Annotated in this window: 94 protein-coding genes, 2 pseudogenes and 2 CRISPR repeat arrays; of the genes and pseudogenes, 67 read left to right on the top strand and 29 right to left on the bottom strand. The window is 69.8% G+C overall.

Translation table 11 applies throughout. The annotated features are described in order from the left end of the window. Nucleotides 1-315 precede the first annotated feature (315 nt). The 8 genes from Ssi02_RS27305 to Ssi02_RS27275 all read left to right on the top strand — a co-directional run bounded on the left by Ssi02_RS27305 (nucleotide 316) and on the right by Ssi02_RS27275 (nucleotide 9,307). A complete protein-coding gene (locus tag Ssi02_RS27305; RefSeq protein ID WP_204030435.1) occupies nucleotides 316-1,512 on the top strand; it encodes a SagB/ThcOx family dehydrogenase in 1,197 nt (398 codons plus the stop codon). Continuing rightward, entirely contained in the window at nucleotides 1,509-2,774 is a 1,266-nt protein-coding gene (locus tag Ssi02_RS27300; protein WP_204030434.1) for an MFS transporter, read from the top strand. Before Ssi02_RS27305 ends, Ssi02_RS27300 begins: the two co-directional genes overlap by 4 nt. Next, complete coding sequence (locus Ssi02_RS27295) at nucleotides 2,774-3,907, top strand: ABC transporter substrate-binding protein (protein WP_204030433.1); 1,134 nt, start codon at nucleotides 2,774-2,776, stop codon at nucleotides 3,905-3,907. Before Ssi02_RS27300 ends, Ssi02_RS27295 begins: the two co-directional genes overlap by 1 nt. Beyond that, nucleotides 3,904-4,992 (top strand): FecCD family ABC transporter permease, encoded by a 1,089-nt coding sequence (locus Ssi02_RS27290; protein WP_204030432.1) that lies wholly within the window; start codon nucleotides 3,904-3,906, stop codon nucleotides 4,990-4,992. Before Ssi02_RS27295 ends, Ssi02_RS27290 begins: the two co-directional genes overlap by 4 nt. Before the next feature lie 5 nt (nucleotides 4,993-4,997). After that, complete coding sequence (locus tag Ssi02_RS27285) at nucleotides 4,998-5,801, top strand: ABC transporter ATP-binding protein (protein ID WP_204030431.1); 804 nt, start codon at nucleotides 4,998-5,000, stop codon at nucleotides 5,799-5,801. A gap of 451 nt (nucleotides 5,802-6,252) precedes the next feature. Then, nucleotides 6,253-6,577: a CRISPR direct-repeat array (repeat unit 36 nt; unit sequence CAGCACCGGTCCTCAGGGATCGGTGAGCATCGCAAC). 261 nt (nucleotides 6,578-6,838) lie between these two features. Further along, nucleotides 6,839-7,336 (top strand): hypothetical protein, encoded by a 498-nt coding sequence (locus tag Ssi02_RS27280; RefSeq protein ID WP_204030430.1) that lies wholly within the window; start codon nucleotides 6,839-6,841, stop codon nucleotides 7,334-7,336. A gap of 1,150 nt (nucleotides 7,337-8,486) precedes the next feature. Next, nucleotides 8,487-8,645 (top strand): CRISPR-associated protein Cas5, encoded by a 159-nt coding sequence (gene cas5, locus Ssi02_RS38905; RefSeq protein WP_239129796.1) that lies wholly within the window; start codon nucleotides 8,487-8,489, stop codon nucleotides 8,643-8,645. Between the two features lie 92 nt (nucleotides 8,646-8,737). After that, on the top strand, nucleotides 8,738-9,307 hold the full coding sequence (locus tag Ssi02_RS27275) for a Cas5 family CRISPR-associated protein (protein ID WP_239129793.1): 570 nt from the start codon (nucleotides 8,738-8,740) through the stop codon (nucleotides 9,305-9,307). 158 nt (nucleotides 9,308-9,465) lie between these two features. Here Ssi02_RS27275 and Ssi02_RS27270 read toward each other — a convergent pair whose 3' ends face one another. The 6 genes from Ssi02_RS27270 to Ssi02_RS27250 all read right to left on the bottom strand — a co-directional run bounded on the left by Ssi02_RS27270 (nucleotide 9,466) and on the right by Ssi02_RS27250 (nucleotide 15,888). Next, nucleotides 9,466-10,755: a sensor histidine kinase gene (locus Ssi02_RS27270; RefSeq protein WP_204030429.1), complete on the bottom strand. Its 1,290-nt coding sequence runs from the start codon at nucleotides 10,753-10,755 to the stop codon at nucleotides 9,466-9,468. Between the two features lie 23 nt (nucleotides 10,756-10,778). Then, nucleotides 10,779-11,483: a response regulator gene (locus tag Ssi02_RS27265; protein WP_189249994.1), complete on the bottom strand. Its 705-nt coding sequence runs from the start codon at nucleotides 11,481-11,483 to the stop codon at nucleotides 10,779-10,781. Continuing rightward, nucleotides 11,455-12,654 (bottom strand): glycosyltransferase, encoded by a 1,200-nt coding sequence (locus Ssi02_RS27260; RefSeq protein WP_239129827.1) that lies wholly within the window; start codon nucleotides 12,652-12,654, stop codon nucleotides 11,455-11,457. Before Ssi02_RS27260 ends, Ssi02_RS27265 begins: the two co-directional genes overlap by 29 nt. Then, the gene (locus Ssi02_RS38900; protein ID WP_239129790.1) at nucleotides 12,555-13,559 is read right to left on the bottom strand and encodes a hypothetical protein; all 1,005 of its coding nucleotides are present in this window, start codon (nucleotides 13,557-13,559) and stop codon (nucleotides 12,555-12,557) included. Before Ssi02_RS38900 ends, Ssi02_RS27260 begins: the two co-directional genes overlap by 100 nt. Further along, nucleotides 13,556-14,215 (bottom strand): DUF998 domain-containing protein, encoded by a 660-nt coding sequence (locus Ssi02_RS27255; RefSeq protein WP_204030427.1) that lies wholly within the window; start codon nucleotides 14,213-14,215, stop codon nucleotides 13,556-13,558. Before Ssi02_RS27255 ends, Ssi02_RS38900 begins: the two co-directional genes overlap by 4 nt. A gap of 176 nt (nucleotides 14,216-14,391) precedes the next feature. Further along, complete coding sequence (locus tag Ssi02_RS27250) at nucleotides 14,392-15,888, bottom strand: FAD-dependent oxidoreductase (protein WP_204030426.1); 1,497 nt, start codon at nucleotides 15,886-15,888, stop codon at nucleotides 14,392-14,394. Nucleotides 15,889-16,390: 502 nt separating this feature from the next. Here Ssi02_RS27250 and Ssi02_RS27245 point away from each other — a divergent pair. After that, nucleotides 16,391-16,879 carry a MarR family winged helix-turn-helix transcriptional regulator gene (locus Ssi02_RS27245; RefSeq protein ID WP_204030425.1) on the top strand — a complete coding sequence of 163 codons (489 nt, stop codon included), beginning with the start codon at nucleotides 16,391-16,393 and terminating at the stop codon, nucleotides 16,877-16,879. A gap of 395 nt (nucleotides 16,880-17,274) precedes the next feature. On the opposite strand, the gene Ssi02_RS27240 is transcribed toward Ssi02_RS27245, so the two are convergent. Both Ssi02_RS27240 and Ssi02_RS27235 read right to left on the bottom strand, forming a co-directional pair. Then, a complete protein-coding gene (locus Ssi02_RS27240) occupies nucleotides 17,275-17,979 on the bottom strand; it encodes a class I SAM-dependent methyltransferase (RefSeq protein WP_204030424.1) in 705 nt (234 codons plus the stop codon). A 125-nt stretch (nucleotides 17,980-18,104) separates the two neighbouring features. Next, a complete protein-coding gene (locus Ssi02_RS27235) occupies nucleotides 18,105-18,557 on the bottom strand; it encodes a glycine-rich domain-containing protein (RefSeq protein ID WP_204030423.1) in 453 nt (150 codons plus the stop codon). Between the two features lie 48 nt (nucleotides 18,558-18,605). On the opposite strand from Ssi02_RS27235, the gene Ssi02_RS27230 reads away from it, so the two are divergent. After that, nucleotides 18,606-20,141, top strand: a complete 1,536-nt coding sequence (locus Ssi02_RS27230) for an NsdA family TPR-like regulatory protein (protein ID WP_239129787.1) — start codon at nucleotides 18,606-18,608, stop codon at nucleotides 20,139-20,141. A gap of 74 nt (nucleotides 20,142-20,215) precedes the next feature. Here the strand turns inward: Ssi02_RS27230 and Ssi02_RS27225 are convergent, their stop codons facing one another. From Ssi02_RS27225 to Ssi02_RS27205, 5 genes are all read right to left on the bottom strand, one after another. Next, on the bottom strand, nucleotides 20,216-20,953 hold the full coding sequence (locus tag Ssi02_RS27225) for a DUF8453 domain-containing protein (protein WP_204030422.1): 738 nt from the start codon (nucleotides 20,951-20,953) through the stop codon (nucleotides 20,216-20,218). 725 nt (nucleotides 20,954-21,678) lie between these two features. Continuing rightward, nucleotides 21,679-22,536, bottom strand: coding sequence for an SMP-30/gluconolactonase/LRE family protein (locus Ssi02_RS27220; protein ID WP_204030421.1), 858 nt, complete (start codon nucleotides 22,534-22,536; stop codon nucleotides 21,679-21,681). Nucleotides 22,537-22,947: 411 nt separating this feature from the next. Then, entirely contained in the window at nucleotides 22,948-25,299 is a 2,352-nt protein-coding gene (locus Ssi02_RS27215; RefSeq protein ID WP_204030420.1) for a hypothetical protein, read from the bottom strand. 597 nt (nucleotides 25,300-25,896) lie between these two features. Next, nucleotides 25,897-27,501: a glycoside hydrolase family 10-like protein gene (locus Ssi02_RS27210; RefSeq protein ID WP_204030419.1), complete on the bottom strand. Its 1,605-nt coding sequence runs from the start codon at nucleotides 27,499-27,501 to the stop codon at nucleotides 25,897-25,899. A 441-nt stretch (nucleotides 27,502-27,942) separates the two neighbouring features. Next, nucleotides 27,943-30,063 (bottom strand): elongation factor G-like protein EF-G2, encoded by a 2,121-nt coding sequence (locus Ssi02_RS27205; RefSeq protein ID WP_204030418.1) that lies wholly within the window; start codon nucleotides 30,061-30,063, stop codon nucleotides 27,943-27,945. Between the two features lie 343 nt (nucleotides 30,064-30,406). On the opposite strand from Ssi02_RS27205, the gene pgsA reads away from it, so the two are divergent. The 10 genes from pgsA (at nucleotide 30,407) to Ssi02_RS27155 (ending at nucleotide 40,810) form a co-directional block, all read left to right on the top strand. Beyond that, nucleotides 30,407-31,009, top strand: a complete 603-nt coding sequence (gene pgsA, locus Ssi02_RS27200) for a phosphatidylinositol phosphate synthase (protein WP_204030417.1) — start codon at nucleotides 30,407-30,409, stop codon at nucleotides 31,007-31,009. Beyond that, nucleotides 31,006-31,917, top strand: coding sequence for a phosphatidylinositol mannoside acyltransferase (locus Ssi02_RS27195; RefSeq protein ID WP_373870205.1), 912 nt, complete (start codon nucleotides 31,006-31,008; stop codon nucleotides 31,915-31,917). The genes pgsA and Ssi02_RS27195 overlap by 4 nt, the downstream gene beginning before the upstream one ends. Before the next feature lie 17 nt (nucleotides 31,918-31,934). Then, on the top strand, nucleotides 31,935-33,083 hold the full coding sequence (locus tag Ssi02_RS27190) for a glycosyltransferase family 4 protein (protein ID WP_204030416.1): 1,149 nt from the start codon (nucleotides 31,935-31,937) through the stop codon (nucleotides 33,081-33,083). Beyond that, a complete protein-coding gene (locus Ssi02_RS27185) occupies nucleotides 33,080-33,622 on the top strand; it encodes a hypothetical protein (protein ID WP_204030415.1) in 543 nt (180 codons plus the stop codon). Before Ssi02_RS27190 ends, Ssi02_RS27185 begins: the two co-directional genes overlap by 4 nt. Before the next feature lie 122 nt (nucleotides 33,623-33,744). Continuing rightward, nucleotides 33,745-34,764, top strand: coding sequence for a DUF3048 domain-containing protein (locus Ssi02_RS27180; RefSeq protein ID WP_204030414.1), 1,020 nt, complete (start codon nucleotides 33,745-33,747; stop codon nucleotides 34,762-34,764). 348 nt (nucleotides 34,765-35,112) lie between these two features. Further along, nucleotides 35,113-36,027, top strand: coding sequence for a pyridoxal 5'-phosphate synthase lyase subunit PdxS (pdxS, locus tag Ssi02_RS27175; RefSeq protein WP_373870207.1), 915 nt, complete (start codon nucleotides 35,113-35,115; stop codon nucleotides 36,025-36,027). A 166-nt stretch (nucleotides 36,028-36,193) separates the two neighbouring features. Beyond that, a complete protein-coding gene (locus Ssi02_RS27170) occupies nucleotides 36,194-37,759 on the top strand; it encodes an alkaline phosphatase D family protein (protein ID WP_204030412.1) in 1,566 nt (521 codons plus the stop codon). A 75-nt stretch (nucleotides 37,760-37,834) separates the two neighbouring features. Next, nucleotides 37,835-38,425, top strand: a complete 591-nt coding sequence (gene pdxT / locus Ssi02_RS27165) for a pyridoxal 5'-phosphate synthase glutaminase subunit PdxT (protein WP_204030411.1) — start codon at nucleotides 37,835-37,837, stop codon at nucleotides 38,423-38,425. 3 nt (nucleotides 38,426-38,428) lie between these two features. Further along, nucleotides 38,429-39,178, top strand: coding sequence for a YebC/PmpR family DNA-binding transcriptional regulator (locus tag Ssi02_RS27160; protein WP_204030410.1), 750 nt, complete (start codon nucleotides 38,429-38,431; stop codon nucleotides 39,176-39,178). 393 nt (nucleotides 39,179-39,571) lie between these two features. Beyond that, the gene (locus Ssi02_RS27155) at nucleotides 39,572-40,810 is read left to right on the top strand and encodes an MFS transporter (protein WP_239129781.1); all 1,239 of its coding nucleotides are present in this window, start codon (nucleotides 39,572-39,574) and stop codon (nucleotides 40,808-40,810) included. A 23-nt stretch (nucleotides 40,811-40,833) separates the two neighbouring features. Here Ssi02_RS27155 and Ssi02_RS27150 read toward each other — a convergent pair whose 3' ends face one another. Genes Ssi02_RS27150 through Ssi02_RS27140 form a run of 3 tightly spaced genes read right to left on the bottom strand, consistent with a single transcriptional unit; the run spans nucleotide 40,834 to nucleotide 43,734 of the window. Then, nucleotides 40,834-41,832 (bottom strand): ABC transporter substrate-binding protein, encoded by a 999-nt coding sequence (locus tag Ssi02_RS27150; protein WP_204030409.1) that lies wholly within the window; start codon nucleotides 41,830-41,832, stop codon nucleotides 40,834-40,836. Between the two features lie 4 nt (nucleotides 41,833-41,836). Next, nucleotides 41,837-42,625 carry an ABC transporter ATP-binding protein gene (locus Ssi02_RS27145; RefSeq protein WP_204030408.1) on the bottom strand — a complete coding sequence of 263 codons (789 nt, stop codon included), beginning with the start codon at nucleotides 42,623-42,625 and terminating at the stop codon, nucleotides 41,837-41,839. Between the two features lie 2 nt (nucleotides 42,626-42,627). Further along, the gene (locus tag Ssi02_RS27140) at nucleotides 42,628-43,734 is read right to left on the bottom strand and encodes a FecCD family ABC transporter permease (RefSeq protein WP_204030407.1); all 1,107 of its coding nucleotides are present in this window, start codon (nucleotides 43,732-43,734) and stop codon (nucleotides 42,628-42,630) included. 322 nt (nucleotides 43,735-44,056) lie between these two features. On the opposite strand from Ssi02_RS27140, the gene Ssi02_RS27135 reads away from it, so the two are divergent. The 7 genes and pseudogenes from Ssi02_RS27135 to Ssi02_RS27110 all read left to right on the top strand — a co-directional run bounded on the left by Ssi02_RS27135 (nucleotide 44,057) and on the right by Ssi02_RS27110 (nucleotide 50,463). Beyond that, the gene (locus tag Ssi02_RS27135) at nucleotides 44,057-45,670 is read left to right on the top strand and encodes an ABC transporter substrate-binding protein (protein ID WP_204030406.1); all 1,614 of its coding nucleotides are present in this window, start codon (nucleotides 44,057-44,059) and stop codon (nucleotides 45,668-45,670) included. An 11-nt stretch (nucleotides 45,671-45,681) separates the two neighbouring features. After that, complete coding sequence (locus Ssi02_RS27130) at nucleotides 45,682-46,539, top strand: ABC transporter permease (RefSeq protein ID WP_204030405.1); 858 nt, start codon at nucleotides 45,682-45,684, stop codon at nucleotides 46,537-46,539. Continuing rightward, nucleotides 46,536-47,552 (top strand): ABC transporter permease, encoded by a 1,017-nt coding sequence (locus tag Ssi02_RS27125; protein ID WP_204030404.1) that lies wholly within the window; start codon nucleotides 46,536-46,538, stop codon nucleotides 47,550-47,552. The genes Ssi02_RS27130 and Ssi02_RS27125 overlap by 4 nt, the downstream gene beginning before the upstream one ends. Before the next feature lie 22 nt (nucleotides 47,553-47,574). After that, on the top strand, nucleotides 47,575-48,579 hold the full coding sequence (locus Ssi02_RS27120; RefSeq protein WP_204030403.1) for an ABC transporter ATP-binding protein: 1,005 nt from the start codon (nucleotides 47,575-47,577) through the stop codon (nucleotides 48,577-48,579). Further along, nucleotides 48,576-49,574, top strand: coding sequence for an ATP-binding cassette domain-containing protein (locus Ssi02_RS27115; protein ID WP_204030402.1), 999 nt, complete (start codon nucleotides 48,576-48,578; stop codon nucleotides 49,572-49,574). Before Ssi02_RS27120 ends, Ssi02_RS27115 begins: the two co-directional genes overlap by 4 nt. Continuing rightward, nucleotides 49,517-49,831: pseudogene (locus Ssi02_RS39945) on the top strand (hypothetical protein); the annotation flags it as partial. The gene Ssi02_RS27115 and the pseudogene Ssi02_RS39945, both read left to right, overlap by 58 nt. Nucleotides 49,832-49,890: 59 nt before the next feature. Further along, nucleotides 49,891-50,463 (top strand): alpha/beta fold hydrolase, encoded by a 573-nt coding sequence (locus tag Ssi02_RS27110; RefSeq protein ID WP_204030401.1) that lies wholly within the window; start codon nucleotides 49,891-49,893, stop codon nucleotides 50,461-50,463. 27 nt (nucleotides 50,464-50,490) lie between these two features. Here Ssi02_RS27110 and Ssi02_RS27105 read toward each other — a convergent pair whose 3' ends face one another. Further along, nucleotides 50,491-51,981: a PucR family transcriptional regulator gene (locus Ssi02_RS27105; protein WP_204030400.1), complete on the bottom strand. Its 1,491-nt coding sequence runs from the start codon at nucleotides 51,979-51,981 to the stop codon at nucleotides 50,491-50,493. 90 nt (nucleotides 51,982-52,071) lie between these two features. On the opposite strand from Ssi02_RS27105, the gene Ssi02_RS27100 reads away from it, so the two are divergent. From Ssi02_RS27100 to Ssi02_RS27045, 12 genes are all read left to right on the top strand, one after another. Further along, on the top strand, nucleotides 52,072-53,139 hold the full coding sequence (locus Ssi02_RS27100) for an S-methyl thiohydantoin desulfurase family protein (protein WP_204030399.1): 1,068 nt from the start codon (nucleotides 52,072-52,074) through the stop codon (nucleotides 53,137-53,139). After that, entirely contained in the window at nucleotides 53,136-54,707 is a 1,572-nt protein-coding gene (locus Ssi02_RS27095) for a hydantoinase/oxoprolinase family protein (protein WP_239129778.1), read from the top strand. Before Ssi02_RS27100 ends, Ssi02_RS27095 begins: the two co-directional genes overlap by 4 nt. After that, nucleotides 54,704-56,917, top strand: coding sequence for a M14 family zinc carboxypeptidase (locus Ssi02_RS27090; RefSeq protein WP_204030398.1), 2,214 nt, complete (start codon nucleotides 54,704-54,706; stop codon nucleotides 56,915-56,917). Before Ssi02_RS27095 ends, Ssi02_RS27090 begins: the two co-directional genes overlap by 4 nt. A gap of 51 nt (nucleotides 56,918-56,968) precedes the next feature. Continuing rightward, on the top strand, nucleotides 56,969-58,123 hold the full coding sequence (locus Ssi02_RS27085; RefSeq protein ID WP_239129775.1) for a GNAT family N-acetyltransferase: 1,155 nt from the start codon (nucleotides 56,969-56,971) through the stop codon (nucleotides 58,121-58,123). 572 nt (nucleotides 58,124-58,695) lie between these two features. Further along, nucleotides 58,696-59,250 carry a crossover junction endodeoxyribonuclease RuvC gene (ruvC, locus tag Ssi02_RS27080; RefSeq protein ID WP_204030463.1) on the top strand — a complete coding sequence of 185 codons (555 nt, stop codon included), beginning with the start codon at nucleotides 58,696-58,698 and terminating at the stop codon, nucleotides 59,248-59,250. A gap of 232 nt (nucleotides 59,251-59,482) precedes the next feature. Beyond that, the gene (gene ruvA / locus Ssi02_RS27075) at nucleotides 59,483-60,121 is read left to right on the top strand and encodes a Holliday junction branch migration protein RuvA (RefSeq protein WP_204030396.1); all 639 of its coding nucleotides are present in this window, start codon (nucleotides 59,483-59,485) and stop codon (nucleotides 60,119-60,121) included. A gap of 552 nt (nucleotides 60,122-60,673) precedes the next feature. Further along, nucleotides 60,674-61,714 carry a Holliday junction branch migration DNA helicase RuvB gene (gene ruvB, locus Ssi02_RS27070; protein ID WP_204030395.1) on the top strand — a complete coding sequence of 347 codons (1,041 nt, stop codon included), beginning with the start codon at nucleotides 60,674-60,676 and terminating at the stop codon, nucleotides 61,712-61,714. A 726-nt stretch (nucleotides 61,715-62,440) separates the two neighbouring features. Then, the gene (gene yajC / locus Ssi02_RS27065) at nucleotides 62,441-62,839 is read left to right on the top strand and encodes a preprotein translocase subunit YajC (RefSeq protein ID WP_204030394.1); all 399 of its coding nucleotides are present in this window, start codon (nucleotides 62,441-62,443) and stop codon (nucleotides 62,837-62,839) included. A gap of 260 nt (nucleotides 62,840-63,099) precedes the next feature. Then, nucleotides 63,100-64,887 (top strand): protein translocase subunit SecD, encoded by a 1,788-nt coding sequence (secD, locus tag Ssi02_RS27060; protein WP_307825796.1) that lies wholly within the window; start codon nucleotides 63,100-63,102, stop codon nucleotides 64,885-64,887. Then, the gene (secF, locus tag Ssi02_RS27055; protein ID WP_239129774.1) at nucleotides 64,887-65,966 is read left to right on the top strand and encodes a protein translocase subunit SecF; all 1,080 of its coding nucleotides are present in this window, start codon (nucleotides 64,887-64,889) and stop codon (nucleotides 65,964-65,966) included. The genes secD and secF overlap by 1 nt, the downstream gene beginning before the upstream one ends. Nucleotides 65,967-66,149: 183 nt before the next feature. Beyond that, nucleotides 66,150-66,671 carry an adenine phosphoribosyltransferase gene (locus Ssi02_RS27050; RefSeq protein WP_204030392.1) on the top strand — a complete coding sequence of 174 codons (522 nt, stop codon included), beginning with the start codon at nucleotides 66,150-66,152 and terminating at the stop codon, nucleotides 66,669-66,671. 210 nt (nucleotides 66,672-66,881) lie between these two features. Then, nucleotides 66,882-69,077: a RelA/SpoT family protein gene (locus Ssi02_RS27045; protein WP_204030461.1), complete on the top strand. Its 2,196-nt coding sequence runs from the start codon at nucleotides 66,882-66,884 to the stop codon at nucleotides 69,075-69,077. A 517-nt stretch (nucleotides 69,078-69,594) separates the two neighbouring features. Here Ssi02_RS27045 and Ssi02_RS27040 read toward each other — a convergent pair. Continuing rightward, a complete protein-coding gene (locus tag Ssi02_RS27040) occupies nucleotides 69,595-70,824 on the bottom strand; it encodes a DUF349 domain-containing protein (protein WP_204030391.1) in 1,230 nt (409 codons plus the stop codon). Nucleotides 70,825-70,889: 65 nt separating this feature from the next. Continuing rightward, a complete protein-coding gene (locus tag Ssi02_RS27035; protein ID WP_239129770.1) occupies nucleotides 70,890-71,738 on the bottom strand; it encodes a peptidylprolyl isomerase in 849 nt (282 codons plus the stop codon). 150 nt (nucleotides 71,739-71,888) lie between these two features. Between Ssi02_RS27035 and Ssi02_RS27030 the strand changes: the two genes are divergently transcribed. Genes Ssi02_RS27030 through aspS form a run of 3 tightly spaced genes read left to right on the top strand, consistent with a single transcriptional unit; the run spans nucleotide 71,889 to nucleotide 75,586 of the window. Further along, a complete protein-coding gene (locus Ssi02_RS27030) occupies nucleotides 71,889-72,572 on the top strand; it encodes an MBL fold metallo-hydrolase (protein WP_204030390.1) in 684 nt (227 codons plus the stop codon). After that, nucleotides 72,573-73,835, top strand: coding sequence for a histidine--tRNA ligase (gene hisS / locus Ssi02_RS27025; protein ID WP_204030389.1), 1,263 nt, complete (start codon nucleotides 72,573-72,575; stop codon nucleotides 73,833-73,835). Continuing rightward, nucleotides 73,832-75,586 carry an aspartate--tRNA ligase gene (aspS, locus tag Ssi02_RS27020; RefSeq protein ID WP_204030388.1) on the top strand — a complete coding sequence of 585 codons (1,755 nt, stop codon included), beginning with the start codon at nucleotides 73,832-73,834 and terminating at the stop codon, nucleotides 75,584-75,586. The genes hisS and aspS overlap by 4 nt, the downstream gene beginning before the upstream one ends. Before the next feature lie 155 nt (nucleotides 75,587-75,741). On the opposite strand, the gene Ssi02_RS27015 is transcribed toward aspS, so the two are convergent. Continuing rightward, nucleotides 75,742-76,653, bottom strand: a complete 912-nt coding sequence (locus Ssi02_RS27015; protein ID WP_204030387.1) for a peptidylprolyl isomerase — start codon at nucleotides 76,651-76,653, stop codon at nucleotides 75,742-75,744. Between the two features lie 136 nt (nucleotides 76,654-76,789). Between Ssi02_RS27015 and Ssi02_RS27010 the strand changes: the two genes are divergently transcribed. The 16 genes from Ssi02_RS27010 (at nucleotide 76,790) to Ssi02_RS26935 (ending at nucleotide 98,480) form a co-directional block, all read left to right on the top strand. Continuing rightward, complete coding sequence (locus tag Ssi02_RS27010; RefSeq protein WP_204030386.1) at nucleotides 76,790-79,963, top strand: S41 family peptidase; 3,174 nt, start codon at nucleotides 76,790-76,792, stop codon at nucleotides 79,961-79,963. Between the two features lie 497 nt (nucleotides 79,964-80,460). Next, on the top strand, nucleotides 80,461-80,925 hold the full coding sequence (locus tag Ssi02_RS27005) for a DUF2231 domain-containing protein (RefSeq protein WP_204030385.1): 465 nt from the start codon (nucleotides 80,461-80,463) through the stop codon (nucleotides 80,923-80,925). A 42-nt stretch (nucleotides 80,926-80,967) separates the two neighbouring features. Further along, a complete protein-coding gene (locus Ssi02_RS27000; RefSeq protein WP_239129768.1) occupies nucleotides 80,968-82,284 on the top strand; it encodes a replication-associated recombination protein A in 1,317 nt (438 codons plus the stop codon). A gap of 36 nt (nucleotides 82,285-82,320) precedes the next feature. Next, nucleotides 82,321-82,823: direct repeats of the CRISPR family, unit length 23 nt; unit sequence GGACCATCCCCGCGTGTGCGGGG. Nucleotides 82,824-83,053: 230 nt separating this feature from the next. Continuing rightward, nucleotides 83,054-83,512: a DUF948 domain-containing protein gene (locus Ssi02_RS26995; RefSeq protein WP_204030384.1), complete on the top strand. Its 459-nt coding sequence runs from the start codon at nucleotides 83,054-83,056 to the stop codon at nucleotides 83,510-83,512. Beyond that, a complete protein-coding gene (locus Ssi02_RS26990) occupies nucleotides 83,509-83,790 on the top strand; it encodes a hypothetical protein (RefSeq protein WP_239129766.1) in 282 nt (93 codons plus the stop codon). Before Ssi02_RS26995 ends, Ssi02_RS26990 begins: the two co-directional genes overlap by 4 nt. A gap of 646 nt (nucleotides 83,791-84,436) precedes the next feature. Further along, a complete protein-coding gene (gene alaS / locus Ssi02_RS26985; RefSeq protein ID WP_204030383.1) occupies nucleotides 84,437-87,109 on the top strand; it encodes an alanine--tRNA ligase in 2,673 nt (890 codons plus the stop codon). A gap of 7 nt (nucleotides 87,110-87,116) precedes the next feature. Further along, nucleotides 87,117-87,575 (top strand): Holliday junction resolvase RuvX, encoded by a 459-nt coding sequence (ruvX, locus tag Ssi02_RS26980; protein WP_204030382.1) that lies wholly within the window; start codon nucleotides 87,117-87,119, stop codon nucleotides 87,573-87,575. 324 nt (nucleotides 87,576-87,899) lie between these two features. Then, the gene (gene mltG / locus Ssi02_RS26975; protein WP_239129763.1) at nucleotides 87,900-89,045 is read left to right on the top strand and encodes an endolytic transglycosylase MltG; all 1,146 of its coding nucleotides are present in this window, start codon (nucleotides 87,900-87,902) and stop codon (nucleotides 89,043-89,045) included. Continuing rightward, nucleotides 89,042-89,890 carry a shikimate dehydrogenase gene (locus tag Ssi02_RS26970; RefSeq protein WP_204030380.1) on the top strand — a complete coding sequence of 283 codons (849 nt, stop codon included), beginning with the start codon at nucleotides 89,042-89,044 and terminating at the stop codon, nucleotides 89,888-89,890. The genes mltG and Ssi02_RS26970 overlap by 4 nt, the downstream gene beginning before the upstream one ends. A gap of 414 nt (nucleotides 89,891-90,304) precedes the next feature. Next, entirely contained in the window at nucleotides 90,305-91,003 is a 699-nt protein-coding gene (gene infC, locus Ssi02_RS26965; RefSeq protein WP_239129760.1) for a translation initiation factor IF-3, read from the top strand. Nucleotides 91,004-91,175: 172 nt separating this feature from the next. Then, on the top strand, nucleotides 91,176-91,370 hold the full coding sequence (gene rpmI / locus Ssi02_RS26960; protein ID WP_204030379.1) for a 50S ribosomal protein L35: 195 nt from the start codon (nucleotides 91,176-91,178) through the stop codon (nucleotides 91,368-91,370). Nucleotides 91,371-91,394: 24 nt separating this feature from the next. Further along, on the top strand, nucleotides 91,395-91,778 hold the full coding sequence (gene rplT, locus Ssi02_RS26955; RefSeq protein WP_204030378.1) for a 50S ribosomal protein L20: 384 nt from the start codon (nucleotides 91,395-91,397) through the stop codon (nucleotides 91,776-91,778). 370 nt (nucleotides 91,779-92,148) lie between these two features. After that, nucleotides 92,149-92,970 (top strand): TrmH family RNA methyltransferase, encoded by an 822-nt coding sequence (locus Ssi02_RS26950; protein WP_204030377.1) that lies wholly within the window; start codon nucleotides 92,149-92,151, stop codon nucleotides 92,968-92,970. Nucleotides 92,971-93,647: 677 nt separating this feature from the next. Beyond that, nucleotides 93,648-94,730 (top strand): sensor histidine kinase, encoded by a 1,083-nt coding sequence (locus Ssi02_RS26945; RefSeq protein ID WP_204030376.1) that lies wholly within the window; start codon nucleotides 93,648-93,650, stop codon nucleotides 94,728-94,730. 148 nt (nucleotides 94,731-94,878) lie between these two features. After that, complete coding sequence (pheS, locus tag Ssi02_RS26940) at nucleotides 94,879-95,919, top strand: phenylalanine--tRNA ligase subunit alpha (RefSeq protein WP_204030456.1); 1,041 nt, start codon at nucleotides 94,879-94,881, stop codon at nucleotides 95,917-95,919. Further along, nucleotides 95,919-98,480: a phenylalanine--tRNA ligase subunit beta gene (locus Ssi02_RS26935; RefSeq protein WP_204030375.1), complete on the top strand. Its 2,562-nt coding sequence runs from the start codon at nucleotides 95,919-95,921 to the stop codon at nucleotides 98,478-98,480. The genes pheS and Ssi02_RS26935 overlap by 1 nt, the downstream gene beginning before the upstream one ends. A gap of 108 nt (nucleotides 98,481-98,588) precedes the next feature. On the opposite strand, the gene Ssi02_RS26930 is transcribed toward Ssi02_RS26935, so the two are convergent. The 8 genes and pseudogenes from Ssi02_RS26930 to Ssi02_RS26895 form a co-directional block, all read right to left on the bottom strand. Continuing rightward, a complete protein-coding gene (locus Ssi02_RS26930) occupies nucleotides 98,589-99,194 on the bottom strand; it encodes a Uma2 family endonuclease (protein ID WP_373870206.1) in 606 nt (201 codons plus the stop codon). 193 nt (nucleotides 99,195-99,387) lie between these two features. Next, a complete protein-coding gene (locus Ssi02_RS26925) occupies nucleotides 99,388-100,272 on the bottom strand; it encodes an SDR family NAD(P)-dependent oxidoreductase (RefSeq protein ID WP_204030374.1) in 885 nt (294 codons plus the stop codon). Beyond that, nucleotides 100,269-100,700 carry a MarR family winged helix-turn-helix transcriptional regulator gene (locus tag Ssi02_RS26920; protein ID WP_204030373.1) on the bottom strand — a complete coding sequence of 144 codons (432 nt, stop codon included), beginning with the start codon at nucleotides 100,698-100,700 and terminating at the stop codon, nucleotides 100,269-100,271. Before Ssi02_RS26920 ends, Ssi02_RS26925 begins: the two co-directional genes overlap by 4 nt. Before the next feature lie 62 nt (nucleotides 100,701-100,762). Then, nucleotides 100,763-101,575, bottom strand: coding sequence for a tryptophan synthase subunit alpha (gene trpA, locus Ssi02_RS26915; RefSeq protein WP_204030372.1), 813 nt, complete (start codon nucleotides 101,573-101,575; stop codon nucleotides 100,763-100,765). After that, nucleotides 101,572-102,771: a tryptophan synthase subunit beta gene (gene trpB, locus Ssi02_RS26910; RefSeq protein WP_204030371.1), complete on the bottom strand. Its 1,200-nt coding sequence runs from the start codon at nucleotides 102,769-102,771 to the stop codon at nucleotides 101,572-101,574. Before trpB ends, trpA begins: the two co-directional genes overlap by 4 nt. Nucleotides 102,772-102,949: 178 nt before the next feature. Beyond that, nucleotides 102,950-103,114, bottom strand: a complete 165-nt coding sequence (gene trpM, locus Ssi02_RS26905; RefSeq protein WP_204030370.1) for a tryptophan biosynthesis modulator TrpM — start codon at nucleotides 103,112-103,114, stop codon at nucleotides 102,950-102,952. A gap of 102 nt (nucleotides 103,115-103,216) precedes the next feature. Continuing rightward, on the bottom strand, nucleotides 103,217-104,524 hold the full coding sequence (locus Ssi02_RS26900) for an MFS transporter (RefSeq protein ID WP_239129757.1): 1,308 nt from the start codon (nucleotides 104,522-104,524) through the stop codon (nucleotides 103,217-103,219). Nucleotides 104,525-104,688: 164 nt separating this feature from the next. After that, nucleotides 104,689-104,835: pseudogene (locus Ssi02_RS26895) on the bottom strand (AMP-binding protein); the annotation flags it as partial. A 201-nt stretch (nucleotides 104,836-105,036) separates the two neighbouring features. On the opposite strand from Ssi02_RS26895, the gene argC reads away from it, so the two are divergent. From argC to Ssi02_RS26855, 8 genes are all read left to right on the top strand, one after another. Then, nucleotides 105,037-106,062 (top strand): N-acetyl-gamma-glutamyl-phosphate reductase, encoded by a 1,026-nt coding sequence (argC, locus tag Ssi02_RS26890; protein ID WP_204030369.1) that lies wholly within the window; start codon nucleotides 105,037-105,039, stop codon nucleotides 106,060-106,062. Beyond that, entirely contained in the window at nucleotides 106,059-107,213 is a 1,155-nt protein-coding gene (argJ, locus tag Ssi02_RS26885; RefSeq protein WP_204030368.1) for a bifunctional glutamate N-acetyltransferase/amino-acid acetyltransferase ArgJ, read from the top strand. Before argC ends, argJ begins: the two co-directional genes overlap by 4 nt. After that, nucleotides 107,210-108,118, top strand: a complete 909-nt coding sequence (argB, locus tag Ssi02_RS26880) for an acetylglutamate kinase (RefSeq protein WP_204030367.1) — start codon at nucleotides 107,210-107,212, stop codon at nucleotides 108,116-108,118. Before argJ ends, argB begins: the two co-directional genes overlap by 4 nt. Before the next feature lie 44 nt (nucleotides 108,119-108,162). Further along, the gene (locus tag Ssi02_RS26875; protein ID WP_239129822.1) at nucleotides 108,163-109,311 is read left to right on the top strand and encodes an acetylornithine transaminase; all 1,149 of its coding nucleotides are present in this window, start codon (nucleotides 108,163-108,165) and stop codon (nucleotides 109,309-109,311) included. Next, complete coding sequence (argF, locus tag Ssi02_RS26870) at nucleotides 109,304-110,221, top strand: ornithine carbamoyltransferase (protein ID WP_204030365.1); 918 nt, start codon at nucleotides 109,304-109,306, stop codon at nucleotides 110,219-110,221. The genes Ssi02_RS26875 and argF overlap by 8 nt, the downstream gene beginning before the upstream one ends. Before the next feature lie 34 nt (nucleotides 110,222-110,255). Then, complete coding sequence (locus Ssi02_RS26865) at nucleotides 110,256-110,762, top strand: arginine repressor (protein WP_204030364.1); 507 nt, start codon at nucleotides 110,256-110,258, stop codon at nucleotides 110,760-110,762. A gap of 185 nt (nucleotides 110,763-110,947) precedes the next feature. Continuing rightward, entirely contained in the window at nucleotides 110,948-112,345 is a 1,398-nt protein-coding gene (argH, locus tag Ssi02_RS26860; RefSeq protein WP_239129819.1) for an argininosuccinate lyase, read from the top strand. Beyond that, nucleotides 112,327-112,968 (top strand): DNA-3-methyladenine glycosylase, encoded by a 642-nt coding sequence (locus tag Ssi02_RS26855; protein ID WP_204030362.1) that lies wholly within the window; start codon nucleotides 112,327-112,329, stop codon nucleotides 112,966-112,968. Before argH ends, Ssi02_RS26855 begins: the two co-directional genes overlap by 19 nt. On the opposite strand, the gene Ssi02_RS26850 is transcribed toward Ssi02_RS26855, so the two are convergent. After that, complete coding sequence (locus tag Ssi02_RS26850; RefSeq protein ID WP_204030361.1) at nucleotides 112,941-113,366, bottom strand: PH domain-containing protein; 426 nt, start codon at nucleotides 113,364-113,366, stop codon at nucleotides 112,941-112,943. The genes Ssi02_RS26855 and Ssi02_RS26850 overlap by 28 nt on opposite strands. A gap of 141 nt (nucleotides 113,367-113,507) precedes the next feature. Between Ssi02_RS26850 and tyrS the strand changes: the two genes are divergently transcribed. Further along, nucleotides 113,508-114,779: a tyrosine--tRNA ligase gene (gene tyrS, locus Ssi02_RS26845; protein ID WP_204030360.1), complete on the top strand. Its 1,272-nt coding sequence runs from the start codon at nucleotides 113,508-113,510 to the stop codon at nucleotides 114,777-114,779. Nucleotides 114,780-115,343 lie beyond the last annotated feature (564 nt).

Below are 115,343 nucleotides of genomic sequence, written 5' to 3'. Positions count from 1 at the left end.
AGGCGCGAATTTCCGCATATCTGGCTCAATCCATAAAAAGGCCACGATCTATGGGAACTAGGGCGCCCAGTCGGCCGACTAATCAAACATCCGCTGGCTACGACCGGAAGTCGATCCAGTCGCTTCCGGGAGAGGAGGCTTCCATGGTCAAGAAGCCGCTCAAGATTGTCGTCCGTCGGAAGAAGACCCGCAGCCGGCTACTGAACAACCACGGCTGACAGATCCAGGCGGGTTGAAGACGGTCGCCGCCGGAGCCTCCGGCGGCGACCGGTCGGGTCGGGTTGCCCTTGCACGATGAGAGCGGGAGGAGCTTGCGTGACGCAGACGGAGTTCCGGCGGGCGCGAACATTGGTGATCTATTGGCACGACGGAGAGTTGACGGCCGAGAACTACCTGGAGCGCCGCTCCACCGACACCGAGGCCGAAAACGCGGTGGCCGTGGACCCGCAGGCGGTGGAACTTCTGGAGCACTTCACGGACTGGTCGACGGTGGAGAAGGTCGCCGCCTCTCTTGGTGAGTTCGACGCGGAGTCGGTGCGGGAGGCCGTCCTGTCGCTCGCCGAAGCCGGATTGCTGATCGACCGGCAGGGCGAGTCGCGGGAAGAGCGCTTCCTGGAAGCGTGGCGCGACTGGGGGGAGGAGGCGCGCTTCTTCCATTTCGGCACCCGCAACACGATCTATACCGGCGACAGCCTGGAGCAGCGCCGCTCGGACGCGCGCTGGGTGCGGCAGACCGGTGGAACTCCGCCGCCCATCTTCAAGTCCTATCCCGACGCACCGCGCGTCTATCTGCCGCGCGCGTTCCTGCCGCTCGGGGACACCTTCGGGGATGTGCTGACGCGGCGGCGGACACACCGCGTCTTCACCGGTGAGGCCGTGAGCCTGGCGCAGTTGTCGACGACGCTGTTTTACACGTTCGCCCCGATGCAGTTGTACGACGCCGGTGATCTCGGCACGTTGATGCTGCGAACCAGTCCGTGCGGAGGAGCCCGGCACGAGTTGGAGGGCTATGTCGCGGTGCTCGACGTTCAAGACGTGCCGCCGGGGCTCTACCACTACAACGCCGAGGTGCACGCGCTGGAACTCGTCGACGCGGATTTCGACCGGGCGCGGCTGCACCGGCTCACCTATGAGTCGGAGATGTGCACACCCTCGGCTTTCGTCTGCTTTGTAACTGTGGTTTTCGAGCGGACTATGTATAAGTACCGGCATTCGCGGGCGTTGCGGGTTACGTTGCTGTCGGCCGGGCATCTGGGACAGACCTTTGTGTTGACGTCGACCGCTGTCGGATTGGGCGCCTGGCAGAGTGCCGCGTTCCGGGACGAGGAGCTCGACGAGGCGCTCGGCCTTGACGGGTTCTCTGAAGGAGCGATGTATATGTTCGGTGCCGGGGTGCCAGTGCTGGGCGAGACCGGCATGCCTGCGGGGATTAGCCGGGCCGGCCTCACCGTTCCCCGCCGGCTTGTCGCAGCACATCCGGCCGATACCTCGGCCGGCAGTGCCATCGGGTGAGCGGATCGGCGTCCCAATACCTGCGGTTATGGCGGCACAGGTGGGTGCCGTCACTGCTGGTGGTGGGTGTGTGCGCACGAGTGCCCCTGCAGGCGTACGTCTTCGCGGTGCTGCTGCTGGCAGTGGAGCGGACCGGTTCCTATCTGGCCGCGGGGGTGGTCACCGCCGCGAGCGGCGTGGCCTACGCCGTCGGGGTGCCGGTGCACGGCCGCCTCGTCGACCGATTCGGGCACACCCGGCCGCTGACGATCGCTGCCGGCGTCAACGCTTTGGCGTTCACCGGCCTGCTGCTGGCGGCCCACCTGGCGCCGAGCACGGAGGTTCTCGCCGGCTGGGCCGCGGCGGTGGGGTTGTCGCTGCCCCCCGTGGCCGCCGCGGCCCGGGCTCTGTGGACCTCGGTGATCGCCGACGAGGGGATCCGGCGCACCGCGCTGACCGTCGACGCCATGGTGCTTGATCTCGCGTTGATCGCCGGGCCACTGCTGGTCACCGCCGTCAGCGCGGCGGCGGGACCGAGCTGGGCGGTGGGCGGCTGCGCATTCGTGCTTCTCGCCGGCACACTCTGGTTCAGCACGTTGCCGCCGTCGCGTTCCTGGACGCCTGCCCGCCGCGCGGGCAGCCTGGCCGGGCCGCTGAAGTCGCCGGGTGTCCTTCTCCTGCTGGCCGTGTCCGTGCTCACCGGGGCGCTGCTCGGTGTGCTGCGCCTCGGCTTCGTGGAGTTCGCCGACGCGGAGTCCGACCCCGCCGCCGGGGGCATGGCGCTGGCGGCGTTCGGCGCCGGGAGTCTGATCGGCGGGCTGCTCTACGGCGCCAGGTCGTGGCGCTCCGACGCCTCCGCCCGCCTGCGGGTGATCCTGGCGGGATATGCCTGCGGCGTCTTGCTGCTCGCCGCCGCCCCGAACGTGCCCGCGCTTGTGGCGCTGTCGGTGTCCGCCGGCTTCTTCCTCGCCCCCTTCGTCATCTGCAACTTCGAGCTCGTCGGCCGATGCTCCCCGGAGGGGACCCTCACCGAGGCCTTCTCCTGGGGGATCACGGCGACCTTCGCCGGATCGGCGCTGGGCAACCTCGTGGCAGGCACGCTCGCCGGTTCGGGCACGCCGTCGGCCGTCGTGTTCGCCGTGGCTGCGGGCTTTGCCGTACTCGCCGCTCTCGTCGCCCGCCCAAAGCTCCTCGGCGGGCGCGAAACCGCCGATTCGACCGGAACGGCTCCGCCTCAGCGGTCGGGGAACGCCGTCCAACCATCTGAGAAAGGTCCGTCTTGATGGACATGCCGGTGCACGGCTTCCACTACAGGCGATCAAGGTCCGCCGGAGGCGCGCGGACGCTTCGCACCGCCGTGTCGCTGGCCGCAGCGGCGGCGATGCTGCTGGCAGCCGCATGCGCGGACACCTCCGGCCGGCAAGCTCATCCGGCCCGAACGCCGGCCACCGGGACACCCGAATCCACCGCAGCCACCGTCACCGACTGCAACGGCGTCAAATCCGTCGTCGATTCCCCGCCCAAGCGCGTCGTAGTGCTCACGCCGAGTGTGCTGGAGCTGATGCTCTGGCTCGGCCTCGGCGACCGGGTGGCGGCGGTGGGACAGGAGCCGCGGCCGGGCAGCCTGCCGCAGCGGTTCTCGGCACAGATCGCCCGCATCCCCTCACTGTCGGGGAAGTACACCGCGGGCAGCGGATACAAGCCGGTGCCGAAGGAGGAGTTGCTGTCGGCCGATCCCGATCTGGTCCTCGGCGGATTCGCCAGCAACTTCGAGGCGGCCGGCGCGATCTCACAGGCTGAGCTGGCGGGCGCCGGAATACCCTCCTATCTGGCTCTTTCCACCGCGTGCAAGTCGGCGGTGACCGCCCCGCAGACCGACTTCGGGCTGGTACGGCGCGACCTTGAGAACCTCGGCCTGATTTTCGGGGTGCCCGACCGGGCGAGACAGGTCATCGCCGATATGGAGCAGAAGGTCGCCGCGGTGAAGGCGAAGGCCGGAAGACTCGCCGACGCCGAGAGGCCCACGGTGTTTCCGTTCGAATACGACGAGGGGACCGCCACCCCTTACGCGCCCGGCAACCGGCAGGCCGTCAACGCGGTCATCGAGACCGCCGGTGGCCGCAACGTCTTCGGTGACCGGAACCAGGCCTACACCAAGGTCGGCTGGGAGGAGGTGGTCGCCCGTGACCCGCAGGTCATTCTGATCGTCGTCTACGACAAGGGCGACCCCGCCGCCAACGAGGCCCGCTTCGCCGAAGCCGAGAAGTTCCTGACCGGCAACGCGGCCCTGCGCGGGGTGCGCGCGGTGACCGAGCGGCGGTTCGCCCGGCTGGTCTACGAGTCGGCCTCGGTCGGCGGTGTCCGCAACGCGGATGCCGTGGTCGAACTCGCCGGCCAGTTGCATCCCGCCTCATGAACCCGCGCCCGGCCGGGCCACCCCCGAAGAAGACCCGCCCACGGGCACGGGACGGCCGCATCACCTCGGCCGCCTACATCGCCCTGGTCGGCGTGCTCATCGCGGGCCTCGCCGCATCCGTTCTGCTCGGCACGGTCGACATCCCGGCCGGCACCGTATTCCGCATCATCGTTCAGCACCTGACCGGCCAGGAAGACCCCACCGAATGGAGCGCCAGTCAGGACACCGTGGTGTGGAACCTCAGACTGCCCAGGGCACTGCTCGCCGCGCTGGTGGGCGCGGGACTCGCCGTCTCCGGAGCCGCCACCCAGGCACTCGTGCGCAACCCACTGGCCGATCCGTATGTCCTCGGTCTGACCTATGGCGCCGCCGTGGGGGCGGTGGCCGTGATCGTGACCGGCGTGTCCCCCCTCGGCGGCGCCTCCACCGGGATGGCGGCCTTTGCCGGCGCACTGGCCGCGTTCGCCGTCGTCTACGCCTTGGCCCGCGCTGGAGGCACTCTCGCGCCGCTGCGCCTCATTCTCGCCGGGATGGCCGTCACCTACGCCCTGTCCGGTCTCACCAGCTTCCTCGTGCTCCAGGCCGACGATCCAGGCACCACCCATTCGGTGCTGTTCTGGCTGTTCGGCAGCCTCGCCGAGGCGAACTGGGCGGCGCTGGGGCTGCCCGCGTTCGTGCTCGCCCTCACGATGCTCGCTCTGCTCGCGCAGGCGAGACCGCTGAACACCCTCCTACTAGGCGACGAGACCGCCGCCGCTCTCGGCATCTCCGCCACCCGCCTGCGCCGGCACCTGTTCCTGCTGATCGCGCTGCTCACCGGCGTCATGGTCGCCCTGGCCGGAGGGGTCGGCTTCATCGGCCTGATCATTCCGCACGCGGCGCGGCTGCTCGTCGGCAGCGACCACCGCCGCCTCCTCCCCGTAGCGGCACTCGCCGGCGCCGGCTTCCTCGTGCTCGTGGACATCGCCGCACGCACCGCCCTGCACCCGCAAGAGCTCCCGGTCGGGATCGTCACCAGCGTCATCGGCGCTCCGCTGTTCCTCTGGCTCGTGCACAGCCGAGCCCGCGACACCACCGGATTGTGAACGTCTTGACAAGCCTTACCCTCCACGACGTGCACGTCGCCGTCGCCGGAACCCCGATCGTGAACGGCGTCGACCTCACCGCGCCCTCGGGGACGTGTGTGGGGGTCGTCGGCCCGAACGGCAGCGGCAAGAGCACCCTCCTGCGGGCCGTCTACCGGCATCTGCCCCTCAGCAGGGGAACCATCACCGTCGGTGGCGAGGACCTGTGGCGGCTCACGCCGCGCCGCGCCGCCCGGCTGGTCGCCGCGCTGCCCCAGGAGACCCGCTCCGACTTCGACGTCACGGCCTGGGAGATGGCCGCGATGGGGCGCACCCCTCACAAACGCCCATTCGCCGCCGACACCGCCGAGGACAACGCCGTCGTCGCCGGCGCTCTCGCTCACACGGGGGTGGCCCATTTGGCCGACCGCCGCTACGGGACCCTGTCCGGCGGAGAGAAGCAGCGTGTGCTGCTGGCACGGGCCCTGGCCCAGCAGGCACCCGTCCTGGTGCTCGACGAACCCACCAACCACCTCGACGTGCGCCACCAGTTCGAACTGCTCGACCTGGTCGCCTCGACCGGCACCACGGTCGTCGCCGCCCTGCACGACCTCAATCTCGCCGCCGCCTACTGCGACCGTCTCTACGTCTTGGCCGCCGGCCGTGTCGTCGCCCACGGCGCCCCCTACGACATCCTCACTCCCCGCCTTGTCGGAGAGGTGTTCGGCGTCGACGCGCATGTCATCCCCACGCCGGTCACCGGCACTCCCCACCTCATCCTCCGCGCGCGGGACCGCGCGGATTCGCCGACCGCGAGATTGTCCGATTGACGGGAGAGAAGGCTTTGACAACCCCCCCGAAGAACCAGTCCTAACCTGTGGCTCCGACTACGGCCCGAACCAGCCCAACGTATTACGGTCCCCTGCAAGGCTAGTCATATCAATGACTAGAAGGACGAATCGAGGTGTTGGGGGATCGTTGAGTGGATCGGATGATGAGGAGTGCGTGATCCTGGTTTAGGCTGAACATTTTCAGTTGTTTGAGAAGAGAACAGCTATCAGTCCCATCGACGTCGTCGAGCCTCTCCAGTTCATCGCGCATATGCAGGCGTTTCTGGCCTGAAGTGCTGTTTTGGGTGTATTGCCGAGTGATCTAGGAACCTCTAGTGCTCATGCGACACGCCAGGCGTTCCGAAGCGTTAATTGGTGCATTGGTGATATTTAGGCTCTCGAGTCTGCGAGTAGGAGTACCCCTCGCAGACGTATTGCCTGCTGGGGAGCCCAGCACCGGTCCTCAGGGATCGGTGAGCATCGCAACGGATCCGGCGAGGGTGAAGCGGTGTGTGCCGCCGGTCAGCACCGGTCCTCAGGGATCGGTGAGCATCGCAACCTGTGCCGCCGGCCGGAAGTTGGAAGTCCCGCAAAACAGCACCGGTCCTCAGGGATCGGTGAGCATCGCAACCTGAGTGCTTCTGGCGTTGACCACGAACTCTTTGTCCCAGCACCGGTCCTCAGGGATCGGTGAGCATCGCAACACCTCCACCGGCACCACGTAAACACGCGGATCGGGGCAGCACCGGTCCTCGGGGATCGGTGAGCATCGCAAGGCGGGAGTGCAGCACCCCCGTCAGCCGCTCCCGGGCCAGTACCAGCCTTCCGAGGGCAATGAGCATCACAATGATCAGGTTGCGTCGGTGACCTCATCGTGTCCGGCAAGGCTGGCGCCGCCCCTCCGAGGGGGTGAACATTGCCACTATGTCTGCACCGCAGCAGATGTCTACTGACGACACTGATCCCGAGTACACGACGTCAGCACCGGGCGTCTTGGACTATCCGGTAAACGTCGAGTGACTCAGCTCGTACGGCCGATGCATCCCGACATCAGTGCCGATCTTCTGGCTGACATGCTCAACGGCAGGTCAGGCGGGCTACATCGACATGAAGAGAAGAGTACGGACAGATGTGTGTCAGGTGGGGCGGCGGGCGAGCACGACGGGCACTCGACTGTACCGTCGTACGACGGTGGCCAGCTCAGGGGCGATAAAGCCGAGGCACTCCAGGACCGCATCATGGTCCGCGCTGAGGTGTCGGTGATGGATCGCTCCATGGTGTGCGATCTTGTTTCGGAGGATGCGCAGGTAGTCGAGTTTGCGGTGAAGATCTCGTCGGCGTCCTCTGTAGCCGGGAAAGGCGCGATGGAGCCCGGTGCGCCAGAATCGCTGGTCGTAGGTGTTGCCGGAGCCGAGCAAGGACACCCAGAATCCGAATGGAAGTTCGTCCGTGATCTGCTCTGCGGTTCCCGAAAGTCCGGATCTGGCAAGCTGGCGGCGTGCTTCGCCGATTCGTTGCGCGGCGCCGAAGTGTAGGTCGGCAGTGGGGTTATCCCACCAATCTGGCTGCCCGAGCAGGGCGGACATCTCGCGTGTGATCACTGTACGGAGCGCAAGTTCGAGGTACTGGAGCGGTCCGTAGAACGCTTCGCTTATCTCGGTGTTCCAACAGTGGAGCCGCAGGGCGCGTGTGAGTTGTCCGCCACAAAGCATCTCATACTCGGCAATGCGCGTAGGTGACAGCAGATCCCGTAGCCGTAGGGATTCGGCCGTGTTCACCTCTGGTTACACCTCTCCTTTGACGTGCTACCGTATCGCTCATAAGCCCCGGTGTTGCCTCTGCGATGCATGCACCCGGGGCACAGCTCTTCCTTGAGGAATAGCGTCCGCCTCCGTGGTTTGGCTGCCATGATCCTTGACCTTGTATCGCCTCGGCAAGGCTCACATTCCTAGCCCGCGATTGATGGGCTCCGCGGCGACGCAGGAGAGGAAGTGGGCAGGTCCGCGGTGTGCTCGCCTCCTGGTGATGTGAAGCCTCAGCTGTGTAGGCCGCACATAGAAACGGTTGGTAAACGTGCCACTACGTCCTGTGTGTTGGCTGTCTGAGGCTACAGGGTCAGTGATGTGCCGTCCAGAAAGTCTCGGTACTTCTTTTGGCTGAACATACATGGTCATTGAATGGACGGCTTGTCTGTCGTGATCGCCGAATCTAGGATCCTTGTACAGTGTCAGTCGGCGCCCAGCGGCCTTCCTGCAACTAGTAAAGGCCGAGGATCGAAACAATGATGATGTGTGGTATGCCGCGAAAGTGGCGATAGTTGGTCAATTGCGACAAAGGTGACTCACCGTAACAAATTTCGGCGAATGTATAACCGCTCTGGTGGTTGGTTTTTGTCTGCGCCGAAAAATGTCGGCGCTATCTCCTACAGTGCATCTGGCTCAAGGATCGGGAGGGAGCGGCATGGCTGATCAGCTATTGGCGCATAGCACAAGGGCGGCAGACGGACTTCGTCATAGGCTCGACGATCATCTGCGTGCACGGGCCGCCTGGCAGGTGCATTCGGTGAGCCTTTCGATGCCGCCCCGGTGGCTGCGCATTGGGTCTGGTTCACGACGTCGGGAAAGGCAGCTGTGATTGGCAGAACGCCCGATTCACGCAGAAAGTCACGGCGGCCGAGTGGGAGGCATGCACAAACATGCCGGGACCTGGCTGGACCAGCAGGGCTTAAGGATCACGGCGGCCATCGTCTTCGGGCACCACGGCGGCCTCCCCAGCCGCGCGAGACTGAAAGTGGAAGTGGAGGGCCCTTACGCATGCTTCACCCGGCCCGAGTTCAAGACTTGAGCTATCCGATGATGACCCCGTCGGCGGCCAGAGGAGTCCTGGAGGCGATCTTCCGGAAGCCCTAATTTAACTACCAAATCGAATACGTCGATGTGCTGAAACCGGTCCGCTGGTCATCGATCCGCCGCAACGAGGTCTCCTCAATGCTGACCACGAGCTGGATCCGGGATGCGATGACCGACACCTCGGTCCGCTTCGACGCCGAGGGCGACCGCGACCAGTGCAACATGGTGCACCTACGCGACGTCGCTTATCGCATCTACGCCCAGGTCGGCCCACGCCCGCGCGCCACCGACCCGGAGGCCAGATACCGCGACCGGTCCCGCCGCCGGGTCGCACGCGGCGCCTGCTTCACCCAGCCCTTCCTTGGAGTGCGCGAGTTCTCGGCCTCCTTTGGCCCACCCACCAGCCGCCGCCCGATCGCCCACAGCCAGGCGCTCGGCGTGATGCTGCACACCATCGAGTACGGCGAAGCCGGCGAAAGCTACCGCTGGTTCATGGCCGAGCTCCACGACGGTGTCCTTGCGGTGCCGCCCCAGGGAGTCGAACTCCCCTCCGGCGCCGCCGTACGAGTCGGCGGGCGGCGGCCCACAGAGCCGTGGCGGACACCTGCTTGCAAATCGGTCCGATCGCAGGCCATACGGGCCGTGAGCTGGGCGTAGGGCTCCCCGCGAGTGGCCATGACCAACCCCGTTGGCCGCCCTTAGCGGCCCGCTGATGGCCCGGCGACCGCTACGGAGCCTTCTCGCCGGCGGACACCTCGGCGCACCGGCCGCGTACGCGATGCGGAGAGCCGCGTACGCGATGCGGAGAAACGGGATCAGGCCGGCTGGCCCGGACGTAGTGGGAGGCGGACGATGAAGGTCGCCCCTAGGCCCAGGCCCCGCGAGGTGGCCGTGATGTTGCCGCCATGGGCGCGGACGATGCCGCGGGCGATGGTCAGGCCGATGCCGCTGCCGCCCGCGGGGGCCGGGCGTTCCGGGTGCTGGACGCGTTCGAAACGGGTGAAGATCCGTGTGAGGTCGTGGGCGGCGATGCCGATACCGGTGTCCTGGACGCGGATCTCGACCTGCGGCTCCGGGTCGTGGGTGGCGTTCACGCTCACCGCCACCCGGCCGCCGGGATCGCAGGCGACTAGGGCGTTGCCCAGGAGGTTGACCAGCACCTGGGTGATGCGGCCCGCGTCGAGCAGAGCCATGACCGGTGGACCCGGGAACGTGCTGAGCGTGATCCCGCCGTCGTCGAACTGGGGCCGCAGCCGTTCGGCGGTGCTCACCGCCAGCGCGGTCACATCGGTGGGCGTGTGGTGCAGGACGAACGCGCCCTCCTCGACACGAGAGAGGTTGGACAGGTCGTCCGCGAGGCGCCGCAGCCGGTTGAGGTCGTCGGCGAGGGAGGCGAACATGAGGTCGTCGGGGGCGAAGATGCCGTCGGCCATTCCCTCGATCTGACCGCTGAGGATGGTGAGAGGGGTGCGCATCTCGTGGGCAATCTCCGAGACGAGGCGGGCGCGGCGGCGCTCCATGTCGGCGAGCGCCGCCGCCAGCCGGTTGACGTCCTCGACCAGGGCGGCCAGCCCCGGCTCGCATGGGACGTCGAGGACGTCGTCGTAGTGCCCTTCCGCGAGGCGGTGGGTCGAGGCGCTGACCTGACGCAGCGGCCGCAGCAGGAACCGGGAGAACCCCAAGGACAACACGAGCGCCGTGACAAGGCCGACGGTCAGCGCGGGCCAGACCAGTCCGATGCCGACCTTCTCCTGAATGCCCCGGGCGAGCAACTCGACCACCGCCGATTCGAGGCTGGAGAAGCTCCTATGGAGCTCGCTGTAGTCGTCGACGCCGGCCAGGACGTCCGCGGCGATGTTCACCGCCATGAGCGTCACGGCCAGCACCGCCACATGAGACAACGCCAGGCGGACGGTCAACGGCAGCGGCGGCAGCAATCGCCACAACGCCACGACCGGCTTCGCCGCGCGGGACGACATTCGGCGGACGAGCGGTGGCAGCCGCCACCACAGCGCCGTGACCGCCATCGCCGCGCGGGACCGCACCACGCGCACGGCCGACGTCAGCTCCCGTGCCGCGCCGCCGACCGAGATACGCGTCGCCACGGTCCGCACGGCTCCCCGGCGGTTCATCCGGCGGGCCGGGCCAGGAAACGGTAGCCGATGGCCCGCACCGTGCCCACGAAGCGGGGCGCGTTCGCGTCGTCGCCGAGCGCGCGCCGCAGCGTGCGGATGTGGACGTCCACCACGCGTTCGTCGCCGAAGAAGTCGCGGCCCCATACGTGATCGATCAGCCCCCGGCGGGTGAACACCCGGCCCGGCGCGCGGGCCAGGACCACCAGCAGGTCGAAGTCGAGCGCGGACAACTCCACCGTACGGCCGGCCTCGGCGACGACGGTACGCGCGTCGGGATCGATGACCAGCCCCTCGAAACGCAGGGTGCGGTCCTCGGGCGCCGGGTCCGGGCCGTCCGCCCGGCGCAGGATGGCCCGCGCCCGCAGGGCGAGCTCCCGGGCGCTGAACGGCTTGGTGACGTAGTCGTCACTGCCCGCCGTGAAGCCGATGACCCGGTCCACCTCCTCCGTTCGCGCCGTCAGCAGGATCACCGGCACCTGACTCGTGACACGGATCCGGCGCAGCACCTCGAACCCGTCGAGTCCGGGCAGCATCACGTCGAGTACCACCAGATCGGGCTGTTCGCGGGCGACCGAGGCGAGGCCCGACGGCCCGTCCGGGGCCTCCAAAACCTCAAAGCCGTCCGCCTCCAGATAGCCGCGTACCGTCATACGAATCTTGGGCTCGTCGTCAACGACCAGAATGCGCTGGGTGCTCATGCCTGTCCCCGTCCCGGGCGATCCGGAAGTGCCGGGGTGTTTCGGCCGCTTCCTGGTAGAGGGTCTCGAAGGTGTCAAGAGTGTCCGCGATGTCATGCCGGGCAACGGTCTCGCGGCTGGCGTCGCCCATGCGCGTCCGGGCCACGGGGTCGCCCAGCACCGAGCCGAGGGCCGCGGCCAGCGCCGAGACGTCGCCGGGCGGGAAGAGCAGTCCGTTGACTCCCGGGCGCACCAGGTGGGGCAGGGCCATGGCGTCGGCGGCGACGACGGGCTTTCCGGCGGCCATGGCCTCCATGGTAGCGAGGCTCTGCAGCTCAGCCGTACCGGGCATGCAGAACACGTCGCAGCGGGCGTAGGCGTCCAAGACCTCCTGGTCGTCGACGAGGCCGTGGAAGACGACGCTGTCGGCGACGCCGAGCGCGCGGGCGAGACCCTCCAGTTCGCCGCGGCGGGAGCCGTCGCCCACGATCTCGACCGTGACCGGAAGCCGCTCGTGTAGCAGCGGCAGGGCGCGCAGGAGGACGTCCACGTTCTTCTCCGCGTCCAACCGGCCCACGAACAGCACGCGCGATCCGTCGTCCGCCCTCCTCGCCGGAGACTGGGCGAAGCGGCGCAGATCCAGCCCGCAGGACACCGGAAGGATCGTGCCGTCCAGGCCCTGCTCGCACAGCAACCGTACGGCGCGGGGGGTGGGCGCGGTGACGATCCGCGCCCGGCCGAAGACCCGGAGGAAGTCACGCCAGGCCAGCCGGCAGATCGCGGTGGCGAGCCGGCCGGGCAGCGGGGCGTAGCCGATGAGGTTCTCCGGCATGAAGTGGTTGGTCGCCAGCACTGGCACGCCCGTACGCCGCGCGATGGCGGTCAGCGTCCTGCCTACGCCGAAATGGGACTGTACGTGAACCACGTCGGGTGCGATGCGGTCCAGCAACCGGGCGGCCGCTCCGCGGATCCGCCAGGGCACGCAGACGCGGAAGCTGGGATGGAACGGGGTGCCGTAAGAGGCGAGGCGGTGGACCGTCGGCCCGCCGCGCATGACGCGCTCGGACACGGCGTTCTGGGTGGCGGGGCAGATCACGTGGACGTCGTGACCACGCTCGGCGAGCCCGACGGCCAGGCGGTGCGCGAAGTTCGCCGCGCCGTTGACGTCGGGAGGATAGGTGTCCGCGCCGATGACGATGCGCTGGGTGTGGTCGCCGGGCATGTGATGCTCCTGTCGTGAGAGGCGCCGCGGGAAGGAGGTTCTTGGGAGGAGTCGGGGCCGGTGGGGATGTCGCGGGAGAGGCGGAGGACCCCGCCGATCGCAAGGGCGGCGAAGACCAGTCCCAGACCGGCGATCGGCCAGGTCAGGCCGGGTGCCTCACCGAGTACGCCAATGCCGATGGAGACGGCGACCAGCGGGTCCGTGACGGTGAGGTTCGCCACCGTGCCCTCGGGCGGCCCGTCGGCGTGGGCGCGCTGCACGAGCCAGAAGCCCGCGAGGATCGCCGCCGCGAGACCGATGAGGATGCCGAGCAGTTCCAGGCCGGCGCCGTGCGCCGCGTACCGCTCCGTGGCGGCCCGCACGAGCGTGGAGGTGCAGCCGTAGGCGGTGCCCCCGCCCACTCCCAGCACCAGGAACCTCGCCCGGCCGTTGAGCAGGCGGGTGGCAAGCCAGCAGCCGGCCACCACGGCGGAGACCGCCGCACCGACCGTGAGCAGCGCACCCGTGGTGATCGGGACGGGCACGGTGTTCAGCGCGGCGAGCACCGCGAACGCCGTCGTCCCGACGAGGACCGCCGCCAGCGCCCACCCGGTGCTCCGGCGAAGCCGGTCGCTGCGCGCCCGCAGCCCCAGCAGCACGCCCACCACGATCCCGATCACGCCCGCCGGTTCGACCACGGTCACCGGGGCCAGCCGCAGCGCGATGACCTGGAACATCGCCCCGGTCGCCAGCAGCGCCAGACCGGCCAGCCAACGGGGCCGCCGCGCCGCCGCCATCAGGGACGGCGCGTCCCCCGAAACACTGTGCTGCAGCCAGGTCCCGGCCGTGAAGCAGCACGCGTTCAGCAGCGCCAGGCCGATGGCGAGCCAGGTCACCGTTCCTCCCGGCTCGCATGCACCGCCTCGGCCAGTTGGAACAGCAGGCTCAGCTCCAGGGTTAGGGCCGCCCGCTCGGCCAGGCCCAGCCAGCCGCCGATCGCCCGCACGGCAGGGGTGGGCCGGGCGGCCGTGGCGGACAAGTGCGTGGCCAGGAAGGCGAGGCCGCCGGCGGCGCTCGCCCAGGAGATGCGGCGCAGGGTCCGCGCCTTCCTCTCCCAGCCGGGCATGCCCTGCAGCCGCCGGGCGATCAGGAGCCCGACGGCCGGGAGTGTCGCGATCGCGCCGCCCGCCGCGTATCGGTGCGTCAGCCCGCGGGCCGTGGGGACGCCGCCCTGCGGATCGGTCCGGAAGATCCCGGTGAGCGCCATGCCACCGCACCACACGCCCAGCAGCGCGGTCGCCGGCGCTCCGATCGGCAGCCGGGACCGCACGAGTCCGGCGAGCAGCGCCGCCGAACCCGCCGAGAGGCTGGCCACGGTTCCGGCGAAGACCGCGGCAGCGTTCTCGCTCAGCGCGTAGTCACTGACCGTGTGCCGCACGGTGTCCACCTGCTTCGCCCATCCGATGTGCAGGGCGGTGGCGCCGACCAGTGACCCGGCCAGCCCGGCATGGGCGGCGACCACGAGTTTTCGCGTGAGGTGAGAGCTGTCCATGACCGCTAGGAAACCGGTGTGCTGTGTGGCCCGTACGGGCGAGATCGTGAAGCTTCCGTGAAGCCCTCGGGTCGTTCCGGCACCGGGATCCGCGACCACCGCTCAGTGTCCGCGTCGCCTGAACCCGGCGATCCCGCCGTCTGGGCGCGGACCTGTCGTGTTCGAATGGAGACGCGTCACCGCACGGGACGGACGCCGACGCCGTCGAGGTAGGCCTCGATCGCGCCGAGTTCGGCGGTGCCGGCCACGGCCGCGACGTATCCGTCCGGCCGGATGAGCGCCCACTGCTCGGGCGACAGCCCGTACGCGCTCTGGACGTGGCCTCCGGTGTCGAGGATGTCGCCGCCGATGATGTGGATGCGCAGGCCTCTGCGCGGTTCCGGGACCGGGGTGTCGCCGGGCTTGTAGCCAAGCAGGGTCCAGTGTGGTCCCTGGAACAGGCTGAACAACCGCGTGGCGAGCCCGCCCGCGCCGGTGACGGGAGCGTCGGGCGCGCGGTCGCCGGACGCCACGCCCTTGTAGGGCTCCAGGCCGGTGAGCGACAGGGACGAGTCCGGGTAGCCGACATCGAGCTGGGTCACCTCGCGGCCCCGGCGCATGTCGAGGTTCTTGGCCGCTTCGAGCAGCTTCTTGGACAGGCCGAGGACCGCCTCGGCGACCGGTCGGCGCTCCTCCTCGTAGGTCGCCAGCAGCGACTCCGGCGCGCCGTCGAGCACGGCGGCGAGCTTCCAGCCAAGGTTGTAGGCGTCCTGGATACTCGTGTTCAGCCCCTGCCCGCCGGTCGGCGGATGGCAGTGCGCGGCGTCCCCGGCCAGGAGCACGCGCCCACGCCGGTAGGCGTCGGCCAGCCGGGCCTGCATCGTGAACACCGATGCCCAGGACACCTCGCGGATCACGATGTCGTCTTGGCCGCCGCGCTCATGGAGCAGGGCGGTGAGCCCTTCGGCCGAGAGGTCGACGTCCACGTCGAGGGGGACCGGGGCCATGTACTGGAACATGTCGGTGCCGTGGAGCGGGCACAGCGAGACGCTCCGCTCGGGCTTCTCGTTGCCCCAGCGGTGCCAGACGCGCGACGAGGCGCCGTCGACCCGCACGTCGGCCACGAGCGCCCGCACGTTGAGGGACTTCCCGCGGAACTCGATGCCGAGGGCCTTGCGGACGAAGCTCGATCCGCCGTCGGCGCCGACCAGGTAAGCGGCTCGCACGGTCCGCTCCCCGTCGGGGGCGGCGATCCGCGCGGTCACGCCGTCGGCGTCCTGATCGAAGCCAACGAGTTCGCAGCCGTACTCCGGGGCGTGGCCGAGTTCGGTCAGCCGCTCCCGCAGCCGGCGCTCGGTGAGGAACTGCGGAACGAGCAGCGGGATCTGGTACGGCTCGGCAGGCGTCGGCTCAGGCAGGATCCCGGCGTGCTTGTCGACCGGTCCGTCGTGGGTGTAGGTGCGCAGGGGAGGATACGCGCCCCCCGAGGCGACGATCCGGTCGACCACGCCGAGGTCCTCGAACACCTCCTCGGTGCGCGGCTGGATGCCCTTGCCGCGTGAGCCGATGAACGGGTGCGGCGCCTTGTCGATCAACCGAAACGCGATGTTCCTGCGGGCGAGATCGATGGCGAGGGTCAATCCCGCCGCGCCGGAACCACAGATGATCACGTCAAGGTCTTCGTTGCGTGCCACGGTTCACCTTTCCGTCGGTGGCGGTCGGCCGGGCAGCCCATCCCGCCCGACCTGACTTTAGGTGTATTTAGCACGGAGTATGCTTCGCAGCCGAAGCGGTCGTCAAACGTTTCCCCATGGCCGACACATCGCCCCGGCAACTTCCCGGCCATCGAGAAAGGCGTCTTGAACTGGTCTTTCACGACCCTTCACGCATGGAAGAAATTCTGCTCCAAGTGTTGCGACCACACTGTCCCAGTGGCGGGAAATTATGTGTATTATGAGCGCATCTACACGGAGGTGATCGCCCTGACCATCCGTTCCCACGCCGGTCATGAGGTGACCGATCACCCATCGCGGGAACGGCGCGGCCCCCGCCACGCCTCGCCATCCGCATCCGCGTCATCGCCATGCGAAGGCGGCGTCTCCCCCGGGCACCGCCGGCCTACCGGAGGCTGCCGGTATTCTCGCCTTGGCACCTCCCCGTCCGTCCGCAAGGGCACGTAAGGCATCGGTGGCGAGCATGGCTTCCCGACACCGCCGGCACATCGCGTTCCGGCGCCTGCATGAATCGCTCGTCGACCTGATCGCGCTCATGAACCTGCCGCAACGCGACGAGGCCCTCATGGCCGAAGCAGGCATCGATCTCGACCGCGCGTTGTTCAAACTGATCGTCGGAATCCGGCGGTTCGGGCCGATCGGCGTGGTCGAACTCGCCGAACGGGCAGGACGCGACCACACCACCGTCAGCCGGCAGGTGGCCAAACTCGCCGAACTCGGCTTGATCGAGCGGCGTCCGAACCCGGCGGACCGACGGGTCAAGGAAGCCGTGATCACCAGTGCGGGCCGTCGCATCACGGACGCGCTCGAGGCGGCCCGGGAGAGGCTCGTCGACTCCGCGTTCGCCGAATGGAGCGACCGGGACCTCGTTCAGTTCGAGCAACTGATGCGCAGGTGCGTCGACGACATGCTCGCCATGTCCGCGGCCGACAAGGAAGAGGGCGGCCAGTAGTGCCGCTCAGCGCTGAACAGCATCACCTGGCAGGCCTCCGATCGGCCCCGAGCAGCATGGCACAGCCAGATAGCCGTGACCACGAAGGTCTACACCGAAGCAACCGATGAGGCCACGGAGGAGGCGCTCAGGAAGCTCGGTGGCACGCTCGGGACGTGAGGCAGCCGCCGCCCGCTGCTGTACTTCGCAGCTGAACGGAGATCAAAACGGCCACTTCCGAAGGTCGGAAGTGGCCTTTCAACTGGGTCGGGGTGGCGGGATATGAACCCACGGCCTCTTCGTCCCGAACCTGATTGGGTGGGCCTAGGGGTGGGGGCGATACATGCCCTCACCTGGCCGTAGCATCCCAGTCGGTTCAAGGCCGTTCGCTTTCGTGCGTGGCCGTTGTCACTCGCTTAGTCACTCAGATTGTCGGGAGGACGGCGGGCGCTCACGATGAGGGTGCCCAGCAGTTCCTGCTCGGGTGCAGGGTGAATGCGTGCGTCCACATCCACGTAGCCATGATCGGACAGGATGTCGGCCCAGGTCGCTGCTTCGTAGGCCCACCGGTACAGCCACACTTGGGGCCCCGTGAACCCGGCTCCGTAAATGCCTTGTGGGCCGTAGGCGCCGGGGACGGCAGGTGCGTGGGAGAAGGCGAGGCGCCCGCCAGGCTCCAGGCGGTCGAGTACGGCGGGCAGCAGGCGGGCCGGGTCGGTGAACCAGGCTGCGCCCCAGATGGAGTAGATCGCATCCCAGCGGCGCCCGGCCACATCGGCGAGGTAGTCGAGGACGTCGGCCTGGATGAAGTCGACGCCGGGCAGATGCCCCCACCGCGCGGCCGCGCGCTGGCACTGGACGGACGAGATGTCCACGCCGTGGGTGGTAATGCCTTTCGCGGCGAGGGCGGCCACCGCGTTGCCGCGGCCGAACCCCAGTTCCAGGGCTGTGGCGGGTTGGCCGAGGAGTTCGTCACCGGGGCCGTGCCCTTTGTACTGGCACCAGCCGAAGGCGTGTTTGAGCGCTTCTTCGGGCGTCTCGGTGTCGGCCTGGCCGATGCCGTACCGGTCCCAGTACTCCGAGGGACCGGTGGCGTGTGTGGGGTGAACGGGTGTGGTCAACGCTGCGAGACCTTTACGGCGGCGACAGGACCCCGCTCACGCTACCCACACCCATACATGATCACCGGTGATTGCGGACCGCCCCGTGCCGCCGTCAATGTACCGAGAGCAACACTCCGCAAGAGTCAATGGCAGTCGGAGCCGGGGTGGCACGGGGTGCACTTGCTGCCGTCGCGCTCCCAGAGCGGCCAGTCGACGGCGAAGCCGTTGCTCTCGATGACGTGTGCGGTCTTCATGACGGATCCGTCGTACTTGAACTCGATCTCCGGCGTGTGCTCCAGGAACCCGCCGCTGAAGTTCCTGGCGCAGAAGTCCCGATAGTTCACGGTGTCGAGAATGAACCCGTGGACGGCGATGTCGATCAGCGGGCCGCAGCCCAGTCCAAGACGCCGGCCGAACTTCTCCATCGCGGTGATCAGATAGGCCACGGCCTGGCCAAAGCAGCGCTCGGCCATCACGGTGTCCCAGGGGTGGTCTCGAGTCAGCAGCTTGATTTCGCGCTCCCACACCTGCGCTGAGACGAAGGAGCGCGGGTCACGGACAGTAGTACGCGTGCTTTCGGTGGTTGTTGCTGTCATCGGGGTCCTCCAGCGCGTGGAAGGTGATCGGACACCCTTGAGTCAACGATGCAGGGCCAGATCGGCTCAATGCCGCCCAAGGAGGTGAACAATGTCGAGCGCGGCAATAGCGCAACAGCCGACCTGCGGCTTATGGTGCGCCTGCTGAACCCGCGTGCAGTGAAAGGTGTGGCGACCATGGCTGTCAGCCACCGTCGTCGGGCCGAGCTAGCCCGTCTGGCCGCCCGCATCCGCGCCGAGGCCCAGCGTACGGGGATGCCGGTGCCGCTGATCGCCGAGCAGATTAGCCGCCTTCTCCCGACTGTCTCGGCCTTGGAGGCATGGCGCCTGGCATATGGGTGGTCGCGCCCGGAGGTGCTGGAGGGGATCGGCAGGCTCTACACCGGTGACGGGCTTGCTCGGCCTGGTGCGACCACGGCGATGCTGTGCCGCTGGGAACACGGGGCGGCGCGGCCCTCGCCCGAGTATGCCCAGGCGCTGTCGCGGTTGTATGGCGTGCCGTTGTGGAGGTTGGGCCTGCCGTACCCCCACGGCCCATCGCCGCCCTGGTACCGTCGGCCCATCGCCGATTCCGGGCAGGAGGCAGCCGTGGAGCACAGCAGTCTCAAGGCCGTAGCCGACAGCGTTGCACTGCAAATGGAGGCCGAAGGCGCGTCCGGGCCGGCTACCCGCGACCTGCTCGCCCAGGCCCTTGACTTCTACGCTCTGGGCTACGGAGACCACCCACCTGCGGTCCTGGCCGCTGAGGTGCATCGGTGCCGTTCCCTGGTGGTGGGCGCGCTGCGCCCCCAGCCAGGCGAACAACAGCGGCGCGAGCTGCGGCGCGTAGCCGGATGGCTTTCGGCGCTGCTAGGCAACCTGGCCTTCCACACGGGCGATGCCTCCGGCGCGCACATCCATTTGGGTACCGGTGCCAGGCTCGGGATCGACGTCGGTGAGCACCGCCTGGCCGCCTGGTCGCTGGGCGCGGCATCCATGGTTGCCTTCTTCGAAGGGCGCGACCAGCACGCGTTGGAGTTGGCTGAGCAGGCGGGAGACTACGCCGACACTGAGCTGCGTCGCGCCCAGATTGCTGCCTGGTGCCGACTACGCCCGTTGGCCCGCCTCGGGGAGGTCTCCGAGGCGCGACGCACAGCTGATGCGGCTCGTCGGCACATGGATGCCGCAGGAGGACGGGGGAAGCCGGGCCGGTTCGGGTTCGACGCCGCTGAGTTGCATCTGCACCTGGCGGAGGCCCACCTCGACCTAGCCGAACCGGGACGCGCCGCCGAGTACGCGCAGGCCTCAATTGCATCAAAGGCCGTTGGCTCGGGAGGGTGGGCCGCAGCCACTGGGGTCCTGGCGCGTGCCCACGCCGCCCGGCGCAGGGCTGACGACGCGTGCGCCTTGGCTGGTGCTGTGCTTGATGAGGTGCCCCCGCAGCGACTGCGTTCGACCACCCGTAGGCGGTTGGAAACACTGGTGTCCGACCTTCGGGCTCAACGCATCACCGGACCGCAGGTGCGCGAGCTAGCCGAGCGGATCGCGCTGCTTCCTGCTTCAGCTGCGCCGAGTCGCTCCAGTCCTGAGCCCAACGGCCACTGAGCGGCGAAGTTCGCCGGAATACTACTTTAACCTGGTCGAGCCGCAGTTAGACGCCTGGCCGGCATTCTGGGATTCTAAATATCGTTCTCGCTTGTATGTAGCATTTCTGTTACTCCGCTAATGGCACTCGCGATAGAACGGCCTGTCGCTCGGATCTCTCCCCGAATCTTCTCCAGCTCTTGAACGCCCTGGTGGACCGACTTGACGCCCAGCCGGCCAATGCCACCCATATAGATGTTCAGATCGATCTTATGGGTGAGCGTCTCGACTCTGCCGAACGGACCTTCAGCATCGACTGTGACGGTATAGACCTTGGGTAGCGATGAGTTAAGCCGTTCGTGGGTGACATCGAGGAAGAACTCGAGACGATGACGTGGAGGGATCTGCGGGATACCGTCGGTGAAGATGTAGATATCAGCGATGGGATCTGCCTGTACCTCGTCGAGATCCCGGACTCGTTCAAGCGGAGGATCGAAAGCGATCTTAACATTGCGCGCTACGCTGGGCCCAACATTCTCAATCACGAGGTCAAAGACCTGCTTCACATGACGGTTGAGCTGAATATCTACCATCACGTACGGCTCTTGTTGTTCACGGTGTACTTGTTCCGACAGGGCCAACTGGCGACTGGCGATTTCTGCCTGCTCGCGAGCAGAGGCCGCTTGATCGTTAGCAGCATCTGCCGATCTCTGGGCACCGGCTGCCTGATCAATTGCTGCTTGAGCTTGGCGTCGTGCATACGTGGCTACCCACACAGCGACGATGAGGGCCGCTATTGCAGTGGACACAGCGACGATGTCTGTCCATACCATGCCCGATTCCGCTGCTGACGTCGTATGCCCTTCGTAAATGTGCCTTCGCCTGATGACATGAGCAGGGTCTAGCTCTTCAATGCAAACAACCCTAGCCCACCCACTGACACCTCTAGTGTGTTGTATGAGTATTGAGCAAGCACGGCCCTCCGAGGCTCAGCGTGTTTGGAAGCGGTTGCTTGGGCGTGCTGTCAAGACTGAGGCATCGGAAGCCGTCTACCTCTGCCTGATATCTGCATGGCTGCGCTCAAGTTGAGAAAAGAGCGCCAGGAGCAGGATCGAAAGGCTCATTCGGAGTGCTGGGAGGATGCGGGTCGTATTCACGACGCGCAATGGCAAGCCTATGGAGCCGCACAACTTCAACCGCAGGTTCGATTTTCGCGTCGAGCAAGCGGGTGTGCATCGGATCACCGTGCACGGCACTCGGGGGACCTGTGCGACGCTGCTCGCCGCCCTGGACGTTCACCCCGAGTGGCCTGCGGATTCTCCACCACAGCCAGATAGCCGTGACCACGGAGGGCTCACCGACGCCACCGAGCAGGCTCTCAGGAAGCTCGGTGGCACGCTCGGGACGTGAGGCAGCCGCCGCCCGCTGCTGTACTTCGCAGCTGAACGGAGATCAAAACGGCCACTTCCGAAGATCGGAAGTGGCCTTTCAACTGGGTCGGGGGGCGGGATTTGAACCCACGGCCTCTTCATCCCGAACGAAGTGCTCCTCCACTGAGCTACTTGCGCAGATTGACAGACTCAGGGGTCTGGTCGACCCGGGTGGTGAGCACCTGCCCGGTGCCCGGCGGCACCGGGCCTGTTTCGGAGTCGGACATGTCATGCCATTCGGCGGCTGTGATGAACAGAGTTGTCCCGTCCGGGCCGCCGAGCGCGCAGGCGAAGCACCCTCGGTCGATGTCGACCGTCTCAAGGACCTCGCCGCCCTCGCGGATGCGGACACAGCGCTTATTGCCGACGTCCGCATACCAGACGGTGTTCTCGGGGGCGACACAGATGCCGTCGGGGTGGTCGGTCCCGGTTTCGGCCCAGACGCGGCGGTTGGACAGGCTGCCGTCCGGGGTGATGTCGAAGGCCGTCAAGCTGTTGCGGTAAGAATCCGCGACGATGAGCGTGGCGCCGTCGGGCGTGACCGCCATGCCGTTGGGGAAGGCGATGTCGTCGGCCACCCGGCGCACCGAGCCGTCCGCCGTGACCAGGGCGACGAAGCCGGGCTTGAACTCCTCGCCGCTCATCATGTCGAAGCCGATGGCGTTGACGTAGACGTTGCCTCGGCCGTCCACTGCGATGTCGTTCCAGCTTGCCTTGCCGAGGTTCGCGTGGGTGGCCAGGGATCCGTCGTTCTCTTGGCGGAGCAGCTTCCCCTCCTGTGAGGAGACGATCACCAGTCTCCCGTCAGGGAGCCGGGCGGTGCACAGTGGGAACGACTGCACTCGTGCGACCACCTCGGTGCGGCCGTCCAGGTCGACGGCGATGACCTCACCTGCGGTCCAATCGGAGAAGTACAACCGGTCTCCGTGCCAGCGTGGGGACTCGACCAAGCCTCGCCCGGTGACCAGTGTTTGTACCTCGTTCATTGCGGCGTGCCCCTTCCCTTCGCCGACCTGGCGTCGGTCTTCAACAGCTACACGAACCGCCGGCGGTTCGATCGACAGATTTCAGTACGACAGAGCAGCGAAGGGCGATTGTTTACAAGAGAGAGCCTGTGCGCACCGAACTGGACGCGTCGGGGCAACAACTGCGCGCTCCACCAGCGGGCTTTGGTTGCCGGCCGGGGGGGACTACGGAGGGCACGTCTTTGGCCTGGGGCTATCCCTCTCGTGGGGAAGGATCGATGCGGGGGCACGGCACTCAAATCGGGTGCTGCTCCGCTAGGTGAAGTGCCACACGAAGCTTGGTGGAGTTGAGGAGGCCGAGCCGCAAAGGCGGCCACACGTACGGCGGTGCCGTACACGGCGAGGGCGCGTTGCCCTCGCCGTGTGCGGGGGTCAGGCCGGTTGGGTGGCGCCGAGGGTGCCGGCGGGGCCGGTTGGGCGGGGTTCGGGGGTTTCGGTGGTGTCGTCCGGGGTGGGGGCCGGAGTTGGGGTGGTGGGGTCGTCCTGGCCCAGGGAGGCGATGCCGACGGACAGGACCAGGGGGACGGCCAGGGCGAGGGCCATGGAGAGCACGGCGGCGCCCGAGTCGTTAACCAGGGTGCCGACCACGCCGCTTACCAGGGTGCCGATGAGGCCCGCGCGGAGGGCGGGGGAGTGGGTGAAGGCGGCGGGGATGACGCCCGCACTCGCGGCGCCGGGGCGTAGGACGGCGAAGATGAGGAAGGCCAGGGCCGCGATGACGATCGGCATGAGGTTGGGGTTGAGCAGGGTGCGCAGCATCGCGTCGAGTTTGCGGAGGATGACCGGGAGCGCGTCGCCGGTCAGCACCTGTCCGGCGAAGCGGCCGAGGTGGGTCTGGGAGTTTGGGGGGCGCATGTTGTCGAGGAAGGCGATGGCCATCACGGTGACGCCGCCGGCGACGCAGAACGCGCCGAGCTTCACCAGGGAGACCTTGCGTCCCGCCACGAGCATCGCGGTCACCGCGATGCCGGGCAGAAAGGCGATGACGCCGCCGAAGTCGCTGCCCACGCCGGGCCAGCCGCCGAGGATCATGGCGACGCCGCCCGAGGCGGCCACCACGATCGCGCTGAGGCCGCGCCGCCCCTGGGCGGTGAGACGGTGGGCGACGACCGTGGCGGTGAGGAGCACGGAGGTGGCGAGCAGCGCGAACGGGATGTTGCCGAGGCCGTAGTAGCGTGCCCCGTTGATGCCGTTGAAGCCCATCACGCTGTTGAACTGAAGCGTGGTGCCCGTGATCAGGTCGCCGACCAGGGTGGCGGCGGTGACCGAGGTGACCACCGCGAGCGGGCCGAGCGGCCTGTGCCGCCACGGCCCGGTGAGCGCCACCGTGGCGATCAGCAGGGCGCACCCGAGGATGCCGCCGACGAGCGTCGCCATCGGCTGCCCCGCGCGGTGCCACGGGAAGAGGTTGACGAGATAGGTCGACGTGGGCAGTGAGGCGAGGGCCAGGGCGGCGACCCGCACGGCGGGGAGCCCGGTGCGCCGGCGCAGCAGCAGGATGGCCACGATGTAGAACAGCACCTGGAGCCCGGCGAGCGTCCAGAAGAAGCCCGCGCCGAGCCCCCTGATGGTCTGCCCTGCCGTCTCCTCGTCCATCAGGCGGTCCCTGGCGTCCTCAAGCGAGGCCGCACGCCGCTCTCCCGCCTCCCACGGCACGCCGACCACCCCGCCGGGGATGGGGACGCCCGCGACGGTGAGCAGGGTGGTGGTGAGGTCGGGCAGGATCGTCATGTCGTCGCGGTGCGTGGAGACCGCGCCGAGCGTGCGCCCCTTGGCGTCGGGGGCGCGGAGCGCGGCGACACGCAGGTGGGGGACCGTGCCGTGATCGGAAAGACCCGCCACCATCACGGTGGCGCCGGCGGGGAGGGCGGCGAGCACCGCGCGGACCTGCTCGTCGGCCGCGCGCACGGCGGCCTGGCGGTCCGCGGGGGCGAGCACCTCGGGCTCCCTCGGCATATAGCCGGAGGTCAGGTAAGGCTTGATCAGGGTGTCCACGTCGACCACGGTGATCCGGCACCGCTTGAGTCGCTCAGGGTCGAGCTGCGCCGCGGACGGCACGTAGTCCACGACCGCACCCGTGGGATCGGCGAGTGCCACGGCGGCGCCCGGTCCGACGGCGACGGCGCACTGCCCGGCGGCCTTCACGGCGGCGCCGAGGGCACCGGCGTTCTTCTGCCCGCCGGGCTCGATCAGCGACGCGAACCCGGGCACCACGGCACTCGTCCCCCGCTGCTCAGGCACCGGGGGACCACCGCACCGGCCGCCGACGGCCGACCTGATGCCGGCCGACACGGTCAGCCACGAGTCGTAGGGGCAGGACACCGAGCCGACGGTGCGCACCGACAACGACCCGGCCGCGCCCTCGGCGGCGAACGCCCACAGACTGGGAGTGTCCTTGGGGGAGAGGTCGCTCCACATGAGCCCCGGCACCCCGATAAGCGCAACCGGCCCGGCCGCGACGTGTTCGACCGCGGACCCCGCGGACCCCGCGGACCCCGCGGAACCCTCGGAACCTGAGCTGAGAGCGCCTGGTGCCGTGTCCCCGAGGCCGAAGGCGGAGGCGCCGTGTCCAAGCGACGACGCCCCGGACCCGGACACGCCGCGATCGGACGCCGTCTCCCCGGACGCGGCGAGCGCTGGAACCGCCGCGCCGAACGCCAGGGACGCGGTGACCACCGCCCCCATCAGCACGCCCGCGAGCCGTGCGACCATCGTGCGCCTCACTTGCAACCTCCCCGTGGAGTCCCGGCCGGATTGGGCGGGACCGCGCGACCACCGCGCGTCGGTGACGACCGCCGGGACCGCCGCTCCGGAGGCAAGATCCACCGAGGAGCTGCGGGCACCCCGGCCGATCCGATTAGACCGTCAACCCAGGCACCGTAGGGCAAGATCGTGTTTGCGGTCCACAGATTCACGGAACTCACCCAAGGCCGCGCCTCATATCCACCCGAATGAGATCTCGCCACCACCCGAACGGCTGGATCACCGCGATCACTGAGGGCTGGGGCCGATGCGAGGAGGCCCGTACGGCGCCGCCGCCTGGGACGGGCGGCCCCGGTGCCCAAGCCGCCTGGGACAGGCCTGCGGAGGCGGCCTCGGCTCAAGAGCCACGAAGACCGTGGCATGCGGCCAGGCTTAGGGGCCGTGGTGCCACGGGGACCGCCGTACGGCGGAGCCCGCACGGGGAGAGGTCCCAACGGGCGGATGGCCAACCGCCAGGTGAGCGGCGCGCTGCGGGCAGCGTACGGGCGGCCTGACGTGCGCCAGGGGCCGGCCCGGCAAACCGTACGGCGGTGCCCGCGGGGCGTTTGGTTGCGGGGGTCAGGAGCCCTTGACGGCGAGGATTGTGGGTTTGCTCTCGTTGGTTAGCCGGTCGAGGGAGGTCACCAGGTAGGTGCCGCCGCCGCGGAGGGGGAAGCTCTGCCGGGTGCCGGCGACTGCGGGTTCCACGGCGAGGAGGTGGCGGGCGTCGGCCGTGGTGCACGCGCCGGGTTCGCCCTGCACGCGGTAGACGGCGTAGCCCGTGGCGCCCTGGGCGGAGGCCCACGTCAGGTTGCCGCCCTCCTGCTTGAGGTCCGCGGGCGGGGGCGGGGCCTGGCCGCCGCGGTCCTTCATGAGGGGAAGCAGCGCGGGCCGCGCGTAAACCGTGGAGGAGATGCGGTCGAGCACGCGGAGCGGGTTGGTGCCGAGCTGCTTGGCGCTGAAGAACACCTCCCCCTTGATCTCGCCGATCTTCCTGTTGAGGTTGATCTGATCGACCAGCTCGCCTGGCTTCTTCCACGCCGGGTTGACGGTGGTGCCCACCTGGTAGAGCGCCTGCCCGATGTAAAGCTGGACGTCGGTGCCCTTGACCTCCTTGGCCCACCAGGGCGCGAGCACGTTGTAGTCGGCCGTCTTGAAGCCCCTAGGCCAGTAGAGCTGGGGCAGGACGTAGTCGACGGTGCCCTTGCGAATCCAGTGGCGGGCGTCGGCATAAATCGAGTCGTAAGCCGACATGCCGCTGGTGGCCGAGCCGGTCGGGTCGTTGGACTTGTTGCGCCAGATGCCGAACGGGCTGATGCCGAACTTCACGTAGTTCTTGGTGTCGTGGACGGCCTTGTCCACCTCGGCCACGAGCTTGTTGACGTTGCCGCGGCGCCAGGCGGCCAGGCTCTTGCCCTTGCCGTATTTCGAGAAGGCGGCGGAGTCGGCGAACGGGGTGCCCTTGCCGGGATAGGGATAGAAGTAGTCGTCGAAGTGCACACCGTCGACGTCGTAGCGCTTGACCACGTCGGTGATCACCTTGACTACGTGCTCACGCACCGCGGGCAGGCCGGGGTTGTAATAGAGCATGCCCTCGTGCTTGACGGTCCAGCCCGGGTTGAGGCGGGCGGGGTGGCGCGGGGGCAGCGGGGTGGTGTCCGAGGCGGCGGCGCGGTAGGGGTTGAACCAGGCGTGGAACTCCAGCCCGCGCTTGTGGGCCTCCTCGATGAGGAAGGGCAGCGGGTCCCACCCGGGGTTCTTGCCGGGGGCGCCGGAGAGCCACTGGGACCAGGGCTCGTAGGGCGACTTGTAGAACGCGTCGGACGCCGGGCGCACCTGCACGAACACCGCGTTGAGCCGCCGGGCGGCGGCGTTGTCGAGAATGCGGGTGTATTCGGACTTCTGCTGGGCGATGGGGAGCCCGGCGCGCGAGGGCCAGTCGATGTTCTTGACGGTCGCGATCCACACGCCCCGCAGCTCGCGCTTGGGCCGGCGAGGGTCCGGGTCGCACGAGGTGGTGGCCGAGGTCATGCCCGCGCCGGCGGCGGCGAAGGGCATCGAGACGGACGCGGGCTTTGGCTTGGGCTTGGATTTGGGCTTGCCGCTTGGGCCGAAGGCGTAGGCCGCGCCGGTGGTGGCGATGGAGAGAGCGGCCACGACGATCAGTGGGCGTCCGGTTCGCATAAGTCATCAGTCTTGCACCGCCACCGGCATGCTTTCGCCTGAAGAAGGAATTCGACTCGTGATACCCAGGTAACGTCGGGTGATCGGCGGGCCCGGCGCGGCAAAGGGCGTTGGCGTGCCGCCTGAGACACGTTATGCCGCCTGCTGCGGTCTGCCGGTAGGTCAGGCTCCGGTCAAGAGCACGTTATAGCGGGGAGCGGAGCGGCTCACCGGGAGCCGGTCCGCTCCGGTCCGGTTCGGTCCGTCCGATCAGGCCCAGGCACGCAGACCCACCGGGAGAAACCGGACGGCCCCACGCACGCAGTTCCACTGGAAAGAAGCCAGACGGCCCCACGCACGCAGTTCCACTGGAAAGAAACCGGACGGCCCCACGCACGCAGATCCACCGGAAAGAAACCGGGCGGCCACACACAGGCGGCCGCCCGGAACCCGATCAGGCCGTCACGTGGAAACCACCTTGTCCGCCAAGTGCGACGGCAGCGGTTCGTAGCGCAGGAACGTGCGGGTGAACGTGCCCGTCCCGTGCGACATGGACCGCAGGTCGATCGAGTAGCGCGTGATCTCCAGTTCGGGCACCTCGGCCCGCACCAGGGTGCGCCCGCGGCCGACCGGCTCGTTGCCGAGCACCCGCCCACGCCGCGAGGACAGGTCCGACATCACCGCCCCGACGTACTCGTCCGACACCAGCACCGCCACCTCGTCGACCGGTTCGAGGATCAGCGTCGGCACCTTGGCCGACGCTTCCTTGAGAGCGAGCTGGCCGGCGATCTGGAAGGCCATGTCGGAGGAGTCGACCGAGTGGGCCTTGCCGTCGTACAGGGTGACCCGGATGTCCACCATGGGATAGCCCGCGACCACCCCCCGCTCCATCTGGGCCCGCACTCCCTTCTCCACCGAGGGGATGAACTGCCGGGGCACCACGCCGCCCACGATCTTGTCCACGAACTCGAACCCGCGCCCGGAGGGCAGCGGCTCGACCTCCAGATGGCAGATGGCGTATTGCCCGTGGCCGCCGGTCTGCTTGACGTTGCGCCCCATGGCCTGGCACTTGCCGCCGAAGGTCTCGCGCAGCGGCACCCGGAGCTGGACCTGTTCGACCTCGACGCCGTGCCGCCGGGCCAGCCGGTCCAGGAGCACGTCGGCGTGGGCCTCGCCCATGCACCACAGGACGAGCTGGTGGGTCTCGGCGTTGTTCTCCAGCCGCAGGGTCGGATCCTCGGCCACGAGCCGTGAGAGGGCCTGGGAGAGCTTGTCCTCGTCGGCCTTGGACTTGGCCTGGATGGCGACGGGCAGCAGCGGGTCGGGCATGGTCCACGCCGTCATGAGCAGCGGTGAATCCTTGTCGGACAGGGTGTCCCCGGTCTCGGCGCGGGAGAGTTTGGCGACCGCGGCGATGTCGCCGGCCACGCACTTCGCCGCGGTGCGCTGGTGTTTGCCGAGTGGTGAGGAGAGTGCGCCGATGCGGGCGTCGAGGTCGTGGTCATCGTGGCCGCGGTCGGTCAGGCCGTGCCCGGAGACGTGCACGGTCTGGTCGGGGCGCAGCGTGCCGGAGAAGACCCGCACCAGGCTGATGCGGCCTACGTAGGGGTCGCTGGTGGTCTTGACGACCTCCGCCACCAGCGGGCCCTCGGGGTCGCACACGATGCCGTTCACCGGCCTGCCCTGAATGGTGGTGATCTCGGGCATCGGGTGTTCGAGAGGTGAGGGAAAGCCCTGGGTGATGAGTTCGAGCACCTCCTGCGTGCCGATGCCGGCGCCGGTGGCCAGCACCGGGTGGAAACCGCCCCTGGCGACCGCCTTCTCCAGGTCGTCGATGAGAACCTTGCTGTCGATCTCCTCGCCCGACAGATAGCGCTCCATGAGCGATTCGTCCTCGCTCTCCTGGATGATCCCTTCGATCAGCCCCTCTCGGTATTGCTCCATGAGGTTGAGCAGGTCCGCGTCGGGTGCCCGTTCCGTACGGCTGCCGCCGGAGTAGTCGTAGAACCGCCGGGACAGCAGCCCGGCCAGCCCGCCGTCGTGGGGCAGGTAGAGCGGCGCCACGCCGTCGCCGAAGGCATCCTGGCAGAGCGCCAGCAGCTCCTCGAAGTCGGCCCGCTGATGGTCGATCTTGGTGATGACGACCGCCCGGGGCATGCCCACGGTGGCGCATTCGTCCCAGAGCATGCGGCTGAGCCCGTCTACGCCCTCGTTCGCGGCGAGCACGAACAGGGCGGCGTCCGCCGCCCGCAGACCCGCGCGCAGATCGCCGACGAAGTCGGCGTAGCCGGGGGTGTCCAGCAGATTGATCTTGATCCCGTTGTACACGACCGGGGCGAGCGTCAGGTTGACCGATCGCTGCTGGCGTACCTCGACCTCGTCGAAGTCGCTCACCGTCGTGCCGTCCTCGACACGCCCCGCGCGCTGGGTCGTGCCGGTCGCGGCCAGAAGGGCCTCGACGAGTGTGGTCTTTCCCGCTCCTGAATGGCCGACCAGCACGACATTGCGCACCATGTCGGGTCGGTCGGCCGAAGGTGCTCTGCCCGCGGCTCCCGGGGCACCACCGCTGTTCCTGTCCGCCACGTCGCCTCCTGCGTCTCGTGTGCGGCCGCTCGGGCGACCGCAGCCGGGTCCGCCACCCGCGTCGGTGCGCACGACAACCGCAACGACGCGGTGTGTTCACCAAATACCTATGTGGCGAATATCACAAGGGGGAGGAGGCAAAGTGATAGCGGGGGATTGACCGATCTGCTCTGGGAGCGTGGGGCCGTTTCCGCCGACCGCGTCAGGCATATCGGTGTTTGCGGAGGTCGCCGGGGGCGCCGCCGTACATGATCCGGCCAGGGCAGATACCCACAGATTCCGGCGTGTTCCCCATCTTCAACAGACGCCACACAGCCCCGCCGATGGATACGATCAAAACGCGATGCTCAAACTTCTACGCCCCGCCGTGACCCGAGTCCTGACCCCCCTGGGCAGGACCCTCGCGCGGTGGGGGATCAGTCCGAACGTGGTCACCGCCGTCGGCACGCTAGGCACCGTGCTCTCGGCCCTGGTCTTCTATCCGCGCGGGCACCTCTTCTGGGGCACGGTGATCATCACGGTCTTCGTCCTCGCCGATCTGCTCGACGGGGTGCTGGCCCGCATGACCGGCGCCGACGGCAGCGCATGGGGGGCCTTCCTCGACTCGACGCTCGATCGGGTCGGCGACGCGGCGATCTTCGCCGGGCTGATCTTCTACTTCGTCCTGCGCGACGATGTGCTTCTCGCCGCGCTGGCGCTGTTCTGCCTGGTGGCCGGCATGCTGGTCTCCTATTCCAAGGCCAGGGCTGAGGGGCTCGGCATGACCGCCGACGTCGGCCTCACCGAGCGGCCGGAGCGGCTCGTCGTGATCCTCGTGGCGACCGGCCTGTCCGGCCTCGGCGTGCCGTACATCCTTCCCGTGGGCCTCTGGCTGCTCGCCGCCGCGAGCGCGGTCACCGTCTGCCAGCGCCTGCATCACGTCTACCGACAGGCGGTGCACCGGTGAAAACGCAAGACCGTCTCGTGGCCGCGATGTACTCGGTGGCGTGGTACCTCGTGCCGCGCGTGCCCGAGCGGCTCGCCGCCGCGGTGTTCCGGGCGATCGCCGACCGCATGTGGCGGCGGCGCGGCAAGTCCGTGCTCCGCCTGGAGAAGAACCTCTCGCGGGTGGTCGGCAAGGACCCCGGCGACCCGGCCGTGCGCGAGCTGAGCAGGGCGGGCCTGCGCTCCTACTTCCGCTACTGGCTGGAGGTCTTCCGGCTGCCCGTCATGTCCCGCGAGCGCATTGTCACCGGCATGCACTCCGTGGACGATCATTACATCTTCGACAACGTCGCCGCCGGCCGCGGAGTCGTTTTAGCCCTTCCGCACATGGGCAACTGGGATCATGCGGGTGCCTGGCTGGTGCACACGGGCCACCCCTTCACAACCGTCGCAGAACGCCTCAAGCCCGAATCGTTGTTCGAACGATGGCTGGCCTTCCGCCAGAAGCTCGGCATGGAGGTGCTGCCCCTGACCGCCAAGGACGGCGGCACCGCGCACGCCTTCGGCACACTCGCCCGCCGCCTGCGCTCGGGCAAGGTGGTGTGCCTGCCCGCCGACCGCGACCTCACCAACAACGGCATCGAGGTCGAGTTCTTCGGGGAGCACACCCGCATGGTGGCGGGCCCCGCGCTGCTGGCGATCCAGACCGGCGCGGCCCTGCACCCCGCGTCCATGTGGTTCGAGGGCGGTGACTGGGGGCTCCGCATCCACCCGGAGATCCCCGTGCCGGAGCACGGCTCCCGCAAGGAGAAGGTGGCCGCGATGACCCAGGTGATGGCCGACGTGTTCGCCGAGGCCATCGCCAAGCACCCCGAGGACTGGCACATGCTTCAGCGCCTGTGGCTCGCCGACCTCGACCCGCGCCCGTGACCGCCATGGGCCGGACCATGAGGATCGGCATCGTCTGCCCCTACACCTGGGAGGTTCCCGGGGGCGTGCAGGCCCACATCCGCGACCTCGCCGAGGCTTTGGCGCGCGACGGCCACCAGGTGTGGGTGATGGCGCCCGCGGCCGAGGACGCCGATCTGCCGCCCTATGTCACCTCGGCCGGCCGCGCCGTGCCCGTGCCGTACAACGGGTCGGTGGCGCGGCTCGCCTTCGGCTTCCTGTCGGCGGCGCGGGTGCGCAGGTGGATCAAGGAGGGCGCCTTCGACGTGCTGCACGTGCACGAGCCCGCCGTGCCCTCGGTCGGGCTGCTGGCCTGCTGGGTGGCGCGGGGGCCCATCGTGGCGACCTTCCACGCCTCCTACCGCAGGTCGCGGGCCATGTCGGTGGCCGGTCCCATGCTGCAGAGCGCGCTTGAGAAGATCACCGGCCGCATCGCGGTGTCGGACGCCGCGCGCAAGACGCTGGTGGAGCATGTCGGGGGCGACGCCGTGCTCATCCCCAACGGGGTGACGGTGGGGCGTTATGAGCAGGCCGAGCCGCTGCCGGGCTGGGGGCCGGGCGGCGGTGTCATCGGCTTCCTCGGGCGCATGGACGAGCCGCGCAAGGGGCTTCCTGTACTGCTTGAGGCCTTCGCGCTGCTCGCGGCCAAGCGGCCGGACGTGCGGCTGCTGATCGCCGGGCCGGGCGACGAGGACGAGGTCTACGAGCAGGTTCCGGCCGAGTACAGGGACCGGGTGGGAGTGCTCGGCCTGGTCAGCGAGGAGGACAAGATCAGGGCCTACCACTCCGTGGACGTCTTCTGCGCGCCGAACCTCGGCGGCGAGAGCTTCGGCATCGTGCTCACCGAGGCGATGTCGGCGGGCGCGCCCATCCTGGCGAGCGACATCCCGGCCTTCCGCCGGGTGCTCGGCGACGGGCAGGCGGGTGTGCTGTTCCCGACGGGCGACGCGCGGGCGCTGGCGCGGGCGGCGGACGAGCTGCTCGACGATCCGGAGCGGCGGGCCAAGCTGGCGGTCGAGGCGCGCCAGGCCGTGCTGAAATACGACTGGTCGACGGTGGCGCGCGACGTCGTGCGGGTTTATGAGACGGTCGTCGGCGAGGTGCCCGTGCTCGTCGAGGACGAGCGCGCCGAGGACGGTGCGCGGTGAGCACGACGACGATCATCCTGGTGGTGGGCGTTCTCGTGGTGCTCGCCGCCGTCTACATCTCCTGGCGGGCCGGGCGCCTCGACCGGCTGCACATCCGGCTGGAGCTGGCGCGCGAGTCGCTCGACGCCGCCCTTGTGCGCAGGGCCGCCGTCTGCCTGGAGCTCGCCGGCTCGCGCATCCTCGACCCGGCGACGAGCCTGGTGCTGGCCGCCGCCGCCCACGAGGCGCGTACGGCGGGGCCCGACGAGCGTGAGCACGCCGAGAGCGACCTGTCTAACACGCTGCGCGCGGTGATCGACCAGGAGCGTTTCCACGAGCGTATGGCGGAGTCCCCCGACGGCAAGGCGCTGTGGGACGAGCTGCACGCCGCGGTGGCCAAGGTGCTCTACTCGCGGCGGTTCTACAACAACTCCGTGGGAGTGACGCGTACGGCACAGCGCCGCTGGCTGGCCCGGACGCTGCGTCTGGCCGGCCGTACCGAGTATCCGAAGTTCTTCGAAATCGACGACGTACCGCCACAGGCCATGGCCGCAGAGTGAGCACGTTCCCACCGTGCTGTCCGCTTTCCTCGTGGATCATCCTGGACCAAACCGGAAACGCACATCCTGCGACATAGGTAAGCTTTGGCCGGTTCACGGGGCAGAGTTTGAGGAGTAGGCACGTGGGGGTACCCAGGAAGTTCGCCGCCGCCCTGGCCGGAGCCGCTGTGCTCCTTCCGGTCGCGGGATGCTCGTCCACGCCGCCCCCGGCGGCGGGAAAGATCCCCCAGTCCGCCTCTCCCACGCCCGCGACCCCCACGGAGAAGCCGCCGGGCCACCCCTTCACCGGCATGCCGTACTCCGGTGAGGCCGACCCCGTGCTCGCGGTCAAGATCGAGAACACTTCGGCGGGCAAACCGCAGATGGGGCTGCGCAGCGCCGACATCATCTACGTCACCCAGGTCGAGGGCGGACTGACCCGCCTCATCGCCGTCTACTCCTCCAAACTGCCCAAAAAGCTTGGTCCCGTGCGCAGCGCCCGCATCACCGACCTGCACCTTCTCGCGCAGTTCGGCAGGCCCGCCTTCTCCTACTCCGGTGTGCAGACCAAGATGATCCCGTTCGTGCGCGCCGCCTCGCTCGTCGACGTGGCCGACGGGGTCGCTCCCTCGGCCTACTTCCGGGAGCCCGGGCGCTATGCGCCCTACAACCTGTTCGCCACCCCCAAGAAGCTGCTGGCGGCGGCCCCCAAGGCGACCAAGGCCAAGGACATCGGCTTCGTGTTCTCCGACACGCCCCCCGAGGGCGGCACGCCACGCAAGACCTACTCGGTGCGCTATCCGGCGGCGCGGTTCACCTTCGGGTGGTCGGAGAATCAGAAGCGGTGGCTGGTCTGGCAGGACGGCAAGCGGGACGTCGCCGCCGAGGGCGGCCAGCAGGGCGCGCCGACGATCGTCGTGCAATATGCCAAGACCGGCCGCTCCCAATTCCACGACGTCAACGACAGCTACACGCCGCTCGTGCAGACGGTCGGCAAGGGCCGCGCCGTCGTGCTGCGGGACGGTCAGGCTTTCGAGGCCCGGTGGAGCCGGAAGAACGAGAAGTCGGGCACGGAGTTCACCACCAAGGAGGGCGAGCCGATGCCGTTCGCCCCCGGGCAGGTGTGGGTGGTGCTGGCGGCGCCCAAGCCGATCCAGCCGTAAACCGGGCTTCCGGCGGGAGCCCGCCGAGGCCGCCCTCGACGAGCTGGCCGCCCGCATGGCGGGTGTGGAAGCCGTCGCGGTCTGCCTGCCCCGGCAGGGCGAAGCTGACAAAGACCTTGACTCGGCCGCTCCTGGCCCCCTCCGCGGGCGTGCGGCCGGCCGTCGTCGATCGGCCGGCTTCCGCCATGGCTCCGCCGTACAGGGCACATAGCCTTAATGGCGAAATCGATGACCAAAGTCTGACAAGAGGGCGTGTCGGGGCCAAGTGTGATCAGCGCCTACGATGGAGATGAATCGGTACCCCCATGGGCGGCCGATGATCTCAGCTTTCAGCCGTCGTGAGGAAAGATCGTGTCCAGCAGCCCCGAAGTCCCTGAGACCCCTGTCACCGGAACCGCCCGGGTGAAGCGTGGAATGGCCGAAATGCTCAAGGGTGGCGTCATCATGGACGTCGTCACCCCCGACCAGGCCAAGATCGCCGAAGACGCCGGAGCGGTGGCCGTCATGGCGCTCGAGCGCGTGCCCGCCGACATCCGGGCCCAGGGCGGCGTCTCGCGCATGAGCGACCCCGACATGATCGAGGGCATCATCTCCGCCGTGTCCATCCCGGTCATGGCCAAGGCCCGCATCGGCCACTTCGTCGAGGCCCAGGTCCTCCAGGCCCTCGGCGTCGACTATGTCGACGAGTCCGAGGTGCTCACCCCGGCGGACTACGCCAACCACATCGACAAGTGGCGCTTCACCGTGCCCTTCGTGTGCGGCGCCACCAACCTCGGCGAGGCCCTGCGGCGCATCAGCGAGGGCGCGGCCATGATCCGCTCCAAGGGCGAGGCGGGCACGGGCGACGTGTCCAACGCGACCACCCACATGCGCAAGATCTTCGGTGAGATCAAGCGCCTCACCTCCATGGCCGAGGACGAGCTCTACGTCGCGGCCAAGGAGCTCCAGGCGCCTTACGACCTCGTCGTCGAGATCGCCAAGACCGGCAAGCTGCCCGTTGTCATGTTCACCGCGGGCGGCATCGCCACCCCGGCCGACGCCGCGATGATGATGCAGCTCGGCGCGGAGGGCGTCTTCGTCGGCTCCGGCATCTTCAAGTCCGGCGACCCGGCCAAGCGCGCCGCCGCGATCGTCAAGGCCACCACCTTCTACGACGACCCCGACGTGCTGGCCAAGGTGTCGCGCGGCCTCGGCGAGGCCATGGTCGGCATCAACGTCGACGACATCCCGGTCCCGCACCGCCTGGCCGACCGCGGCTGGTAGTCGTCAGCGGTTTTCCGCCCCGGCGGCCCCCTATGTAGGGGGCCGCCGTTTTCATGCACCCAAAGATCCGGTCGGAATAGCGCATAAGCGCTCCCGGGGGGCCGTGCACGCGGCGGTGGTGGGGGAGGCTGCGGGAGTTCCGTCCCGATCTTCCCGGAGGTCCACCATGCCGGTGCCGACCAGGCGTTCCTTCCTCGCCGCCGCCTCGGTGGCGGGAGCGGCCGTGAGCCTGCCGGGTACGGCACAAGCCACCTCACGCACCACCCCGCCACGTGACCCCTTCACCCTCGGCGTCGCCTCAGGCGACCCGTCTCCCGACGGATTCGTCCTCTGGACCCGCCTCGCCGTCGATCCGCTCGCCCCCGACGGGAAAGGCGGCATGCCCGACCACGGCACCCCCGTCGAGTGGCGCGTCTGCTCCGACGAGGCCCTCACCAAGGAGGTACGGCGAGGCGTGGCCGACGCCCTCCCGGAATGGGGCCACAGCGTGCATGTGGAGGTGTCCGGCCTCGAACCCGGACGGGACTACTGGTATCACTTCAAATCCGGCACACATGTCTCTCAGAACGGCCGGACCCGCACCTCTCCCGCCGCCTCGCAGTCGCACGTCCCGGCGCTCGTCGGCGTCGCCTCCTGCTCCCACTTCGAACAGGGCCACTTCACCGCCTACCGCAGGCTCGCCGAGGAGCGCCCCGACCTGGTGCTGCACCTCGGCGACTACATCTACGAGACGCCGCCCAGCGCCCACGGGGTGCGCCGCCACGTCGGCCGTGAGACGCGGACGCTCGCGGACTACCGGCTGCGCTACGCGCAGTATCGCACCGACCCCGACCTGCGCGCCGCCCACGCCGCCGCCCCCTGGGCAGTCGTCTGGGACGACCACGAGCTGGAGAACAACTGGGCCGGCGGCGGGCAGCGCGCCTCCCACCCCGCCTTCGCCTCCCGCCGGGAGGTGGCCTTCCGCGCCTACTACGAGAACATGCCGTTGCGGGCCAATGCCGTACCCCGGGGTCCTGACCTGCTCCTTTACCGCCGCCTGGAATGGGGGGATCTGGCGAGTTTCCACCTGATCGACACCCGGCAATACCGCAGTGATCAGACCTGTGCGGGTTCGGCCATCTGGTGCGCCGCCGACGACCCCGCCCGCACGATCACCGGCCAAGAGCAGGAGCGCTGGCTCGTCGACGGTTTTCGCAAATCACGCGCCCGCTGGGACCTGATCGGCCAGCAGGTCTTCTTCGGCCAGCGCGACAGCGCCCCCGGGCCGCGCAGGAAGGTGCGCAAGGACTCCTGGGACGGCTATCCCGCCTCACGGATGCGGGTCACCCGCGGCTGGATGGAGGCCGGGGTGCGCAACGTGATCGTGCTGACCGGCGACGCCCACGCCCATTGGGCGGCGGACATCCGGCTCGACTATGACAATCCGTTCTCCCCGGTGGTCGGGGCGGAACTGGTCACCACCTCGATCAGCAGCGATGGGGACGGGGCCGACACCGTGCCGGCGATGCACCCGCTGTTCTGGAACAACCCCCACCTGCGGTTCTACAACGGGCAGCGGGGCTACATCATGCTGAAGATCACGCAGGAGGCGGTGACCGCGGACTTCAAGGTCCTGCCGTACGTCAGGAGACCCGGCGCCCCCGTCCACACCCGGGCGAGATTTGTCGTCCGGGACCGCGTGCCGGGCCTCAGGCAGGTGCCGCTCGCCGCCGCCCAGCCGACGCTCCCATGAAGTGAGGTGGTTTGGGGAGTTTCGGGGAGTGGTCATACGCTTAGGGGGAATTCAGCCCCACTGGGAAGGACCACTGTGACCCCCGCACCGACCGTCGGCGTCCTCGCCCTCCAGGGCGACGTCCGCGAGCATCTCCACTCCTTGACGGCGACGGGCCTGCGTGCGGTCACCGTACGGCGTCCTGCCGAACTCGACGCCGTGGACGCCCTCGTGATCCCCGGCGGGGAGTCCACCACCATGTGGAAGCTGGCCGAGGCCTTCGAAATGCTCGAACCCGTCCGCATGCGCATCAAGGAGGGCATGCCCGCCTACGGCTCGTGCGCCGGCATGATCATGCTCGCCGACCGCATCGAAGGCGGCATGGACGGTCAGCAGACCTTCGGCGGCATCGACATGGTCGTCCGGCGCAACGCCTTCGGACGCCAGGTCGACTCCTTCGAATCCGATCTGGAATTCTCCGGACTCGGCCAGGTCAGAGGCGTGTTCATCCGCGCGCCCTGGGTGGAGTCGGTGGGCGATGCGGTCGAGGTGCTGGCCCGGGCCGATACGGGGGATAGGATCGTGGCGGTCCGTCAGGGGCCGCTGCTCGCGACGTCCTTCCACCCCGAGCTGACCGGTGAGGCCCGCGTGCACTCATACTTTGCTGAGATGGTGAGGGAGTTTTAGGCGATGTCCGGCCACTCCAAATGGGCGACGACGAAGCACAAGAAGGCGGCGCTCGACGCCAAGCGCGGCAAGCTCTTCGCGAAGCTCATCAAGAACATCGAGGTGGCGGCCCGCACCGGCGGCCCCGACCCTGACGGCAACCCCACCCTCTACGACGCCATCACCAAGGCGCGGAAGAACTCCGTGCCCCTCGACAACATCGAGCGTGCCCGCAAGCGCGGCGGCGGACTGGAGGCCGGCGGCGCCGAGTGGCAGACGATCATGTATGAGGGCTACGCTCCCGGCGGCGTCGCCGTGCTCATCGAGTGCCTCACCGACAACCGCAACCGCGCCGCCTCCGAGGTGCGCGTCGCCATGACCCGCAACGGCGGCTCCATGGCCGACCCCGGCTCGGTGTCCTACATGTTCAACCGCAAGGGCGTCGTGATCGTGCCCAAGAGCGGCCTGAGCGAGGACGACGTCCTCACCGCCGTGCTCGACGCGGGCGCCGAGGAGGTCAACGACCTCGGCGAGTCCTTCGAGGTGGTCTCCGAGGCCGGCGACCTCATCCCCGTGCGCACGGCCCTCCAGGACGCCGGCATCGATTACGAGTCGGCCGACGCGGCGTTCATGCCGTCGATGTCGGTCCCGCTCGACGAGGACGGCGCACGCAAGGTCTTCCGCCTCATCGACGCGCTTGAGGACAGCGACGACGTGCAAAACGTCTACGCCAACTTCGACGTCTCCGACGAGATCCTGGCGAAGCTCGACTAGCCGCCTTACGCCTCGGCCCTTGGGGGGTTTCTCCCTGAGGGCCGTTTTTTATGACGTGCCCCACACTGGGTGTGGTCCGCTGTCTCTGGGTGCGCGAGAGCGGCCCTCGTTTTCTCACCTCGTCAGTCAAGGTCAAGGGTCGTCAGACGGTTTCGGTCACCGAAATATTCGTCGCCTACAAGACCAGCAAGAGCCGGCCGGGCGTGGAAGTCCTGGGCGCCCCCCGCAAGAAGGTGTACGGCAAAGAAAGATGGGGTGAATTCGATAACGGTTTTCAGTATAGTGTCGTCCGTATAGTTTGCCTGCTTCGACGGCACACGCGGAGCATGACGGCGACGGGCATGTGCTCCTCGGGTCGAGCTGCCGGGACTTGACCCGAGGACAAGGACACCTGTGACGACTTCCCCCCTGCCCCCCACGCGCTCGATTCTGCGTGAACCCGCCTTTGTCCGCCTGTGGTCGGCGACGACCGCGTCCGGGCTCGCGACCTGGGCGTTGCCGTTCGTCCTCGGCTTGGCGGTGCTGGAGCGTGCGCTTTCCCCGGTGGAGCTCGGTGTGGTGCTGGCCGCGCGCACGGCGGGCTTTCTCCTCGCGGTCCCGGTCGGGGGAGTCCTGGCCGACCGGCATTCCCGCACGAGCGTCGCTCGCTGCGCCGGCCTGCTCGCCGCGGTGGCCACTCCCGTCATCGCCGTGGGGCTTGGACGGTCCGCGGTGCTGATGGCGGTGGCGGCGATCGCGGTCGGCGCGGGACAGGGGGCCTGCCGGCCCGCGTTCCAGGCGCTCACCGCAGAGGTCGCCGACGGCGCGCGGCGTCAGCAGGCCAACGCCGCGATGACCCTGGCCGTACGGATCACCACCTTGACGGCGCCCGGTCTGACGGCGCTGCTCGCCGTCGTGGTCGATGTGCGGACGCTCCTCCTGGGCACCGCCGTGCTCTGGCTCGCCACGGCACTGGCGCCGCCTGGCGGGCGTGCCCCCAACGGCGAGGCCGTGGACAGCGCCCCGCGCGCCCGCTTCCACACCCAGTTCCTCGAAGGTGTCCGCGAGGCGGGCAGGCACCCCTGGTTCCTGGCCGGGCTGGCCGCCCTGACCGCCGTGATCGCGACCGGATATTCGGCCACAGGGGTCGCGCTCCCGCTGATCAGCCGGGATCGGTACGGCACCGAGGCCGTGCTGGCCGCGGCCCTGACGGCGTACACGGCGGGGGCGCTCGCCGGTGCGCTGCTCATCGCGCGATGGCGTCCGCGGTCGCAGGGGTGGGCCGCGCTCGCGGGGCTGGCGTGCTACGGCCTCGCCCCGCTCAGCCTGGTCCTGCCCGTGCATCCGGCGCTGGTCGTGGCGGCCTACGTCCTTGCCGGCCTGGGCATCGAGCTCTTCAACGTGCCGTGGTTCACGGCCACCCAGCGGGAGGTGGATCCGAAGATGCTCGCCAGGGTCTCCTCCCTGGACTTCCTGATGTCGTACGGCCTGGCGCCGGTCGGCCTGGTCCTGATAGCTCCGGCGATCGACGCCTTCGGGGCTCATGCCGTACTCCTGGCGTGTGCTCTGGTCTGCTTCGCGGCCCCGGCGCTGGCCGCGCTCGTGCGTGGGTCGCGGCACTTCTCCCAGCGGCCGGGCGGCGGCGGGCCCTGAGGCTCGCCGACCGCCGCACGGCCTCAGTTCTTCAGGTTCCGCAGGTAGTCGGCGAAGCCCTCAAGGCCGTCGATGTTCCGCGGCCCGCTGATGCCCTCGTTGTAGTCCAGGATGTGGAAGTTGTTCTTGACCACGGCGGGCAGCTTGCTTGTGGTGGGGAAGGACTTCAGGAACTCGATCTTCTCCGTGGCGGGCTTGTCGCCGTAGTCGAGAATGATGATCACCTCGGGCTTGGCCTTGACGACCGCCTCCCAGGTGACCTTGGTCCAGCGGGCGTCGAGGTCGTGGAAGATGTTCCGGCCGCCGGCCAGGTGGATGATGTCGTGGGGCGGCACGTGGTTGCCCGCGGTGAAGGGCTGGTCGGTGCCCGAGTCGTACAGGAACACCGGGACGGGATCGCCCTTGGGCGCCTTCTGCTGGACCGCGGTCACGCGTTTCTTGAGGTCGGAGACGACCTTTCCGGCTCGCTCCTCGACCCGGAAGATCTGTCCGAGGCGCTCCAAGTCGGTGTACAACCCCGCGAAGGGCGGGTGCTCCTCCGGATATTTCGGATAGTTGAAGCACGACTCGCTGTGCATGAAGCTCTGGATGTTGAGGCCGTCCAGGATCGCGGGGGTGATGCCGCGCTGGTCGCTGAACCCGGAGTTCCACCCGGCGACGACGAGGTCGGCCTTCGCGTCGACCACGAGTTCGCGGTTGAGCAGGTCGTCGCTGAGGAACTTCACCTTGGCGTACTCCTCGGCCCACGGTGACTCCTCGACCGGCGGGTTCGCCGGTGGCATGACATAGCCGTACACGTGCTTGGTGAGCCCGAGCGCGAACATCTTGTCCGCGCTGCCGCCTTCGTAGACCACGGCGCGTTGCGGCATGGTGTATTCGACTTTCTCCCCGCATCTGTTCACCGTTGTCTTGGGGGTCTGGGCGCCGGTGGAATCCACCTGGGCGCCGCAGGAGGTCAGGCCCAGCACGGCGACCACGGCGGCGGCGATGCGTGCTTGAGTGCTAGGGGGCGTCGTGGGCATGGTCTTATCCGTTCTCAAGGGAGGGGGAGCCGGACAGGCTGTAGAGGAGCTGCGGGTCCCCGGTCAGTGGATGGGGCACGACGCTCGCCGTCACGCCGAAGACCTCCCGGATGAGACGGGGGGTGAGCACCTCGGCGGGCGTTCCGGAGGCGACGAGTTCGCCGCGTGAGAGCACGCCCAGGCGGTCGCAGGCGGCGGCGGCCAGGTTCAGGTCGTGCAGGGTGACGAGCACGGTCAGCCCGCTCCCGCGCAGCAGCGACAGGAGGTCGAGCTGGTGGCGCACGTCGAGGTGGTTGGTCGGCTCGTCCAAGATCAGGACTCGGGCTTCCTGCGCCAGCATGCGCGCGGCGAGCACCCGCCGGCGCTCGCCGCCCGACAGGGTGAGCACGCTGCGGCCGGCCAGGTGCAGGACCTCCAGCCGTTCCATCGCGTGGCGGCACACCTCCCGCTCGCGCGCGCTGAGCGCCTGGTTGCCGCGCAGGTGCGGGGTGCGGCCGAGGGCGACGATCTCCTCGACGGTGAAGTCGAGGTCGGTGCCGTCCTCCTGGGTGAGAACGGCGACGGACTGCGCGCTGTGCCGCAGGGAGAGCGCGGCGAGGTCCTCCCCGCCGAGCCACACGGTGCCCGCCGTCGGCCTGAGCGCGCGATAGGCGCACCGCAGGGCCGTGGTCTTGCCGCTGCCGTTGGGTCCGATCAGGCCGACGACCTGGCCGCTTCCGACGTTCAGCGACAGGTCGCGGACGAGGTCCCTGCCGCTCAGGGACACCGAGATGCCGTCCATGCGGAGTTCCACGGTCAGCGCCCTCCGAACAGATAGCCGCGGCGGCGCATCAGGACGATGAACACCGGCACCCCGACCAGCGCCGTGATCACGCCGACGGGCAGTTCCCTGGGTGCCACGAGCGTCCGCGCGAGCAGGTCGACCCAGACCATGAAGATCGCGCCGACCGCCGGGGCGACGGTCAGCACCCGGGTGTGCCCCGCGCCGACCACGAGCCGGATCAGGTGCGGCATGACCAGGCCCACAAAACCGATCGCGCCGCTGACCGCCACCATCGCCCCGGTGAGAAGCGAGGTGAGGACGAACAGCCTCGTGCGGATCCGCGCACTGTCCACACCGAGGCTCGCCGAGACCTCGTCCCCGAGAGCCATCACGTCCAAGGTGCGCCCGTGGCGCCGCAGGAGCACGGTGCCGATCAGCACGGTGGCGGCCACCACAGGCAGGGAGCCCCAGGTGGCGGCCCCGAAGCTGCCCATCGTCCAGTAGAGGACCATGCTCGTCGCCTCACCGTCGGGCGCCAGGTAGATGATCACGCTCATGACGGCCTGGAGGGCGAACGACATCGCCACCCCTGTGAGCACCAGCCGGAGCGGGGTGAGGCCCGCACGGCCGCGCGCCGCCGCGTATACCAGCGCCGAGGCGAGCAGCGCACCGAGGAACGCGCCCGCCGACACCGCGTAGACGCCGAAGGCGGTCAGCGCGCCGAAGAGGCTGACCGAGACCGCTCCCACGGAGGCCCCAGAGGAGACACCCAGCACGAAGGGGTCGGCCAGCGCGTTGCGGACCATCGCCTGTACGGCGACGCCGACGACGCTCAAACCCGCGCCGACGGTCGCCGCGAGCAGGACCCGCGGCGTGCGCACCTGCCAGATGATCTGGTACGTCGTGACCTCGTCGGCGGTGATGGAGCCACCGGTGAGCGCGGCCCAGAGATAGCGCGCCGTCTCGGCGGGCGGGATCACGGCAGAACCGATCCCGACGGCGGCCACGACGGACACGGTGAGGGCGATCGGCAGGCCGGCCGCGAGCGCGACCGTCGCCGCGGGGGATAAGCGGCGGCGAGGCTCACTCTCCGCGGATGCCTCCGCGGAGGAGGGGGCGAGGCGGGGGGAAGAACGCACGGCGCATGAACTCCATAAAGATAACGGAAATCATTTTCAACATACCATCGCCCCGCCGGAAGGGCCTGGCGGCGCCCCCGGCCCGGCCGCCTGCCGCCCTCACCTGCCGCCCGGCCCGGTGGTCGGGTGTCTCCTCGCAGGTAGACGCGGTCCCGTCACGGTTCTGTCTCGGCTCGGCAACGGCGGCTCCGGCTTGGCCTTGCAGTCCAATAAGTCCCGACTTCTTGTGCGCTCGATACCTAGTTGGCCGCGACGGCGCTCGACACAATCCCTTTTCAGTGGCGCCAGATACCGACACAAGGAGAGGAGGGGTGAAGGGATGATGGGAAAGAGATCACGGCTGGGGGCCGCCGTCCTGACGACGGTCGTCCTGGCCTCCGGCTGCGCGGGGGCCGATTCCACGCCTGATGTGAGGAAAGCCGACACGGGGCGAAAGGGCCCGTTGCTGGTGAACATCCTCGGAGCCCCGACGACGCTCGACCCCGCTGTGGCGTGCGGGGTGAACGACATGCACCTGATGGACAACCTCTACAGCAGACTCGTCGACTACGGCGTCAAGCCCGGCCCCGCGCCCGGAACCACGATCTTCGACCCGGGCGCGTACCGGCCCGACCTCGCGACATCGTGGGAGATCGGCGACGACGGCAAGACCTACACCTTCAAGCTGGCCGGCGGGGCGAAGTTCGCCTCCGGCGCTCCGATCGACGCGAAGGCCGTGAAGTACTCGCTGGACCGCACCCTGACGATGGGCATGTGCGGCAAGAGCTACCTCAACGACGGCTACGACAAGCCCGCGCTGATCAAGAAGGTCGAGGTGGTCGACCCCGCGACGGTGTCCGTAGAGCTGAGGTGGCCGGACCCGAACTTCCTGCAGGCACTCGCCCAGCCGGCGGCCTCCATCGTGGATCCCACGGTGATCGAGGCCCACGGCGGGATCGCCAAAGGCAAGGCGAACACCCACTTCGCCAACAACCCGGCCGGCGCGAGCGGCCCCTTCGTGCTGAAGAGTTATGAGCCCGGCCGGAGCGCGACCCTGGCCGCCAATCCCGCCTACCACGGAAAACGGCCGGCCTCGGAGAACGTCCAGGTCAACTTCATCACCGACACCTCGACGCTGCTGCTCCAGGCCCGCAACGGCAAGGCCGATGTCACGGTGGGTCTGTCCAAGAAGGCGGCCAGAAGCCTCGAAGGCAACCCGTGCTGCAAGGTCGCTGCCTTCCCCTCAGCCCTCAGCCTGGACATCGCCCTCAACTGGAGATACGCGCCGTTCGCCAACGAGAAGCTGCGCAGGGCCCTCACCCACGCGTTCCCCTATCAGGAGATGCTGGCGTCCGTGGGTCAGGGATACGGCGAACCGTTCTACGGGCCGATGCCGCCCGACATGGTGGGCTACAACGCCGAGGGCAGCCGCCAGCGTCAATACGACCCCGACCTCGCCCGCAAGCTGATCGCGGAGTCCGGCGTGCCCACGCCGGTCACCTTCGAACTGTCCATCCCGGCGGGCCAGGAAGAGCTGAGCGAGTTCGCGACAGCCGTGCAGAGCGTGTTGTCGAAGGTGGACGTCAAGGTCACCGTGCGGGAGATCCCGCCCTCCGAGCGGGCGAAGATCCTCAACAGCGGCGCCTACGAGGCGATCGTGATCTCCGGGGGACCCGGCATCGTGGACCCCGGCTATCTCCTCTCGTATGACATGTCATGCGATTCGCCGTACAACATCACCAAGATCTGCGTCCCGGAGGCGGACACCAACTGGGCGGCGGCACGGCAGACGATGGATGCCGATAAGCGGCAGGAGCACTGGGACAAGGTCACCGCGGCCTGGGTGGAGGCGTCGCCCAAGCTGAAGTTCTGGTCGGTTCCGGCCATGGTGGCGATGGACGGCTCGATGAGTTCCCTGCACTACTCGGTGCATCCGAACTTCTCGACCTGGAAATGACGGACCTCGGTATGCGGAGAACACGGCGGGCGCTGCTGCGCGGCGGCGGCGCCACCGTCGCTGCCGCCGCGGTCCTCGGGCTGGTGGTGGCCGCGGCGGCAGCCGTGCCGGTGCTGTGGCCCCACGACGCCATGACGACGACCTTCGGCTCGATCCTGGAGGCGCCGTCCCTCGCCCACCCGATGGGGACCGACGGGGTGGGCAGGGACGTGCTGGCGAGGTTCGGCGAGGGAGCGCGGATCTCCCTGCTGATCGGCCTGGTCGCCGTCGTGACGGGGGCGCTGGCCGGTCTGCTGATCGGGCTGACCTCGGGGCTCGCCGGCGGCGCCGTCGACGAGGTGCTCATGCGGGTCATGGACGCGCTGATGGCCTTCCCCACGCTGATGCTCACCATGGCGGTGACCATCAGCCTGGGCAGCGGGCTCCCGTCGGCGACCGCGGGCGTCACCATCGGCACGATCCCGTGGTTCGCCCGCGTCGCGCGGAGCGAGACGCTGCGCATCACCGCTCTCCCCATGGTCGAGGCGGCGGTCGCCCTCGGCATGGGGAGAGCCCGGCTGATCCGCGCGCATGTGCTGCCGCACATGGTCTCCGTCCTCGTGGTGCAGGCCACCGCCACCTACGGCTCCGTCATCCTCTCGGTGGCCGCCCTCGGGTTCCTCGGACTCGGCGCCCGGGTGCCGACGCCGGAGTGGGGAGCCATGATCACCGAGGGGATGGAGCCGGCGCTGACCGGTGCCTGGTGGGTGGCCTTCTTCCCCGGCCTCGGCATGCTGATCGTCGTCACGTGCACCAGCGTGTTGTCCGATCGCATCCGCGATGTGCTCGACCCGCGCGGATCGTTCAGCGGCGTGAAAGGCGTGACATGAGCAGGTTCCTCCTGCGCCGGACCTTCAGCGCAGTCCTGACGGTGCTCGGCGGGACGGTGGTCGCCTTCGTCGTCATGAGGCTGCTGCCGGGCGACCCGGCCCGCCTGGTCGCCGGGGAGTTCGCGAGCGCGGAGGCGGTCGCCGAGCAGCACCGCGCACTCGGGCTCGACGAGCCGCTGTGGTCGCAATATCTCATCTACATGGCCGATTTCTTCAGGGGCGACTGGGGATTCTCCTACTCCCTGGGAGAGCCGGTGTTCGAGCAGTTCGTCCGCAGCGTGCCGGCAACGGTCGAACTCGCCGCCGCCGCGGTGACCCTCGCCTTCGCCGGAGGCGTGATCGGCGCCCTGATCTCGTCCTACTCACGCGGCGGCCCGCTCGACGCGGCGGTGCGGGCGTCGTCGTACATCGGGCTCGGGACGGCGCCGTTCTGGCTCGGCCTGCTGCTCCTCATCGTGTTCTTCGAACGTCTGCAGTGGCTGCCGGGCCCCGAGGGCCGGCTGTCGTCGTCGACCGCCGCGCCGCCGCCCGTCACGGGCCTGCACACGGTCGACGCCCTGCTCGCCGGGGAATGGGCGACCCTCGGGGACGCGGCCGTTCACCTGATCCTTCCCGCGGTCACGCTGGGGTTTGTGATCTACGCCTTCCTGGTGCGGATGTTGCGCGCGAGCATGCTTGAGCTGGTGCGCGAGCCGTACATCCTGGTCGCGCGGAGCAAGGGCCGCGGACGCTGGGGCGTCATCGTGCGCGACGTGCTGCCGAACGCGCTGCTGCCCGCCATCACCGTCGGCGGACTCGTGCTGGCCGAACTCCTGACGAGCACGGTGCTGGCCGAGACCGTCTTCGGCTGGCCGGGTGTCGGCAAACTCGTCACCGACGCGATCCTCCAGCAGGACTTCGCGGTCGTCCAGGCGTTCATCATGATCAGCGCCTGCCTGACGGTGGCCTGCAACATCGTCGTCGACCTGCTGTACGGCATAGCCGACCCGCGTGTCCGCGTCCGCTCCTCCTAGGCCACGTGATGTGGAGGTACCAATGAAGCCCGACACCGTGCTCTCGGTGAAGGACATGCACACCGTGTTCGCCACCCCGGGAGGGACGGCGCACGCGATCCGCGGCGTGAGTTTTGACCTGCGGCGGGGGGAGCGGCTCGGCATCGTGGGGGAGTCGGGGGCCGGTAAGTCGGCCCTGGTCCTCTCCCTCCTCGGGCTCGTCGAGCCGCCGGGGCGGGTCGCCGGCGGAAGTGTGTGGCTCAACGGGCGGGACCTGCGCACCCTGAGCGAACGGCAGATGCGCCGGGTCAGGGGCAAGGAGATCAGCATCGTGTTCCAGGATCCCCTGACGGCGCTGAACCCGGTCCGCAGGATCGGCCCTCAGGTCGCCGAGGTGCTGCTCATGCACGGTGACCTGTCCAGGAAGCAGGCGCGCGAGCGCGCCGTGGGACTCCTCGCCGACGTCGAACTCCCGGAGCCGGAGAAGTGCTACGCGGCATATCCCCATGAGCTGTCCGGCGGCATGCGCCAGCGCGTCATGATCGCGATCGCGCTGGCCAACTCACCCGACGTGCTCATCGCCGACGAGCCCACCACCGCCCTTGACGCGACGACGCAGGCACAGATCATCACTCTGCTCAACAAGGTCATCGAGGAACGGGGCACCGCCGTCGTCATGATCACTCACAACATGGGCCTGGTGGCCGACTTCTGCGACACCGTCCAGGTGATGTACGCCGGCGAGGTCGTCGAGTACGGCTCGCGCGACCGCCTGCTCGACCGCCCCGCCCACCCCTACACGGCGGCGCTCCTGGCGTCGGTCCCGGCCATGGACGCCAGGCGCGACCTCCCGCTCCCGGCCCTCAGCGGGCTGCCGCCCTCCCTCACCGACCTTCCCGAGGGCTGCGCGTTCGCACCTCGATGTCCGCTCGAAGGCGAACGCGGGCTCTGCCGTACCACGCGGCCGGCACCGCGGATCCTCGACGGCGAGCCGGACCGCATGAGCATGTGCCACTTTTCCGCCGAGCAGCTGGCCCTGACCTCGTGAGCGCGCAACCCGAGCCCGTGGCCGCGCCGGGGCGCAGGCCCGGCCTGGTCCGGCCGCTCGTCGAGGTGGACGCGCTCACGAAGGTCTTCGCCGGACGAGGCGGGCGAGCCGGGCGAGGCGGGCGAGGCGGAGCGGGCCGCGGGGTGCGCGCCGTGGACGGGGTGTCGCTCGACATCGCCCGCAGGGAGACGTTCGGCCTGCTGGGGGAGTCGGGCAGCGGCAAGTCGACGCTGATTCGCTGCGTGCTGCGCCTGCTGGAGCCGACGTCGGGTGAGGTGAGGTTCGACGGCGCCGGCGTGCGCGCGCTCAAGCCGGGCGAGCTGCGCCGGCTGCGCGCCCGCATGCAGGTGTTGTTCCAGGATCCCTACTCGTCGATCGATCCGCGGATGACCGTGCGCGACATCGTGGCCGAACCCCTGAAGGTCCACCGCGCCGATGCCCGGAGCGGCCATCGGGAAACCGTCGACGATCTGCTGCGGGCCGTCGGCCTCGACCCGGCGAGCGCGGACCGCAAGCCGCACGCCTTCTCCGGCGGTCAGCGGCAGCGCGTCGCCCTCGCCAGAGCCCTGGTGCTCCAGCCGGACTTCGTCGTGCTGGACGAACCGGTGTCGGCCCTCGACGTGTCGGTGCAGGCGCAGATCGTGAATCTCCTGCGCGACCTGCAGCGGCGTATGTCGCTGACCTACCTGGTGGTCCTGCACGACCTGGCGATCGCACGCTATCTGTGTGATCGCGTGGCCGTGATGCACAGGGGCGCGGTGGTGGAGATCGGCCCGGCGACCGATGTCCTCGACCACCCCCTCCACCCGTATACGCGGGCACTGGTGGCCGCGGTGCCCGGCCGCGGTCTGCTCGGTGCCGGGGAGGCGGCCGCGCGCTGGGCGGCCCGCGAGCGGACGGACACCGCGTACGAGCTGCGCCAGGTCGGCCCCGACCGATGGGTGGCCGGCGGAGGAGACGGCGGGCAGGGCGCGGAGGAGCTGGTGCGGCGGTGAGAGGGCAGACGAATGTCCCGTTCGGCGAGGGATGGGAGCTCTACACCCGCTGGGTGGGATGGGACCGCACGCGTGTGCCCCTGCTGTGCCTGCACGGCGGCCCCGGCGGCGTGTCGCACGACGGGCTGGAGCCGATCGAGGGCGTCGGAGCCGACGGCAGGCTGGTGGTGTTCTTCGACCAGCTCGGAACGGGCAGGTCGGCACGGCCCGCCGAGGCGTCCCTGTGGAGCAACGCACTCGTGTGCCGGCAGATCGACGCCGTCCGCGAGGCGCTGGACCTCGACCAGGTCTGCCTGCTCGGGCACAGTTACGGGGGATGGTCGCGCAGGAATACGCGCTGGCCGGAGCGGCGGGGCTCGCCGGTCTCGTCCTCGCGGACACCTCCCCGGACCTTTCCATGTATCTCCGCGAGGGGTGGCGCATACGTCTCCGCCTGCCGGGTGAGGTGCGGGCGGTGCTGGACCGCCACGAGGAGGCCGGGACGACGGATTCACCGGAATACGCGGCGGCCTATCAGATCTACCTGAACAGGTTCACCTGCAAGCTCCGGCCCGTGCCGGAGGCGATCCTGCGCGGTCAGGCCGGCGGCAATCCGGAGATCTCACGCGTCATGTGGGGCGGCGGAGGGCGCAGCTTCCAGGTTGACGGCAGGCTCCGCGGCTGGTCGGTGCTGTCCAGGCTGGGCGGCATCGGCGTCCCCACCCTCGTGATCACCGGCTCCGACGACATGGCCTCTCCCGCCATCGCGGCCACCATGGCCGCCGCCATTCCGGACGCCCGCCTCGTCGTCGTCGAGGGGGGCTCGCACACGCCGTTCTACGAGGATCCGCAGGGCTTCTGCGGCAGCGTGAGCGACTTCCTCACCGAACTCGACGCAGCGGCGGTGTGAAGCCCGTCTGAGGCCCGCCGGACGCGGTCACGTGCTGCCGAGCCGCCGGACCCGGCACGCGAGCTGGAGGGCGAAGCGCAGGTCGGGGTCCTCGAAGTCCGTGCCCAGCGCCTCACCGATCTTGGCGATCCGGTAGACGACGGTGTTGCGGTGCATATAGAGCCGCCTGGCGGTCTCGACGAACGAGCCGTTGCACGCGAGATAGGCCTCAAGCGTCTCGATGAAGGACTTCGCCTTCGCCGGGCCGAGCGAGTCCAGCGGGTCGAGCAGCTCGTCGATCAGCGCGCGGGAGGCCTCCGACGCCGAGAACTCCAGGAGCATACGGCGCAGCCCGGCCTCGTCGACGTGCACGACCTTGTCGATCCACCCCTTGGACAGCGCGGCCGAGACCGCCGACCTGGCCTCCGCCGCCGAACGGCGAAGCCCTTGCACGCCCTCGTGCGGCATGCCGACCCCGCAGCGGAAACGAAGTTCCGGGAAGCGGGCCTTCAGCCTCTCCAGCAGCGCGTCCACCGGGCCCGCGGGGCGGGCGAGAGGCGCGGCGGTGTCGGCCGGCGGTAAGGACCGGGCGAGCAGAATGCGGGTGCCGGACGCGGTGCCGTGCCACCTCGGGGAGTCGGTGTGCAGCTCGCCGAGGGCCGCCGCGGTGATCTGCTCGATCAGCTCGAACTCGCGCACGGGGTCGCCGACCGCGAGCGTCTCCGCCTGCTCGACGTCCAGCGCCACCACCGTGTGCACGCCGTCGAGGTGGATGCCGAGCGCCCGCGCCCGCTCAAGCGTGAGTTCGTCCGGAGTGCGGGTGGTCAGCAGCAACTCGGAGACCACGGCCGCACGCGACCGGAGCGGGGCCTCGTTCTGGTGCCGCGCCGCCGCGAGGGCCTCGCGCACGGTCGCCTGGGCGAGGGCGGCGGCGAGCGCGGCCGCGGGCGTGGCGGTGGCGCCGCCCGCCGCGGTGACGACCGGAGCCGGGAAACCGCCGGGAGCCGGCGCCGGGTCGGCGGGCGACAGGGCGAGGCCGGCGCCGACGAGGTCGCCGATCAGGGCGACGATCTCATCCGGGGTGCCGCCGCGGGCGGCGAGCTCGGCGGCGGCGGCCGACGCCGTCACCAGGCGTTGCATCGCCCGGTCCGCATCGCCCTCGATCTCCCGCGCGAGGCCGAGCACAAGCGATCCGACCGGCGCGGAATCGTCGTAGTGCAGCAGCGTGACGGCATAACGATCGGCGATCGCCAGGGCGGTCGAGGACGCCGGCGCGGAGTCCTGAGCGATGGCCACACCGCGCACCCCGTGGGCCGCCGCCTGCCGCAGCAGAATGTCGAGCTGGTAGTCGCCGATCACCATGGTCGACCGCGACGCCCGCGGCGGCAGCATCGCCAGCCCGTCGCGCGCCCGGGAGGTGACGTCGCGGACGTCCTCGACCAGGTGCAGCGCCCGGAGAGTGCGGGTGTCGAGGGGGCCGCCGAGGTGCGTGAGTGATCGCCCGGACGGCGTCCGCAGCAGATCGGCGATGGATGCCATGGCAGCAGTGTGCCAGGAGTACGGCGATGCCTCCGCATTTGTATGTTCGGTACATGGAAAGCCGATCGGCGGTTGGCAAGACTGCGAGCTGTGCAGATCGATGAGGAAAACCTCGAAGCCTACGCCCTCGGGTGCGGCCTGCTGGGGGGCGGCGGAGGCGGAGAGACCAGGACGGCCGTGCTCATGGCGCGTGAGGCGATCCGCGAGCACGGCCCGATCGAGGTGGCCGGCCTCGGCGACCTCGCCGACGACGACTTCCTGATGCCGTGCGGCCTGCTCGGAGCCCCCACCGTCTCCCTGGAGAAGGTGCCCGCGCGGGACGAGGGCGACCGGCTCGTGGCGGCGGTCCAGGAGCTGACCGGCCGCGCCGTGGCCGCGCTGATGTGCGTGGAGATCGGCGGCTCCAACGGACTCTTCCCGCTGATCTGGGCGGTGCGCCGCGGGCTGCCGGTGGTGGACGCCGACGGCGCGGGAAGGGCCTTTCCCCAGCTGCTCCAGATGTCGATGCACGTCACCGGAGTGCCGGTGGCGCCGGTCGTGCTGACCGACGAGCGGCACAACGTGGTGACCCTGGGCGGGGAAATCACCACCCACTGGGCCGAGAGGCTCTGCCGTTCGACCGCGGTGGCCTTCGGCGGGCGTGCGTGCGCGGCGATGTTCACCATGGACGCGAAGCAGGCCAGGCGCGCCGCCGTCACCGGCTCGGTCTCCCACGCGCTCTCCCTCGGCGAACTGCTCGTCCGCCACCGCACCGACCCCTTCGGCGCGCTGAGCGAGAAACCGGGCGTCGTCGTCCTGGCCCGAGGCAAGATCGCCGACGTGGTCCGGGTGACGCAGGGCGGATTCGCCCGCGGGTCGGCCATCGTGCACGGCACGGGCGACGACAGGGGCCGCATGATCCGCGTCGAGTTCCAGAACGAGAACCTCGTCGCCATCGAGGACGGCCAGGTCGTCGCGACCACCCCCACCGTCATCTGCCTGCTGGACGACACGACCGCCGAGGCCGTCGCCACCGAGGAGTTGCAGTTCGGGCAGCGGGTGGCCGTCGTCCTGCTCCCCTGTGACGACGTCTGGCACTCCCCGGAGGGACTCGAAGTGGCAGGCCCCCGCGCCTTCGGCTACGACATCGACGTCACGCGCCCGGCGGGTGTGCGGTGAGCCGCGGGCCCGGGGTGCGCGTCGGCGTCGACGTCGGCGGCACCAACACCGATGCCGTCGTCCTCGCGGCCGACCTGACCCTCCTCGCCAAGGCGAAGGTCCCGACGACGGAGAACGTGCTCGACGGTGTGCGCGACGCCCTCGCGGCGGCCATGGGCGCCGCCGAGGTGGGGCCCGCGGACGTGCACCACGTCATGGTGAGCACGACACACGCCACCAACGCGCTGATCCGGCGCCGCGGACTGCGGCGGGTCGCGGTGCTCAGGATCGGCGCGCCCGCCACCCTCGGCATCTCGGTGCTGAGCGCCTGGCCTCAGGACGTCCGCGACGCGGTGGTGGCGGCCTCCGAGATCGTCCGCGGCGGCGCCGAGGTCAGCGGTGTGCCCATCGTCCCCCTCGACGTGGCGGCGATCGAGCGCTTCGCGCGGTCGGCGGCGGGGGAGGCCGACGCGTTCAGCGTGACCGGTGTGTTCTCGCCCGTCACCTCGGAGGACGAGGTGATCGCCCGCGAGATCATCCGGTCGGTCGCGGGCGATGTGCCGGTGTCGATGAGCCACGAGGTCGGCACGATCGGCCTGGCGGACCGGGAGAGCGCCTCTGCCTTGAACGCCGCCCTCACTGCGGTGACCCAGGAGGTGGTCGACGGCGTCGCCGAGGCCCTGAGGACCCTGAAGATCGCCGCCAGGCTCTACGTCGCGCAGAACGACGGCACCCTGATGGCCGCCGACTGGGCGGTCCGCTGCCCCGTCCTCACCATCGGCAGCGGCCCGGCGAGCAGCATGCGCGGAGCCGCGTACCTGTCCTCGCTCGCCGACGCCGTCGTCGTCGACATCGGGGGCACCTCCACCGACATCGGGGTGCTCACCGGGGGGATGCCGAGGTCCTCGGCGTCGGCGATCGAGATCGGCGGCGTACGGGCGAACTTCCGCATGCCCGACCTGCTGTCACTCGGCCTCGGCGGCGGCAGCGTGGTCCGCATGGGCCCGGGCGGCGTCGTCGCCGGCCCCGACAGCGTGGGCGGAGCCCTCACGAGATCGGCCCTCGTCTTCGGCGGCGACGTGCCGACCCTGAGCGACATGGCGGTGGCCCGCGGCCGGCTGACCCTCGGCGACCCCGCGCTGGCGGCCGCCGTGGACGAGCGCCTCCACGCGGTCCTCGACACGGTCGACGCCCGGCTGGCCGAGTCGATCGAGCGCATCCAGCGGTCCAGCGTCAACTGTCCCGTCGTCGTGGTGGGCGGCGCCGGAGGGCTGATGACCGAGGTGCCCCCCGGGTGCAGTGAACTGATCCGCCCCGCGCACCACGACGTGGCCAACGCCGTGGGGGCCGCCGTGGCCATGATCAGCCGTGAGGTCGACGAGGTCGTCCCCGCGGGCATGGACGGGCGGGAGGAGCGGCTTGAGCGGCTCTACCAGCGCGCCCGCGAGCGCACCATCGCCGCCGGCGCCGATCCGGCGGGCGTCGAGATCGCCGCGGTGCACGAGACCCCCCTCGCCTACCTTCTGGACCCCGCGGTGCGCATCCGGGTGAAGGCGGTCGGTCCCCTTCCAGGAAAGGCCATCTCATGACTTATCCCCTCGAAGCCATCCAGCCGCCCGCCCATGAGCTCCTCGACCACGACGGCGTGCTCGACGCCATGAAACGGCTGGCCGCGGACCCCCGGGTCGCCCTGGAGGAACTCGGCCGCAGCCGCGAGGGCCGCGCCGTCAACGCCCTCGTCGTCGCCAGGCCGGACGTGCTCGCCGACCCGGCCGCCGTGCGGGCGGCGGCGCGCCGGCTGTCGGCGCCGTCCGGCGGCGATGAGGCAGGCCGCCCCTGGCCCGAGGACCTGCCCGTCCCCGTGCTGCTCCTCGCCGGCAACTACGGCAACGAGGCCGCTCAGACCGAGGCGCTGCTTGAAGTGGCCGACCGGCTCACGGCCGACACCGACGAGGCTCATGCCGTACTGCGGAGCCTTGTCGTGCTCATCGTCCCGCTGCTGAACCCGGACGGGCGTGAGCGGGCGCTCGCGACGTGGCGCGAGCGGCCCCGGGCGGCGGCGCTGACGGCATACGGCAACCACTACGACATCCAGGTCGCCCGTGAATATCTGCACCTCATCGAGCCGGAGAGCGTCGCCCTCGCGGAACTCGTGCGGCGATGGCACCCCGTGCTGGCCTGGGAGGTGCACGAGGACTCCATCAACCTCGGCCTCATGTTCGAGGAGACCTGCCTCTGCCCGCCGATGTCGCCGCGCGGCCCGAACGGCACGACGATGGCGGGCAGCCCCGGGGACTACGATCCCCGGCTCTTCGACCAGGAGGTCGTCTACGGCGCCGCCATCGCCGAGGAGTGGCGGTCGCGCGACGAGAGGCTGCTCCACGACCCCACCGGACACCACGGATGGCCGCGGCCAGTCGACCCCCGGTTCGCGCACCTCGCGCAGCACCCGGAGACGCGGTTCACCCGGGCGATGGCCCTGCGCGGGGTCACGGCGTTCATCACCGAGAGCGCCCGCCGCCCCGGCACCCAGACCTGGGAGGGCCGGGTGCGGCAGAAGGTGTCGGCCGGAATGGCCATCCTGCGCACCGCCGCCGCCGGCACAGACACCCTCACCTCGATCGTCCGGGACGCGGGGCGTCCCCCGGGCGCGGCGGCGGGGGAGTACTTCGCCATCCCGCGCGCCCAGGACGCCGCGGTGCTGCAGCGGGCCCTGCTGACCCTGCAAATGCACGATGTGCAGGTCCACGCCACCGCCGACCATCTGGTCGTGTTCCAGGCGCAAGCCCGCCACACCACCCTGCGGACCCTGTTGTCCCTCACCCACGGCAGGCACCAGAGCCTGGTGGCCACGCTCGGGCTGCAAGTGCACGACTCCACGGACCCCGGCTTCGACCGATCGCGGATCCGGCCCGACGACCTGACCGCCGTCCCGCAGCCGTCCGATTGGGAGTCCTCCCGTTTCCCGTGGATCGCCTCCCCGCCCCCGCCGGGCGCGCTGCGGCCGGTGGGCGTCTACGCGGGGCAGGGCGTCAAGGACTTCGCCGCCGAAGGGCACCTGGGCGGCGTCCGCCGGCTCCTCGACCACGAGGGCATCGCCTACACACTCCTTGAGGCCGGCGACGTCCTGAACGGCGCACTGGACGACCTCGACGTCCTGATCGTGCCGAACGGCGACCCCGACGCCGTCCTCGGCGGCAGCCGGCCCGGCCTCCTGTGGTTCGGCGAGCCCTGGCAACCCGAAGAGGAGCCAAGTGGCCTCGGCGCGGACGGGGCCGACGCCGTGCGCCGCTTCGTCGAACGCGGCGGCCACTACATCGGCGTCGACGGCGGCGCGGTCCTGGCCGGCCGGACGCATATGGCACTCCTCAACTGCGGCGTCGCCGTACGGAACATCGGCACCGGCCTGGTCGAACTCGCCGTCCACGCGCCGGGCGACCCGGTCTTCTCCGGCGTCGGCGGCTCGTGGGACGAGAGCGGCATCTGGCGTCAGGGTCTCGTCTACGCGATGTCCGACTGCGAAGCCGTCCTCGGTGAGCAGGGGGCCGCGGTCCTGGAGGCCGGTGAGGACGCCGATTGTCTGGCGTCCTTCTCCCGCCTGCTCCCCGTCGCCGGTACGGCACACCTGGCCGACGTCCTCCCGGAGGGGCCGCCCTCGCGCCGCGCGGCGATCCTCCGCGGCACGCGCGGCGGCGGCACCGTGACCCTGTTCGCCGTCGACCCGACGTATCGATCGCTCAGTCCGTACAGCGCACGTATGCTGGCCAACGCCGTCAGGGACCGAGCCGCCCGGAGGTGACGGCGCGCGTTTGGAGCGGGCCACGCGATCGCCATAAGTTGGCGACTTGTGATGATTCGCGACGTCGCTCCAGCCGATCTCGACGCCCTGCTCGCCATCCGTGTCCGCTCCTTCGGCCACATGTCCGCCGGTGAGGCCGAGGAGTGGAAGGCGAAATACACGCTGAGCGCGCAAGAGGGCCTGCTGCTCGGCGCCTACGACGGCTCCCGCATCATGGCCGGCGCCCGGATCGCCGACTTTCGCCAATGGTGGTACGGCAGGCCCCTCACCTGCGCCGGCATCGCCGGAGTCGTCGTCGCGCCCGAGGACCGCGGCAAAGGCGTCGCCCGCACGATGATCAGGGCCGTGGTCGAGCGCGCCGCCGCGCTCGGCTATCCGGTCTCGGCCCTCTACCCCAGCACCACCCCCCTCTACCGGAGCTGCGGGTGGGAACACGCGGGGGCGAGGCATTACTACGTCATCCCCACCGAGTCCCTCCGCTCGGTCCGGCCCGCCCATCCCGTGGCGCTACGCCGTATGGGGCCGGGCGACGCGGCCGAGGTGATGCTGATCCTGCACCGCGTATATTCCGCCGCCCGCGCCTCCGGCCCCGTCTGCGCCACCGAGGTCCAGTGGCGCCAATGGCTCGGCGACGACAGGGCCTTCCTCTACATCGCCGACGACGGATTCATCGTCTATCGATGGGCCGGCGACGCCCTGCACGTCGACCACCTGGCCGCAGCCTCCGAGCACACCGCACGCACCCTGTGGGGGCTGCTCGGCTCCACGTCCTCGACCGCGAAGTCGATCCGCGCTGCGCTCGACCCCGCCGACCCGGTGTTCCACATGCTGGGCGAACGCGGAGTCCTGGGCGTCGCGCTCACCCCCTGGATGATGCGTGTCGTCGACCTGCCCACCGCCGTCTCGGCGCGCGGCTATCCCACCTCGGTGACCGCGGACCTCACCCTCGACGTGGACGACCCCGTCCGCCCCGGGAACACCGGCCTGTGGCGGCTCACGTTCACCAAGGGCGAGGGTACGGCGGAGCCGGCCCGGCCGGCCGACTCCGCCACGCATGTGGGAGTGGGGGCGTTTTCCGCTCTCTACGCGGGTGTGCCCACGGATGCCCTTCGGCGCTCCGGCCTGCTGACCGGAGGGTCCCCGGCGGACGACGAGGTGCTTGACACGGTCTTCGCGGCTCGTCCGTACATGATCGACCATTTCTAGGCCGCTGGGACGGGCGTCACGGGGGGTGGCCGTCCCCGCGGTCGCGGTTGGGCGACGCTGGGCGGGGCTGGAGATGTTGGGCGCTCCTGGGCGTGGCCGGGCGTCGCGGGCAGGTGGCGGTCCCTGCGGGCGCTGCTGGGCGACGCCGGGTGTGGCCGGGCGACGCTGGGCGTCACGGTAGGTGGCCGTCCCTGCGGTTGCGGCCGGGTGACGCCGGGCGCTGCTGGGTGTGGCCGGGTGACGCTGGGCGCGACTGGGGGGCGCCGGTGCCTGTGACGCCGGCCTCCGCCCACCGGGCCCGTAGACGCCCGCGACTGGTGCGGCGCACCTTCGGGGACCCGGGATTCCAGATGAGGTTCGAACACGCGGTTTGTGCCCTGACCTCGGGCGTGCGCCGGGCCGGTGGCGGGGCCGTACATGATTGACTACCTCTCGATTCGTGGCTGCGCAGGGCATGTTCGCCGTGCGCCGGGCGGCCGGGAGGGGTAGAGTTCGGGGCCGAACAGGTGTTCGGTGTCCGGTCGGATGCCGGTGATTTCGCGGGGGAGGCGGTGCCGGTGCGTCTGCCCGAGTTGCGCGTGATGGGAGTCGATCCGGGGTTGACCCGATGTGGGCTCGGAGCGGTCCAAGGGCGTCCGGGCGCACCGCTGACCCTGGTCGACGTGGGGGTGGTCCGCACGGCGGCCGACGACGACATCGGGGTCAGGCTCGTGGCCATCGAGGCCGAGATCGAGCGCTGGCTCGACCAGCACAAGCCCGACGTGCTGGCGGTCGAGCGGGTCTTCGCCCAGCACAACCTGCGCACCGTCATGGGCACCGCCCAGGCGTCCGCGGTCGCGATCACCTGCGCCGCCCGCCGCGGCCTCCCCGTCGCGCTCCACACCCCGAGCGAGGTCAAGGCCGCCGTCACCGGCAGCGGCACAGCGGACAAAAAGCAGGTCGGCCTGATGGTGACACGCCTGCTGCGCCTGGCCGAGATGCCCAAACCCGCCGACGCCGCCGACGCCCTGGCCCTCGCCATCTGCCACGTCTGGCGCGGCGGTCTCACCAACCGCATGGCCGACGCCATCGCCAAGGCCCGCGCGAGCGCGCCGCCCAGCCGGATCCGCAGGGGCAGCGCGTCGTGACCGGCCGGGCTTTGTGCAGTGCGGCTCTGTATGGCGAGGCTTTGTGTGGTGGAGCTCTGTGTGGCCTATATGGCGGGGTGCGGTGTCGTGACCGGGGTGGGCTCGCGGGGTGTGACAGGTGACGCTGGGGTGCGTCGGTTTCGTGGAGGAGGGGTGTCATGAGCGTGTCTTATGGGGCGGTGCGTGCCGTGGCCGGGCGTGAGGTGTGCCCAATGCGGAGAGGAGCCCTGTCGTGATCGCGTCGGTGGCGGGGCGGGTGGCCGCCAAGAGTCTCGGATCGGCCGTCGTCGAGGTCGGCGGGGTGGGCATCCAGGTGCACTGCACACCGGGCACGCTCTCCACGCTTCGGGTGGGTGAGACTGCCCGGCTGTCCACCTCGCTTGTCGTGCGTGAGGAGTCGCTGACGCTCTACGGGTTCGCCGACGACGACGAGCGCGTGGTCTTCGAGCTGCTTCAGACCGCGAGCGGCGTCGGTCCCCGGCTCGCTCTTTCCATGCTGGCCGTGCACACTCCTGGCGCACTACGTCTCGCCGTGGCCTCGGGCGACCTCAAGGCGCTCACCCAGGTGCCGGGCATCGGGCAGAAAGGCGCCCAGCGGATCGTCCTGGAGCTCAAGGACAAGCTCGGCGCACCCGGCGAGCCGGTCGTCGCCTCCGTCAACGGCCACGCCCCCACCCCGCCGTGGCGCGATCAGGTTCACACGGGCCTCGTCGGCCTGGGCTACACGGCACGCGACGCCGACGAGGCGGTGGCCCTGGTCGCCCGAGAGGCCGACGCCGAACTCGCCCTCGGCCGCACCCCTCAGGTGGCCGCCCTCCTCAAATCGGCTCTGCGCATCCTCAGCGGCCCTCCGGGAGGTGGACGACGTTGATCGCGTGGTCCTGGCTCGGGATGCGTTCCCCGAATCGCTGCTCCGGCGGTCCGCTGAGAGGTGGCCGCCGGTGAGCGCGCCCTCGCCCCCGTGGGCGTGTTCCTCGGATGGCTGCGGCGGTCTTCCGGGAGGTGGGTGGACGGGTGTCCGGTTCTGGAGGCGTTCGCCCGATGGCTGCTTCAGCGGTCCTCTGGGAGGTGGGCGGCGGTGAGCGCGCCCTCGGCCCCGTGGGCGCGTTCCCTGGACGGCTGCCTCAGTGGTCTTCCGGGAGGTGGGCGGTGGTGAGCGCGTGGTGGCCATCGGCGCCGTGGGCGCGTTCCTCGGATGGCTGCTTTGGCGGTCTCCCGGGTGGTGCTCGGACGGGTGTCCGGTTCTGGAGGCGTTCGCCTGATGGCTGCTTTAGCGGTCTCCGGGGAGGTGGTCGCCGGTGAGTGTACGGCAGTTGCCTGGCCGGGCGGCGTTTCAGGACCATGTGGTTCGGAGGCTCATGCAGTCAGGGGTGGGTGCGGACATGTGGTCGGCATCGTGTGGTGGTCTGGAGGGAAAGCGGCGGTGAGTGCGGACAGGGAGCTGGTGTCTCCCGACGCCGAGGGCGACGAGCGGCTGATCGAGGCCGCGTTGCGGCCGAAGAGGCTTGACGAGTTCATCGGGCAGGGCCGTGTCCGTGAGCAGCTCTCGCTGGTGTTGCAGAGTGCCCTTCGCCGGTCGCGGCCGCCGGATCACGTGCTGATGAGTGGTTCGCCGGGGCTCGGCAAGACGACGCTGGCCATGATCGTGGCGGCTGAGCTGGGGGCGCCGCTGCGGGTGACCTCCGGGCCGGCGTTGGAACGCGCCGGGGATCTCGCGGCGATCCTGTCGACGCTCGCCGAGGGTGAGGTCCTGTTCATCGACGAGATCCACCGCATGGCGAGGCCGGCCGAGGAGATGCTCTATCTCGCGATGGAGGACTTCCGGGTCGACATCGTGGTCGGCAAGGGGCCGGGCGCGACGGCGATCCCGCTGGACATCGCGCCGTTCACCCTGGTCGGCGCCACCACGAGGGCGGGCCTTCTGCCGGCGCCGCTGCGCGACCGGTTCGGGTTCACCGCGCACATGGAGTTCTACGAGGTGGCCGAGCTGGAGCGGGTGCTGCACCGCTCGTCGCGGCTGCTCGGGATCGGGCTGCCCGAGGACGGGGCCCACGAGATCGCCAGGCGGTCGAGGGGCACGCCCCGGATCGCCAACCGCCTGCTGCGCCGTGTGCGCGACTTCGCCGAGGTGCGCGCCGACGGTGTGATCACGCGGGAGCTGGCCTCCGCGGCACTCGATCTCTACGAGGTCGACGCGGAGGGGCTCGACCGGCTGGACCGGGCGGTGCTCCGGGCGCTGCTCGGCAAGTTCGGCGGTGGGCCGGTGGGCCTGTCCACGCTGGCGGTGTCGGTGGGGGAGGAGCCTGAGACGGTCGAGGTGGTGGCCGAGCCGTTCCTCGTGCGCCAGGGCCTGCTGGCCCGCACCCCGAGGGGGCGCGTCGCGACGGCGGCGGCGTGGGTCCACTTGGGGCTCCCCCCACCTCCCGACGCATTCGGGGCCAATCCCGCGGACGACGCACCTTGACCCGCCGCGGCGAGTGCCGGTCCGACGCCGATCGCCGTCGGCATCGGGGCCGCCTCACCGGCCGGTGTGCTGCCAAGGCGACCGGCATGCGGTTGCCTCGGAGCGACCGAGCTTGAGTGGCCCGGCTTGAGCGGCCACCCCTTGTGGTCACCCCGTGGGGCTGCCCAATGCGCTCATCCGGTGCGGTGGGCTGGTGCGGTCACCCGGTGGGGCTGTCCGGTGCGGTCATTCGGTGCGGTGGGCTGGTGCGGTCACCTGGTGGGCCGCCCGGTAAGGCTGTCCGGTGCGGTGGGCTGGTGAGGAGGTCGCTGGCGTCGAGGCCAGATCCGGTGAAGTTGCGGGGGCGTGAGGGGCGGGGCATCGTGGCTTGTGCCGTACGGTTGCCCGTGTCGGTGTGGTTGTGCCGCGTCGAGTGACAATGTGGTCGTGCGACGTGGTTGTGTCGCGGGGTTGTGCCCTGCCGGGCCGCGGCTCCCGGTGTACCGGAATTGGTGCGTGGGGGCGATCGTTTTGGGTCGAGTCTTGATCACAGAATGATGACAACGGTTGCGAAATGGGAACTTCCCCGCGCGCCGGAACGTGGGTTCGTTGCCGGGTTGACAAACGCTCGCCTACACTCCGTGCCTTGGCTGCCTGTGTAGGCTGACGTGCTTAGCGGCGCGGCCGCATCTATGCAATTGATATCTCCGGCGTCTCGCCGGTTGTTTCTCATGGAAGGTGGCCCTTGTGGGCGACATTACCTCGATCGTGCCACTGATCTTGGTGGCTGTGGTGTTCTACTTCCTGCTGATCCGCCCGCAGCGCAAGAGGCAGCGTGAGCAGCTTGAGATGCAGAACTCCCTTGTTCCCGGCACGAGGGTGATGACCACGACGGGACTGTTCGCCACGGTGGTCGCCGTCGACAACGAGGACGTGATCCTCGAGTTGTCCCCCGGTGTGGAGACACGCTGGGTCAAGGCCGCCATTGGCCGTGTCCTGGAGCCTGGGGACGCCAAAGAGACGTTGGAGAGCTCCGACTCGGACCTTGGCGCCGACGGCGTCAAGGACGAGGCGGACGCGAAAGACGGCAAGGAGCCGGGCGGGTCGGCCGGCAACGGTCCCGACACACCTGGCAAGCTCCCCTGACCGGCGCCGACGAGGCGCGGTGAGCGGTCCTCGTCGGCGTTCGCGGGCCCCGCTCGTTTGGGGCACGGCGGGGCCGGGTGAGCCACCCGGCCGAGCTTGACTCGCGGAGGCGGATGAGGAGGACTCGGTCCTCACCGGGCTCGGGGCTTATTAGGCTCGGTGCCCTTAAGGCGCAGTGCTTAACAGGCTCAGGGCTTTTTAGGCTCAGTGATATCAAGGCACATCTCATCGCACCCGACACCCGAAAGAACTGACGACCAGTGGCCCGACCGACCAGCGGCCAGAGCAGACCAGGACGCACGCTCCTGCTGCTTTTGGCGCTCATCCTCGCCATGGGCGGGGGCATGATCCTGCAGCAGGCGTTCATCCCGAAGCTCGGCCTTGACCTCGCGGGTGGCACAACCGTAACGCTTTCGCCTCTCACCCCGGATAACCGCCCTCCGTCACAGGAGAGCCTCGACCTCGCAGTCAACATCATCCGTGACCGGGTGAACGGCAGCGGCATCTCCGATGCCCAGGTGGCCAAGTCGGGCGACAACATCGTCATCTCGGTGCCGGGCGCCGGGCGCGAGGAAGTCATCAAACTCGTCGGCACCACCGCCGAGCTGAGGTTCCGCCAGGTGCTGGCGGAGGCGCCCGCGGTGATTCCGCCGGCCGCGATCCCGACCACGGCTCCGACGCCCTCCGGGTCCGCCTCGCCTTCCGCCTCGCCCACCTCGCGCTCGTCGCGGCCCGCCGCGACGCCCTCGGCGACGGCCAAGCCGGAGGCGAGCGCCTCGCCCCCGGGGCGTGCGGTCTCCTCGGGGCTGGCGAGCCCGACCTCTCCGAGCGCCGCGCCTTCCCCGTCCCCTTCGGGTGAGCCGTCGCCGAGGACGGCCCGCGCGAGGGCCACGAGCAGCCCCTCGCCCACGCCGTCCGCCCCCACCGCGCCCGTCGACCAGCAGGACCCGCTCGCGGGCGTCGACACGACGGGCATCGATCCCGCGGTGATCCAGCAGTTCCGCGACCTCAAGTGTGAGGCGAAGGACCGCGGCCAGGGTCTTCAGGACGACCCGGCCAAGCAGATCGCCGCCTGCAGCAAGGACGGCGCCGCCCGCTACATCCTCGACAAGGCGGCGGTGACCGGCACTCAGATCAACAGTGCCAGCTCCGGCCTCGCCGACACCACGGGTGAGTGGATCGTCCAGCTCGACTTCAAGAGCCAGGGCGCCAACGAGTGGTCCAAGATCACAACGACCGCGTTCAACTCCCAGGCCCCGCGCAACCAGGTGGCCATGGTGCTCGACGGCCTGGTCATCTCGGCTCCGGTGATCCAGGAGCCGATCCCCGGCGGCCGGGCGCAGATCTCCGGCGGCTTCAACCAGCAGACCTCGACCGATCTGGCCAACCAGCTTAAATACGGCGCGCTCCCGCTGAAGTTCGTCCAGAGCTCTGTCGTGTCGGTGTCCTCGACTTTGGGCGCCGACCAGCTCACGGGCGGTCTCATCGCGGGCGGCATCGGCCTGATCCTCGTGGTCATCTACTCGATGCTCTACTACCGGGGCCTCGGCCTCGTCTCGGTGTTCAGCCTCGCGGTCGCCGCGCTGCTGACCTACCAGTCGGTGGTGCTGCTCGGGCACAACGCGGGCTTCCGCCTGTCGCTGCCGCACATCATCGGTCTGGTGGTCTCGATCGGCATCACCGCCGACTCCTTCATCGTGTTCTTCGAACGCATCCGAGATGAGATGAAGGAGGGCAGGAGGTCGCTGCGGTCGGCGGTCGAGGTCGCCTGGGTCCGCGCGCGGCGCACGATCCTCGTGGCCGACGCGGTCATGTTCATCGCCGCCGTGGTGCTCTACTTCCTCTCGGTGGGCGACGTCGCCGGCTTCGCGTTCGCGATGGGTCTCACGACCCTGATCGACGTGGTGCTCGTCTTCATGTTCACCAAGCCTCTTGTGACCCTGCTGGCACGCTTGAAGTTCTTCAGCAAGGGGCACAAGCTCTCCGGGCTTGACGCCGAGCGCATGAGCGAGACCACCGTCCGCACGAGCACTCCGCAGGAGGCATGATGTCGCTCCTTCGCCGCCTCTACCGGGGCGAGATCAACGTCGACTTCGTCGGCCGCCACAAGTTGTGGTACAGCCTGTCGGCGCTGCTGCTCATCGTGTCCTTCTCCGGTCTGCTGTTCAAGGGACTCAACCTCGGTGTCGAGTTCCGCGGCGGCTCGGTCTTCACCTTCGCCGCGCCCGCCGCCTCGATCGAGCAGGTGCGCACCACGGTCACCGAGGCCGGGCCCCACCAGGTGATCGTGCAGACGGCGGGTGAGCGCTGGCGCGTCACGACCGAGAGCCTCAACGAGGGCGCGGTCACCAAGGTGCGCACGGCTGTCGCCGACGAGTTCAAGGTCGACCGCGAGCAGGTCAGCGTCGACGTCATCGGCGCCTCCTGGGGTGGCGAGGTCTCCGAGAAGGCGATCATCGGCCTGATCGTGTTCATGCTGGCGATCATCTTGTATCTCACCTTGGCCTTCGAGTGGAAGATGGCCTTGGCGGCGGTCGTGGCCCTGATCCACGACCTCGTCATCACGGCGGGCGTCTACGCCTGGTCGGGGTTCGAGGTCACTCCGGCGACGATGCTGGGCTTCCTGACGATCCTCGGCTATTCGTTGTACGACGCGGTGGTCGTGTTCGACATGATCAAGGAGGTCACGGCCAAGCTCGGCACGACCTCCAAGCTGACCTACACGCAGGCGGCCAACAACGCGCTGAACCACACGCTGATCCGTTCGCTGAACACCACGCTGGTCGCGATCCTGCCGGTGGCGGCGATCCTCTTCATCGGCACGACGCTGCTCGGCGCCGGCACCCTGAAGGACCTGTCGCTGGCGCTGTTCGTCGGCATGATCGTCGGCACCTACTCGTCGCTGTGTGTGGCAACGCCGCTGCTGGTCCTGCTGAAGGAGCGCGAGCCGAAATACCAGGCGCTCGCCAAGCGTCTGGCGAGCACCAAGGGCGGTTCCAAAAGCGGCTCCAAAGGGGCAGGAGCCTCCGCCAAGGGACGGGAAGAAGGGGACCGGGAGCCCGTGAGCGCTGGGGCGCCGGGTGGCCCGGCCGCCGAGAAGCCCTCCGACAAGCGTAAGAAACGATGATCGACGGCCGGCCGGCTCCTTTACGGGGCCGGCCGGCCGCACGCGGTTCCCGAGGGCTTCACGGGCCCGGCGCGCACGCCGGGCCTGTGAAGCCCTCCGCCGTTCCACGCTGTTTCGGAGATACCGGGGAATCTTCCCGCTATGTGGTGAAAGACGCTGTGCGTTACCCCTGAGGAGTGAACGATGACCGAACTGACTTCCCTGATCCTCGACCGGATCAGGGATGTTCCCGACTATCCTCAGCCGGGTGTGCTGTTCAAAGACATCACACCGTTGCTCGCCGACCCGGTGGCCCTCTCCGCCGTGGTGGACGAGCTGGCGCGCCTGGCCGCCGAGGTCGACAAGGTCGTCGGCATCGAGGCGCGGGGCTTCATTTTGGCCGCTCCGGTGGCCTACAGAGCGGGCGCGGGATTCGTTCCAGTGCGAAAGAAGGGCAAACTGCCCGCCGAAACCTTCGCGGCGTCCTACGATTTGGAATACGGCTCCGCGACCGTCGAGGTCCACCGGGATGCTTTCGCTCCCGGAGACCGGGTGATCATCGTCGATGACGTGCTCGCCACCGGCGGCACGGCGCGGGCGACCGTGGAGCTGGTCAAGAGGGCGGGCGCCGAGGTCGTCGGCGTCGCCGTACTCATGGAATTGGCCTTCCTCAAGGGCCGGGACCGGTTGGAAGACGTGGACCTCCGCTCGTTGGTGATCGTCTGACCGGCCCTCTCGGACGGTTCCCTCTCCACTGGCGTGGATACACTGAGGGATCTGACTCGAACGTAAGGAGTCTGTGTGCCGCGTGATGTGGTCGCACCCGACCAGACCGCCGCAGGCGACGGTCCGGGTGCACTCGCGCCTGCGAGCGACCTGGGTTCGTCCGCGTCCACCGGCACGGGTGTTCGCCGCAGACTCTTTGGGGGTGGGGGCATGAACCCAGTGCTCGAACCGCTCTTCCGGACGGTCCGTGCGACTCATCCCAAGGCCGACCTGCGGCTGATCGAGCGCGCCTACGAGATGGCGGCCTACCACCACCGCGACCAGAAGCGGAAGAGCGGTGACCCCTACATCACCCATCCGCTCGCCGTCACGACGATCCTCGCCGAGCTCGGCACGGACGACGAGACGCTCTGCGCCGCCCTCCTCCACGACACCGTCGAGGACACCGCCTACAGCCTCGACGAGCTGCGCGGCGACTTCGGCGACAACATCGCCCTGCTGGTCGACGGCGTCACCAAGCTGGACAAGGTCAAGTTCGGTGACGCCGCCCAGGCCGAGACCGTGCGCAAGATGGTCGTGGCCATGTCCCGCGACATCCGGGTCCTGGTCATCAAACTGGCCGACCGGCTGCACAACATGCGCACCATGCGTTACCTCCCCGAGCACAAGCGCCAGCAGAAGTCGCGGGAGACGCTGGAGATCTTCGCCCCCCTGGCCCACCGGCTCGGCATGAACACCATCAAGTGGGAGCTTGAGGACCTCTCCTTCGCGCTCATGTATCCGAAGCGTTACGACGAGATCGCCCGCATGGTCTCCAAGCGTGCCCCCCGCCGCGACCTGTTCCTCCAGGAGGTCATCGAGGAGGTCTCCGGCGACCTGCGCCAGGCCAAGATCCGCGCGACCGTCAAGGGCCGGCCGAAGCACTACTACTCGATCTACCAGAAGATGATCGCCAAGGACGTCGCCTTCGACGACATCTACGACCTGGTGGGCATCCGAGTGCTCGTCGACACGGTGCGCGACTGTTATGCGGCCCTCGGAACGATCCACGCGCGATGGAACCCGGTGCCCGGCCGGTTCAAGGACTACATCGCGATGCCCAAGTTCAACATGTACCAATCGCTGCACACGACCGTCATAGGGCCCGAGGGCAAGCCGGTCGAGCTGCAGATCCGCACCCACGCCATGCACCACCGGGCCGAATACGGCGTGGCCGCGCACTGGAAGTACAAGGACGAGATGATCTCCGCGGGTGGCGGCGGAGGCAAGATCAAGCCGATGAGCGACATGGCGTGGCTGCGCCAGCTCCTCGACTGGCAGAAGGAGACCGCCGACCCCGGCGAGTTCCTCGAGTCGCTCCGCTTCGACCTGTCGGTCTCAGAGGTCTACGTCTTCACCCCGCGGGGCCAGGTCATGGCGCTGCCCGAGGGGGCGACGCCGGTCGACTTCGCCTACGCCGTGCACACCGAGGTGGGGCACCGCTGCATCGGCGCCAGGGTCAACGGCAGACTCGTGCCGCTGGAGTCGCGGCTGGGCAACGGCGACACCGTGGAGATCTTCACCTCCAAGTCGCCCGACGCCGGCCCGTCGCGCGACTGGCTCAAGTTCGTCAAGAGCGGCCGCGCCCGCAACAAGATCCGCCAGTGGTTCTCCAAGGAGCGCAGGGAGACCGCCATCGAGGCGGGCAAGGAGGCCATCGGCCGTGCCATGCGCAAGCAGGGGCTCCCGCTCCAGCGGCTCATGTCGGGTGAGGCCCTGCTCGCCCTCGCCCGCGACCTGCGCTACCCCGACGTCTCCTCGCTCTACGCCGCGGTCGGCGAAGGGCACGTAGCGGCCCAGTCGGTCGTGCAGAAGCTCGTGCAGTCCTTCGGCGGCGTCGACGGCGCGGAGGAGGACATCGCCGAGGTCGCCATGCCCACCCGCATGCGCGGCCGCCCTCGCAGCGGCTCCAACGCCGGCGTGGTCGTCGCGGGCGACCCCGACGTGTGGGTGCGCCTGTCGCGGTGCTGCACCCCGGTGCCGGGCGACGAGATCATCGGTTTCGTGACCCGCGGGCACGGCGTGTCGGTGCACCGGGTCAACTGCCCCAACATCGAGCAGCTCAGGTCCGAGCCCGACCGCCTCGTCGAGGTGAGCTGGTCGCCGAGCGACGACTCGGTCTTCCTCGTGGCCATCCAGGTTGAGGCCCTCGACCGGCCGCGGCTGCTGTCGGACGTGACGCGCACCCTGTCCGACCACCACGTCAACATCTTGTCGGCCTCGGTCACGACCTCGCGGGACCGGGTGGCGGTGAGCAAGTTCACCTTCGAGATGGGCGATCCGAAGCACCTCGGCCACGTGCTCAAGGGTGTGCGCAACGTCCAGGGCGTCTACGACGTCTACCGGGTGAGCGGCGCGGGAAGCTGACTCCCGCCGCGGGGGCACGGCGAAGCCTCCGCGGGCCGTGCCATGACGATGGCCTGTCGTGAAGACGATGGCCTGTCGTGAAGACGGCCTTGAGAAGCCCTCTCCCCGGGGCAGAAAAAGCTTGTGGGTAGTTTTCCGCAAAGGCAGTTCCAGCACCGGAGAGAGGGCTTTCAGCTCTCCGGAGGGGCCGCTATAGCCGGTGAGGGGCGGGAAAGGACCTGCCTGCGCCTGATTCGATAAGCGCTCAGACACAACGCGGGCACATTCAGCCCCCATAAGGGCCCCGGTTCACACCGGCCTCAGCGCTTTCCCCCACCGCGCCCTTCGCGCATCTCGAAACACCCGGCGAATTCGAGGGGTGCGCGTCCATACCGCGATTCCGCACACATGGCCGAGATCCTCCGTACGGGTGACCCCGCACACGAAGATCGTGCCCTCCCAGTCGTGCCCCTCACAAACGAACGGGGGCGGAGGACCGGTGAAGGTCCTCCGCCCCCGTCGGGCGCTCAGGTGCGGGTCAGGAGAACTCCGCGAGCGTGCGCTCGGCCTCCTCAAGCCACGAGCGGCGGGCCGCCAGTGCCTCCTCGGCCTCCTTCACGTCCTTGTCCCGGCCTGCGGCCGTCGCCTTGGCGAGGCGGCCCTCAAGCTGCTCGATCGATCTGCGCAGCTGGTTGACGGTGTCCTGGGCGCGGGCGCGGGCCTCGGGGTTGGACCGCTTCCACTCGGCCTCTTCTCCCCGGCGGACGGCCTCGTCGACCCTGCGCAGGCCGCCCTCAAGGCGGTCGCGCATGTCGCGGGGCACGGGGCCGGCGGCCTCCCAGCGCTCCAGGATGCCGCGCAGGGTGGCGCGGGCCGCCCGGGCGTCGGTGACCGGGACGATCTTCTCGGCCTCGATCAGGAGCTGCTCCTTGATCTCGGCGTTGGCGGCCAGTGAGGCGTCACGCTCGGCGTAGACGGCCGAGCGGGCCTGGAAGAACTGGTCCTGAGCGCTCTTGAACCTGGTCCACAGCTCGTCCTCGGCCTCGCGCGAGGCCCGGCCTGCGCTCTTCCACTGCCGCATGAGCTCGCGGTAGACCGACGCGGTGTTGCTCCAGTCGGTCGAGTCGGCGAGCGCCTCGGCCTCGGCGACGATGCGCTCCTTGGCGGCGCGCACGCCTTCGCGCTGCTCGTCGAGGCCCGCGAAGTAGGCCTTGCGCCGCTTGGCGAAGGCCGTGCGCGCGGACGAGAGGCGCTTCCAGAGCGTCGCCTCGGTGGCCCTGTCGATGCGCTCGGCGGCCTTCCACTCCTCGACGAGCTGCCGGAGCCGCTCGCCGCCGGACTTCCAGTGTGTGGTGTCCTCGGCGATGCGCTCGGCCTCGGCGACGATGCGCTCCTTGACGCCCTTGGCCTCGGCCCGGGCGTGGTCGCGGGCCGCCTTGACCTCTTCGCGGCGCTGGCCGACCAGGTCGGTCAGCGCGGTGAGGCGGCCCATCAGGGCCGCGAGGTCGCCGACGGCCTTGGCCTCGGCCACGGCGTCGCGCAGCTTGACGATGCCGGCCTCCGCCTGGGCGGGAGGCAGGTCGGTGCCGCGGACCCTCTGCTCGAGGAGCTCCACCTGCGTGGCGAGCTCGGCGTACTTGCGCCGGTAGTACGCCAGAGCCTCCTCTGGCTCGCCTGCCTGCCAGGACCCGACGGCCCGTTCTCCCTCAGCCGTACGCACGTAGACGGTGCCGTCGTCGTCTACCCGGCCCCACGGGTCGGTGCTCACCGTGTCCTCCCGCACTTGAATCAGACCCTTCGGGACTACGTTTGGTCGTCCCTTGTTGTATTACGTCAGTCCTTGCCAGAGATTGTCACGCTTTTCAGTTCGACGCGCTCCTTCGGGGGGCCGTCGCCCTCCGGGCTCTCGACACCCGCCTTGGCGACCTTGTCCACGATCTCCATTCCCTTGGTGACCGTACCGAATGGGGTGAAGTTCGGTGGCAACGACTTGGTCTCATCGCCATAGACGATGAAGAACTGGCTGCCGTTGGTGTTCGGACCGCTGTTGGCCATCGCCAGCACGCCCCTGACGTATTCGGCGCCCTGGAGGTTTTCGTCAACAAAACGGTATCCGGGATTGCCCTGGCCGTCCGTGGGATTTTTACCGTCCCCCTTCGCCTGGGCGTCACCGCACTGGAGCACCTTGATGCCCTTCGTGGTCACCCGGTGGCAGACCGTGTTGTCGAAGTACTTCTTCGAGGCGAGGAATTCGAACGACCCGACGGTGCAAGGTGCTTTGTCGCCGGCGAGCTCGGCCTCGATCGTGCCGAGGCCGGTCTTGACCGTCATGGTCTTGGGCTTTGCCGAGACCGTGCCGGGCGGCAGGCCCACGCTCTTGGTCGCGCCTTCGGTTCGTGCGGCATATCCGCAGGTGCCGGTCTTCTTATCGTAAGCCGTCGGCTCCGCCTCGGCCGGCGCGCTCTGCGAAGGGTCGGGGGATGCCTGCGCGCTCGTGTCGGAGTTCTGCCCGCCGATCAGCGCGAAGGCCGCGACCACGCCGCCGACGACGGCCACCACGCCGACGGTGGAGCCGATGACGGCGTTGCGCCTGGCCTTGGCCGCGCGCTCGGCGCGCCGTTTCATCTGACGCTCATGGTGCTCGCGTGCGAGCATCCGCTGGCGATCCTTGCCGGTGCCCACTGCCCTTGCCCTCCCGCGTGTCCGTGTATGAACTAACTGAGGTGGGCGAATCGTATCGGCCCTCGGGTCATGGTTCGCAGCCCGGCGACCCGCACCGGTACCCTTCGGTTACATTCCCATCCGCATTCTTGACGAGATCACCTGAGGCAGATGCTCATCGCAGGCTTTCCCGCAGGATCCTTCCAGGCCAACTGCTACGTCGTCGCGCCGGAGGCGGGGGAGGAGTGCGTGGTCGTCGATCCCGGCCAGGACGCCGTCCCCGGATTGGACGAGATCCTGCGAGAGCACAGGCTCAAGCCCGTCGCGGTTCTGCTCACCCACGGCCACCTCGACCACATGTGGTCGGTGGTGCCGGTGTGCGGCGCCCGCGACGTGCCGGCCTGGATCCACCCCGAGGACCGCGAGCTGCTCGCGGACCCGGGCAAGGGCCTTCCCCTGGCGATGACCCAGCAGCTCTTCGGCGGGCTCACCTTCACCGAGCCCGACGACGTGCGCGAGCTGGCCGACGGCGAGGTGCTCAAGCTCGCCGGTCTGGAGATCGCCGTCGACCACGCTCCAGGCCACACGAAAGGGTCGGTGACCTTCAGGCTCCCCCAGCCCGAGGTGATGCTCTCGGGCGACCTGCTGTTCGCCGGCTCGATCGGCCGCACCGACCTGCCGGGCGGCGACTACCCGACCATCCTCGACAGCCTGGCCAGAAAGTGCCTGACGCTGCCGGACGAGACGGTGGTCCTTCCCGGTCACGGACCGCAGACCACGATCGGACGCGAGCGCGCCACCAACCCCTACCTCAGGGACCTCGCGCCGCCGTCCGGTCCTACCAGGGGGATCTAGATGAGTTTTCAGGCACCCAAGGGCACATTCGACTGGATGCCGCCCCGTTCCGAACTGGCCCTCGCCGTCCGGGACGCGATGTCGGCGCCGGTGCGCCGCGCGGGCTACGGCTACGTCGAGACGCCGACCTTCGAGGACACGGCGCTGTTCGCCCGGGGAGTCGGCGAGTCGACCGACATCGTCTCCAAGGAGATGTACACCTTCGAGGACAAGGGCGGCCGCTCCATCACCCTCCGGCCCGAGGGCACCGCGTCCACGGTGCGCGCGGTCCTGCAGCACGGCCTGCAGAACGGCCCCCTGCCCGCCAAGGTGTGGTACTCCGGGAGTTTCTTCCGCTACGAGCGGGCGCAGAAGGGCCGCTACCGCCACTTCTCCCAGGTGGGCGCCGAGGCTCTCGGCGTCGAGGACCCCGCGCTCGACGCGGAGCTGATCCAGCTCGCCGCCGAGGGGTTCGCCTCGCTCGGGCTGACAGGGGTGCGGCTGCTGCTCAACTCGCTCGGCTGCGCCGCCTGCCGCCCGGCCTACCGCGCCGCCCTCCAGGACTTCCTGCGCGCCCTCGACCTGGACGACGCCACCCGGGCCAGGGTGGAGCTCAACCCGCTGCGCGTGCTCGACGACAAGCGGCCCGAGGTGCGCGCCCAGCTCGGCGGCGCGCCGCTCGTCACCGATCACCTGTGCGAGGCGTGCAAGGGCTACCACGAGGAGGTCAGGTCTCTGCTGACCGACGCCGGCGTGGCCTTCGCCGACGACCCCCGCCTGGTGCGCGGCCTCGACTACTACACCCGCACCACCTTCGAGTTCGTCCACGACGGCCTCGGCTCCCAGTCGGCGGTCGGCGGCGGCGGGCGCTACGACGGCCTCAGCGAGATGATCGGCGGCCCGCCGCTGCCCGGCGTCGGCTGGGCGATCGGCGTCGACCGCACCGTGCTCGCGCTTGAGGCCGAGGGTCTGGCCGCGCCGCGCTCGTCCGGCGGCGTGCAAGTGTACGGCGTGGCCCTCGGCGACGAGGCCCGCCGCCTGCTCTTCTCGCTCCTCATCGAGCTGCGCCGGGCCGGGGTCACGGCGGACATGGCCTTCGGCGGCAAGGGGCTCAAGGGGGCCATGAAGGGCGCCGACCGGTCGGGGGCGACCTACGCGGTGATCATCGGCGAGCGCGATCTCGCCGCCGGCGCCGCCCAGGTGAAGGACCTCGCCAGCGGCGAGCAGGCCGCGGTGCCGCTCGCCGAGATCGTGACCACGCTTAAGGAGAGACTGACCCAATGATCCGCACGCACGAGGCCGGATCGCTCCGCAGAGAGCACGCCGGGACCCAGGTAGTCCTGGCCGGATGGGTGGCGCGCCGCCGTGACCACGGAGGCGTCGTCTTCATCGACCTGCGAGACGCCTCCGGCTCGGCCCAGGTGGTCTTCCGCGAGGAGGACCACGCCCACGACCTGCGCTCCGAATACTGCGTCAAGGTCGTGGGCGAGGTCCGCGTGCGCCCCGAGGGCAACGAGAACCCCGATCTGCCGACCGGCGAGATCGAGGTCGTCGCGTCGACGGTCGAGGTGCTGAGCGAGTCGGCCCCCCTGCCGTTCCCCATCGAGGGGTCGACCGGCGTGTCGGAGGAGGCGCGGCTGAAATACCGCTACCTCGACATCCGCCGCTCCCAGGTCGCCGAGGCCATGCGGATCCGCTCCAAGGCGACCTACATCGCCAACGAGGTGATGAACGACCACGGGTTCGTCTACGTCGAGACGCCGACGCTGACCCGCTCGACGCCCGAGGGCGCGCGCGACTTCCTGGTGCCGGTCCGCCTCCAGCCCGGCAGCTGGTATGCCCTGCCCCAGTCGCCGCAGCTGTTCAAGCAGCTCCTGATGGTCTCCGGCCTTGAGCGCTACTACCAGCTCGCCCGCTGCTTCCGCGACGAGGACCTCCGCGCCGACCGGCAGCCGGAGTTCACCCAGATCGACATCGAGATGTCCTTCGCCGACCAGGACGACGTCATCGCCCTCGGCGAGGCGCTGATCGGTCGCCTCTGGAAGGACATCCTCGGCTACGAGCTGCCCTCGCCGCTGCCGCGCATGACCTACGCCGAGGCGATGGCGCGCTACGGCTCGGACAAGCCGGACGTCCGGTTCGGCTGCGAGCTCGTGGAGATGACCGACTACTTCGCCGACACCCCGTTCCGGGTGTTCCAGGCGCCTTATGTCGGCGCGGTCGTCATGCCGGGCGGCGCCTCCCAGACCCGCAAGGAGCTCGACGGCTGGCAGGACTGGGCCAAGTCGCGCGGCGCGCGCGGCCTCGCCTACGTCCTCGTCCAGGAGGACGGCGAGCTCGGCGGCCCGGTCGCCAAGAACCTCTCGGAGGCCGAGCGGGCCGGCCTCGCCGCCCGCGTGGGCGCCTCGCCCGGCGACGCGGTCTTCTTCGCGGCCGGGGCCAAGATCGCCTCGCGCGACCTGCTGGGTGCGGCGCGGCTGGAGATCGGCCGCCGCTGCGGCCTGATCGACGAGTCGCAGTGGGCGTTCCTGTGGATCGTCGACGCGCCGATGTTCGAGCCGGCGATCAACGAGAAGGGCGAGCAGGTCGGCTGGACCGTCGTGCACCACCCCTTCACCGGTCCGAAGCCGGAGTGGGCCGACAACTTCCAGGACCACCCGGAGGAGGCGCTCGCCTACGCCTACGACATGGTCTGCAACGGCATGGAGATCGGCGGCGGCTCGATCCGTATCCACCGGGCCGAGATGCAGCAGCGCGTGTTCGAGGTGCTCGGCATCGAGAAGGAGGAGGCCGAGTCCAAGTTCGGCTTCCTGCTTGAGGCGTTCAAGTACGGGCCGCCGCCGCACGGCGGCATCGCCTACGGCTGGGACCGCGTCTGCATGCTGCTGACGGGCGGCGAGTCGATCCGCGACGTCATCGCCTTCCCGAAGACCGCCTCCGGCTTCGACCCGCTCACCGGCGCCCCGACGCCCATCACGGGCGACCAGCGCAAGGAGGCGGGGGTCGACGCCACCCCGAAGCCGACGGGCGTCTGAGCGCCTCTCAGAGGCCCGTACGGCGAAGCCTCACGGCGGCCGGGTGCCGGAGGGCACCCGGCCGCGCCGGCGGGGCGTCCCATGTGGACGAGCCCGCATAAACGATGGCGGCCCGCCTCCCTCCCGGGAGCGGGCCGCCTGCGCTATGCCGTACCTCAACGGACGGACATCTTCACGTCCTTGATCGTGACGGGGAGCTTGGGCGCGTTCGAACCGCCGTCGCCGATGATGTCGCCGTCGTGCTTGAGGATGCCTCCGGCCGCGACCCGGTCGACGATCTCGATGCCCTTGGTCACGACGCCGAGGGTGCTGAACTGCCCGCCGAGTTCGGCCGTCTCGTCACCGTAGGAGATGGCGAACTGGCTGTTGTTGGCGTTCGCCGCGTCGGAGGACTGCGCGAGCAGCACCACGCCCCGCTTCGGCGGGATACCGACGTTCTCGTCGTTGTAGAGGTAGCCCGCGGTGCCCTGCCCGTCGGTGTCGCTCTTGCCGTCGGCCTTGGCGTGCGGGTCGCCGCACTGGAGCAGCTTGAGGCCCGCGGTCTCCATGGTCGCCAGCCGGTGACACTTGTTGCCGTCGTAGAAGTTCTTCCTGGCCAGGTGGGCGAAGGAGTTCACTGCGCAGGGCGCCGCCTGGGTGGCGAGCTCGATCACGATGTCGCCCTGGTTGGTCACCAGCGTCATGTGCTTCCAGCGCATGTTCGGCTTCTTCGGCGGATAACCCACGAACTTGGTCGGCACGCCGGTCGTGTCCTTGCGATATTCGCACGACACCGCGTTCGAGTCCTTCCCCGGAACGGAGGGGATGGCGGAGGGTACGGCCGAGGGGGAGGCGGAGGCGGAGGCCGACGGCGTCGGGCTCTGCGAGGCCGCGGTGTTCGCCGGCTCACCCGATCCGCCGCTCACCACGACGGCGGCGATGATCCCGCCCACCACGACGACGGCTCCGACGCCGACGGCGAGGGCGACGGTGCGCTTGCTCTTCTCGGGGGCCTCCTCCTGCGCGCGCCGCGCCTGCCTTTCCTTGTGTTCCCGAGCCAGCCGGCTCTGGCGGTCTTCGCCGCTCACGGTGCGTCCTCCGAGTTTACTGTTCCATGACTTTTCAACCTGGCGCATCGTATCGGCCCTCGGATGTGCTTCACGTAAGCCGAGAATTCGATCAACGCTATTGAGAGCCCCACAGGGGCGACTTAACATGGCCTGAGTGACTAGTGGGTCGTACCTCCGGTTTCCTTACATTCATCGAGGTCTCCTGGCTTTTATCGCGGAAGACGACGTATGGGTCGCGCCGCTGGACGGGGGGAGGGCCTACCGTCTCAGCGTCGACCGTGTTCGCGTCAGCCACCCGCGCATCTCGCCGGACGGCGCTCACATCGCCTGGACGAGCTGGCGCGACACCGACGCCGAACTCCACATCGCCCCCGTCGACGGCGGCCCCGCCCGCAGGCTCACCTACTGGGCCCACCACAGCACCCGGCTGCGCGGCTGGCACGGCACAGACACCCTGCTGGCCACCAGCGCCCACAGCCAGCCGTTCCACTTCATGACGCGGGCCTACGCCGTTCCCGCGCAGGGCGGCCCCGCCGAGCGCCTGCCGTATGGGCCCGTGTCGGACCTCGCGGTCGCGGGGGAGAGCACCCTGCTGCTCACCGGGGCCGCCTCGCACGAACCCGCCCACTGGAAGCGCTACCGCGGCGGCGGAACGGGCCGGCTCTGGCTCGACGGCGCGCCGCTGCCGCTCGACCTGCCCGGCCAGCTCGCCTGCCCCATGCTCGTCGGCGACCGCGTCGCGTTCCTCTCCGACCACGAGGGCGTCGGCAACCTCTACTCCTGCGCCCGCGACGGCTCCGGCCTGACCCGCCACACCGCCCACGAGGACTTCTACGCCCGCCAGGCCGCCACCGACGGCACCCGCGTCGTCTACGTGCGCGCCGGCGAGCTGTGGGTCCTGCCCGACCTCTCCGGCGAGCCCGAGCCGCTGCGCGTCAGGCTCGGCGGCTCGGGCCGCGGGCGCCAGCCGCACCCCGCGGCGAAGCGCCCCGACGACTACGCCTGCGACGTCACCGGGCGGGCCAGTGCCGTGGAGGTCGCCGGCGCCGTGTACTGGGTGCCGCACGAGGACGGCCCGGTGCGCGCCCTCGACGTACGGCGCGGCGTGCGCGCCCGGATGCCCCTCGTGCTCGGCGGGCCCCGCCCGGGCGACGGAGAGGAGGAGTCCGCGCCGCCCGGCAACGGGCCCGTCGTGTGGGTCAGCGACGCCTCCGGCGAGGACGGCCTGGAGGTCTTACCCGAGGGCGGCCCGCCCAAGGCTGTCGCGGCGGGCGCCCTCGGCCGCGTCGAGGAGATCGCCGGGGCGCCCGACGGGAGCGCCGTGGCCGTTGCCACCCACGACGGGCGGCTGCTCCTCGTGAGCCTGCCGGACGGCGAGGTCGGCGAGCTCGCCCGCTCGGGCGACGGCGTCGTCGGCGACCTCGCCTTCTCCCCCGACTCGGCCTGGCTCGCCTGGTCCCATCCCGATCAGGGGACGTCGCGCGGCATCCGCCTCATGAAACTGGCCGACCGGACCGTCGTCGAGGCCACCGACGGGCGGTTCGCCGACAGCGACCCCGTCTTCACACTCGACGGCAGATATCTCGCCTTCCTGTCCCGGCGCGGCTTCGACCCGATCTACGACGCCCACTCGTTCGACCTCGCCTTCCCACTCGGCTACCGGCCGTATCTGATCCCGCTCCAGCAGGGCACCCCGCCGCCCTTCGGCCCGCGGCTCGGCGGACGGCCCGTCGACCCCGAGGACGCGCCCACCGTCGGCGAGGTCGCCGTCGACGTCGACGGCCTCCAGGAGCGCGTCCTCGCGCTGCCCGTCGCCGAAGGGCGCTACCACGGCCTCGAAGCGGTCAAGGACGGCCTGCTGTGGCTGCGCATGCCGCAGCGCGACCCCGAGCCGGCCGGCGGGGGCGGGCACCGCCGCCGGCACCGCTACGTCCTCGAACGCTTCGACTTCGGCAAACGCGCCGTCGAGGAGCTCGACGACGAGGTGTCCCGCTACGCCGTCAGCGGCGACCGCACCCGCGTCGTCGTCCTCGACCAGGGCGACCTGCGCGTCATGCCCGTCTCGGGGAAGAAGAGCGACGCCGCCTCGATCGACCTCAACCGGATCCGGCTGGAGATCGACCCGGCCGACCGGTGGCGCCAGGCCTATGCCGAGGCCGGGCGCATCATGCGCGACCGCTTCTGGGTGGCGGACATGGGCGGGGTCGACTGGGCGCGGGCCCTCGACACCTACCGGCCGTGGCTGTCCCGGGTCGGCGGGCCGGACGACTTCGCCGACCTCCTGCGGGAGCTGTTCGGCGAACTCGGCGCCTCCCACACCTACGTGACCTCCGGCCACGGGCACGGCTCCTACCGGTTCGTCGGCATGCTCGGCGCCGACCTCGTGCGCGACACCGACGGACTCTGGCGGGTGCGCCGCGTATATGCGGCCGAGACCTCCGACCCCCACGCGCGATCGCCCCTGGCGGGCAGCGGCATCAAGCCCGGGGACGCCCTGCTCGCCGTCGACGGACACCCCGTCGACCCCGTCACCGGCCCGGCGCCGCTCCTCGTCGACGCGGCTGACAAACCCGTCGAACTCGCCGTGGAGTCGGGCGGCAGGCAGTTCCGCGCGGTCGTCGTGCCCGTGATCGACGATGCCGCCCTGCGCTACCACGCCTGGGTGCAGGACCGGAGAGCCCACGTCCGGCGGCTCAGCGGCGGACGCGCCGGCTATCTGCACGTGCCCGACATGACCGGCGGCGGCTGGTCGCAGCTCCACCGCGACCTCAGCCGCGAACTCACCCGCGACACCCTCATCGTCGATGTGCGCGGCAACCGCGGCGGCAACACCTCGGAGCTGGTCGTGGAGAAACTCACCCGCAGGATCGTGGGGTGGACGATCAACCGCCACACCCAGCCGCGAAGCTGGCCTCGAGACGCCCCCCGCGGCCCCGTCGTCGTGGTCTGCGACGAGGAGACCTGCTCCGACGGCGACATCATCATCGGGGCCGTGCAGTCGCTCAAGCTCGGCCCCGTGGTCGGCACCAGGACGTGGGGCGGGGTCATCGGCTTCCGGGGGTCCCACCGGCTCACCGACGGCACCGGCATCACGGTGCCCGGCTACGCCCACTGGTCACACGCCTACGGGTGGGAGCTGGAGAACCGCGGCGCGGTGCCGGACGTCGAGGTGCTCATCACACCGCGCGACTGGGCGGCGGGGGTGGACACCCAGCTCGATACGGCCGTACGGCTGGCGCTCGAAGCCTTGGCCGAGCGCCCCCCGGCGGGTCCGCCCGACCCCACCACCCGGCCCGAACGAGGGCGCCCGCGACCGCACTCGGGTTAAGGGGGCTTCCGCGGTACTGGGTTTGGGCCGGTAGCCCTCGGGGGCGCAGGCGTGGAGGTGCATGCCCGCGATTCCCCCGCCGATTTCCCCGCCCCCGCCCCCGGCCCCGGGGCGGGGTGGCCGGGGCGCGGCCCGCGCGAGGGGGAGGCTTCCGCCATGCCGATCGACGACAACGCCCCATCGGGCGGGCGCGCGGCGGGCGTCGAGACCGCCGTGCGGGTGGCGCTCGAAGCCTTGGCCAATCGTCCCCCGGCGGTCGTGCCCACCCCCGCCACCCACCTCGCGGGGGCCGTCCGCGACCGCAACCGGGGCGGCGGGAGGGCTAAGGGGGCTTCTGCCGTACTCAAGCCCTGGGCGGGCACCGGACTTAGGGGGAAAAGAGAGCGAGGGTGGCATTTGATGGCGTTGTTATCTCAGCGGATCTAGGGTTTGACCGAACGCATCCCCCTCAGGGGCCGTACTTCTGTGCGAACAGTCCCGACCTCGGAGCGCAACTCATGTTCAATGAGATCTTCGGCCTGCCCCTCCACCCCCTTGTCGTCCATGCCGCAGTGGTGCTGGCGCCGCTGTTCGCTCTCCTCGCCCTCGTGCTCGGCCTCCTGCCGGGGCAGCGCGATCGGCTCGGGTGGGCGATCACCGGCCTTGCCGTGCTTGCCCCGCTGTCGGTGCTCGGCGCCCAGCTCACCGGTCCGCTGCTCAGGGACAGGGTGTTCGGCGGCCAGCCGCCGTCCGGCGAGCTCGGCGAGCGGATCGCCATGCACGAGGGGTTCAGTCTGCCCCTGCTCCTGCTCACCGCCGGGCTCAGCCTGGCATCCCTGCTCCAGGTCCACGGGGGCGCCCGCTTCGGGCCCGGCGTCACCAACCCGCTGCGGATCCTCACCGTGGTGCTGGCCCTCGCCGTCGTCTACTACACCGTCCGCGCCGGCCACTCGGGCGCCGAGGCGGTGTGGCTGACCGGGTGACGGGCGTGATCGGAGGCCCGCGCCGGGCGGTACTGTCGGCTTGTGGACAGTCTGTTCGATTCGGCGGCTGAGGAGGCCCACAAGGGACACGAGCCCCTCGCGGTGCGCATGCGCCCGCGCGGCCTCGACGAGGTCCTCGGCCAGCGCCACCTCCTCGGCCCCGGCACGCCGCTGCGCCGCCTCGTCGAAGGCGACGCGCCCATGTCCCTCTTCCTGTGGGGCCCGCCCGGCACCGGCAAGACCACCCTCGCCTATGTGGTCGCCGGCGCCACCAAACGCCGCTTCGTCGAGGTCTCCGCGGTCTCGGCGGGCGTCAAGGAGGTCCGCGCCGCGATCGACGGGGCCCGGCGCGAACTCGGCATGACCGGCAGGCAGACCGTGCTGTTCGTCGACGAGGTGCACCGCTTCAACAAAGCCCAGCAGGACGCCCTGCTGCCGGCCGTCGAGAACCGCTGGGTGACCTTCATCGGCGCCACCACCGAGAACCCGTTCTTCTCGGTGATCTCACCGCTCCTGTCACGCTCGCTCCTGCTCACGCTGGAGCCCCTCGCCGAGGCCGACGTGCGCGCCGTCCTCGACCGCGCCACCACCGACCCCCGCGGCCTCGCCGGGAAGGTACGGCTTGCGCCCGAGGCCGCCGACCACCTGGTCCGCCTGGCCGGGGGAGACGCGCGGCGCTCCCTGACCTACCTGGAGGCGGCGGCGCTCCTCGTGCCCGAGGGCGAGATCACCGTCGAGACGGTGGAGAAGGCCGTCGACTCCGCCGCCGTCCGCTACGACAGGCAGGGCGACCAGCACTACGACGTCGTCAGCGCGTTCATCAAGAGCATGCGCGGCTCCGACGTCGACGCCTCGCTGCACTACCTTGCCCGCATGGTCGAGGCCGGCGAGGACCCCCGGTTCATCGCCCGCCGCATTGTGATCTTCGCCTCGGAGGACGTCGGCATGGCCGACCCGACCGCCCTCCAGGTCGCCGTCGCCGCCGCCCGCGCCGTCGAGTTCATCGGCTTGCCCGAGGGCCGCCTCAACCTCGCCCAGGCGGTCATCCACTGCGCCCTCGCCCCGAAGTCCAACGCCGTCATCAAGGCCATCGACGCGGCTGCCGCCGACGTCCGCCGCGGCCTCATCGGCCAGGTGCCCCCACACCTGCGCGACGCCCACTACGCCGGCGCCGCCGACCTGGGCCACGGCAAGGCGTACAAGTACCCCCACGACGCCGAACACGGCCTGGTCCGCCAGGACTACGCCCCCGAGGAGGTCAGGGGCCGCCGCTACTACGAACCCACCCGCCACGGCGCCGAAGCCCCGGTAGCCGACCGCTGGGCCAGGATTCGGGACTTCCTTCGCGGGGGTCGGTGAGGTCCGTGTAGTTCGAGGTCCGAGCTGCGGGTGTACGGAGCATCCCCGCGTGCGCGGGGCTGATGGGCTGCGCGGGCTCGGGGCTGTCCGGAGCATCCCCGCGTGTGCGGGGCCGACGGCTGGCCGATTGGTACGCCCTGGTGCGCGAACGGAGCATCCCCGCGTGTGCGGGGCCGACGTGCAGGAACTCGACCGCGTCTATCACGACCGGGGGCCATCCCCGCGACTGCGGGGCCGACGCCCGCGAGAGAGGCTCCACCCGCGTTAGCACGGGACCATCCCCGCGTGTGCGGGGCCGACCCCACGGTGAGCTGGATCGATCCCGGCCCGAAAGGACCATCCCCGCGTGTGCGAGGCCGACTGCCGCCACTGCTACATCGAGCGGACCCCACCGGGACCATCCCCGCGTGTGCGGGGCCGACACTAGTCAGTGTGTGCGCCGTAGGCGCAGTGACGGACCATCCCCGCGTGTGCGGGGTCGACGCTACGCGGTTCCGTGCATCACCAACCGTGGTAGGACCATCCCCGCGTGTGCGGGGCCGACACTTGTTTACCTGCGCATTTGTGGAACTGCTGCCCTGTTTTCGTTCGGTTGGTCAGCGGAGGTCGGTGGGCCGCCTCCGTTGATCAAACTGATCATAAGGGCCGAATGTCGGCCGACATCCCAGGGCCTTCGGAGCTGGGGCTGGTGGGGCGCGTGGTGGCGGGGAAGTTGGCTGGGGCACGATAAGGTCTTCCCCATTCACGTGCCGAGGGGACGGATCCGCAGATGCTAACCGCGGGAGAGGTCGCGGGCCTGGTGGTCGCCATGTTTTGGGCGATCCTGGTCTGCTTTCTGGCCATGGTGCTCGTCAAACTCGCCCGGCTGATCAACGAGACCACCAAGATGGTGTCGGAGATGAGCGAGCGGGTCGCGCCTCTGCTCGACGACGTGAGCGCCACGGTCACCGAGACCAACCGCAGGCTCGTCACGGTCGACGCCATCACCGAGGACGTCAAGCGTGTCAGCGGCCATGTCGCCCAGGTGAGCGATCTGGCCTCCACGGTGTTCACCGGTCCGCTGATCAAGTTGTCCGCTTTCGCCTATGGCGTACGGCAGGCCATCGCGGCCCGCCGCTCCGGGGGCCGGTCTCCCGCACGGCCCGTGCTGCGGCAGGGCCAGGCCCCAGCGCAAGGGCAGCGGCGAAATGGAGCGCGGGCTCTGCGCGGGGGGCGGCGGGCCAGATGATCCGTCTCTTCTTCCGCATCATGATGCTCGGCCTCAACCTGGCCGCCGGTGCGCTGCTCGCGGTGTGGGCCATGCGCAAACTCCAGGCTTTGCACCCTGATCACCTGGCGCGGCGTGCCGCCGGGGGAGCGGTGGGCCTGTTGGAGCAGGCGCGCGAGTTCGCGGACGACGTGCTGGAGGCGGCGGCCGAGCATGAGGTCGAGTTGCGCGCGCGTCTTGAGGTCGGCAGGGTGGAGCACGGGTCGGCCGCCGGTCGGCGGTCCGGTCGCGGCGCGTGATGACATTGGCAACGTGATGACATTGGCATAGGCGCCTGACCGGGTCGGCAGATCGGTCCGGGTGCCCGAGCCGAACGGTCAGGGTGTCTGGCCGGTTCAGTTCAGACATCTGAGTCAAGCAGCCAAATGTCCGGCTAGATCGGTCTGGGGGCCTGAATCAGGATGTCTGGGCGCATCGGTCTGGAGGCCTGAGCCAAGTGGCCCAGGTTGCCGGCCGGACCGACCCAGGTGCTCAGGCTCATCGGTCCAGATGTCTGGCCCAATGGGTTCGGGCGTCTGAGCCAAGGCGTCTAAGCCAAGGGCGTCTGAGCCGAAGCGGTCTGGATGCCCAAGCCGATCAGTCCGGGTGACCGGCCAAAGCGGTCCGGATGCCCGAACCACCGACTGGGGTGCTCGCACCGAGGAGCCCAGACGGGCTGACTCGGGTGACCGGCCAAAGCGGTCCGGGTGCCTGAGCCGGCAGCCGAGGCGTTCGCCCGAGGAGTCCAGACCGGCTGACTCAGGGAATCGGTGGTCCCGGGGCGGCGCGCGGTATAAGGCCCCTTTGGTCGTGGACGCCCCCGATCAGCTCTACCGTAGTCGGTGAGGACCGGCGACTGCGGTTCATCAGGTAGACGACAGCCCCTAACGCAAAGGACGGCAGCTCATGGAGTCGGCAGAGATCGCCCGCCGCTTCCTGCGCTTTTTCGAAGAGCGCGGGCACACCGTGGTGCCCTCGGCCAGCCTCGTGGCCGAAGACCCGACCCTGCTGCTGGTCAACGCAGGCATGGTGCCGTTCAAGCCGTATTTCCTCGGCCAGCAGAAGCCGCCTTACCGGCGGGCCGCGAGCGCCCAGAAGGTCATCCGTACGCTCGACATCGACGAGGTCGGCAAGACCACGCGTCACGCGAGCTTCTTCCAGATGCTGGGCAACTTCTCGTTCGGCGACTACTTCAAGGAAGACGCGATCCCGTTCGCGTGGGAGCTGCTGACCCGGCCCGAGTCCGAGGGCGGCTTCGGCTTCCCCGAGGACCGGCTGTGGGTGACCGTCTACCTCGACGACGACGAGGCGCAGGACATCTGGCACCGCAAGGCCGGGGTGCCGCTTGAGCGCATCCAGCGGCGCGGCATGGCCGACAACTTCTGGTCGATGGGCGTGCCGGGCCCCTGCGGCCCCTGCTCGGAGATCTACTACGACCGCGGCCCCGAATACGGCGTCGAGGGCGGCCCGATCGCCGACGAGAACCGCTATCTCGAAGTGTGGAACAACGTGTTCATGCAGTTCGAGCGGGGTGAGGGCGGCGGCAAGGACAACTTCCCGATCCTCGGCGACCTGCCGGCCAAGAGCGTGGACACCGGCATGGGCCTGGAGCGCATGGCCGCGATCCTGCAGGGTGTCGACAACATCTACGAGATCGACACCACCTACAAGATCCTCGACCGGGCAGCCGAGCTGACCCGCAGCCGCTATGGCCGCGACCCGCGTTCGGACGTCTCGCTGCGCGTGGTCGCCGACCACATGCGCGCGGGCGTCATGCTGGTGGGCGACGGCGTGCTGCCCTCCAACGAGGGCCGGGGTTATGTGCTGCGCCGCATGCTCCGCCGCGCGATCCGCAACCTGCGCCTGCTCGGCGCGGGCGAGGAGCGCTACATGCACGAGCTGACCGCAACCACCATCGAGGTGATGGCCGAGCAATACCAGCAGCTCAAGGCCGACGCCGCCAACATCCACACGGTGATCGACGCCGAGGAGGCGTCGTTCCTCGGCACCCTGCGCACCGGCACCGCCATCTTCGACGCCGCGGTGGAGGAGACCAAGCGCAAGGGCGCGCCGGTGCTGTCGGGCAGCCAGGCGTTCCAGCTCCACGACACCTACGGGTTCCCCATCGACCTGACCTTGGAGATGGCGGTCGAGCAGGGGCTGAAGGTCGACGAGGACGGCTTCCGCCGCCTCATGAAGGAGCAGCGCGACCGGGCCAAGGCCGACGCCGCGGCCAAGAAGACCGGCAACGCCGACATCTCGGTCTTCGGCGACATCCTTGAGAAGACCGGCAAGGTCGACTTCCTCGGCTACAACACCACGCTCGCCGAGGCCACCGTCATCGGCGTCCTCATCGACGGCGTGGCCGCCCCCGCCGCCGGCGCGGGCATGACGGTCGAGATCGTGCTCGATCGCACCCCTTTCTACGCCGAGGGCGGCGGCCAGCTCGCCGACCAGGGCGTGATCAGAACCGCGGGGGGCGAGATCGAGGTCGTCGACGTGCAGTCGCCGGTCGCGGGTGTCGTCGTGCACCGCGGCAAGGTGCGCGCGGGCGAGGTGCGGGTGGGTGAGGCCGTCCACGCCGAGGTCGACGTCGAGCGCCGCCGTGCGATCTCCCGCAGCCACACCGCCACCCACCTCGTGCACCGCGGCTTCCGCAACGCGCTCGGCGAGTCGGCCGCGCAGGCCGGTTCCGAGAACTCCCCGGGCCGTTTCCGCTTCGACTTCACCGCCGCGGGCGCCGTGCCGGCGAGCATGCTGCGCGACGTCGAGGACGAGGTCAACGCGGTGCTGATCAACGACCTCAAGGTCAACGCCTACTACACCAGCCAGGCCGAGGCCAGGAAGATGGGGGCGCTCGCCCTGTTCGGCGAGAAATACGGCGACGAGGTGCGGGTCGTCGAGGTCGGCGAATACTCCCGTGAGCTGTGCGGCGGCACTCACGTCGCGAGCTCCGGCCAGCTCGGCCTCGTCAAGGTGCTCGGCGAGTCGTCCATCGGCGCGGGCGTGCGCCGCGTCGAGGCGCTGGTCGGCATCGACGCCTTCCGCTTCCTCGCCCGCGAGAGCGTGCTGGTGGCGCAGATCAGCGAGCAGCTGAAGACGCGCCGCGAGGAGCTGCCCGAGCGCGTCGAGGGCATCGTCTCGCGCCTCCGCGCCGCGGAGAAGGAGCTCGACAAGCTGCGTTCTGCCCAGGTGCTCGCCGTGGCGGGAGAGCTCGCCGCCGGTGCGCCCGAGACGGGCGGTGTGTCCGTAGTGACCCACCGCGCGCCTGATGGCACATCCGCTGATGACCTGCGTAAACTCGCCCTTGATGTGCGTGGCCGCTTCCCCGGTGACCGCGCCGCGGTGGTCGTGGTCGCCGGTGTCCCCTCGGACCGGCCGGTCGTGGTCGCCGCTGTCAATGAGGCGGGGCGCGCACGCGGTCTGTCGGCCGGACGGCTGGTGGGCGTGGCCGCCAAGGCACTTGGGGGTGGCGGTGGCGGCAAGGACGACGTCGCTCAGGGCGGTGGCACCCGCCCCGAGGCGATCGGAGACGCCCTGCGCGCGGTCGGCGACACGATCGCCGGTCAGGTCGGCTGAGGTCCGCATGCGATCTGGCGTGCGACTCGCCGTCGACGTCGGCACGGTGCGCGTGGGAGTGGCGCGCTGCGACCCCTCGGGGTTGCTCGCCACTCCCGTGGAGACCGTACGCCGAGGGAAGGGCGACCTCGACCGGCTCGCCGGCCTGGTCGCCGAGCATGAGGCGATGGAGATCGTCGTCGGCCTGCCGACCTCCCTGGCGGGCCGCCAGGGCGCTGCGGCGCAGGCCGCCGCCGACTTCGCCGGCCGGATCGCGGCGCGCGTCAAGCCGGTCCCGGTGCGCCTGTTCGACGAGCGGCTGACCACGGTCACCGCTCAGCAGGGCCTGCGCGCCAGCGGCGTGCGTGCCCGGCGGCAGCGTGACGTGGTCGATCAGGCCGCGGCGGTGGTGCTGCTTCAGGCGGCGTTGGATTTTGAGCGTTCGACGGGCAGGCCGCCTGGCCGCGCCGTCGAGCCGCCCCTTTGATCACAAAGCGTAGCCGTCCGGTTTGGTATGGCTACGGAGATTTGAAGCATAGAATCACGAAATTCACTGACAAAGAGAGTGACTTCGTGAGATACCGGGAAGAGCTGAACAGATACCTCGGGATGCGATGATGCCCGGTGGGATACCCCCGATCCCCGTGGGGCATATCGCGAGCCCAACTCCAGGGCTCAGTGGCCGTATGCAACGAAGTATGCGGCACCAGGGATGTATGGCAGGGAGACCCCCTTCCGGCCGGGCGCGATCATTTAGCGCCGGACCGTTCGAATCGGGAGATTGGCCAGCACATCAATGAACGATCTCGATATGGACTTCCTGACCGGGTCCGACGACGAGGGATCGGGCCGCCGCTCGCGCGGCTCGTCGGGCCGCTCCGGTAAGCGGGGCGGGCGCCGAAGACGCCGCAGGCGCAACCGAGGCGGGTTTCTCGCCCCCATGCTCGCGCTCATCATCCTGGTGGGCGTCGTCGGAGGCGCCGGTTACTACGGCTACGTATGGCTGAGCGACGTGATGGTCGCCGACGACTTCCCAGGGCAGGGCAGTGGCGAGGTCGTCATAGAGATCAAGGAAGGCCAGAGCGCCACCGAGGTCGCCCAGACCCTTGAGGAGAAGGGCGTCGTGGCCAGCGCCCGTGCCTTCACCAACGCCATCGGCGACGCAGGTAAGAGCTCCTCCCTGCAGCCGGGTGAGTACAAGCTGCGCAAAGGCATGTCCGCGGCTCTCGCCGTAGGGCTTCTCGATCCGCAAAAGCGCATTCAGAACCGCTTTGTGATCCCCGAGGGCTACCGGGTAAGCGATGTCATCAACACGATCGCGAAAGAGACGGGCAAGCCCAAGAGCGAGCTGCTCAAGGCGTCCAGGGACGGCGAGGCGCTCGGTCTTCCCGCCCCGGCCAAGGGCAAGGCGGAGGGCTATCTCTTCCCCGCGGCATACGAGTTCACCGACAGGATGTCGGCGACCGACATCTTCGCCAACATGGTCGAGCGCTATGAGAAAGAGGTCTCGGCGATCGACCTCGAGGGTGCCGCCAAGAAGCTCGGCTTCACCCCGCACCAGATCCTGACCATCGCCAGCATCGTCGAGGCGGAGTCCGGCAAACCATCGGACATGGGCAGGGTCGCCAGGGTGATCTACAACCGGCTCGGCATCAACATGCACCTGCGGATGGACAGCACCGTGATGTACGCCCACAACACCAAGGGCATCGCGGCGACCCACAAGCAGCTGGAGATCAAGTCGCCGTACAACACCTACAAGTACCAGGGGCTGCCGCCCGGCCCGATCACGAACCCCGGCATGAACGCGATCAAGGCGGCGCTCAACCCGACGCCGGGCCCTTGGATCTTCTTCGTCACCACCGACCCGAAGAACGCCATCACGAAGTTCACCGAGCACGAGTCGGAGTTCAACCAGTTCAAGGCCGAGTTCGAGAGGAACTGGAACAACGGGTGAGCGCGCAGACACGGGCGGCGGTGCTGGGGTTCCCAGTGCGCCACTCCCTCTCCCCGATCCTGCACCGTACGGCATATGCCGGCATGGGCCTCGACTGGCACTACGAGGCCGTCGAGTGCGACGAGGCGGGCCTCCCGTCGCTGGTGGCGGGCCTCGGCCCCGAGTGGGCCGGGCTCTCGCTCACGATGCCGCTCAAGCGGGCGGTGCTGCCGCTCCTCGACACGGTCTCGCAGACGGCGGTCGCGGTGGGCGGGGCCAACACGGTCGTCTTCCGCGACGGTGGGCGCCACGGCCACAACACCGACGTCTACGGCATGGTGACGGCACTCACCGAGGCGGGGGTCAAGGCTCCCGCCTCCGCCGTCGTCCTGGGCGGCGGCGCGACCGCGGCCTCGGCCCTGGCGGCCTTCGCCGACCTCGGCCTCTTCCAGGCCACCCTCGTGGTGCGCGACCCGGCTCGGGCGGGGGAGACGGCCGAGGCTGCGGACCGGCTCGGGGTGGCTCTCGCCGTACGGACCTTCGACGAGCTGGACGAGATCCTCGGCGGGGGTGCCGACCTGGTGGTCTCCACTCTGCCGTCGGGTGTCGCGGACGCGCACGCGAGCGCGCTGGCGAGGGTGCCCGCGCTCTTCGACGTGGTCTACGCGCCATGGCCGACCACCGTCGCGGAGGCCGTCGCCGCGGCCGGTGGCACGGTGCTCGGAGGTTTTCCCATGCTGCTTCACCAGGCGGTTCGCCAGGTGGAGCTGATGACCGGCCGCACGGACGTGCCGGTCGAGGCCATGCGCGAGGCCGGCGAGGCCGAACTCCGCCGCCGCGCCGCCGAGGCGTCCTCACGCGGTTAGCGGCCGAGCCTCCCCGGCATAGAGCGGGCCCGGGTGCCGGCACGGACGCCACCTCCGATGCGGCAAGCGGTGATGACCACGCTGGAGGCCCCCTTGAGCCTGCCGTTTCAGCCGGGCGGGGGTTTCGCCCGGTGTGGGAGCTTGATCTCTGTGTGGGGTATGGTCCGGAGGTCTGGCGGGGAATGTGCGATGTCGTGCATGCGGTTAACGTGCGGCTTTTGGGATAGGGATGATTCGGTAAGCCGACCGTGTTGTGGTAACGTAACTGCTCGATCGGTCCAGCATGCCTGCTGGACGCGCAAGCGGAGGTCTCCCTCCCACCTGCGAGCTGAGATGCGCGCGGGTTAAGGATCACGCCGGACATCATCCGGAAAGAGCTCACGGCTCAGGTGCCGAGGTGCTCAGTGGCCCCGCATGCGCGACGTGCGGGGCATTCGCGTTTTCCGGCGGATGCCTCCCGGCACGGTCGAGCACCACAGCGGATACACCAACGCCAGGTACCTAGGAGGTCCCATCAGCGCCGAGCCCCGCATCAACGAGCGTATTCGTGTGCCAGAGGTCCGCCTCGTCGGCCCTAACGGGGAGCAGGTCGGCATCGTCTCGATCCACGATGCCCTGAAGCTGGCCCAGGAGGCCGACCTCGACCTCGTCGAGGTCGCGGCCACGGCTCGTCCGCCCGTGTGCAAGCTCATGGACTACGGAAAGTTCAAGTACGAGTCCGCGATGAAGGCGCGCGAGGCGCGTCGCAACCAGGCGCACACGATCATCAAGGAGATCAAGCTCCGTCCGAAGATCGACCCGCACGACTACGAGACCAAGAAGGGTCACGTGGTGCGGTTCCTCAAGGCCGGAGACAAGGTCAAGGTCACGATCATGTTCCGCGGTCGTGAGCAGTCCCGTCCCGAGCTCGGGTTCCGGCTGCTCCAGCGCCTGGCAGAGGATGTTCAGGAGCTCGGCTTCGTGGAGTCCCAGGCCAAGCAGGACGGCCGTAACATGATCATGGTCATTGGCCCGCACAAGAAGAAGGCCGAGGCCAAGGCGGAGAAGGCGGCGGCCAAGGCCAGGCGCAACGACGACGACCACACTGCGGACGAGTCCGAGCCGCAGGAGTGACGCGGGTCGCCCGGTCCGCGCCGGTCCCCGCGGGGGGCTGAGCCGCGATCGGGCCGGGTGGCCACCCGCGAGGAGCCGAGACCAGGTCCGGTCTCGGGTGAGGCGTGCCCTTGCCCCCGGTGGACCGGCTCGGGCATCGGCTACGGAGACGACAGAGGGAGAGACGGCTGAGATGCCGAAGATGAAGACGCACAGCGGTGCGAAGAAGCGATTCCGGCTGACCGCTACCGGCAAGGTCATTCGCCGCCGTGCCAACAGGAAGCACCTGTTCGAGCACAAGCCGTCCACCCGTACACGTCGGCTCGCACCGGACGTCGTGATGTCCGACGCCGACACCAAGAAGATCAAGAAGCTGCTCGCCAAGTAAGACCGACCCCCGGGGAGATATCAGATGGCACGCGTGAAGCGGGCGATCAACGCCAAGAAGAAGCGCAGGGTCGTCCTCGAGCGGGCGAGCGGTTACCGGGGCCAGCGGTCGCGGCTCTACCGCAAGGCCAAGGAGCAGATGCTCCACTCGCTGACCTATGCCTACCGCGACCGCAAGGACCGCAAGGGCGCCTTCCGCCGGCTGTGGATCCAGCGGATCAACGCCGCGGCCAGGGCCAACGGCATCACCTACAACCGGTTCATCCAGGGCCTGAAGGCCGCCGGCATCGAGGTCGACCGCAAGATCCTCGCTGATCTGGCCGTCACCGACAGCCAGACCTTCGCCACGCTGGTCGAGGCCGCGCGCAAGGCCCTCCCGGCCGACGTCAACGCGCCGGTCGCGAGCTGAGCCGGGCACACGAGCCGACGGCGCGTGCCTAAGCCACGCCCAGCGCGAGCTCCAGGCACACGTCCACGGTGCCCGTCCCGCTCCTCCCCGAGGGGAGCGAGGGACGGCGCGCCTTTCGAGGGGTCTACCGGCTAGGTGGGCCCCTCTTGTCATGCCGGGGCACGGCGCAGCCCGCACGTCTGAGCCGTGAAGCTCCGGGCCCGGCGGGCCGGATCCCAGCCGGCATCTGTGGCGCTAGGGTCGGCTGATCGGCAGGGGACAGGCAGGTCCTACTGAGACGGGCACGGGCCTGGAAAACCGGCCGGTCGGCCGGTGATCGGGCTGAGATGAAGGCAAGGCGCTGGGACGGCGGGACATGAGGGGACAACACGTGACGGGGTCTGAGCTGACCAACATCAGGTCGCCGAGGGTCAAGGCCGCCCGCAGGCTCACCAAGCGGGCGTTCCGCGATCGGGATCGTGCCTTCCTGGCCGAAGGGCCGCAGGCGGTCCGTGAGGCGCTTGAGCTTCCCGGCGTGGTCGTGGAGCTGTTCACCACCGGTGAGGCCGAAGCCCGCCACCCCGAGCTCGTGGCCGCCGCCGCGGCGGCCGATGTGCCGGTTTTCCGGGCCAGCGGGGAGGTCATGGCCGAGCTGGCCCAGACCGTGACCCCGCAGGGCCTGCTCGCGGTCTGCCGCTTCGTCCATGTCGAGCTTTCCTCGGCTGTGCCGTACCCCGAGCCGGGTGTCGAGGCGGCGCGGCTCGTCGCCGTGCTCGCCCATGTGCGCGACCCCGGCAACGCCGGCACGGTCGTGCGGGTGGCGGACGCCGCCGGGGCCGACGCCGTGCTGTTCACCGACGCCTCCGTCGACCCCTACAACGGCAAATGTGTACGGGCCAGCGCCGGCAGCCTCTTCCACGTGCCCGTCGCGACCGGCGTGACCGCCGCGCGGGCCGCCGAGCACCTGAAGGCCCAGGGCATGCGCGTCCTCGCCGCCGACGGCGCGGGCACGGTCACCCTCGACGACGTCGACCTGAGCGGCCCGACCGCCTGGATCTTCGGTAACGAGGCGTGGGGGCTGCCCGAGGACATCCTCGCGCTCGCCGACGACGTGGTGCGTGTCCCGATCTACGGTCGTGCGGAGAGTCTCAACCTCGCCACGGCGGCCGCCGTCTGCCTCTACGCCTCCGCGCGGGCCCAGCGGGAGAAGTGAACCCGGCGGGGGCGGCGCTCCAGAGGTGCGGAGGGCCTCGGCTTGGCCACGGCGGACCCTCTGCCCTGCGAGAAAGGTGAGAGTCCGCCGGAGGCGGGCTGAGCGGCTTGCAAGGAGTAGTTCCGGGCTGCGGGCGTGCGGATCGAGAGCGCGGAGTGTCTCGTCCCCGGGCGGCCCATATCCAGGGCTGCGGTCATGTGGAGAGTTTGGGCCCCGCCTTGGCAGCGGTCGCCTGTCCCGGTGCCTTCGTGTGCGCTCGGCGGGGAAGTGAGAATCCTCCGGAAGCGGGTTGATCGGTATTCCGGAATACCACCTTGGCGATCGCGAAGTTTGTCCTCCGTACACCCGCCGGACGTTTTAGGAGTGCGGATTGCGGCACCCCCGGACGGCATGATCGGGGGATTGGGTGGGGGATGCAGATCTCTGGCATGGTTTGTTGATGAACGCGGCCAGTGTGCGAAGTGGGGCTTTTCGCGGAGCCGGAGTGAGGGAGCCGGGAAGCCCGGTTCGGGCGGGTGGCGGGGTGATGTCAGGTCAATTGCAATGCTGTTTTTTCGCGACAGTGGCCCCCTGTCTGCCGGTATGCCGACACGCGCACCCAGAGCGGCAAGTGAGGCTCCTCCAGAGTGCGGGAAACCCGCTATTGTCGGCCTTGTAGGTCGACAGGAGGCGGGGTCGTGCGCGGTGACAACACCGATCAGCGTGTCGCAGATGCCGCGTGCGTGGTCCACATCGACGATCTCCCCGACGGCCTCCTCGTAGCCGACCGGCAGGGCCGCGTCCTGATCGTCAACCGCGCCGCGGCGAGGTTGACAGGGGTGGCGGCCGAGAAGGCGGTCGGGCGCGACATGCGTGACGTCTTCCCCTTCCGCGACTCCGACGGCCGCGACTGGTGGAAGTGCCTGGAGCCCGGCGGCGGCCTGCGGACCCGCACCCGCGTGACCGAGCGGCCCCTGCACCTGCCCGGCGGCCACGAGCTGATGGTGGCCGCGCGCCTGGTGCGCCGCCCCGAGCGCGGCGGCGAGGTCGTCAAGGTCGTCATCACCCTGCGCGACGGAGGCGCGAGGGCGCGCCTGGAGCGCAGCCGCGCCGATCTCGTCTCGACCGTCGCCCACGAGCTGCGGTCGCCGCTGACGAGCGTCAAGGGCTTCACCGCGACGCTGCTCGCCAAGTGGGACCGTTTCACCGACGATCAGAAGCGCATCATGCTGGAGACCGTCAACGCCGACGCCGACCGCGTGACGCGGCTCATCACCGAGCTGCTCGACGTGTCGCGCATCGAGTCGGGGCGGCTGGAGATCCACCGGCAGGTCGTCGACATCCCGGCCCGGGCGCGCAAGGTGATCGCGGGGCGGGTCGCCGCCGGCGACGCCGAGGACCGGTTCCGGCTGGAGATCCGCGGCGAACTCCCGGAGACCTGGCTTGACCAGGACAAGGTCGATCAGATTCTGGCCAACCTCGCGGAAAACGCTGTGCGCCACGGACGCGGTACGGTGACAATAGTCGTTGAACCAAGCGAGCAGGGAGTGACCGTGTCCGTGCGTGACCAGGGCGAGGGCATCGCGCCCGAGCTGTCCACGCGCGTGTTCCGGCAGTTCTGGCGCGGCAACGGCAGGCGCAGGGGCGGCACGGGGCTTGGCCTGTTCATCGTCAAGGGCCTGGTCGAGGCCCACGGCGGCGGCATCGTCGTCCAGCGGGCGCCCGAAGGCGGGGCTGAGTTTCGATTTACCGTGCCCACCGGCACGCCCGACTTCGCCTGAGCCGCCTCCCGGCTCGCGCGGGCGATAGCGGCCCGGTGGGCTTTCCGCACTAGACTCATGGCCGCTCAAGCCCTGGATTCGGAGCTCACTCTTGTCTAACTACGACCCGGTCGAGGTGACGCCGCTGCACGCCGACGAGGTGGCGCGGATGCTCACCGAGGCGCTGGAGGCCGTCGCCGCAGCGCGCGACCTCGACGCGCTCAAGCAGGCGAGGCTCGCGCACGCGGGCGACAGATCGCCCATCGCGCTGGCCAACAGAGAGATCGGCGCGCTTCCACCCGCCGCCCGCGCCGAGGCTGGCAAGCGGGTCGGCGGCGCGCGCAAGGCCATCGCGGAGGCGCTTTCGGCCCGCCAGGCCGAGCTGGAGGCCCAGCGCGACGCGCGTGTCCTCATCGAGGAGGCCGTTGACGTCACCCTCCCCTGGGACCGCCGCCCAGCGGGTGCCCGGCACCCGCTGACCACGCTCCAAGAGCGCATCGCCGACGCCTTCGTGGCGATGGGCTACGAGGTGGCCGAGGGGCCCGAGCTCGAAGGCGAGTGGTTCAACTTCGACGCGCTCAACATCGCGCCCGACCACCCGGCCCGCTCCGAGCACGACACCTTCTTCGTCGGATCGCGCGACTCCGGCATGGTGCTGCGCACCCAGACCTCGCCCGTGCAGGTGCGCGCGATGCTCTCGCGGCCGCTGCCCTGCTACGTGATCTCACCGGGCAAGGTGTTCCGCACCGACGAGCTCGACGCCACCCACACCCCCGTCTTCCACCAGGTAGAGGGGCTCGCCGTCGACAAGGGCCTGACCATGGCCCACCTCAAGGGCACGCTCGACGCCTTCGCGGCGTCGATGTTCGGCGAGGGCATCACCACCCGCTTCCGCCCCAACTACTTCCCCTTCACCGAGCCCTCCGCGGAGATGGACCTGCGCTGCTTCGTGTGCAGGGGCGCCTCTGCGGTGCCGGGCAACCCGCCGTGCCGCACTTGCAAGTCCGAGGGCTGGATCGAGTGGGGCGGCTGCGGCATGATCAACCCGCGGGTCCTGGTGTCCTGCGGCATCGATCCGCGCGAATACTCCGGATTCGCCTTCGGCATGGGCATCGAGCGCACCCTGATGTTCCGCCACAACGCCGAGGACATGCGTGACATGGTCGAGGGAGACGTGCGCTTCACGCTCCCGTTCGGGATGGAGGTCTGATGAAGGTCCCGCTTTCCTGGTTGCGGGAGCACGCCGACCTCCCCGCCGCCACCGCCCACGAGATCGCCGACCGCCTTACCGCGGCCGGCCTCAAACTGGAGTCGATCACCTCGGTCGGCCACGAGATCAAGAACATCGTGGTCGGCAGGGTCCTCGAGTTCAAGACCCTTGAGGGCTTCAAGAAGCCCATCCGCCACTGCCAGGTCGAGGTCGGCGAGGCCGCCCCGCGCGGCATCGTCTGCGGTGCGGTCAACTTCGAGGCCGGCGACCTCGTGCCGGTCGCGCTTCCCGGCTCGGTGCTGCCCGGCGGTTTCGAGATCGGCGCCCGCAAGACCTACGGCCACGTCTCCGAGGGCATGATCTGCTCGGAGGCCGAGCTCGGCATCGCCGACTCCAGCCCAGGCATCCTCGTGCTGCCCGCCGGCACGCCGATCGGCGCCGACGTCGCCACGCTGCTCGGCCTGCGCGACGATGTGATCGAGCTTGAGGTGACCCCCGACCGGGGTTACGCGCTGTCGATCCGCGGCGTCGCCCGCGAGGCGGCCACCGCCTTCGGCGTCGAGTTCCGCGACCCCGCGGCCGTCGACCTGCCCGAGGCTTCCGGCGAGGCGTTCCCCGCCTCCATCGCCGACCCCACGGCCTGCGACCGCTTCGTGCTGCGCGAGGTCACCGGCTTCGACCCGGCCGCGCAGAGCCCCCTGTGGATGCGGGTGCGCCTGGCGCGCGCCGGCATGCGGCCGGTGTCGCTGGCCGTCGACATCACCAACTACGTGATGCTGGAGCTCGGCCAGCCGCTGCACGCCTTCGACCGTGGGCGGCTCAGCGGCGGCATCGTGGTGCGCAGGGCCGAGCCCGGCGAGCGGCTCACGACCCTCGACCACGTGGACCGCGAGCTCCACCCCGAGGACATCCTGATCACCGACGACTCGGGCCCGATCGGCCTCGCCGGCACCATGGGCGGCAAGGACACCGAGATCGCCGACGACTCGGTCGACCTGGTCATCGAGGCCGCCCACTTCTCCGCGACCGGCACCGCGCGCATGTCCCGCCGGCACAACCTCGTCAGCGAGGCGTCCAAGCGCTTCGAGCGGGGCGTCGACCGCGAGCTGCCGCTGGTGGCCTCGTGGCGCGCGGTGTCCCTCCTCGCCGAGCTCGGCGGCGCCACCGTCTCGCCCGGCGTCACCCACGCCCAGGTCGACGTGGCGCCGACGGCCATCGCCATCCCGACAGGTCACCCCGGCGCGGTCGCCGGCGTGCCCTACTCGCGGGAGACCGTCGTGCACCGCCTGGAGCAGGTGGGCTGCACGGTCGCCGACGGCGTGGTGGAAGGCGCGGGGGAGGGCCCCCACGGAGTCGACGCCACCGGCACCGTGTCCACCGGGGAGCTCACCGAGCTGCTCAGAGTCGTCGGCGACGACATGATCACCGTTGTTCCGCCGAGCTGGCGGCCCGACCTCACCGACCCCAACGACCTCGCGGAAGAGGTCATGCGGCTCGAAGGCTACGACAAGCTGCCCTCGGTCCTGCCGCCCGCCCCCGCGGGCGCCGGGCTCACCGAGGCCCAGCGGCTGCGCCGCCGCGTCGGCCGCGCCCTCGCCGGGGCCGGTTACACCGAGGTGCTGGCCTACCCGTTCGTCGGGGCGCGCGATCTCGACGACCTGCTGCTCACCGACGACGACGCGCGCCGGCGCGCCGTGCGGCTCACCAACCCGCTGTCGGAGGACGAGCCGTTCATGCGCACGACACTGCTGCCCGGTCTGTTCAAGACCGCGGTGCGCAACGTCGGGCGCGGCTTCGGCGACGTCGCCCTGTTCGAGACGGGCCTCGTCTACCGCCCGCGTGAGGACGCCCCCGACCGGGCGCCGGTGCTGCGCGTCGACCGCCGCCCCACCGAGGACGAGCTGGCCGCCGTCGCGGCGGCCCTGCCCGACCAGCCGCTGCGGGTCGCCGTCGTGCTGACCGGCGAGTTCGAGCGCTCCGGCTGGTGGGGCAAGGGCCGCGCCGCGGGCTGGGCCGACGCGGTCGAGGCCGCCCGCGCCGTCGCCCGAGAGGCCGGAGCCGAGCTGTCGGTCCAGGCCGACCAGCACGCCCCCTGGCACCCGGGCCGCTGCGCCGCCCTCTACGTCGGCGACACCCTCGTCGGCCACGCCGGCGAACTCCACCCGAGAGTCGTCGAGGCCTACGGCCTGCCGCCGCGCGCCTGCGCCATGGAGCTCGAGCTCACCCGGCTAGAGCGCCTCCACACCGGCCCCGTCCAGGCCCGCCGGGTCTCCGCCTACCCGGTGGCGACCCAGGACGTCGCCCTGATCGTGCCCGACTGGACCTCCGTGGCCGACGTGGAGACCGCCCTGCGCGACGGCGCGGGCGAGCTCCTGGAGTCGGTGCGGCTGTTCGACGTCTACACCGGCGCACAGGTCGGCGAAGGCAACAAGTCCCTCGCCTACACCCTGCGCTTCCGCGCCCCCGACCGCACCCTCACCGTCGAGGAGACCACAGCCGCCCGCGACGCCGCAGTCGCGGTCGCCGCCGAGCGCCTCGGCGCCCACCTGCGAGGCGTCTGACCTCACGACAAACGGCTGGTACGGCACTGCCGTACCAGCCGTTTGTGCGTGTTGTCCGGGTGGCCCGGCTTAGCATGGTCTTGTCAGAACGCCCGGCGGTTGGCGTGGTCAGAGGTGGTTGATCTCGGTGAGGTCGATGTCGATCTCGAAGGGCTCGCCGACCGTGAGGCGGTCATGGTGGACGCCCGTGGCGATGTATGTTTTCTCGACCGGGTCCAGCTTGAACGTGTGCACGACTGGAAGCCCGTCGGACTCCTCCACCCGCCAGAAATGCGGGATACCCGCCTCCGCGTAGAGTTGCGGCTTGCGGGTGCGGTCGCGTGTGGCGGACTCGACGGACACCACCTCCAGCGCGAGGAGCACACTCACGGCGGCGTAGGAGGACTGCCGGGTGATGCCTTTGTCAGCGTCGGCGTCCACCACGACCAAGTCGGGTTCAGGACGCTGCAGTGGCCCCAGGATCACGCTCATCTCCCTGCGCACGCGGAGGTGAGCCGGGAGGGTGCGGCGGAGGCCCAGCTCCAGAAGAAAGATCGTGAGGGAGTGAAAGCGAACCTGCGGACTTACGAGCACCAAGCTTCCATCTATTAGCTCAGCGTGCGCAGGCAAACCCGGAATGTGATCGAGATCTTCGGCGAAGTATCCGTGAATGGGAAAGTTGGTCCAGTCGACCTCGTCGGGGGACGAGGACTGCTGCATAGCAGCATCGATCATCGACTTGCGTAGCTCCCACTCCGCGTCGGCCTCCGGGTCGGGTGGATCCGACGGGGCGGGAAGTGGTCGCTTGATCATTTCCGCGCTCCTGGGCTCTACCTTCATGACTCTACGCTAGCAACCCCCACTCCGCGTCACAGGGCGATCAGCGCTTCGCACCGTTTGCGTTCCGCAAGGGCTTGGCTCCTGCCGACTAGCCTGCCCCGTCGGACGGCGCTGTGAACCCCGGCGTGGGGGCTTGACGGCTCAAGGGGGGCACGCCCAGGAGGGTGGCGGTTCGTTCGTAGACGGTGTGGGCGAGGGTGGTGTCGCGGGCGAGGGGGGAAGGCGAGTCCGGGCGGCAGTCGGTGAAGAAGCCTCCGCTGGGGTGTGGAGCGGGGGTGGCGGTGGCCAGCCAGACGGGGGTTCGTACGCCCTTGTCCGGCGTGATGGAGAAGGGCCGGAACACGGGGGCGGTCAGGCGCATCAGGCCGCCGGCGTTGGTGTTCATGCCGGTGCCCTTCACCATTCCGGGGTTGGCGTTGTAGGCGCTCATGCCTTCGGGCAGGCGGCGGGCGAGTTCCGCGGTCGCGAGGAGGCCGACCAGTTTGCTGGTGGAGTAGACGTGGATCTGCGAGTAGAACCGCCTGCCCCATGAGGTCCCGGCGACGTCCGGGTCGGTGGGGTCGAGTTTGCCGCGCTTCTCCACAAAGCTGGAGAGGTTGATGATCCGGGCGGTGGAGGTGAACGCGCCCGCCTCCAAGAGGGTGTGCGTCAGGAGGAAGGGTGCGTGGTGGTTGATCGCGTAGGTGCGTTCGACCCCGTCAGCCGTTTGCCCGTAGCGGGGGAAGGCGGCTCCGGCGTTGTTGATCAGGACGTCGATGCGGACGCCGTCGGCCGCCAGTTTCGCCGCCAGGTCGCGCACCTGCGACCACGCGGACAAATCCGCCGTGTAGGTCTTGACGCCGCCCAGCTGCTTGGCCGCGGCGGCGGTTCTGGCGGGGTCCCTGCCGATGAGGAGCACATCCGTCCCGGCCTGCACGAGGTGATGGGCCGTCACCAGGCCCAGCCCGGACGCGCCGGTGATGATCACGGTCACGACGCCTCCTGATCGTGAGTGCTCGCCTGGCGCAGCAGCGCATGCAACCGGCGCCGGCTTTCCTCGTCGAGCCGGGCGAACGGGGAGCGTTCGACGGCGTGCCGGATGACGCGATCCCGCAGGGTGCATCCCTCGAGGGTGAGCCGGACGATCTTCGCGCGGCGGTCGGTGGGGTGGGGCTCACGGCTCACCAGACCCTGCCTTTCCAGCCGGTCGATCATCGATGTCGCGGTCGACGCGTCGCAGTTCAGAACCTCGGCCAGGCGGCGCGCCGTCATCGGCGGCTCACCGGTGAGCCGCCACAGCGCGCCGGCCTGCGCGTCGGTCAACTCCAGTTCGCGCAGCATGCTCTTCAGCTCGCCGTGCACGTGGTCGTGCAGGACGAAGAGGTAGTCGATCAGTTCCCGATCCAGCCGTCTGGCATCCATGACCGCGAACATACATGGATTATCCAATTATTGGATAATCCATGTAGTTGCCCGTGGAGCGGTCAGGTCCGGCGGACGGCTTCGGCGAGTTCGGCGGTGAGCGTCTTGACCGCCGTGAGGGCCGCGGCCTCATCGGGGGCGTCGAGGACGGCCTTGACCAGGGCGGTCCCGACGATCACGCCGTCGGCGTAACGGGCGACCCGGGCGGCCTGAGCGGCGTTGGAGATGCCGGTGCCGACGCACACGGGAAGGTCGGTGACCTCCCTGAGGCGTCGCACCAAGGTGGGGGCGGCCTCGCCGTCTGCCGCGCGGGCGCCGGTGACGCCCATCAGCGAGGAGGCGTAGACGAACCCCGAGCCGGCCGCGGTGATCTCCCGCAGGCGCGGGCCGGTGCTGCTCGGCGCGGCCACGAAGACGGTGGCGAGGCCGAGCTTCGTGGCGCGGTCGCGCCAGGCAGCGGATTCCTGTACGGGCAGGTCGGGCAGGATGCAGCCCGCGCCGCCGGCCTCGGCCAGTTCGCGGGCGAAACGCTCGATGCCGTACCGGGAGATCGGATTCCAGTACGACATAACCAGCACCGGCTTGCCGGTGGCCCGGTAGGCCTCTCGCACGGTGCGTATGACGTCGCCGATCCGGACGCCGCCGCGCAGGGCGATGTCGTCGGCGGTCTGGATGACCGGGCCGTCCAGCACCGGGTCGCTGTGCGGCAGTCCGACCTCGAAGACGTCGGCTCCGCCGTACAGGGCGGCCTGGATCGCGGCGATGCCGCCGTCGACGGTCGGGAAGCCGGCGGGCAGATAGGCGATGAGCGCGGCCCGGTTCTCCTTGCCGGCGCGCGCCAGGGTGTCGGCCAGGAGCCGGATGTTCCCGCTCACGTGGCGTTCCTCTCGAAGTAGCGGGCGGCGGTGTCCATGTCCTTGTCGCCACGTCCGGATAGGTTCACGAGAATCAGCCCGTCCGGGCCGAGTTCGGCGCCGACGTCAAGGGCGCCGGCGAGGGCGTGTGCGCTCTCGATCGCCGGGATGATGCCCTCGGTCGACGCGAGTAGCCGGAACGCCTGCATCGCGGCGTCGTCGGTGACCGGGCGGTACTCGCCGCGGCCGATCTCGTGCAGGTAGGCGTGCTCGGGCCCGATGCCCGGATAGTCGAGCCCGGCGGAGATCGAGCAGGGCTCGGTGATCTGCCCTTCCTCGTCCTGCAGCACGTAAGAGCGTGAACCATGAAGGATGCCGGGTTCGCCCGCCGACAACGTCGCCGCGTGTTTCCCGGTCTCGACGCCGTGCCCGGCGGCTTCGCAGCCGATGAGGCGTACATCCTGGTCGGGGAGGAAGGCGTGGAAGAGACCGATCGCGTTGGACCCTCCCCCGACGCACGCGACCGCCGCGTCCGGCAGCCGCCCGGCGCGTTCGAGGATCTGGCGCCGGGCCTCCACCCCGATGATGCGCTGGAAGTCGCGGATCATGGCGGGAAAGGGGTGGGGCCCGGCGACCGTGCCGAAGATGTAGTGCGTGGTGTCGGTGTTGGCCACCCAGTCGCGGAACGTCTCGTTGATGGCGTCCTTGAGGGTGCGGGAGCCGGAGGTGACGGGGATGACCTCGGCGCCGAGCATCCTCATCCGCGCCACATTGAGCGCCTGCCGCCGGGTGTCGACCTCGCCCATGTAAACGGTGCACTTCAGCCCGAACAACGCGCACGCGGTCGCGGTCGCCACCCCATGCGAGCCCGCGCCGGTCTCCGCGATGACCCGCGGCTTGCCCATCCTCCTGGTCAGCAGCGCCTGTGCGAGCACGTTGTTGACCTTGTGTGAGCCGGTGTGGTTGAGATCCTCGCGTTTGAGGAACACCCGCGCGCCCCCGGCGTGCCGGGCGAAGCGGGGCACCTCGGTGAGCGCGCTCGGGCGCCCGGCGTAGTGAACGAGGAGTTCCTCCAGTTCGGTGGCGAACGCGGGGTCCGCCTTGGCTTTGCCGTACTCGGCGGCGACCTCGTCCACGGCGGCGACCAGCGCCTCCGGGATGAACTTGCCGCCGAACGCACCGAAATATCCAGATTCTTCGCTGTTCATCGCAGACATGCATGCTCCTGAGCCAGGGCACGCGCCCCGGATTCGTGAGACCCATACGGCTACGCCCGGCATGCCGTGAGATGAAGCCGCATGCCGGACAGGGGTCCCGGCGGGTCAGAACGACGCCCGGCCGGGACCGGAGAAGATCAGGAGTTCCGAAGAAGGGAACGAACGGCGGAGCCGGCCCTCAGGCGGCCCGCCTGGCGCGTGGCGCGCGGAGCCATCGCATGCCGTTGATCTGGCCGGGCTCGGCGCCGATCACATAGCGCACCCGGCGCCCGAGCACACGCCGCGCGGGGGCCCGGCAGCCGCGCGGGCGGCAACCAGGGGCAAGGCGGATGACGATGGGCACGCTTGAAGGGTAACGCACGGGCGTGTCAGAACCGCGGAATTTCCGGGGCTCGTGGCCCGGGGGCGGCGCGGAGCACGGCCGCGAGTGTGCCCCGAGGGCCGCTCAGCCCTCGGCCACCAGCGCTTCGCGTCGCCTGCGTTCGGCGAGGGCGTGTTCGTCGGTGCGCGCGTCGTATTTCCTGAACTTCGGCAGCACCGCCGCCAGCAGCGCGACCGCGCCGACGCACAGCAGCCCGCCGACCCCGACCGAAAAACGCGCCCCGCCGAACTGCGCCATGAAACCGGCCCGGGCGTTGCCGAGCATGGGCCCGGTGGAGTAGGAGAGCAGTTCGATGCCCGCCAGACGGCCGCGGAGCTCGTCGGGAATGGTCTGGTTCCAGATGGTGGACCGGAAGATGCCGCTGATCATGTCGGCGGCCCCGGCGACGGCGAGGCAGAGCACCACGATCCAGATGTTGGGGACGAGCGCGGCCACCCCCATCGCCGCCCCCCAGAGCACGGCGGCGACGATCACCCCGAGCCCGTGGCGGTGCACGCGCCGGGTCCAGCCTGAGGTGACCGAGGCGAGGAGGGAGCCTGCGGCCCCGGCGGAGTAGAGGAGGCCGAGGGCGGTGGGGACGCCGAGTTCGTCGACGAGGAAGGGGTAGAGCGCGGTGGCGATGGCGAAGAACATCGCCGCCATGTCCACGAGGTAGGTGCCCATGAGGTCGGATCGGCTGACCGCGTAGCGCATGCCCTGCACGAGGGACTTGAGCGAGGCGGGCGTGGCGTCCTCGCGCGGCGGGAGGCGGCGCACGCGCCACAGCAGCACGAAGGACAGCACGTAGGACACCACGTCGATGCCGTAGGTCACGGCGGGCCCGAAGGCCACGACGATGACGCCGGCGAGCGCGGGCCCGACGATGGCGCCGAAGTTCCAGCGGAAGGAGATGAGCGCCGCGGCGGCGGTGAGCTGGTCGTGCTTGACGACCCTGGGCACCATGGCGTCGAGGCTCGGCCGCTGGAGGCTGTCGAGCCCGGCCAGGCAGGCGCCGAGCACGTAGAGCACCCAGACCTGCGGCTCGGGCAGCAGCGCGTTGATCATCAGGATCAGCGCCGCGAGAGCGAGGCCGACCTCACACCAGAGCACAACCTTGCGCCGATCGAGCGCGTCGGCGATGGCGCCGCCCCACAACCCGCACACCACCATGGGGATGAACTCCGCGAGGCTGACCAGGCCGACCGCCACATAGGAGCCGGTCAGTTCCTTCATCTGGAGGGGAACCGTGACGTAGGTCAGGAAGCTCCCGAACATGGTGATGATCCCGGAGCCCATGAGGAGGCGGAAATCCCGGGACTCCCGGAGTGGCCGGATGTCCATGCCCAGCCCGCGTAGCCGGGCCCTGAAGGTGCGATCAGACTTTTCGGCCACGAAGTGCCATTGTGGGCATCGGCCATGCCGCACCGCAAATGATTTTCAGCCGCCATCCGCCAAGCGGTACGGCGGAAGCCGGCGCGGCCGGGGGGACCGGACCCCGGCCGCGCCCCCGCTCACCCGCCGAGGACCTCGTGCCTCAGCTTCGTCTTGAGGATCTTGCCCGAGTCGGCCAGGCCGAATTCCAGCTCCGAGCGGGTCCACCAGGCGTTGAGGGGTACGGCGACGGCCCCGAGGGCCATGATCGCGGAGAAGGAGACGACCCACTCGGGATAGTTGCGCATCGCGAGCGCGACGCGGTCGCCCTGCAGCAAAGGGCAGAAACGAGATTCGGTTTACCGTCATTAGACAGCGTTGATCGGCTGCTGTGAGTGGCCATGCAGTGATACTTCCCTCGAAGTCTGATTTGCGTGCTTGGGAGATGGGGTATGTGTGCTTGCATGACCATCCCTAGGGATGCATAATCCTTAAGCAAGCTCATGAGGGCAGATGCATAGACATGCAGGAGGATGCGGATGAGGGCAGCCGTCGCGGGAGCCAGCGGCTACGCGGGGGGAGAGTTGCTGCGCCTGCTGCTCGGCCATCCCCACCTTGAGATCGGCGCCCTCACCGCGGGCGCGAGTGCGGGCAGCCGCCTCGGCGACCACCAGCCCCACCTGCCGCAACTCGCCGACCGCGTGCTCACCCCGACCACCCCCGAGACCCTCGCCGGCCACGACGTCGTCTTCCTCGCCCTGCCGCACGGCCAGTCCCACGCCCTCGCCGAGCAACTCGGCGACACCCTCGTGATCGACTGCGGCGCCGACTTCCGGCTCACCGACCCCGCCGCCTGGGAGCGGTTCTACGGCGGAGCCCACCCGGGCACCTGGCCCTACGGCCTGCCCGAGCTGCCCGGCGCACGGGCGACCCTGAGCGGCGCGCGGCGCATCGCCGTCCCCGGCTGCTATCCCACCGCGGCCACCCTCGCCCTCATGCCCGCCTTCGCCGCCGGGCTCGCCATGCCCGACGTGGTCGTGGTCGCCGCCTCCGGCACCTCCGGCGCCGGCCGCGCCCTCAAGCCGAACCTGCTCGCCAGCGAGGTCATGGGCTCCGCCTCCGCCTACGGCGTCGGGGGAGTGCACCGCCACACCCCCGAGATGGAGCAAAACCTCTCCGCCGTCGCCGGCTGGCCCGTCACCGTCTCCTTCACCCCGCTGCTCGTGCCCATGAGCCGGGGCATCCTTGCCACCTGCACCGCGCCCGCGGCGCCCGGCGTCACCGCCGAGACGCTGCGCGAGGCATATGAGACGGCGGTCAAGGACGAGCCGTTCCTGCGCCTGCTGCCCGAGGGGCAGTGGCCCGCCACCTCGATGACCCTGGGCGCCAACACCGCCGTGCTGCAGGTGGCGTTCGACCCGGCGGCCGGTCGCGTCGTCGCGGTCATCGCCATCGACAACCTCACCAAGGGCACCGCCGGCGGCGCGATCCAAAGCGCCAACATCGCCCTCGGCCTGCCAGAAGAAACCGGCCTTCCCCACATCGGAGTCGCACCTTGAGCGTTACCGCACCTCTCGGCTTCCGGGCCGCGGGCATCGCCGCAGGCATTAAAACCAGCGGCGCCCGCGACCTCGCACTCGTTGTCAACGACGGGCCCTCACGCGCGGCGGCGGCGGTCTTCACCCGCAACCGCGTCAAGGCCGCGCCGGTCATCTGGTCGGAACAGGTCGTCAAAGGCGGCAAGGTGAGCGCCGCCGTCCTCAACTCCGGCGGCGCCAACGCGTGCACGGGCCACCTGGGCTTCCAGGACACCCACGCCACCGCAGAGAAGGTGGGCGAGGTCCTCACCGGCTCGCCGGGCGAGATCGTCGTCTGCTCCACCGGCCTCATCGGCGAGCGGCTGCCCATGGACCCCCTCCTGGCCGGAGTGACCGAGGTCGCCGCCCAGCTCAGCCGGGACGGCGGCCTGGCCGCCGCCGACGCCATCCGCACCACCGACACCGTCTCCAAGATCTCCTTCAAACGGGGCGAGGGCGGCTATATGGTCGGCGGCATGGCCAAGGGCGCGGGCATGCTCGCGCCGGGCCTTGCCACCATGCTCTGCGTCCTCACCACCGACGCCGACCTGTCGTCTGAGCAGCTCGACACGGTGCTGCGCCGCGCCACCGCCGTCACCTTCGACCGGCTCGACACCGACGGCTGCATGTCCACCAACGACACCGTGCTGCTGATGGCCAGCGGCGCCAGCGGCGTCGTGCCCGACCTCGCCGAGTTCGAAAAGCGCGTGACCGGCCTGTGCGCCGACCTCGCCCGGCAGCTCCTGGTCGACGCGGAAGGCGCCAGCAAGGCCATCGCGATCGAGGTCATCGGCGCGGCCTCGGAGGACGACGCGGTCACCGTGGGCCGCTCGGTCGCCCGCTCCACCCTGCTCAAGTGCGCCATCCACGGCGAGGACCCCAACTGGGGCCGCGTGCTCTCCGCCGTGGGCGTCACCGACGCCGCCTTCGAGCCCGACCGGCTCAACGTCGCCATCAACGGCGTGTGGATCTGCCGCGGCGGCGCCGCGGGCGACGACCGCTCCAAGGTCGACCTGCGTCCGCGCGACGTGACGATCACCGTGGACCTTTCGGCCGGCCCGCACGCCGCCACCGTCCACACCACCGACCTGACCGCCGCCTACGTGCACGAGAACTCGGCCTACTCGACATGACCGCCACCGACCTCCACCTCGACGGCATCGACGGCGTCGCCGCCAAGGCCGGCACGCTGATCGAGGCGCTGCCCTGGCTGGCCCGCTTCCACGGCGCGACCGTCGTCGTGAAATACGGCGGCAACGCCATGACCGACGACGCGCTCAAGGCGGGCTTCGCGCAGGACATCATGTTCCTCCGCTACGCCGGGCTCAGGCCCGTCGTCGTCCACGGCGGCGGCCCGCAGATCAACGCCCACCTCCAGCGCCTCGGCATCGAGAGCACCTTCACCGCGGGCCTGCGGGTCACCACGCCCGAGGCCATGGAGGTCGTGCGCATGGTGCTCGTCGGCCAGGTCAACCGCGACGTCGTCGGCCTGCTCAACCGGCACGGCCCGTTCGCCGTCGGCATGTCGGGCGAGGACGCCCATCTGTTCACCGCGGTCCGCAAGCACGCGGTGGTCGACGGGGAGAAGGTGGACATCGGCCAGGTCGGGGAGATCGTCAAGGTCGAGGCGGGAGCCGTACGCGCCCTGCTCGCCGACGGCCGCATCCCGGTCGTCTCCTCCGTCGCCCGCGGCGAGGACGGCACGGTCTACAACGTCAACGCCGACACCGCCGCCGCGGCGCTCGCGGTGGCGCTCCAGGCGAGCAAACTCATCGTGCTCACCGACGTCGAGGGCCTCTACGCCGACTGGCCGGCGAGCACCGAGGTGATCGGCCGGCTCACCGCCGGCGAACTCGTCGAACTACTGCCTTCCCTCTCCAGCGGGATGGTGCCCAAAATGGAAGCCTGTCTGCGCGCCGTCCAAGGCGGCGTGCCCCAGGCGCACGTGCTCGACGGCAGGAAGCCCCGCTCGCTCCTGCTGGAGATCTTCACCGACCAGGGTGTCGGAACCATGGTCATTCCCGGGGGTGGACAGTGAGTGCCGAGCAGCCCGACCTGCGTGCGCGGTTCGAAGCCGCGTTCATGCCGAACTACGGCGTGCCGCCGCTCGCGCTCGCCCGCGGCGAGGGCGCACGGGTGTGGGACCTCGACGGCCGCGCCTACCTCGACCTGATCGGCGGCATCGCGGTCAACTCCCTCGGCCACGCCCACCCCGCCCTCGTGCGGGCGGTGTCCGAGCAGGTCGCCACGCTCGCCCACACCTCCAACCTCTACCTCCACGAGCCCGAGGTGCGCCTCGCCGAGCGGCTCCTCGGCCTGCTCGGCACCCCCGGCCGCGTCTTCCTGTGCAACTCCGGCGCCGAGGCCAACGAGTGCGCCTTGAAGATCGCCATAAAGTACGGCAAGACCCACGGCCGCACCTACTTCGTCGCCGCGGAGAACGGCTTCCACGGCCGCACGATCGGCGCCCTGTCGCTCACCGGCAAGGCGTCCATCCGCGAGCAGTTCGGACCGTTCCCGGTGGACGTGCGCTTCGTCCCGTACGGCGACGCCGACGCCTTGAAGTCCGCCGTCACGGCCGAGTGCGCCGCCGTCTTCCTCGAACCCACCCAGGGCGAGGCGGGAGTCGTGCCCGCTCCCGAGGGCTACCTCACCGCCGCGCGTGAGATCTGCGACGCCACCGGCGCCCTCCTCGTGGCGGACGAGATCCAGTCCGCCATCGGCCGCACCGGGCACTGGTTCGCCCACCAGGCCGACGGCTTCACCCCCGATCTGCTCACGCTCGCCAAGGGCCTTGGCGGCGGCATGCCGATCGGCGCCGTCGCCGGCTTCGGCGCGGCCGGCACCGTCTTCGACAAGGGCGACCACGGCTCCACCTTCGGCGGCAACGCCGTCTCCTGCGCGGCGGCCCACGCCGTGCTCGACACCATCGAGGCCGACGGCCTGCTCGCCCACGTGCGGCGGGCGGGCGCCCACCTCGCCGAGGGCATCGCCGCGATCGACCATCCGCTGCTCACCGGCGTGCGAGGCCGCGGCCTGTGGCTCGCCGCCCTGCTCGCCGAGCCCAAGGCCGCGGCGGTTCAGGCCGCCGCGCAACGCGCGGGATTCCTGGTCAACGCCGTACAACCCGACGCGATCCGGCTCGCGCCGCCGCTCGTGATCGGCACCGACCAGATCGACTCCTTCCTGACCGCGTTCCCGGCGATCCTGACGGAGGCCGCCAATGCCTAGGCATTTCCTTCGCGACGACGACCTCACCCCGCAGGAACAGGCCGAGATCCTCGACCTCGCCGACGCCATGAAGAAGGACCGGTACGGCTACCGCCCGCTGTCCGGCCCCCAGACCGTCGCCGTGCTCTTCGACAAGCACTCGACCCGCACCCGCGTGTCGTTCGCCGTCGGCATCACCGAACTCGGCGGCCAGCCGCTCATCATGGACGCGGGCAGCTCGCAACTCGGCCGCGGCGAGCCCATCGAGGACACCGCGCGGGTGCTGGAGCGCCAGGTCTCCGCCATCGTGTGGCGCACCTCCGGCCAGGAGCGCGTGGAGGTCATGGCCCGCGTGTCGTCCGTGCCGGTGGTCAACGCCCTCACCGACGACTTCCACCCGTGCCAGATCCTCGCCGACCTGCAAACCGTCCGCGAGCACAAGGGCGCCACCCACGGCCTCACCCTCGCCTACCTCGGCGACGGCGCCAACAACATGGCACACTCCTACCTGCTCGGCGGGGCCCTCGCGGGCATGCACGTCCGCGTCTGCGCCCCCGAGGGCTACCGGCCAGACCCCGCCGTGCTCGCCCGCGCCGCCGAGATCGCCGCGACCACCGGCGGTTCGGCGCAGGTCGTCGAGGACCCCGCCGCCGCCGTCGCCGGCGCCGACGCGGTCACCACCGACACATGGGTGTCGATGGGCCAGAGCGACAAGGACCAGCGCATCGCCGCGCTCATGCCGTACCAGGTGAACGGCGCGCTGCTCGCGAACGCCCCGGAGGCGGTGGTGCTGCACTGCCTGCCCGCCTACCGGGAGCTTGAGATCACCGCCGAGGTCCTGGAGGGGCCGCAGAGTGTGGTGTGGGACCAGGCGGAAAACCGGCTCCACGCGCAAAAGGCACTGCTCCACTGGCTCTTGGCGCGAAAATGACGTCCACATTGTGGATGGACCCGGAGCACTGACCATGAGCATTCCCATGACCAAAACCGCCAGGCAGGCCAGGATCACCGACCTGCTGGCCCGCCAGCCCGTGCGATCCCAGCCCGAGCTGGCGAAACTGCTCGCAGAAAGCGGCGTCGAGGTCACCCAGGCCACCCTCTCGCGGGACCTGGACGAACTCGGCGCCCTCAAACTGCGCGCAGAGGACGGATCACTCGTCTACGCCCTCCCAGGCGAAGGCGGCGCCCGCATCCCGCTCGCCCGGCTGGGCACGGGGGAGACCCCCGCCGCCCGCCTGCGGCGCATCGCCGAGGAGCTCCTGGTCTCGGCCGAGGCGTCCGCCAACCTGGTGATCGCCCGCACCCCGCCCGGCGCCGCGCAGTTCCTCGCCTCGGCGATCGATCACGCGGGATGGGAGTCCATCCTCGGCACGGTCGCCGGCGACGACACGATCCTGATCATCAGCCGCGATCCCCAAGGGGGCGCAGGTCTCGCCGAGGCGCTGCTGCGCGCCGCCGACAGGCGCGCCTGACCTCCCGTGACCGGCGTCGTGCCGCATAGACACGCGTGGCGCTCCTCGCCGGTTCACCACCGATGAGTAGCGCGCTGTAAGGTCGCGTGGAACGCCGCGCCCCCGGGCCATCCGGCGGGCGCGGGCGCCGACAAGCTCAAATCCGAAAGCGAGGAAGACTCACCGTGAGTGAAGGTGGCAAGCCCATGCGGTTGTGGGGCGGCCGGTTCGAAGGAGGCCCGGCCGACGCGCTGACCAGGCTCTCTGTCAGTGTGCAGTTCGACTGGCGGCTCGCGCCGTACGACTTGCTGGCCTCCCGCGCCCACGCGCGAGTCCTGCATCGCGCCGGGCTGCTGAGCGAAGACGAGCTCGACCGCATGATCGGCGCGCTCGACGACCTGGAGCGTGCCTGCAAGGCAGGGGAGTTCCGGCCCACCGTCGCCGACGAGGACGTGCACACCGCGCTTGAGCGCGGGCTGCTTGAGCGGCTCGGCACCCTCGGCGGCAAGCTGCGCGCCGGGCGCAGCCGCAACGACCAGGTCGCGACCGACCTCCGGCTCTACCTCCGCGACCACGTGCGCACCATCGTCTCGCGGCTCGTCGAGCTTGAGACCGCGCTGATGGCCCAGGCCGAGGAGCACGCCGAGACCGCCGCCCCCGGCATGACCCACCTCCAGCACGCCCAGCCGGTGTCCTTCGGCCACCAGCTCCTCGCCCACGTGCACGCCTTCGCCCGCGACATCGACCGGCTGCGCGACTGGGACCGCCGCGCGGCGGTCTGCCCGCTCGGCTCGGGAGCGCTCGCCGGCTCCTCCCTGCCGCTCGACCCGCAGGCCGTCGCCCGTGAGCTCGGATTCGACTCCGCCGCGCCCAACTCGATGGACGCGGTCTCCGACCGCGATTTCGCCGCGGAGTTCCTGTTCTGCGCGGCGATGGTCGGTGTGCACCTGTCGAGGCTGGGCGAGGAGATCGTGCTCTGGGCCTCGCAGGAGTTCCGCTGGATCGAGATGGACGACGCCTACTCCACGGGCTCGTCGATCATGCCGCAGAAGAAGAACCCCGACGTGGCCGAGCTCGCCCGCGGCAAGTCCGGGCGGCTCATCGGCAACCTGATGTCGCTGCTCACCACGCTCAAGGGCCTTCCGCAGACCTACAACCGCGACCTGCAGGAGGACAAGGAGCCGGTCTTCGACACGGTCGACACCCTCCTGCTCGTCCTGCCGGCCGTCGCCGGGCTCGTGTCCACCATGCGGGTCAACACCGCCAAGCTCGCCGAGAGCGCTCCCGACGGCTTCGCCCTGGCCACCGACCTCGCCGAGCTACTCGTGCGCAAGGGCATCGCCTTCCGCGAGGCCCACGAGGCCGTCGGCCACCTCGTCGTGTGGTGCCAGGTCAACGACAAGACCTTCGACGTGCTCACCGACGATGAGCTGATCAAGGTGTCGCCGCACTTCACCCCCGATGTGCGCGACGTCCTGAACGTCGCCGGCGCCCTCGCCTCGCGCAAGGCCCACGGCGGCACCGCCCCCGACCGGGTCCGCGAGCAGCTCGCCTCCCTGCGCGACGACGTCGACGACCAGGCCGCATGGGCGAGCGGCTCCTAGAGCGGGAGTTCTTCGACCGGCCCGCCGAGCAGGTCGCACCCGGCCTGCTCGGCCACGTCCTCGTCCACGTCACGCCGGCGGGACGCGTCGCCGCGCGTCTCACCGAGGTCGAGGCATATGGCCTGCCGGGCGAGGACCCCGCCTCCCACACCTATCGCGGCCAGACCCCACGCAACTCCGTGATGTTCGGGGAGCCTGGGCACATGTATGTCTACTTCACATACGGCATGCATTTCTGCGCCAATCTCGTCTGCCTGCCCAAGGGCATGGGGTCGGCCGTGCTGCTCAGGGCGGGCGAGATCGTCGAAGGCGCACCCCTCGCCCGCGCCGCCAGGGAGCGTTCGCGGGCCGCCTCAGCCGCCGTTCCCGAGCGTGATCTGGGCCGTGGCCCCGCCCGGCTGGCCGTCGCCCTGGGCCTCGGCCGCGACCAGAACGGGCTCGACTGCTGCCTGCCCGGCGGCCCGATCCGGCTGCTCGAAGGCACACCGCCGCCGCCCGGCACGGTCAAAGCCGGCCCGCGCACCGGCATCGCCAACGGCAAGGAGACCCTCTGGCGTTTCTGGATCGAGGGCGACCCGACCGTGTCACCCCACCGTCAGCACGTGCCCCGGCGCCGGGCCTGATGCCACTTCTCGCGGAGTACGGCGAGAGCCTCCTTGCACGGCACCCCGAGATCGTAGGAGCTGAACACCTGGAGCCCCTCCTCGGTGTGCACCTCCAGCAGCTCGGTGCGCGAGGTCAGGCGCCTGCGCACGTCCACCCGGATGTCGGTCACCTCACTCCACGGCACGTGGTGGCGTCCCGCGAACCCGACCACCATCGTGAGGCCGTCGTCGTCGGGCGCCAGCCGTACCGGCACGATGAGGTCGCGCGCCGCGAGGACGGCGAGGAGCACGGTGGCGGGGGCGGCCAGCACCACTCCCCGTGTGTCTTGATCCAGGGCGAAAAAGACCGCCAATGCCAGGCAGACCAGGGCGCCCACCGCCTTGGCGACCGTCACTTCGCGCCTCACCTTCCACATGCATCGCACGTTACCGCGCCGACGAGTGGCGCGAGTCGGCGATGATCAGGCAGGCTGTATGCCTGGGTAGCGTCTGACGCTCTTGATCGGACATGCTCGCTTTTATCGATGTAAATCCACACACTGAGGAATCTCTGCACCGTGACCGACATCCTCGATGAGCTCGCCTGGCGCGGATTGATCGCGCAGTCCACCGACATCGACGCACTCCGCGAGTCGCTGGCCGAGGGCCCGATCACGGTCTATTGCGGGTTCGACCCCACCGCGCCGTCCCTGCACGTGGGCAACCTGGTGCCGCTGCTCACCCTCACGAGGTTCCAGCGCGCCGGCCACCGTCCCATCGGCCTCGTCGGCGGCGCCACCGGCCTCATCGGCGACCCCAGCGGGCGCAACAGCGAACGCGCCCTCAACACCGCCGACGTCGTCGCCGACTGGGTGTCCCGCATCCGGGTGCAGGTGGAGAAGTTCCTCTCCTTCGACGAGGGGCCCACCTCGGCCGCCCTCGTCAGCAACCTCGACTGGACCGGTCCGCTCACCGCCATCGACTTCCTGCGCGACGTCGGCAAGCATTTCCCGGTCAACCGGATGCTCGCCCGCGAGGCCGTCAGCGCCCGTCTGGCCGGTGAGGGGCTGAGCTACACCGAGTTCAGCTACCAGATCCTCCAGGCCAACGACTATCTGGAGCTCCACCGTCGGCGCGGCTGCAGCCTGCAGATCGGCGGCAGCGACCAGTGGGGCAACATCACCGCCGGCTGCGACCTCATCCGGCGGGTCGAGGGCCACCATGTGCACGCGCTCACCGTGCCGCTGATCACCAAGGCCGACGGCACCAAGTTCGGCAAGACCGCGGGCGGGGCCGTTTGGCTCGACCCCGAGATGACCACGCCATACGCCTTCTACCAGTTCTGGCTCAACGCCGACGATCGTGACGTCGTGAAGTTCCTGAAGATCTTCAGCTTCCGGTCCCGGGAGGAGATCGAGGCACTGGAGAAGGAGACGGCCGACCGTCCCGCCGCTCGCGTCGCTCAGCGTGCTCTGGCGGAGGAGTTCACCACGCTTATGCATGGTGCGGATGAGTGTGCCGCGGTGATCGCGGCCTCCAAGGCGCTCTTCGGCCAGGGCGCTCTGGGCGAGCTTCCCGAGCGGACCCTCGCGGCTGCTCTTGCCGAGTTGCCTGGGGTGACGGCTCCCGCCCTCGGTGCGACGTTCATCGATCTGCTGGCGGAGAGCGGCCTCGTCGAGAGCAAGTCGGCGGCGCGGCGCGCGGTCAAGGAGGGCGGGGCCTACCTCAACAACGTGAAGATCACGGATGAGGGTTATGTCCCGGTGGCGGAGGACCTCATCCACGGGCGGTTCCTCGTCCTGCGCCGGGGCAAGCGGTCGCTGGGTGCGGTGGAGCTCGTCTCCGCGTGACAGCCGTCCTTGGATCCTGTTGCCGGCCGGCGCCGGGGTCCAAGGCATTCGGTCCCTGGGGTGTTTGGGTGTTTGGACCTCAGGGGCCTTCGGCTTCTTGAGTGCTCTTTGTCGCTGTGTCACCGTGAGGTGAGGCTTTGCTGCGGCGCAAGGTAGGTAACGTTACGGTCGCGAAGAGTGGGTATTTCGGGGCTTGATCCGGGCTGTGGGGCTTTTACCTGCGGATACGGTTTGCGGGGCCGATTTGACGAGGGGGGCGGGGGAGCTTAGTGTTCTCATCGCCCCGGGGAACTGGGAGCTGCGGATCGCGGCTCCGGGCCCGAGGCGAACCCTCTTCGATGAGCCTGGCGGCTCGGGCGTGCGCTTGCATGTTGGCCGCCTGGTGTCGTCCACTATGAGTTGATCAGCCGGAAAATCGGTTGATTCGACACTCGGTGGGTGTCACGGTAAGTTGGAGAAGTTGCTCCGGAGACGGAGCGGCAAAGATCCTCCTGGTTTACGAAGATCGGCCGGTTTGACCGAGATCAACGAAAACTTGTAGGATCGGAAACACCGAAGCTTAAT

The organism is Sinosporangium siamense, from assembly GCF_016863435.1.
Taxonomy (GTDB): Bacteria; Actinomycetota; Actinomycetes; order Streptosporangiales; family Streptosporangiaceae; genus Sinosporangium; species Sinosporangium siamense.
Note: the sequence above shows the minus strand (reverse complement) of the source record. Positions and strands in the feature narration are given on the sequence as shown.

Excerpts from the sequence above, each read along its gene's own strand:
- Ssi02_RS27295 (WP_204030433.1), top strand. The coding sequence starts at position 2,774 with ATGGACATGCCGGTGCACGGCTTCCACTACAGGCGATCAAGGTCCGCC.
- Ssi02_RS27290 (WP_204030432.1), top strand. The coding sequence starts at position 3,904 with ATGAACCCGCGCCCGGCCGGGCCACCCCCGAAGAAGACCCGCCCACGG.
- Ssi02_RS27280 (WP_204030430.1), top strand. The coding sequence starts at position 6,839 with ATGCATCCCGACATCAGTGCCGATCTTCTGGCTGACATGCTCAACGGC.
- cas5 (WP_239129796.1), top strand. The coding sequence starts at position 8,487 with ATGCACAAACATGCCGGGACCTGGCTGGACCAGCAGGGCTTAAGGATC.
- Ssi02_RS27265 (WP_189249994.1), bottom strand. The coding sequence starts at position 11,483 with ATGAGCACCCAGCGCATTCTGGTCGTTGACGACGAGCCCAAGATTCGT.
- Ssi02_RS27255 (WP_204030427.1), bottom strand. The coding sequence starts at position 14,215 with ATGGACAGCTCTCACCTCACGCGAAAACTCGTGGTCGCCGCCCATGCC.
- Ssi02_RS27245 (WP_204030425.1), top strand. The coding sequence starts at position 16,391 with ATGGCTTCCCGACACCGCCGGCACATCGCGTTCCGGCGCCTGCATGAA.
- Ssi02_RS27235 (WP_204030423.1), bottom strand. The coding sequence starts at position 18,557 with ATGACAGCAACAACCACCGAAAGCACGCGTACTACTGTCCGTGACCCG.
- Ssi02_RS27230 (WP_239129787.1), top strand. The coding sequence starts at position 18,606 with ATGCAGGGCCAGATCGGCTCAATGCCGCCCAAGGAGGTGAACAATGTC.
- Ssi02_RS27225 (WP_204030422.1), bottom strand. The coding sequence starts at position 20,953 with ATGGTATGGACAGACATCGTCGCTGTGTCCACTGCAATAGCGGCCCTC.
- Ssi02_RS27220 (WP_204030421.1), bottom strand. The coding sequence starts at position 22,536 with ATGAACGAGGTACAAACACTGGTCACCGGGCGAGGCTTGGTCGAGTCC.
- Ssi02_RS27210 (WP_204030419.1), bottom strand. The coding sequence starts at position 27,501 with ATGCGAACCGGACGCCCACTGATCGTCGTGGCCGCTCTCTCCATCGCC.
- pgsA (WP_204030417.1), top strand. The coding sequence starts at position 30,407 with ATGCTCAAACTTCTACGCCCCGCCGTGACCCGAGTCCTGACCCCCCTG.
- Ssi02_RS27190 (WP_204030416.1), top strand. The coding sequence starts at position 31,935 with ATGAGGATCGGCATCGTCTGCCCCTACACCTGGGAGGTTCCCGGGGGC.
- Ssi02_RS27170 (WP_204030412.1), top strand. The coding sequence starts at position 36,194 with ATGCCGGTGCCGACCAGGCGTTCCTTCCTCGCCGCCGCCTCGGTGGCG.
- Ssi02_RS27160 (WP_204030410.1), top strand. The coding sequence starts at position 38,429 with ATGTCCGGCCACTCCAAATGGGCGACGACGAAGCACAAGAAGGCGGCG.
- Ssi02_RS27150 (WP_204030409.1), bottom strand. The coding sequence starts at position 41,832 with ATGCCCACGACGCCCCCTAGCACTCAAGCACGCATCGCCGCCGCCGTG.
- Ssi02_RS27135 (WP_204030406.1), top strand. The coding sequence starts at position 44,057 with ATGGGAAAGAGATCACGGCTGGGGGCCGCCGTCCTGACGACGGTCGTC.
- Ssi02_RS27130 (WP_204030405.1), top strand. The coding sequence starts at position 45,682 with ATGCGGAGAACACGGCGGGCGCTGCTGCGCGGCGGCGGCGCCACCGTC.
- Ssi02_RS27125 (WP_204030404.1), top strand. The coding sequence starts at position 46,536 with ATGAGCAGGTTCCTCCTGCGCCGGACCTTCAGCGCAGTCCTGACGGTG.
- Ssi02_RS27120 (WP_204030403.1), top strand. The coding sequence starts at position 47,575 with ATGAAGCCCGACACCGTGCTCTCGGTGAAGGACATGCACACCGTGTTC.
- Ssi02_RS27110 (WP_204030401.1), top strand. The coding sequence starts at position 49,891 with ATGGTCGCGCAGGAATACGCGCTGGCCGGAGCGGCGGGGCTCGCCGGT.
- Ssi02_RS27105 (WP_204030400.1), bottom strand. The coding sequence starts at position 51,981 with ATGGCATCCATCGCCGATCTGCTGCGGACGCCGTCCGGGCGATCACTC.
- Ssi02_RS27090 (WP_204030398.1), top strand. The coding sequence starts at position 54,704 with ATGACTTATCCCCTCGAAGCCATCCAGCCGCCCGCCCATGAGCTCCTC.
- Ssi02_RS27085 (WP_239129775.1), top strand. The coding sequence starts at position 56,969 with ATGATTCGCGACGTCGCTCCAGCCGATCTCGACGCCCTGCTCGCCATC.
- secF (WP_239129774.1), top strand. The coding sequence starts at position 64,887 with ATGTCGCTCCTTCGCCGCCTCTACCGGGGCGAGATCAACGTCGACTTC.
- Ssi02_RS27050 (WP_204030392.1), top strand. The coding sequence starts at position 66,150 with ATGACCGAACTGACTTCCCTGATCCTCGACCGGATCAGGGATGTTCCC.
- Ssi02_RS27045 (WP_204030461.1), top strand. The coding sequence starts at position 66,882 with ATGAACCCAGTGCTCGAACCGCTCTTCCGGACGGTCCGTGCGACTCAT.
- Ssi02_RS27030 (WP_204030390.1), top strand. The coding sequence starts at position 71,889 with ATGCTCATCGCAGGCTTTCCCGCAGGATCCTTCCAGGCCAACTGCTAC.
- hisS (WP_204030389.1), top strand. The coding sequence starts at position 72,573 with ATGAGTTTTCAGGCACCCAAGGGCACATTCGACTGGATGCCGCCCCGT.
- aspS (WP_204030388.1), top strand. The coding sequence starts at position 73,832 with ATGATCCGCACGCACGAGGCCGGATCGCTCCGCAGAGAGCACGCCGGG.
- Ssi02_RS27005 (WP_204030385.1), top strand. The coding sequence starts at position 80,461 with ATGTTCAATGAGATCTTCGGCCTGCCCCTCCACCCCCTTGTCGTCCAT.
- Ssi02_RS26995 (WP_204030384.1), top strand. The coding sequence starts at position 83,054 with ATGCTAACCGCGGGAGAGGTCGCGGGCCTGGTGGTCGCCATGTTTTGG.
- Ssi02_RS26990 (WP_239129766.1), top strand. The coding sequence starts at position 83,509 with ATGATCCGTCTCTTCTTCCGCATCATGATGCTCGGCCTCAACCTGGCC.
- alaS (WP_204030383.1), top strand. The coding sequence starts at position 84,437 with ATGGAGTCGGCAGAGATCGCCCGCCGCTTCCTGCGCTTTTTCGAAGAG.
- ruvX (WP_204030382.1), top strand. The coding sequence starts at position 87,117 with ATGCGATCTGGCGTGCGACTCGCCGTCGACGTCGGCACGGTGCGCGTG.
- mltG (WP_239129763.1), top strand. The coding sequence starts at position 87,900 with ATGGACTTCCTGACCGGGTCCGACGACGAGGGATCGGGCCGCCGCTCG.
- infC (WP_239129760.1), top strand. The coding sequence starts at position 90,305 with ATGCGCGACGTGCGGGGCATTCGCGTTTTCCGGCGGATGCCTCCCGGC.
- rpmI (WP_204030379.1), top strand. The coding sequence starts at position 91,176 with ATGCCGAAGATGAAGACGCACAGCGGTGCGAAGAAGCGATTCCGGCTG.
- rplT (WP_204030378.1), top strand. The coding sequence starts at position 91,395 with ATGGCACGCGTGAAGCGGGCGATCAACGCCAAGAAGAAGCGCAGGGTC.
- pheS (WP_204030456.1), top strand. The coding sequence starts at position 94,879 with ATGCTCACCGAGGCGCTGGAGGCCGTCGCCGCAGCGCGCGACCTCGAC.
- Ssi02_RS26935 (WP_204030375.1), top strand. The coding sequence starts at position 95,919 with ATGAAGGTCCCGCTTTCCTGGTTGCGGGAGCACGCCGACCTCCCCGCC.
- Ssi02_RS26930 (WP_373870206.1), bottom strand. The coding sequence starts at position 99,194 with ATGATCGATGCTGCTATGCAGCAGTCCTCGTCCCCCGACGAGGTCGAC.
- Ssi02_RS26920 (WP_204030373.1), bottom strand. The coding sequence starts at position 100,700 with ATGGATGCCAGACGGCTGGATCGGGAACTGATCGACTACCTCTTCGTC.
- trpB (WP_204030371.1), bottom strand. The coding sequence starts at position 102,771 with ATGTCTGCGATGAACAGCGAAGAATCTGGATATTTCGGTGCGTTCGGC.
- argC (WP_204030369.1), top strand. The coding sequence starts at position 105,037 with ATGCGGATGAGGGCAGCCGTCGCGGGAGCCAGCGGCTACGCGGGGGGA.
- argB (WP_204030367.1), top strand. The coding sequence starts at position 107,210 with ATGACCGCCACCGACCTCCACCTCGACGGCATCGACGGCGTCGCCGCC.
- Ssi02_RS26875 (WP_239129822.1), top strand. The coding sequence starts at position 108,163 with ATGCCGAACTACGGCGTGCCGCCGCTCGCGCTCGCCCGCGGCGAGGGC.
- argF (WP_204030365.1), top strand. The coding sequence starts at position 109,304 with ATGCCTAGGCATTTCCTTCGCGACGACGACCTCACCCCGCAGGAACAG.
- Ssi02_RS26865 (WP_204030364.1), top strand. The coding sequence starts at position 110,256 with ATGAGCATTCCCATGACCAAAACCGCCAGGCAGGCCAGGATCACCGAC.
- argH (WP_239129819.1), top strand. The coding sequence starts at position 110,948 with ATGCGGTTGTGGGGCGGCCGGTTCGAAGGAGGCCCGGCCGACGCGCTG.
- Ssi02_RS26855 (WP_204030362.1), top strand. The coding sequence starts at position 112,327 with ATGGGCGAGCGGCTCCTAGAGCGGGAGTTCTTCGACCGGCCCGCCGAG.
- Ssi02_RS26850 (WP_204030361.1), bottom strand. The coding sequence starts at position 113,366 with ATGTGGAAGGTGAGGCGCGAAGTGACGGTCGCCAAGGCGGTGGGCGCC.